The 115343-nt window shown below is 73.1% G+C and carries 77 protein-coding genes and 1 pseudogene (1 of these 78 running past the window's edge); 46 read left to right on the top strand and 32 right to left on the bottom strand.

Translation table 11 applies throughout. The features are described 5' to 3' along the window. Positions 1–431: 431 nt before the first annotated feature. Complete coding sequence (locus CRV15_RS26515) at positions 432–1769, top strand: DUF2252 domain-containing protein (protein ID WP_009995277.1); 1338 nt, start codon at positions 432–434, stop codon at positions 1767–1769. A gap of 91 nt (positions 1770–1860) precedes the next feature. Then, positions 1861–2778, top strand: coding sequence for a hypothetical protein (locus CRV15_RS26510; RefSeq protein ID WP_230864087.1), 918 nt, complete (start codon positions 1861–1863; stop codon positions 2776–2778). Here CRV15_RS26510 and CRV15_RS26505 read toward each other — a convergent pair. Next, entirely contained in the window at positions 2737–3333 is a 597-nt protein-coding gene (locus CRV15_RS26505; RefSeq protein WP_003957667.1) for a DUF4240 domain-containing protein, read from the bottom strand. The genes CRV15_RS26510 and CRV15_RS26505 overlap by 42 nt on opposite strands. 514 nt (positions 3334–3847) lie before the next feature. Between CRV15_RS26505 and CRV15_RS26500 the strand changes: the two genes are divergently transcribed. Beyond that, the gene (locus CRV15_RS26500; protein ID WP_003957666.1) at positions 3848–4924 is read left to right on the top strand and encodes a chitinase; all 1077 of its coding nucleotides are present in this window, start codon (positions 3848–3850) and stop codon (positions 4922–4924) included. Positions 4925–4980: 56 nt separating this feature from the next. On the opposite strand, the gene CRV15_RS26495 is transcribed toward CRV15_RS26500, so the two are convergent. After that, complete coding sequence (locus CRV15_RS26495; RefSeq protein ID WP_003957665.1) at positions 4981–6339, bottom strand: membrane protein; 1359 nt, start codon at positions 6337–6339, stop codon at positions 4981–4983. 336 nt (positions 6340–6675) lie between these two features. On the opposite strand from CRV15_RS26495, the gene CRV15_RS26485 reads away from it, so the two are divergent. The 14 genes from CRV15_RS26485 to hypE all read left to right on the top strand — a co-directional run bounded on the left by CRV15_RS26485 (position 6676) and on the right by hypE (position 20429). Further along, complete coding sequence (locus CRV15_RS26485) at positions 6676–7758, top strand: NADH-quinone oxidoreductase subunit B family protein (RefSeq protein ID WP_003957663.1); 1083 nt, start codon at positions 6676–6678, stop codon at positions 7756–7758. A gap of 117 nt (positions 7759–7875) precedes the next feature. Then, the gene (locus CRV15_RS26480) at positions 7876–9660 is read left to right on the top strand and encodes a nickel-dependent hydrogenase large subunit (protein WP_003957662.1); all 1785 of its coding nucleotides are present in this window, start codon (positions 7876–7878) and stop codon (positions 9658–9660) included. Beyond that, the gene (locus tag CRV15_RS26475; RefSeq protein WP_009995281.1) at positions 9657–10130 is read left to right on the top strand and encodes a hypothetical protein; all 474 of its coding nucleotides are present in this window, start codon (positions 9657–9659) and stop codon (positions 10128–10130) included. The genes CRV15_RS26480 and CRV15_RS26475 overlap by 4 nt, the downstream gene beginning before the upstream one ends. Continuing rightward, positions 10127–10954, top strand: coding sequence for a DUF5947 family protein (locus CRV15_RS26470; protein ID WP_009995284.1), 828 nt, complete (start codon positions 10127–10129; stop codon positions 10952–10954). Before CRV15_RS26475 ends, CRV15_RS26470 begins: the two co-directional genes overlap by 4 nt. A 13-nt stretch (positions 10955–10967) precedes the next feature. Next, the gene (locus CRV15_RS26465; protein ID WP_003957659.1) at positions 10968–11663 is read left to right on the top strand and encodes a DUF6084 family protein; all 696 of its coding nucleotides are present in this window, start codon (positions 10968–10970) and stop codon (positions 11661–11663) included. Beyond that, positions 11660–13099: a hypothetical protein gene (locus CRV15_RS26460; RefSeq protein ID WP_003959449.1), complete on the top strand. Its 1440-nt coding sequence runs from the start codon at positions 11660–11662 to the stop codon at positions 13097–13099. Before CRV15_RS26465 ends, CRV15_RS26460 begins: the two co-directional genes overlap by 4 nt. Before the next feature lie 11 nt (positions 13100–13110). Then, positions 13111–13692 (top strand): hydrogenase maturation protease, encoded by a 582-nt coding sequence (locus CRV15_RS26455; RefSeq protein WP_003957657.1) that lies wholly within the window; start codon positions 13111–13113, stop codon positions 13690–13692. Beyond that, positions 13686–13790: a DUF6893 family small protein gene (locus tag CRV15_RS37925; protein WP_003957656.1), complete on the top strand. Its 105-nt coding sequence runs from the start codon at positions 13686–13688 to the stop codon at positions 13788–13790. The genes CRV15_RS26455 and CRV15_RS37925 overlap by 7 nt, the downstream gene beginning before the upstream one ends. 222 nt (positions 13791–14012) lie before the next feature. Then, a complete protein-coding gene (locus tag CRV15_RS26450) occupies positions 14013–14390 on the top strand; it encodes a hydrogenase maturation nickel metallochaperone HypA/HybF (protein ID WP_044972308.1) in 378 nt (125 codons plus the stop codon). Positions 14391–14479: 89 nt separating this feature from the next. Next, positions 14480–15385: a hydrogenase nickel incorporation protein HypB gene (gene hypB / locus CRV15_RS26445; protein ID WP_003957654.1), complete on the top strand. Its 906-nt coding sequence runs from the start codon at positions 14480–14482 to the stop codon at positions 15383–15385. Further along, the gene (gene hypF / locus CRV15_RS26440) at positions 15382–17880 is read left to right on the top strand and encodes a carbamoyltransferase HypF (RefSeq protein WP_003959451.1); all 2499 of its coding nucleotides are present in this window, start codon (positions 15382–15384) and stop codon (positions 17878–17880) included. Before hypB ends, hypF begins: the two co-directional genes overlap by 4 nt. Continuing rightward, on the top strand, positions 17853–18176 hold the full coding sequence (locus CRV15_RS26435) for a HypC/HybG/HupF family hydrogenase formation chaperone (protein WP_003957651.1): 324 nt from the start codon (positions 17853–17855) through the stop codon (positions 18174–18176). The genes hypF and CRV15_RS26435 overlap by 28 nt, the downstream gene beginning before the upstream one ends. Next, positions 18173–19354, top strand: a complete 1182-nt coding sequence (gene hypD / locus CRV15_RS26430; RefSeq protein ID WP_003957650.1) for a hydrogenase formation protein HypD — start codon at positions 18173–18175, stop codon at positions 19352–19354. Before CRV15_RS26435 ends, hypD begins: the two co-directional genes overlap by 4 nt. Continuing rightward, entirely contained in the window at positions 19347–20429 is a 1083-nt protein-coding gene (hypE, locus tag CRV15_RS26425) for a hydrogenase expression/formation protein HypE (RefSeq protein ID WP_003959453.1), read from the top strand. The genes hypD and hypE overlap by 8 nt, the downstream gene beginning before the upstream one ends. A 10-nt stretch (positions 20430–20439) precedes the next feature. Here the strand turns inward: hypE and CRV15_RS26420 are convergent, their stop codons facing one another. Beyond that, positions 20440–25056: a DNA/RNA helicase domain-containing protein gene (locus tag CRV15_RS26420; RefSeq protein WP_003959454.1), complete on the bottom strand. Its 4617-nt coding sequence runs from the start codon at positions 25054–25056 to the stop codon at positions 20440–20442. A gap of 251 nt (positions 25057–25307) precedes the next feature. Here CRV15_RS26420 and CRV15_RS26415 point away from each other — a divergent pair, with 251 nt between their 5' ends. The 7 genes from CRV15_RS26415 to htpG all read left to right on the top strand — a co-directional run bounded on the left by CRV15_RS26415 (position 25308) and on the right by htpG (position 35974). Then, the gene (locus tag CRV15_RS26415) at positions 25308–26612 is read left to right on the top strand and encodes a toll/interleukin-1 receptor domain-containing protein (RefSeq protein ID WP_003959455.1); all 1305 of its coding nucleotides are present in this window, start codon (positions 25308–25310) and stop codon (positions 26610–26612) included. A 5-nt stretch (positions 26613–26617) separates the two neighbouring features. Next, on the top strand, positions 26618–27655 hold the full coding sequence (locus CRV15_RS26410; protein WP_003959456.1) for an AAA family ATPase: 1038 nt from the start codon (positions 26618–26620) through the stop codon (positions 27653–27655). Between the two features lie 3 nt (positions 27656–27658). Next, positions 27659–28672 (top strand): hypothetical protein, encoded by a 1014-nt coding sequence (locus CRV15_RS26405; RefSeq protein ID WP_009995289.1) that lies wholly within the window; start codon positions 27659–27661, stop codon positions 28670–28672. 1173 nt (positions 28673–29845) lie between these two features. After that, positions 29846–30703 (top strand): SDR family NAD(P)-dependent oxidoreductase, encoded by an 858-nt coding sequence (locus CRV15_RS26400; protein WP_003959458.1) that lies wholly within the window; start codon positions 29846–29848, stop codon positions 30701–30703. 209 nt (positions 30704–30912) lie between these two features. Next, positions 30913–32118, top strand: a complete 1206-nt coding sequence (locus tag CRV15_RS26395) for a hypothetical protein (protein ID WP_003959459.1) — start codon at positions 30913–30915, stop codon at positions 32116–32118. Positions 32119–32241: 123 nt separating this feature from the next. Continuing rightward, a complete protein-coding gene (locus CRV15_RS26390) occupies positions 32242–33852 on the top strand; it encodes an FAD-binding oxidoreductase (RefSeq protein WP_003959460.1) in 1611 nt (536 codons plus the stop codon). A 133-nt stretch (positions 33853–33985) separates the two neighbouring features. Next, positions 33986–35974 (top strand): molecular chaperone HtpG, encoded by a 1989-nt coding sequence (htpG, locus tag CRV15_RS26385; protein ID WP_003959461.1) that lies wholly within the window; start codon positions 33986–33988, stop codon positions 35972–35974. Positions 35975–36112: 138 nt separating this feature from the next. Here htpG and CRV15_RS26380 read toward each other — a convergent pair whose 3' ends face one another. Both CRV15_RS26380 and CRV15_RS26375 read right to left on the bottom strand, forming a co-directional pair. Beyond that, entirely contained in the window at positions 36113–39067 is a 2955-nt protein-coding gene (locus CRV15_RS26380) for a DUF6056 family protein (protein WP_044972310.1), read from the bottom strand. A 225-nt stretch (positions 39068–39292) separates the two neighbouring features. Continuing rightward, positions 39293–40894, bottom strand: coding sequence for a ricin-type beta-trefoil lectin domain protein (locus tag CRV15_RS26375; protein ID WP_003959464.1), 1602 nt, complete (start codon positions 40892–40894; stop codon positions 39293–39295). A gap of 220 nt (positions 40895–41114) precedes the next feature. Here CRV15_RS26375 and CRV15_RS26370 point away from each other — a divergent pair. After that, positions 41115–41503: pseudogene (locus tag CRV15_RS26370) on the top strand (DJ-1/PfpI family protein); the annotation flags it as partial. A gap of 107 nt (positions 41504–41610) precedes the next feature. Here CRV15_RS26370 and CRV15_RS26365 read toward each other — a convergent pair. Next, positions 41611–42984 (bottom strand): cytochrome P450, encoded by a 1374-nt coding sequence (locus tag CRV15_RS26365; protein WP_003959467.1) that lies wholly within the window; start codon positions 42982–42984, stop codon positions 41611–41613. Between the two features lie 377 nt (positions 42985–43361). Here CRV15_RS26365 and CRV15_RS26360 point away from each other — a divergent pair, with 377 nt between their 5' ends. Together CRV15_RS26360 and CRV15_RS26355 are read left to right on the top strand one after the other, a co-directional pair. Next, positions 43362–45374 carry a hypothetical protein gene (locus CRV15_RS26360; protein ID WP_003959468.1) on the top strand — a complete coding sequence of 671 codons (2013 nt, stop codon included), beginning with the start codon at positions 43362–43364 and terminating at the stop codon, positions 45372–45374. A gap of 312 nt (positions 45375–45686) precedes the next feature. Beyond that, positions 45687–47255, top strand: a complete 1569-nt coding sequence (locus tag CRV15_RS26355) for a hypothetical protein (RefSeq protein ID WP_003959469.1) — start codon at positions 45687–45689, stop codon at positions 47253–47255. Positions 47256–47336: 81 nt separating this feature from the next. Here the strand turns inward: CRV15_RS26355 and CRV15_RS26350 are convergent, their stop codons facing one another. Genes CRV15_RS26350 through CRV15_RS26340 form a run of 3 tightly spaced genes read right to left on the bottom strand, consistent with a single transcriptional unit; the run spans position 47337 to position 50259 of the window. Continuing rightward, entirely contained in the window at positions 47337–47873 is a 537-nt protein-coding gene (locus CRV15_RS26350) for a hypothetical protein (RefSeq protein WP_003959471.1), read from the bottom strand. Next, positions 47870–49573: an ATP-binding protein gene (locus CRV15_RS26345; protein WP_003959472.1), complete on the bottom strand. Its 1704-nt coding sequence runs from the start codon at positions 49571–49573 to the stop codon at positions 47870–47872. The genes CRV15_RS26350 and CRV15_RS26345 overlap by 4 nt, the downstream gene beginning before the upstream one ends. Then, positions 49570–50259, bottom strand: a complete 690-nt coding sequence (locus CRV15_RS26340) for a response regulator transcription factor (protein WP_003959473.1) — start codon at positions 50257–50259, stop codon at positions 49570–49572. The genes CRV15_RS26345 and CRV15_RS26340 overlap by 4 nt, the downstream gene beginning before the upstream one ends. Before the next feature lie 133 nt (positions 50260–50392). Here CRV15_RS26340 and CRV15_RS26335 point away from each other — a divergent pair, with 133 nt between their 5' ends. From CRV15_RS26335 to CRV15_RS26320, 4 genes are all read left to right on the top strand, one after another. Next, positions 50393–51061 (top strand): hypothetical protein, encoded by a 669-nt coding sequence (locus tag CRV15_RS26335; RefSeq protein ID WP_009995300.1) that lies wholly within the window; start codon positions 50393–50395, stop codon positions 51059–51061. Further along, positions 51062–52132 carry a peptidoglycan-binding protein gene (locus tag CRV15_RS26330; protein WP_009995301.1) on the top strand — a complete coding sequence of 357 codons (1071 nt, stop codon included), beginning with the start codon at positions 51062–51064 and terminating at the stop codon, positions 52130–52132. It abuts the gene before it with no gap. A gap of 254 nt (positions 52133–52386) precedes the next feature. After that, positions 52387–53061, top strand: coding sequence for an ABC transporter ATP-binding protein (locus CRV15_RS26325; RefSeq protein ID WP_230864204.1), 675 nt, complete (start codon positions 52387–52389; stop codon positions 53059–53061). Continuing rightward, positions 53058–54392 (top strand): ABC transporter permease, encoded by a 1335-nt coding sequence (locus CRV15_RS26320; RefSeq protein WP_003959477.1) that lies wholly within the window; start codon positions 53058–53060, stop codon positions 54390–54392. Before CRV15_RS26325 ends, CRV15_RS26320 begins: the two co-directional genes overlap by 4 nt. A gap of 34 nt (positions 54393–54426) precedes the next feature. Here CRV15_RS26320 and CRV15_RS26315 read toward each other — a convergent pair whose 3' ends face one another. Continuing rightward, the gene (locus CRV15_RS26315; protein WP_003959150.1) at positions 54427–55458 is read right to left on the bottom strand and encodes an Lrp/AsnC family transcriptional regulator; all 1032 of its coding nucleotides are present in this window, start codon (positions 55456–55458) and stop codon (positions 54427–54429) included. 115 nt (positions 55459–55573) lie between these two features. On the opposite strand from CRV15_RS26315, the gene CRV15_RS26310 reads away from it, so the two are divergent. After that, positions 55574–57127 carry an AbgT family transporter gene (locus tag CRV15_RS26310; RefSeq protein ID WP_003959478.1) on the top strand — a complete coding sequence of 518 codons (1554 nt, stop codon included), beginning with the start codon at positions 55574–55576 and terminating at the stop codon, positions 57125–57127. A 54-nt stretch (positions 57128–57181) separates the two neighbouring features. Beyond that, entirely contained in the window at positions 57182–58363 is a 1182-nt protein-coding gene (locus CRV15_RS26305; protein ID WP_003959479.1) for a M20 family metallopeptidase, read from the top strand. Between the two features lie 495 nt (positions 58364–58858). Here CRV15_RS26305 and CRV15_RS26300 read toward each other — a convergent pair whose 3' ends face one another. Continuing rightward, on the bottom strand, positions 58859–59881 hold the full coding sequence (locus CRV15_RS26300) for a methyltransferase (protein ID WP_003959480.1): 1023 nt from the start codon (positions 59879–59881) through the stop codon (positions 58859–58861). Between the two features lie 383 nt (positions 59882–60264). Here CRV15_RS26300 and CRV15_RS26295 point away from each other — a divergent pair, with 383 nt between their 5' ends. The 4 genes from CRV15_RS26295 to CRV15_RS26280 all read left to right on the top strand — a co-directional run bounded on the left by CRV15_RS26295 (position 60265) and on the right by CRV15_RS26280 (position 66913). Continuing rightward, positions 60265–60468 (top strand): cold-shock protein, encoded by a 204-nt coding sequence (locus CRV15_RS26295; protein ID WP_009995304.1) that lies wholly within the window; start codon positions 60265–60267, stop codon positions 60466–60468. 89 nt (positions 60469–60557) lie between these two features. Next, positions 60558–62282 carry a DEAD/DEAH box helicase gene (locus tag CRV15_RS26290; RefSeq protein ID WP_003959482.1) on the top strand — a complete coding sequence of 575 codons (1725 nt, stop codon included), beginning with the start codon at positions 60558–60560 and terminating at the stop codon, positions 62280–62282. A gap of 968 nt (positions 62283–63250) precedes the next feature. Next, positions 63251–65389 (top strand): ATP-binding protein, encoded by a 2139-nt coding sequence (locus CRV15_RS26285; RefSeq protein ID WP_230864088.1) that lies wholly within the window; start codon positions 63251–63253, stop codon positions 65387–65389. A 99-nt stretch (positions 65390–65488) separates the two neighbouring features. Further along, positions 65489–66913: an RICIN domain-containing protein gene (locus CRV15_RS26280; protein ID WP_003959484.1), complete on the top strand. Its 1425-nt coding sequence runs from the start codon at positions 65489–65491 to the stop codon at positions 66911–66913. Positions 66914–67009: 96 nt separating this feature from the next. On the opposite strand, the gene CRV15_RS26275 is transcribed toward CRV15_RS26280, so the two are convergent. From CRV15_RS26275 to eccD, 9 genes are all read right to left on the bottom strand, one after another. Next, on the bottom strand, positions 67010–73354 hold the full coding sequence (locus tag CRV15_RS26275; RefSeq protein ID WP_003958443.1) for a hypothetical protein: 6345 nt from the start codon (positions 73352–73354) through the stop codon (positions 67010–67012). 4 nt (positions 73355–73358) lie between these two features. Then, a complete protein-coding gene (locus tag CRV15_RS26270; protein WP_003958444.1) occupies positions 73359–73739 on the bottom strand; it encodes a hypothetical protein in 381 nt (126 codons plus the stop codon). Beyond that, on the bottom strand, positions 73736–74233 hold the full coding sequence (locus CRV15_RS26265; RefSeq protein WP_003958445.1) for a YbaB/EbfC family nucleoid-associated protein: 498 nt from the start codon (positions 74231–74233) through the stop codon (positions 73736–73738). The genes CRV15_RS26270 and CRV15_RS26265 overlap by 4 nt, the downstream gene beginning before the upstream one ends. Before the next feature lie 38 nt (positions 74234–74271). Further along, the gene (locus CRV15_RS36055; protein WP_003959485.1) at positions 74272–77502 is read right to left on the bottom strand and encodes an AAWKG family protein; all 3231 of its coding nucleotides are present in this window, start codon (positions 77500–77502) and stop codon (positions 74272–74274) included. Positions 77503–77580: 78 nt separating this feature from the next. After that, the gene (locus CRV15_RS26255) at positions 77581–78087 is read right to left on the bottom strand and encodes a type VII secretion system-associated protein (protein WP_003958447.1); all 507 of its coding nucleotides are present in this window, start codon (positions 78085–78087) and stop codon (positions 77581–77583) included. A gap of 63 nt (positions 78088–78150) precedes the next feature. Continuing rightward, complete coding sequence (locus CRV15_RS26250) at positions 78151–78471, bottom strand: WXG100 family type VII secretion target (RefSeq protein WP_003958448.1); 321 nt, start codon at positions 78469–78471, stop codon at positions 78151–78153. Positions 78472–78543: 72 nt separating this feature from the next. Further along, a complete protein-coding gene (locus CRV15_RS26245) occupies positions 78544–78885 on the bottom strand; it encodes a hypothetical protein (RefSeq protein ID WP_003958449.1) in 342 nt (113 codons plus the stop codon). A gap of 80 nt (positions 78886–78965) precedes the next feature. Continuing rightward, on the bottom strand, positions 78966–80453 hold the full coding sequence (gene eccB / locus CRV15_RS26240; protein ID WP_003958450.1) for a type VII secretion protein EccB: 1488 nt from the start codon (positions 80451–80453) through the stop codon (positions 78966–78968). Between the two features lie 168 nt (positions 80454–80621). Continuing rightward, positions 80622–82022, bottom strand: a complete 1401-nt coding sequence (eccD, locus tag CRV15_RS26235; RefSeq protein ID WP_003958451.1) for a type VII secretion integral membrane protein EccD — start codon at positions 82020–82022, stop codon at positions 80622–80624. A 390-nt stretch (positions 82023–82412) separates the two neighbouring features. Between eccD and eccCa the strand changes: the two genes are divergently transcribed. Then, positions 82413–86393 carry a type VII secretion protein EccCa gene (eccCa, locus tag CRV15_RS26230; RefSeq protein ID WP_009995307.1) on the top strand — a complete coding sequence of 1327 codons (3981 nt, stop codon included), beginning with the start codon at positions 82413–82415 and terminating at the stop codon, positions 86391–86393. A 539-nt stretch (positions 86394–86932) separates the two neighbouring features. Here the strand turns inward: eccCa and CRV15_RS26225 are convergent. After that, a complete protein-coding gene (locus CRV15_RS26225) occupies positions 86933–88087 on the bottom strand; it encodes a S8 family serine peptidase (protein ID WP_003959488.1) in 1155 nt (384 codons plus the stop codon). 101 nt (positions 88088–88188) lie between these two features. On the opposite strand from CRV15_RS26225, the gene CRV15_RS26220 reads away from it, so the two are divergent. From CRV15_RS26220 to CRV15_RS26200, 5 genes are all read left to right on the top strand, one after another. After that, positions 88189–91494 (top strand): right-handed parallel beta-helix repeat-containing protein, encoded by a 3306-nt coding sequence (locus tag CRV15_RS26220; protein ID WP_003959489.1) that lies wholly within the window; start codon positions 88189–88191, stop codon positions 91492–91494. A gap of 282 nt (positions 91495–91776) precedes the next feature. Beyond that, positions 91777–92730 (top strand): siderophore ABC transporter substrate-binding protein, encoded by a 954-nt coding sequence (locus CRV15_RS26215; RefSeq protein WP_230864090.1) that lies wholly within the window; start codon positions 91777–91779, stop codon positions 92728–92730. A 244-nt stretch (positions 92731–92974) separates the two neighbouring features. Then, complete coding sequence (locus CRV15_RS26210; RefSeq protein WP_003955296.1) at positions 92975–93937, top strand: iron chelate uptake ABC transporter family permease subunit; 963 nt, start codon at positions 92975–92977, stop codon at positions 93935–93937. Next, entirely contained in the window at positions 93930–94937 is a 1008-nt protein-coding gene (locus CRV15_RS26205) for an iron chelate uptake ABC transporter family permease subunit (RefSeq protein ID WP_003955297.1), read from the top strand. The genes CRV15_RS26210 and CRV15_RS26205 overlap by 8 nt, the downstream gene beginning before the upstream one ends. Continuing rightward, positions 94934–95692: an iron ABC transporter ATP-binding protein gene (locus CRV15_RS26200; RefSeq protein ID WP_003955298.1), complete on the top strand. Its 759-nt coding sequence runs from the start codon at positions 94934–94936 to the stop codon at positions 95690–95692. The genes CRV15_RS26205 and CRV15_RS26200 overlap by 4 nt, the downstream gene beginning before the upstream one ends. A 94-nt stretch (positions 95693–95786) precedes the next feature. Here CRV15_RS26200 and CRV15_RS26195 read toward each other — a convergent pair whose 3' ends face one another. The 8 genes from CRV15_RS26195 to CRV15_RS26160 form a co-directional block, all read right to left on the bottom strand. Then, on the bottom strand, positions 95787–96227 hold the full coding sequence (locus CRV15_RS26195; protein ID WP_003955299.1) for a peptidase inhibitor family I36 protein: 441 nt from the start codon (positions 96225–96227) through the stop codon (positions 95787–95789). A 141-nt stretch (positions 96228–96368) separates the two neighbouring features. Beyond that, positions 96369–98018: an ATP-binding cassette domain-containing protein gene (locus tag CRV15_RS26190; RefSeq protein WP_003959491.1), complete on the bottom strand. Its 1650-nt coding sequence runs from the start codon at positions 98016–98018 to the stop codon at positions 96369–96371. Beyond that, positions 98015–99628, bottom strand: a complete 1614-nt coding sequence (locus CRV15_RS26185) for an ATP-binding cassette domain-containing protein (protein ID WP_003955301.1) — start codon at positions 99626–99628, stop codon at positions 98015–98017. The genes CRV15_RS26190 and CRV15_RS26185 overlap by 4 nt, the downstream gene beginning before the upstream one ends. Next, the gene (locus CRV15_RS26180) at positions 99625–100473 is read right to left on the bottom strand and encodes an ABC transporter ATP-binding protein (RefSeq protein WP_003955302.1); all 849 of its coding nucleotides are present in this window, start codon (positions 100471–100473) and stop codon (positions 99625–99627) included. The genes CRV15_RS26185 and CRV15_RS26180 overlap by 4 nt, the downstream gene beginning before the upstream one ends. Continuing rightward, a complete protein-coding gene (locus CRV15_RS26175; RefSeq protein ID WP_003959492.1) occupies positions 100470–101552 on the bottom strand; it encodes a FecCD family ABC transporter permease in 1083 nt (360 codons plus the stop codon). The genes CRV15_RS26180 and CRV15_RS26175 overlap by 4 nt, the downstream gene beginning before the upstream one ends. Then, complete coding sequence (locus CRV15_RS26170; RefSeq protein ID WP_003955304.1) at positions 101549–102601, bottom strand: FecCD family ABC transporter permease; 1053 nt, start codon at positions 102599–102601, stop codon at positions 101549–101551. The genes CRV15_RS26175 and CRV15_RS26170 overlap by 4 nt, the downstream gene beginning before the upstream one ends. A gap of 66 nt (positions 102602–102667) precedes the next feature. Next, complete coding sequence (locus tag CRV15_RS26165) at positions 102668–103738, bottom strand: ABC transporter substrate-binding protein (RefSeq protein WP_003959493.1); 1071 nt, start codon at positions 103736–103738, stop codon at positions 102668–102670. Positions 103739–103906: 168 nt separating this feature from the next. Then, on the bottom strand, positions 103907–104749 hold the full coding sequence (locus CRV15_RS26160) for a siderophore-interacting protein (protein ID WP_003959494.1): 843 nt from the start codon (positions 104747–104749) through the stop codon (positions 103907–103909). Between the two features lie 282 nt (positions 104750–105031). Between CRV15_RS26160 and CRV15_RS26155 the strand changes: the two genes are divergently transcribed. From CRV15_RS26155 to CRV15_RS26145, 3 genes are all read left to right on the top strand, one after another. Next, complete coding sequence (locus CRV15_RS26155) at positions 105032–106540, top strand: helix-turn-helix transcriptional regulator (RefSeq protein ID WP_003955307.1); 1509 nt, start codon at positions 105032–105034, stop codon at positions 106538–106540. Further along, positions 106504–107184 (top strand): transposase, encoded by a 681-nt coding sequence (locus CRV15_RS37920; RefSeq protein ID WP_368860953.1) that lies wholly within the window; start codon positions 106504–106506, stop codon positions 107182–107184. The genes CRV15_RS26155 and CRV15_RS37920 overlap by 37 nt, the downstream gene beginning before the upstream one ends. A 333-nt stretch (positions 107185–107517) precedes the next feature. After that, the gene (locus CRV15_RS26145) at positions 107518–108711 is read left to right on the top strand and encodes a toll/interleukin-1 receptor domain-containing protein (RefSeq protein ID WP_009995315.1); all 1194 of its coding nucleotides are present in this window, start codon (positions 107518–107520) and stop codon (positions 108709–108711) included. A 54-nt stretch (positions 108712–108765) separates the two neighbouring features. On the opposite strand, the gene CRV15_RS26140 is transcribed toward CRV15_RS26145, so the two are convergent. The 3 genes in view from CRV15_RS26140 to CRV15_RS26130 are tightly spaced (each overlapping or abutting the next) and all read right to left on the bottom strand, a layout consistent with a single transcriptional unit that may run on beyond the window. Then, positions 108766–111276 (bottom strand): RNaseH domain-containing protein, encoded by a 2511-nt coding sequence (locus CRV15_RS26140; protein WP_003955311.1) that lies wholly within the window; start codon positions 111274–111276, stop codon positions 108766–108768. Continuing rightward, complete coding sequence (locus CRV15_RS26135) at positions 111270–114533, bottom strand: hypothetical protein (protein ID WP_231406003.1); 3264 nt, start codon at positions 114531–114533, stop codon at positions 111270–111272. Before CRV15_RS26135 ends, CRV15_RS26140 begins: the two co-directional genes overlap by 7 nt. Continuing rightward, on the bottom strand, positions 114530–115343 hold the 3' portion of the coding sequence (locus CRV15_RS26130) for a pPIWI_RE_Y domain-containing protein (protein WP_003959498.1). The gene runs 359 nt beyond the window's last position; the window shows 814 of its 1173 coding nt (coding positions 360–1173); its start codon lies off the right edge, out of view; the stop codon is at positions 114530–114532. The genes CRV15_RS26135 and CRV15_RS26130 overlap by 4 nt, the downstream gene beginning before the upstream one ends.

Below are 115343 nucleotides of genomic sequence, written 5' to 3'. Positions count from 1 at the left end.
AGAGACAGGCGCGCGCTCCCCGCTTTCAGCAGCCACGCGCCGACACCGCCCGCGCGGCGGCCGAGGCTGCGGCCGAGGGGCCCGCTCCCCGCTCCCGGCAGCCACGCGCCCCCACGGCCCGCTCGCCCGGGGAACCGTCCCGGGCCGAGGTGATCGTCCACGCGGGGACAGGGCGCGGGGCCATCGTCCAGCCCGGGAGAGGGGCCGAGGCACACCCCTCGGGCCCACTCGTCACGGGGCGGAGGCGCAGCCCTTGGGCCCGCTCGTGCGCGAGGCGCGGGTGGGCCCCGGGTTCGGCGCGCCGTGGGCCGGGGTGGGGTGCCCGTGGGCGGTGTCGGGATTGCGTGGTGCGGGCGGGCGGAGTTTCACTGGAGCACACAAGCCCCCTCTCCCCCGCCGGACGCGGCGGGGGACGGCCCCGGGAGGTCTCCATGGCGACACCGGGCGAACGCGCGAGCCGGGGGAAGGACCGGCGCAAGGCCGTCCCCCGGTCGTCCCTCGGCGCCTGGATTCCGCACGCCGACCGGCCCGACCCGCTGCGGATGCTCAGCGAGCAGGAAGCGGACCGGGTGCAGGAGCTGCTGCCCGTGCGCCACGGCCGGATGGCGGCCTCGCCCTTCGCCTTTCTGCGCGGCGCGGCGGCCGTCATGGCGGCCGATCTCGCCGCCCGCCCGCGCACCGGGCTGACCGTCCAGCTCTGCGGCGACGCCCACCCGTTGAACTTCGGCATGTACGCCTCCCCCGAGCGCGCCCTCCTCTTCGACCTCAACGACTTCGACGAGACCCTGCCCGGCCCCTTCGAGTGGGATGTGGAACGGCTCGCCGCCGGAGCCGCCGTCGCCGCCCTGGAGCACGGCCACAGCGCCACGGCCGCCCGGCGGGCCGCCGTCACCGCCGCCCAGGAGTACCGGCGGACCATGCGGACCCTGGCCCTCGCCGGTGAACTGGCCGTCTGGTACGCCCGGATCGACACCGCCGAGCTGCTGCCGCTGATCCGGCCCGGGAACCGCCCGATGGCGGAGGCCCAGTTCGCCAGGGCCCGGCGCCGCACCAGCCTCCAGGCCCTGGGGAAACTCACCGAGGTGGTCGACGGGAAGCGCCGGTTCCGCCCTGAGCCGCCGCTGATCTCACCGGTCGACGCGCTGGACCGGAGCACCGTCCGCGCGATCTTCGGCGAGTACCGCGCGAGCCTCCCCGAGGACCGCCGGATGCTGCTGGACGCCTTCCGGGTGGTGGACGTCGCCGCCAAGGTGGTGGGCGTCGGCAGTGTGGGGACCCGCTGCTTCGTCGCCCTGCTGACCGGCCGGGACGCCGACGATCCGCTCTTCCTCCAGGTCAAGGAGGCCGGTCCGGCGGTGCTCGAACGGTGGCTGCCGCCGAGCGCCCATGGACACCACGGGCACCGCGTCGTCGCGGGGCAGCGGCTGCTCCAGTCCGCCAGTGACATCTTCCTCGGCTGGGTCACCGGGCCGACCGGCCGCCACTTCTACTGGCGTCAGCTCCGGGACATGAAGGGCTCGGTCGATCTCGCCGGGATGTCCGCGGAGACGACGGCCCGCTACGCCGGGCTGTGCGGCACCGCGCTCGCCCAGGCGCACGCGCGCACGGGCGACCGGATCGCCATCGCCGCGTATCTCGGCGGCGGGGACGTCTTCGACCGTGCCATCGGCGAGTTCGCCGTGCGGTACGCGGACCAGAACGCCCGGGACCACACGGCCCTGGTCTCCGCCATCGCCTCCGGGGACCTGGCGGCGACCTCCGGTGTCTGAGCCGCCGCGGCCCCCCGGCCCGGCGCCCGGCGCGCCGGACGGACCACGGCCGCCGCGGGACGTCCCACCCGAACGCCCCCTGCTGCGGGCCGTGCTCGCCGACCCCCACCATCTGCCGGAGCACCTGGCCTGGTTCGCCCTGCGGCACATGGGCCCGGCCGCCGACCACGCCCTGGTCCGGCTGCGGGAGCGCCACCCCGACGCGGACACCGCCCGGCTGCGGGCCCTGGTGGCCGCGCACGGCAGACGCAGCACCGTCGCCGAGGGCTCCCTCGTCGGCGGCCCCTTCCTGCTGCTGGTGCCGCTCGCCTTCTGCGCGGCGCTGCTCAACCAGGCCCGTACCGTCCTGGAGCTGGCCGGGCTCGACGGCCGCGACCCCACGTCCCCCGAGCGCGCCGCCGAACTGCTGGTCCTCATGGGCGTGTACGAGGACACGGCACGGGCCCGGACGGCGCTCGCGACCATCGCGGACACAGCACCCGTTCCCCGGCGGGCACTGCTGCGGCCCCGGCCGCTGTGGGACGTGACCCTGCGCATGGCCCGGCTGCTCGGGCTGCTCACCCCGCCGGGGCAGGCGGAGGGAGGCCGGTCCCGGCGGCGGCTCGTCCTCCAGTCCGTCCGCTGGGCCGTCACCGGCGCGGTCTTCGCCCTGAGTCTGGTCGCCCCGCTGGTGCTGCTGCCCTATATGGCGGTGTCGTACCACCGCGCCACCGAACGGCTCACCGACCGCGCGGCGCTGTTCTACTTCAGCGAACCCCCCTCGGCGCGCGGCTCCCGGGTCCCGGGGCTGTCCGCCGCGGTGCTGCGGGCCGTGCTCTCCCTGCTGCTCCCCGCCGGTCTCGTCGTCCTCGTCCTGCTGCTGGGGCTGCGCCTCTGGGACTCCCCCTGGCCGGCGGCCGTCGTGGCCCTCTTCGGAGCGTCCGTCGCCGTGGGGGCCTTCTGGCACCTTCTCCGTCGGCTGCGCCGCTCACGGCCGGTCCTCCCCGTCGGCGATGAGGACGGTGAGTGAGGGCAGTCTGCGGCGCATCTCGCGCTCGTCCCCAAAGTCGAACGCCTCCCCCATGGTGTCCTCCTCCGGCTCGTCGGCGTCATAGCCTTCGGCGACCATGGCGTCCCAGGCTTCGGGGTCGCCGAGGGCGCGGGGATACGCCTTCGCCGCCGCGTAGTTGACCCTCTCGTCGAACAGGTTCTCCAGATGTCCCGGGTCGCCGTCGAGGGCGAGCGGGTGGCGGGCGAGGCTGTCGGGGGAGGCGAGGACCCGCTCGTACCACTCGCGCCCCTGGGATATCACCCCGGCGCGGAAGTCCATGAAGGAGTCGTCGGAGCAGCCGCCGCCTATGAGGAAGGCCGCCGCCCAGACATCCCAGCGGTAGAGCCGTTCATGGACATCGGTAAAGGTCCGCTCATAGGCGAGGATCGTCTGCGGTGGACAGTCGGCGAGAATGTCCGTGAGGGCCTGGGCGAACGGCCGCTCCTCCGTGGCACGCTCCCGGGCGGCATCGATGAGCTGCCAGAAGTCGTCGAGGGGCAGCGTCTCGTGCGCTGCCGCGATGTCCATGGTCATGACGTCACTGTGACAGACGCCACCGACAGGCGGTCCCCCCTGTGGACAAACTTCGCTCCATCGTGTCCGCCAGGCGCACGCGGGGCGCGCGTACAGGGCGACAACAGCGCGCGCCGACACAGGGGGCGCAAAGATCGGAGGTCCACACCCGCCGGACACCGGCGACAAGCCCTTGTCGAGCCGTCCGCCCCGACAGCCGTTCCGTACCCGCCCATTGACGGTTGGTCTGGACCAACTTACGGTGAGCCGACGCCCGCGTACGTCTCCAGGCCCCCCACGTCCAGGAGGTGAGCGTGTCCCCCCACCCTGCCCTCCCCCGTTCCGCCGCCCGAGGACCACAACCGCCGCCGTAGCGCGCGCGGTCCCGGCGCTCGGCGCCCTGGCACATCCCGTCCCGGTCCCCCTGGTCGTGACCGCGTATCAGCGGTACCGCCCCGGGCCGACCCGGGCCGCGCAGCACGCGCACCATCAACCGCACGTACCGGAAACGCACGGCACGAAGGGAGCACACCGCATGATCCACCGGACCTTGCGTCTGCTGGGCGCGGGGCTCGCGCTGGCCTTCCTGGCCCAGTTGCCCGCCACCGCCGCCGCCGCACCCGCGTCCCCCGTCCCGCCCCGCGCCGACCGCGCCGAGACCTGCGCGGTCAAGTCGAAGCCCGCCGGGAAGGTGCTCCAGGGCTACTGGGAGAACTGGGACGGCGCGGCCAACGGCGTCCACCCCCCGCTCGGCTGGATACCGATCACCGACCCCCGTATCCGCGCCCACGGCTACAACGTGCTCAACGCCGCCTTCCCGGTCATCCGCTCCGACGGCACCGTGCTGTGGGAGAACGGTATGGACACCACGGTGAAGGTGCCGACGCCCGCCGAGATGTGCCAGGCCAAGGCGGACGGCCAGACCATCCTGATGTCGATCGGCGGCGCCGCGGCCGGGATCGACCTCAGCTCGCGCGCCGTGGCCGACCGCTTCATCGCGACCATCGTCCCGATCCTCAAACGGTTCAACTTCGACGGCATCGACATCGACATCGAGACCGGGCTGGTCGGCACCGGGAACATCAACCAGCTCTCGGCGTCCCAGGCCAATCTGATCCACATCATCGACGGGGTGCTCGCCCAGATGCCCCCGAACTTCGGCCTGACCATGGCGCCCGAGACCGCCTATGTCACCGGTGGCAGCGTCGTGTACGGCTCCATCTGGGGCTCGTATCTGCCCATCATCAAGAAGTACGCCGACAACGGCCGGCTGTGGTGGCTGAACATGCAGTACTACAACGGCAGCATGTACGGCTGTTCCGGCGACTCCTACGCGGCCGGGACGGTCGCCGGTTTCCGGGCGCAGACCGACTGTCTGAACCGGGGGCTGGTGATCCAGGGCACCACCATCCGGGTCCCCTACGACAAGCAGGCCCCCGGCCTGCCGGCGCAGCCGGGCGCGGGCGGCGGCCATATGGCTCCGGGCCTGGTGACCCAGGCGTGGAACGGCTACGGCAACGCCCTCAAGGGGCTGATGACCTGGTCGCTGAATTGGGACGGCTCACGGAACTGGACCTTCGGCGACAACGTCCGGGCGCTCCAGGGCCGCTGACCGCCACCGTCCGCGGGGGCGCGGCCGTCGTCCGGCGCGCCCCCGTGGACGGGGCTTCAGATCGCGTACCGCCAGACCGTGAGCATATGGGCCCCGTACCAGCTCCCGAAGAGCGTGGCGGCGGCCAGCACGGCGACGGCGGTACGGGTGCGGGCGCGGGCCAGGGCCAGGGCGGGGGGCACCAGGAAGACGAGCGCGGGAACGATCAGCCGCAGCTTGGAGTGGTAGTAGTTGCTCTGTCCTAGGGTCAGGACGACGACGGTGGTGCCGTAGACCAGCAGCGGGGGCCAGACCCCGCGCCGCCAGGCGACGGCGGTGGCGCAGACGGCGGCGAGGAGCAGGAGCGCCGTGCTGAGCGCGACCCATCCGTCCGCGGCCCGGAAGGTGTCGAGGAGGAAGCGGAGGAAGGCGGCGCCGCTGTCCCAGTGGGTGCCCCAGCCCGCCTCCTGGATGACGAACCAGCCGTTGAGCTGCCCCACGCGGTTGCCCACCCACAGCAGATACGCGGGGGTTCCGGAGCAGCCGACGACGACGGCGGTGACGGGCCGCCAGTCGAGGCGGCCGGTGCGCCGGATCTCCAGCACCACGGCGGCGATCAGGGCGAGGGCGACGGCTCCGGCGGCGGGGCGGGTGAGCCCGGCGAGCAGGGTCAGCACCCCGGCGGTGAGCCAGGCCCCGCGGTGGGCGGCGAGCAGGGTGGCGGTGGCCAGCGCGAGGAACAGGGCCTCGCTGTAGCCCATGAGGAAGGTCAGGGCCATGGGCTGGGCGCCCGCCAGCAGCACACTGCCGATGACGGCGACCCGTTCCCCGTACAGGCGGGTGAGCAGCGCGTACGTGGCGAAGAGCGCGGCGAGCAGCGCGAGGTGGGAGAGGGCGATGGCGGCGGTGCCCGCGTCGGTGCCGGTGCTCCGGTGGAGCAGCCGGACGAGCTGCGGGTAGAGCGGGAAGAAGGCCAGGTTGTTGCCGGTGAGGCTGCCCTCCGGGGTGTAGGAGAGGCCCCGGGGGTAGCCGTCGGTGGCTATGGAGAGGTAGAGCAGCGCGTCCCAGGCCAGCAGCCGGTCCTTGAGCCGGGGGCCGCCGGGCGGGTTCAGCAGGGCGAGGATCAGCAGATGGACGGCGGTGCTCACGGCGTGGACGCCGACGACGGTCCACACCGTGCGGGCGAGGCGGGCGGGCCCGGGCGGCGCGGCCGTGTCCCGCCCGCCGCGGGCACCCCGGGCACCCCTGTCGCGCCCCGGGGGCGCGGTCGCCGGGGTCCCGTGCCGCCCTGCCGCCCCCGGGGCCGTCCCGCACGCCCGGGCGGTCCTGGCCGCCGCCGCGGTCGCACCGCGGCGGCGGGAGATCTCCCCGAGACGGCGGGGCAGGGGGACCGCGACCGTGGGCGGCAGGTCCTCGCGGTGTGTCTGGTGTGCCATCGGCTCCTCGCTGAATCGCTTCTCCTGGCCTTACGCCCGGCGGCGGGTCCCCGGTTGACCGCTGAGAGATGGATCACATCGCGGGGGCGGACCGCCGGGAGCGCGGCGGTGGGAGCCGGGGGCGGGCCGCCCTGAGCGCGAGGGCGGGAGCCGGGGACGGGCCGAGGGCGGGAGCCGGGAACGAGTCGCCCGGACAGCCCCGCCGGAGTGCGGCTTTCCGAGCGACCCCAACGGCGCTCCCCAACCCGACATATGCCTGAATAAGGTGTTATGACCGTTGTGCAAGCGCCTTTCCTCTGACGCATCCCTGGCATCCCTGAATCGGGGAGACACCTCATGAGCGACACCGGCACGACCACAGCGAAGGCGGAGGGCCCGCACGGGGCCGCCGACAGCGATGTGGTGCACATTCTCTGGATCAACGCGGGTCTGAGCTGCGACGGCGACTCCGTCGCCCTGACGGCCGCCATGCAGCCCAGCATCGAGGAGATCGTCACCGGCGCGCTGCCGGGGCTGCCCAAGGTGGCGGTGCACTGGCCGCTGATCGACTTCGAGTGCGGGCCCGTCCAGGGCGCCGACACGTTCATCGAGTGGTTCTTCAAGGGCGAGCGCGGTGAGCTGGACCCCTTCGTCCTCGTCGTCGAGGGCTCGATCCCCAATGAGCAGATCAAGCAGGAGGGCTACTGGTGCGGCTTCGGCGACGACCCCCGCACCGGCCAGCCCATCACCACCAGTGAGTGGCTGGACCGGCTCGCCCCCCAGGCCACCGCGATCGTCGCGATCGGCACCTGCGCCACCTACGGCGGCATCCACGCCATGGCGGGCAATCCGACCGGGGCCATGGGGGTCCCCGACTATCTCGGCTGGGACTGGACCTCGAAGGCGGGGCTGCCGATCGTCTGCGTCCCCGGCTGCCCCATCCAGCCCGACAACCTCGCCGAGACCCTGACCTATCTGCTGTACCAGCTCGCCGGTTCCGCGCCGATGATCCCGCTGGACGACAAGCTCCGCCCGGCCTGGCTGTTCGGCGCCACCGTGCACGAGGGCTGCGACCGGGGCGGCTACTACGAGCAGGGGCAGTTCGCCACCGAGTACGGCACCCCCGAGTGTCTGGTGCGGCTCGGCTGCTGGGGCCCCGTGGTCAAGTGCAATGTCACCAAGCGCGGCTGGCTGGGCGGGGTGGGCGGCTGCCCCAATGTGGGCGGCATCTGCATCGCGTGCACGATGCCCGGCTTCCCCGACAAGTTCATGCCGTTCATGGACCCGCCCCCCGGGTCGCTCGTCTCCAGCGACGCCAGCTCCGCCTATGGCTCCGTGATCCGCCGACTGCGGTCGATCACGCTGCGGACCGTCGACAAGGAACCCAAGTGGCGCCACCCGGGCGACCGGCTCACCACCGGCTACCGCACGCCCTGGTGACCCCGCGGCCCGCCGCCGCCCCCCGCGCCGCCCCGGCCGCACCGCGCGCCCCCGCAGGTCCGCGGCCCGCGCCTCCCGCCGCCTCCACCCCGTACGCAGAAGGGCACGACACACACCATGGCACCGACGACGAAGGCGGCCGGAGACGGCAGCGGCCTGATGGAGATGTCCTGGGACCCGATCACCCGGATCGTGGGCAGCCTGGGCATCCACACCAAAATCGACTTCAAGGCGAAACGGGTCGCCGAGTGCTACAGCACCTCGTCCGTCTTCCGCGGCTACAGCGTCTTCATGCGTGGCAAGGACCCCCGGGACGCCCACTTCATCACCAGCCGGATCTGCGGCATCTGCGGCGACAACCACGCCACCTGCTCGGTGTACGCGCAGAACATGGCGTACGGGGTGAAGCCTCCGCACCTCGGTGAGTGGATCATCAACCTCGGCGAGGCGGCCGAGTACATGTTCGACCACAACATCTTCCAGGAGAACCTGGTCGGGGTCGACTACTGCGAGAAGATGGTCAAGGAGACCAACCCCGGGGTGCTGGAGCAGGCCGAGCGGACCGAGGCCCCGCACGCGGGCGACCACGGCTATCGCACGATCGCCGACATCATGCGGGCGCTCAACCCCATCGAGGGCGAGTTCTACCGGGAAGCGCTCCAGGTCAGCCGGTACACACGGGAGATGTTCTGTCTCATGGAGGGCCGGCATGTCCACCCCTCCACCCTCTACCCCGGGGGCGTCGGCACCGTCGCGACCGTACAGCTGTTCACCGACTATCTCACCCGGCTGATGCGGTACGTGGAGTTCATGAAGAAAGTCGTGCCGCTCCACGACGACCTGTTCGACTTCTTCTACGAGGCGCTGCCCGGGTACGAGGAGGTCGGCCGCCGCCGGGTGCTGCTGGGGTGCTGGGGCAGCCTCAACGACCCGGACCACTGCGACTTCACCTACCGCAGGATGACGGACTGGGGCCGGAAGATGTTCGTCACCCCCGGTGTGGTGGTCGACGGCAAGCTGGTCACCAACGACCTCACCGAGATCAACCTCGGTATCCGCATCCTGCTCGGCAGCTCGTACTACGAGGACTGGGAGGGCCGGGACCTCTTCGTCGCCCGCGACCCGCTGGGCAACCCGGTCGACCCCCGGCACCCGTGGAACCAGCACACCATCCCCGCCCCGCAGAAGCGCGACTTCGACGACAAGTACAGCTGGGTGATGTCCCCGCGCTGGTTCGACGGAAAGGACCACCTCGCCCTGGACACCGGCGGCGGGCCCATCGCCCGGCTCTGGTCCACGGCGCTCTCCGGTCTCGTCGACATCGGCTACATCAAGGCCACCGGACACAGTGTGCGGATCAATCTGCCCCGTTCGATGACCAAGCCCGAGGCCACCTTCGAGTGGAAGATCCCGGCCTGGAGCAACGCCATCGAACGCAACCGGGCCCGCACCTACTTCCAGGCGTACGCCGCCGCCGCGGCCCTGCACTTCACCGAGAAGGCGCTGGAGGAGGTGCGGGCGGGCCGCCACAAGACCTGGGAGCGGTTCGAGGTGCCGGACGAGTCCATCGGCTGCGGCTTCACCGAGGCCGTGCGCGGTGTCCTCTCCCACCACATGGTGATCCGCGACGGGAAGATCGCGAACTACCACCCCTATCCCCCGACGCCCTGGAACGCCAGCGTCCGTGACAGCTACGGCACCCCGGGGCCGTACGAGGACGCCGTGCAGAACACCCCGATCTTCGAGGAGAACCCGCCGGAGAACTTCAAGGGCATCGACATCATGCGGGCCGTCCGCAGCTTCGACCCCTGTCTGCCCTGCGGCGTCCACATGTACGTCGGCGGGGGCCGCACCCTCCAGCGGATGCACGTGCCCACCGGGCTGAGCGGGCTCGGCGGATGACGGCGGAGGAGACCGGCGCACGGGTGCAGCGCGCCCTGGACCGGCTGACGGACGACACCGCGCGCGAGGCGGGCGAGGAACTGGTGCGCGCGCTGCTCGCACTGCACGGCGACGGACTGGACCGGCTGGTACGGGCGCTGCCGCAGGGGGCGCTCGGCCGGGCGCTGGACGACCCGGCGGTGGCGGGGCTGCTGACGCTGCACGACCTCCACCCGGAGCCCGTCGGCACCCGGATCGGACGGGCGCTCGACGCGACGGGGGCGGGCCGGGTGGAGCGCACCGGCTTCGACCCGGCGACCGGCACCCTCACCCTGCGGCGCGAGGGCCGGGGCTGCGGCGCCCGCCCCGAGGACGTCGAGAACGCCCTCGCCTGCCACGCCCCGGAAGTGACCGCGGTGGTGTGGGAGCGGGAGGAGTCCGAGCGGCCCCTGCTCCAGATCGGCAGCCGCCCCCCGGCGGAGGCCCGGTGACCGGCGGCCCCGGCACGAGCGGCCCGGCGGGGGTGCCCGACCCCGCCGACCCGCCCGAGCCGCCCGGCATGCCCACCGACCCCGCTGTGCCCGCTGTGCCCGCCGGGTCATGGCCGGACCGGGAGGTGCGGCCCCTCACCCGCCCCGGGACGACCCTGCTGCGCGGGCTGCGCCGGACCCCGGCCGTCCGCCCCGAACGGTGCGGACTCTGCTCCCAGCGGGTGGACGACGGCCACCGCCACCTCGCGGACACCGCCGCCCGGGCGCTCGTCTGCGTCTGTATCGCCTGCGCCCTGCTGTTCGAACGCCCCGACGGGCAGCGGGAAGGACAGCGAGAAGGACAGCCGGAGCGACAGGAGCAGGGGCGGGCCCCGGCACAGGGCCGCTACCTCCCCCTCCCGGACCGCTGTCTCACCGACCCCGGCCATGAGCCCGACGAGGCCGCGTGGACCGCCCTGCGCATCCCCGTCAGCACCGCGTTCGTCCTGGACAACACGGCCCTGGGGCGGCGCATCCTGTGCTATCCGAGCCCGGCGGGAGCCACCGAGGCCGAACGGGACGAGGACGCCTGGCGGGCGGCGTTCGGGAACAGCCGGCTCGCCGCCGTGCTGCGCCCCGACGTCGAGGCCCTGCTGCTGCGCCGGACCGGCGACCGGATCCGCTGTCTGCTCGTACCGGTCGACGTCTGCTACGAGCTGGTCGGCCGGATGCGGCTGCGCTGGCGCGGCTTCGACGGCGGCGCCGAGGCCAACGCCGACCTGGACGCCTTCTTCGCCGACCTGGCGGAGCGCGCCGAGCCGCTGCCGAAGGAGACCGTGGCATGAGGGAGGCCGTGGCATGAAGGAGCTGGGCTTTCGCTGTACGGACGTACGTGCCGACCGGTACGCCGCCGGACCGACCCTGGCGTTCCGGCTGCGGATCACCGCTCCCGCGGGCACCCGGGTGCACGCGCTCGCGCTCCGCTGCCAGCTCCGTATCGAGCCCGCGCGGCGCGGCTACGACGAGGCGGAGGGCGGGCGGCTGACCGGGCTGTTCGGGGAGCGCTCCCGCTGGGGCGGCACCCTGAACCCCATCCAGTTCGCCGAAGTGCCCCTGATGGTGCCCGGGTTCACCGGGGAGACCGAGGTCGAGCTGCCGGTGCCCTGCACCTATGACCTCGACATCGCCGCCACGCGCTACTTCCGGGCGCTGGAGAGCGGGGAGGCGCCGCTGCTGATGCTGTTCTCGGGGACGGTGTTCAGCGGGCCCGCCGGTTTCCATGTGACGCCGGTGCCCTGGGATCTGGAGGCACCCGTGCGGCTGCCGGTGAAGGTGTGGCGGGAGATGATGGAGCAGCACTTTCCCGGCTGCGGCTGGCTGCGGCTCCCCTCCGACACGATGGACGAGCTGCTGGCGTTCCGCACCCGCCGGGCGCTGCCCTCCTGGGAGGCGACGGTACGGGAACTCATCGAGGCGGCGGAGTCCGGCACGGTCCGTGCGAGCGGTGACCCCGGTGGGATCGACGGGGCGGCGGCGGGCGGGGAGGCCCGGTGAGCGCGGCGCGTCCCGCCGGGCCCGTGGGCGGTGTCACCGGCTGTGTCTTCCCGCCCGCCACGGAGGCGCGGCTCGCCCCGGCCCGGCGGATCGCGGACGCGGTGCTGTTCGAGGGCTATGTCCTCTACCCCTATCGGGCGTCCGCCGCCAAGAACCGGCTGCGCTGGCAGTTCGGCGTCCTGGTGCCGCCCGGGTACGGGCGCGACAGCGGCGAGCACTCCCACCAGCGCACCGAGTGTCTGCTCGAACCCCGGGGCCCCGGCGGGCACCTCGCCGTGGAGCTGCGTTTTCTGCGGGCCCGCCGCAGAACGGTGCAGCGGGCGGCCGCGCCCGGCCCCGACGCGTACCTCACCGTTCCCGAACTGGAGCTGTCCGACCGGGTCCTCACCCCCTGGGACGAGGGCGTGCCGGAGTCGGTACGGCTGCTGCTGCCGCTGGAGCGGCTGACCCGGCCGGAGGGGGTCGAGCACCCGTTCCTGCTGCCCGCCCGCCGGGAGACGGAACCCGTCACGGAGAAAGGCGCGCCCGTGGGGCGGCTGCGGTACGCCACCGAGGAGGTCAGCGGCGTGCTGCGGCTGCGCGCGCGGGAGCTGCCCGGCCCGTACGGGGCCCTGCGGCTCACCGCCGTCGTGGCGAACACCGGCGGCTGGACGGCCCCGCCCGCGGGCGCCGACCGGGCCGACGCCCTGCCGCACTCGCTGCTCTCGGCGCATCTGCTGCTCGCCCTCGACCGGGGCCGCTTCCTCTCCGCCACCGACCCGCCGCGGTGGGCGGCGCCCGCGGTGGCCGAGTGCGCCGGTGAGCACACCTGGCCGGTGCTGGCCGACCCCGAGGGCGGCGACGACGTCCTGCTGTCCTCGCCGATCATTCTGGAGGACCATCCGCGGATCGCCCCCGAGAGCCCGGCCGCCCTCTACGACGCCACCGAGATCGACGAGATCCTGGCGCTGCGCACGGCCTGTCTGACCGACCGGGAGATGCGGGAGGCCCGGGGCACCGACGCACGGGCGGGCGCGGTGGTGGACTTCGCGGCGTCGCTGCCGCCGGAGGTGCTGGAGCGGCTGCACGGGGCGGTGCGCTCGCTGCGGGAGGTCTCCCCCGTGCCCGGCGCGGCGGACGCGTCCGGGGAGCAGCCGTGGTGGGACCCCGGGGCCGACCGCGGCGTGGACCCCGCCCGGGACACGGTGGCGGTCGGGGGCGTCGCGGTGGGCGCGGGCAGCCGGGTGCTACTGCGGCCCGGTCGGCGCCGCACCGACGCGCAGGACCTGTTCCTGGACGGCCGCACGGCCCTCGTCGAGGCGGTGCTGCACGATGTCGACGGCTCGGTCCATCTGGCCGTCACCGTCGAGGACGACCCGGGCGCCGACCTCTGGCGGGCGCAGGGGCGGTTCCGCTACTTCCAGCCCGACGAGGTCACTCCCCTGGAGGCGTCGTGACGGACCGCCGGATGGAACGCCGGGTGCTGGTCGCGGGCGTGGGCAATGTCTTCCTCGGGGACGACGGCTTCGGGGTCGAGGTCGTGCGCGCGCTCGGGGCGCACCCGGTCCCCGCCGGGGTCGACGTGGTCGACGTCGGGGTGCGCGGGGTGCATCTGGCGTACCAACTGCTCGACGGTTACCGCACGCTGGTGCTCGTCGACGCCGTCAGCCGGGGCGAGCCGCCGGGGACGCTCCAGTTGATCGAGGTGTTCGAGGCCGGCAGCGGCCCCGTCGAGCCCTCGGCCGTGCCCGCGCTGGACGGCCATCGGATGGGCCCGGACGCGGTGCTGGCCCTGCTCGCGACCTTGAGCGCGGGCACCGGCGGCACCCCGCCGGACCGGGTGCTCGTCGTGGGCTGCGAACCGGGGTCGACGGCGGAGGGGATGGGGCTGAGCGCCCCCGTCGGGGCGGCGGTCGGCGAGGCCGTACGGATGGTGCTGCGGGTGCTCGACGAGGAGACACGGACGACGGCGGGAACGGGGTCGGCGGCGGAGGCGGCGGGGGATTCGAGGTCCGGGACATCTGGGAAAGCGGAGGCATCGTCATGCTGAAAGCAGTGGTGGGTACGGCCCTGGCGGGCGCGATCGGACTGGTGCTGTGGCGCACCATGCCCGACATCAGGCGCTATCTGGAGATCTCCCGGATGTGACCCTCCCGGGGCGGCGCTGCGCCCGGCGCTGCTGCAATGGGGTCGCCGCCGTCCGGTCGGCGGCGTGGCTCCCGGTTCCGGCCGCCCCGGCCCCGTGGAATGGACCCGCTGACGGCGGCCACCGGGCCGTGCGGCAGCGACCAGGACCGGACCGGGTGGACCGGCCGGGTGGACCGTGCGCGGCCGGCGGCCGTGGCCCCGGCCTTGGAACGAGGCGCGCCGATGCATGAGATGTCGATCGCCGCGGCCGTCGTCGAGCAGGTGGCGGACGCGGCCGTGCGGCACGGCGCGACGGCGGTGGCGACGGTGCGCCTCGAGGTCGGCGAGCTGGCCGGAGTGGTGCCGGAGGCGCTGGCGTTCTGCTTCGCCCTGGCCTGCGCGGGGACGGTCCTGGAGGGGGCCGCCCTGGAGACCCTGGGCGTGGCGGCGCTGGCCCGGTGCGGCCCGTGCGCGGTCGAGTGGCGTCCGGGGATGCCGCCCGATCTGCTCTGCCCGCGCTGCGGGGGCCCGGATGCCGTGCTGCTGACCGGGCGGGAGCTGCGCGTCCGCGAGGTCGAGTGGGCCGGAACGGTCCCGTCGGCCCCCGCCCCACCCTCCTGAGCCGGGCGCGGACGGGGCCGTTCCGGCCCGGTGCGGCGGTGTCCCGGGGACAGACCAGAGACCGATCTTCAGAAGGGGCCACAGGTTCCATGTGCCGTTCGTCCGACCTCCGGCAGGCGGTCCTGGCCCGCAACGACGACAGCGCGGCGCTGCTGCGCTCCGAGCTGGCCGCGCGGGGCACGGTGGCCGTCAACCTCCTCTCCAGTCCGGGCAGCGGGAAGACCGCCCTCCTGGAGGGGGAGCTGGCGGCGGCCAGGGAGCGCGGTGTCCCGGTCGCCGCGCTCACCGCCGACCTGGCCACCGAGAACGACGCCCGGAGGCTCGCGCGGACGGGCGTACCGGTGCAGCAGATCCTCACCGGGGGGCTGTGCCACCTGGAGGCCGTGATGCTGCGCGGCTATCTGGCGGGCTGGCTGCCTCCCGGCACCCGGGTGCTGTTCCTGGAGAACGTGGGCAATCTGGTCTGCCCGGCCGTCTACGACCTGGGCGAGTCGCTGCGGGTGACGCTGGCGTCGGTGACGGAGGGCGAGGACAAGCCGCTCAAGTACCCCACCGCCTTCGGTCTCGCGCAGGTGGTGCTCGTCACCAAGACGGACCTGGCGGCGGCGGTCGGTTTCGACGAGGAGGCGTTCCTGGAGAACGTCGCCCGCGTCAACCCCGGGGTCGAGGTCGTGTTCACCTCGGCGCGCGACGGCCGGGGCACCGGGGCCCTGCTGGAGCGGGCGCTCGCGGTGCAGGAGGGCGCCGTGCCGCACCGGCCGGTGCTGGCCCGCACCCCGGAGCCCGCACCCGCGCCCGTGCCCGTTTCCGCGGTGGGGCGGGTCCCCACCGTCCATGAGCACGCCCACGCCCACACGCACGACCACCCGGCGCACGGACACGACCACGCCCACACCCACGACCACACGCCGCACGACCACGACCACCGGCACGACCACGGGTCCGCCGCCGGTGCCCCGCATCCGCACGGCGCCCCGGTGGTGGACCCGCTGTGACCGGCCGCCCGGTGGACTCCGCCGTTCCGCTGCGGCGGCGGGTCGCCGTCCAGGGCCTGGTCCAGGGGGTGGGCTTCCGGCCCTTCGTCTTCGCGCTCGCCACCGGACTGGGACTCTCCGGCCATGTCACGAACACCGGGGACGGGGTGCTCGCGGAGGTCGAGGGGCCACCGGACGCCGTCGACGCCTTCTGCCGCCGGATCGTGTCCGACGCGCCCCCGCTGGCCGATGTGGCCGCCGTGCGGCAGGAGGAGATCCGGGCCACCGGGGCGCGCGGATTCGCGATCGCCCCCTCGTCCCGCGCGGGAACCGGACGGGGAACGGACCGGGGAACGGACCGGGGCGGCGGCCGGGACCCGGACGGGGCCGGGGGCCGGGGCGCGGGCCGGACCCTGATCCCGCCGGACACCGCGACCTGCGCCGCGTGCCTCGCCGAGCTGCGGAACCCGGCCGACCGGCGCTTCCGCCACCCCTTCATCACCTGTACCGACTGCGGGCCGCGCTTCACCATCGTCACCGCGCTCCCCTACGACCGGGCCCATACGACCATGGCCGGGTTCCCGATGTGCCGCGCCTGCGCCCGCGAGTACGCCGACCCCGCCGACCGGCGCTTCCACGCCCAGCCGGTCTCCTGCCACGACTGCGGCCCCCGGCTCACGCTCATCGCCCCGGGCGCGCCCCGGCGCACCGGGGACACCGCGCTCGTCGAGGCACGGCGGCTGCTCGCCGCCGGGGCCGTCCTCGCCGTGAAGGGCGTCGGCGGCTACCACCTGGCCTGCGACGCCGCGAACGCGGGGACGGTCGCCCTGCTGCGGCGGCGCAAGAACCGGGGCGACAAGCCGTTCGCGCTGATGGTCCGCGCGCCCGAGGACATCGCGCCCCTGGTCCGCCTCGGACCCGAGGAACGCGCGCTGCTCACCGGTCCCGCCCGGCCCATCGTGCTGCTGCGCCGCCGCCCGGAGCCGCCCGGCGGCGGCCCGGCGGCGGCCGACCTGGTGGCACCCCGCGCGCCCGATCTGGGCGTGATGCTGCCGTACACCCCGTTGCACCATCTGCTGCTGGGCCTCGACGGCGACCCGGAAGGACCCCGGGTGCTCGTGATGACCAGTGGGAACCTCGCCGGTGAGCCCATCGTCACGGAGGACGCCGAAGCGCTGGAACGGCTCGCCCCGCTCGTCGACGCCTGGCTGGCGCACGACCGGCCGATCCGGGTGCCGTGCGACGACTCGGTGGTCCGCGTGGTGGACGGGGTGCCGCTGCCGCTGCGGCGCTCCCGGGGCTTCGTGCCCGCGCCGGTGCGGCTGCCGCTGCCGGTGCCCCCGCTGCTCGCGGCGGGCGGCGATCTGAAGAACGTGTTCGCGCTGGCGCAGGACCGCTGGGCCTGGCTGTCGGGGCACATCGGCGACATGGACGACCTGGCGACGCTCCGGGCGTTCGACCGCGCCGTGGCCCATCTGAAGGCCGTGACCGGGGTGGAACGGGCGGCCCCCGTGGCCGACCGCCACCCCGGCTACCGTTCCGCGCGCCGGGTGCGGCGACTGGCGGCGGGCCGCGCCGTCACCGGTGTCCAGCACCACCACGCCCATGTCGCGGCGGCGATGGCGGAACACGGTCTGGACGGGACCCGGCCGGTGATCGGCGTCGCCTTCGACGGCACCGGCCACGGCGGGGACGGCACCGTCTGGGGCGGCGAGGTGCTGATCGCCGACTACCGCGGCTTCCGCCGCTTCGCCCATCTGGAGCCGGTGCCGCTGCCGGGCGGGGACGCGGCGGTGGTCCGCCCGTACCGCATGGCCCTGTCCCATCTGCGTGCCGCCGGGATCGCCTGGACCGGCGACCTCGCCTGTGTGCGGACCTGTCCGGAGGACGAACTCCGGGTCCTCGAACGGCAGTTGGAGACCGGGCTCAACTGTGTGGCCACCTCCAGCATGGGCCGGCTCTTCGACGCGGTCTCCTCGCTGGCCGGGGTCTGCCACCGGGCCGGGTACGAGGCCCAGGCGGCGATCGAACTGGAGGCGGCGGCGTACGCGTACGGTCCGCCCGACCCCCCGGCCCCAGGCTCCGGCTCCGGCCCGGACTCCGGTCACGGCCCCGGCTGTCGCTTCGCGCTGACGGAGCGGGACGACGGCCGCTGGACCGCCACGCCCGCCCCCGTCCTCGCGGCCGTGGTCGACGACCTGCGCTCCGGCGCGCCCGCCGGGCTGGTGGCGGCCCGTTTCCACGCCGGGGTCACCGACGCGGTGCGGCGGCTGTGCGGACTCGCCCGGGACCGGCACGGCCTGGACACGGTGGCGCTGACCGGCGGCGTCTTCGGCAACGCGCTGCTGCTGTCGTCCTGCACGCGGGCGCTCGCGGCGGACGGCTTCACCGTACTGCGGCACCGGCGGGTGCCGCCCAACGACGGAGGGCTGGCCCTCGGCCAGCTCATGGTGGCCGCACGGGCCACGACGGGAGAGGAGGCGGACCCATGTGCCTGGCGGTGCCCGGCAGAGTGATGGAGATCGAGGAACGGGACGGCACCCGGATGGCCGTCGTGGACTTCGGCGGCGTGGTCAAGGACGTGTGCCTGGAGTATCTGCCCGATCTGGCGGTGGGCGAGTACGCCATCGTCCACGTCGGCTTCGCCCTCCAGCGCCTCGACGAGGAGTCCGCCCTGCGGACGCTGGAGCTCTTCGCCGAACTGGGGCTTCTCCAGGAGGAGTTCGGCGACCCCTGGGAGGCGGCGGCGCCCCCCGGCGAGTCCCCTGAGCGCGCGCGGGAGCAGGAACAGGACCGGGAGGCGGCGCGGTGAGATATGTGACGGAGTTCCAGGACCCGGAACTGGCCCGGGGCCTGGTGGAGGACATCAGGGCCGCGGTCACCCGCCCCTGGGCGCTGATGGAGGTGTGCGGCGGGCAAACCCACACCATCATCCGCCATGGCATCGACCAACTGCTGCCGGAGGGCGTGGAGCTGATCCACGGCCCGGGGTGCCCGGTGTGCGTCACCCCGCTCGAAGTGATCGACAAGGCGCTGGCGATCGCCTCCCGGCCCGGAGTGATCTTCTGTTCCTTCGGGGACATGCTCCGGGTGCCCGGCACCGACCGCGATCTGTTCCGGGTGCGCGGCGAGGGCGGGGACGTCCGGGTGGTGTACTCGCCGCTGGACGCGCTGCGGATCGCCCGTGACCACCCGGACCGCGAGGTGGTGTTCTTCGGCATCGGTTTCGAGACCACCGCCCCGCCCAACGCGATGGCCGTGCATCAGGCCCGCCGTCAGGGCGTCCGCAACTTCAGCACGCTGATCTCGCACGTCCGGGTGCCTCCCGCCATCGAGGCGATCATGACGTCCCCGGACTGCCGGGTGCAGGGCTTCCTCGCCGCCGGGCATGTGTGCAGTGTGATGGGCACCGGGGAGTACCCGGAACTGGCCGAGAAACATAGGGTGCCGATCGTGGTCACCGGCTTCGAGCCCCTGGACATCCTGGAGGGCGTCCGCCGCACGGTGCGGCAGCTCGAACGGGGCGAGCACACCGTGGACAACGCCTATCCGCGCGCCGTGCCGCCCGGGGGGAACCCGGCGGCCCGCGCGATGCTGGAGGACGTCTTCGAGGTCACCGACCGCGCCTGGCGCGGCATCGGAGTGATCCCGCGCAGCGGCTGGCGGCTCTCGCCCCGCTACCGCGACCAGGACGCGGAGCACCGTTTCGACGTCACGGGGATCGACACCCGGGAACCCGCCGAGTGCCGCAGCGGCGAAGTGCTTCAGGGGCTGCTGAAGCCGAACGAGTGCGGCGCGTTCGGCACCGTGTGCACCCCCCGGACGCCGCTCGGGGCCACCATGGTCTCCAGCGAGGGGGCGTGCGCCGCGTACTACCTCTACCGGCGGCTGGGTGCCCCCGCGCCCGGTGCGCCCGCGCCGGCACCCGTACCCTCCGCCGTGCCGTCGTCCGCCGTCCCGACTCCTGTGGAGGCGAACCCCGTTGGCTGACACCGTCCTCCCCCAGGCAGGCCCGGTGGACCCGAGCGGCTGGACGTGTCCGCTGCCGCTGCGGGACCACCCCCGGGTGGTGATGGGCCACGGCGGCGGCGGGGCGCTCTCCGCCGAACTCGTCGAGAACGTCTTCCTGCCCGCCTTCGGCGACGGGCCCGTCCTCGCCGCCCTCGGCGACTCGGCGGTGCTCGACCCCGGCGGGGCCAGGATCGCCTTCTCCACGGACTCGTTCGTGGTCCGGCCCCTCTTCTTCCCCGGCGGCAGCATCGGCGACCTGGCCGTCAACGGCACCGTCAACGATCTGGCGATGAGCGGGGCGCGGGCCGCGTGGCTGTCCTGTGCCGCGATCCTGGAGGAGGGCGTGGAGACCGCCCTCGTCGCCCGGGTCGCCGAGGCCATGGGCACGGCGGCCCGCCGGGCGGGCGTCCAGGTGGTGACCGGCGACACCAAGGTGGTGGAGGCGGGCCACGGCGACGGCGTCTACCTCAACACCGCCGGGATCGGACTGATCCCGCCCGGCGTCGACATCCGGCCGCAGCGTGCCAGGCCCGGCGACACGGTGCTCGTCAGCGGGGAGATCGGGCTGCACGGGGTGGCGATCATGAGTGTGCGGGAGGGGCTGGAGTTCGGCGTCGAGATCGAGAGCGACTGCGCCGCGCTCGGCACGCTGGTGGACGCGATGCTGGCCGTCACCCCCGACCTCCATGTCCTGCGCGACCCCACCCGGGGCGGCCTCGCCGCGTCCCTCCACGAGATCGCCTCGGCGGCGGGCGTCGGCGTCACCCTCCAGGAGTCCGCCGTCCCGGTCCCGCCCCCCGTCGCCAACGCCTGCGCGGTGCTCGGCCTCGACCCCTTCTACGTCGCCAACGAGGGCAAACTCGTTGCGTTCGTCCCCCGCGAGCACACCGACGCGGTCCTCGCCGCGATGCGCGCGCATCCGCTGGGCGCGGCGGCGGCGGTCATCGGCGAGTGCGTCGCGGACCATCCGGGGATGGTGGTGGCGCGGACCGCGTTCGGGGGGACCCGGGTGGTGGACCTGCCGATCGGGGAGCAACTGCCGCGCATCTGCTGAACGGGGCGGCTCAGACCCGGGGGATCAGCTCCGCCAGGCGGGCCCGGGTCTCCTCGTCGGTGGAGTGGAGCACGGTGCCGTGCAGACCACGGGTGAGGAGGGTGCGGTAGAGGCGGACGACACAGCGGGCGGCCTCCTCGGGCGGCAGGGAGCGCATCCGGGGGTCGTGGGAGGCGTCGAGGTCGGTGACCCACCGCCCCTCCCGCCATACCAGATCGGGTCCCATGAGCACACCGCACCAGTCGAACGCGCAGCCGCGCACGTCCTGGACCCGTTCGACCCGTTCGAGCGGGTGCGCGGCCGAGGGGTCGGAGTCGATCAGCCGGTGCCCCCAGGGGCGCGCCCAGTCGCCGATCCGGACCTCGGACTCCGGCGCGTACCAGGGCCAGGCCGAACCCGCCGTGAGCCGCGCGGTGCCTCCCTCGGCGGTCCGGGCCCGCACCGCCTCCTCCAGCCGGCGCGGACTCTCCGCCAGCAGCAGCGCGGGGGTGCTGTCGCTCGGGTACCGGCCGACCGGCTCCGCGCGCAGCCCGAGCAGCCGGGACACCCACTGCGCATGGCCCCACCCGGCGCCCGCGCCGAAGGCGTCGAGATCGATCTCGCGGACGGTGCGGCCCTGGTCGGTGGCGGCGGAGGCGATCGAGACGAAGGAGCCGACCTCGCCGGGATGGCCCGTGTCCTCCTCGTCCAGCAGGAAGACCGGCACCCGGGCGGCCCTGATCATCCGGTCGACCTGGCCCCGGCGCAGCCGCTGGTCGAAGCGGCTGACGGGCCGGGGCGCGAACGGCCCCCGCAGACACTGGGCCTCGTCGTACAGCAGGAAGCCCGTGCCGTCGGCTTCGCCTCCGAAGCCCGCGCGCTCGGCGGGGTGTTTGCGCACCCCGTCGAGGAGTCCCACCGAGGAGAGCAGATGCTCCAGCGCGGGCGAGCCGTTGGTGTAGTACACCTCCTCGCTCCTGCGGCGCAGCTCCCGCAGGAGGGCGAGTCCGACGGCGCTCCTGCCGCTGCCCGGCCCCCCGGTCACGATGATCACCTCCTGGGGGTGCGCCTCCCGGGCCCGCTCCACCCGCCGCAGGACCGCCCCGTACCCCTCCTCCTGGTCCGGCCGGAGCACGAACTGCGCCGGGTCCTCGGGGACCGTGTCGCTGTCCAGCAGGGCGTCGACCGCCGGTGCGCCGGGGAGCGGGGCGAAGCGCTCCCGCAGGAGTTCCAGCGCCCGGTCCCGGCTGACGTCGGGGAAGAGCCTGCCGGACCCGGTCGCGGCGCGCTCGGCAGGGTCGGTGCGGTACCAGTGGACGAATCCGTCGATCAGCTCGGGGCTGTCGCGCAGCAGGGCGAGCCGCCGGGTGAGGTGGTCGACGGAGCGGCGCACCCGGGCGGTGGCGTCCCGCTCCATCCGCCGGTCGACCTCCCCGTGGCGCCATCGCCTCAGTTCCACCACCGCGTACGAGGGCTCGCGCCCGCCGGGGCGCATCCCCGCGATGACCGCGTCCACCCGGGTGCCGGTGTCCGGGAGCCGGAACTGCCGCAGCACCTGCACCTCCGGCAGCCCGGCGTCGCCGAGCAGTTCCAGCAGGGCCCGCAGTTCCTCCACCGCCCGGCGGGGCACCCCGGGCTGTGTGCCCGGGTCCAGCAGGACGAGCAGTTCCGCGACGGTCCCCCGCTCCGGGAGCGGGGCGGGGCGGGTCGGCGCCCGTTCGGGCACCAGCTCGTACACCGCGCCCGTCGGCGTCCGCAGGCGCACCGGGCCGGGGCCGGTACCGATCTCGACGGTGTGTTCCCCGTCACGCTCCACCAGGACGGTCCGCGCGGGGCCGCCGCCGGGGGACAGGATCTCGATCACCCGGGGGTCGGTGTCCGGGACGAGGATCGCGGCGCCGCCCGTGGCCGCCGGGGCTCCCAGCCGCAGCCGGGGACCGCTCAGGCTGACCGGCAGGGCGACGTGCGGGACGGCCTCGGCGAGGACGGCGACATGGCCGGGGGTCAGCCCGCCGGGCGGCTCGGGTACGGGGGGGCCGTGGTCGGGTGCCCGGTGGGCGGCGAGATTGGCGAGCTGCCAGGCCGTCACGGTGCTCCTGACGGCTTCGGGCAGCCGGGGCCAGGCTCCGGCGAGCCAGTCGGCGAGGCCGTCGCGGCCCTCGGTGAGGAGGGCGCGGAGGGCGGGCTCCAGGGCCCTCTCCAGGGTCTTCTGACGCCCGGAGCGGACCGAGACGTCGATCCAGGTGACCCGCTCCTCCAGCCGCAGCGCGGGCGGGAGCGCGCTGTGCACCTCGGCGACGAGCGCGCCCAGCGAGCGCAGCGGGTCGTCCGGGGGGCTCCGGTGGAGCCGGTCGGCCAGTTCCGCGCGGAGGGCGGGCAGCAGGTCGGGGCGGAGCGCGATGGCGGCCCGGGTCCGGGTCGCGGTCCAGGGGCCGAACCAGAGGTCGGACTCGTCGCCCACGTCCAGCCAGGGGAAGAGGCGGACGCGGACGGCGCGGATCAGCTCGGGTTCGACACGGGTGGCCACGCTGAGGGCCATGGCCAGCTCATGGGCTCCCCGGGTGGGTCCGGACGGGCGGACGGGCGCCCGCGCGGGCGGGGGAGGTGCCGCCGGTGGCCGGGCAACGGTGGGCGGGGTGTCCGGCTCCGCGCGGGACGCCGCCGGGGCGGGGGCGGACCGCGGTTCGCCGGCGGTCCCCTCCGTCGGCTCCCCGGCCGGGAGGGGCGGCCGGTCGTGCCCCGGCCCGTCGATCAGAAAGCTGATGTCCCCGTTCTCCTGCCCCTCGGTCAGCAGGCTGACCACCGGGTAGAGGTCGGCCGAGCCGACCTGCCGCACCAGGAGTTCCCGGTCGTTCCAGCGCGCGATCCGCCGGGCGAGGAGGAAGTCCCGGAAGACGGGGTGGGTGAAGGCGACCGTGTCCGCGGGGCCGGTGCTCAGGACGCCCGTGCGGTCGACCAGATGGGCGAGCAGCCGCCGGGGGTCCCCGAACGGCTCCCGCCCGTGCGGCGGGTCCTGCCCGCCCGGTGCGCCGTGCTCGTCGTGCTCCGTGAAGAGCCGCAGCACGGTACGGGTGGGGAGTTCCGGGCTGCCTTCGAGGACGGTCGCGCGGGCGACGCTCTGGGCCGCCTCGTAGCAGAGGTCCCGGCCGGGGGGCGCGCCGCCGGGGGGCCGCACCCCGCGGCGTCCGTCCCGGCCGCCGAAGAGCATGGGCAGGACACCGCTGAGGCAGTCGTGTTCGGTGAGGAGGCCGTGTTCGGCCGTCAGGGCGCAGAGCGCGGCGCAGATCAGGGGGTTGGTCGCCGCGTCGGCGAGACCGGGCCGGGAGCGGAGGAGTCCGTTCAGCGCGGCGCCGGGCCCGGCACCGCTGTCGGCACCCGTCCCGGACCCGCCGCCGTCCTCCCGGGCTCCGCCGCCGTCGCCCCTGTCGTCGGCGCACCAGCGCCGGACGAGTTCGCTCACCCCGTCGGGGGTGAGCGGGAGCAGGGTCGCCTCGGTGAAGCCGTGGCGGGCGAGCCAGCCGTCGCGTACCGCGCGGGGCCGGGTCAGGACCACGCAGCGGGTGCCGGGGTAGACGGCGAGGAGTTCGGCGAGGCGCCGCCCGACGGCGGCGCGGACGGCGGTGTGGACCTCGTCGAGCCCGTCGACGACGACCAGGCCCCGCCCCTCGGCGAGCACCCGGTCGATCCATCCGTCGTGCAGCCGCTCCAGCGGCAGGCCGGGGGCGGTGGCGAGGAACTCCTCGACGGTCTCCGGCATCGCCTCCTGCGCGCCGAGCAGCCGCAGCGGGACGAGGAACGGAATCCGGCCGGTGTCCCGGTCGGCCGCCGCACGGGCCGCGAGCCAGTGGGCCAGCACCGTCTTCCCCGCGCCGGGTCCGCCCCGCAGCAGCAGCCGCGGATGCCGCTCCGGCAGCCGGTGCGCGGGCCGGGGCGGCCCTCCGTCGCCGGTCACGGCGGCCAGCGGGACATGGACGTGTTCCAGCCATCGGGTCGCCGCGCCCGGGGAGACGTCCGCCAGGCCGAGGACGGAGACGGTCCGGTACCGCTCGCCCAGCGCACCGAGGTGGCCCAGCTCGAACTCCTGGTCGGCGTCGGCCAGTCGGACACTCTCGGCGAGGAGCCGTTCGTCGGAGCGTCCGATCAGCTCGGCGTGGGCGCGCGCCTGCCGCCGTGCCTCGCGCGCCACCAGGGGCGACCGCCGGGCGAGCCGGTCCACGACATGGACGCAGACCGCCGTCAGGAGCGCTTCCCAGACCCGCATGCCCTTGGCCGAGAGCGCGGCCCGCCCGGCCCCGCCGGTACGGCTCAGCCGCCCCATCAGGGACTGGTGCCCCTCCCGCACCACCTGGAGATCGCTCAGCCCCAGCGTCCGCAGCGCCCGTACCGACTGGTCGAGCGCGTCCGCGATGGTCTGGCGCTCCTCCGCCGTGAACCGTCTGCCGCGTCCGTGCGAGGAGTGCCGGAACAGCTCCGAGATCAGGGCGTGCGCCGCGCCCCGGCCGATCGGGCGCCCGCCCTCGGCGAAGGCGAGAACGCGTTCCAGCGGCTCGGGGCCGTCCGGCTCCGGGGCCGCGGGCAGGAAGAGCCGTGCCACCAGCGGCCCGACCGCCGGTGACGGCAGCCCCACCGTGGTCCACGCGGGCTCCATCTCCCCCTGCTTCCCTGCTCGTTCGTGCGTTCCGGCCGCCCCGACAGCTCAATGGTAGGGGCCGAACTCCCGGAAACTCTGCCGAACCCCGCGCGCGTCCGCCAGAATCGCGGTGTGGACACGTACGGGGGGAAGCACCGATACGGTCGGCACACCGGCACCACGCCACCCGGTCCCGGGCGACGGCCCGTCCCCCGTCCGCCGGCGGCGCCCGCGCCGGAGGCCCGGCGCGGTGGGGGCCGGGCGGCGCGGTGACCCAGGTATTCATCAGTCACAGCGCGAAACGGGACCCGCTCACCCTGGAGGTGCTCCAGCGGGTCGCCTCCGGCCTCACCTCGAAGAACTTCGAGGTACGGGTGGACATGGAGGCGCTCCGCCCGGGGGTCGACTGGTGCGCGACGCTCTACCAGTGGCTCGCGGAGTGCGACGCGGCGGTCGTCCTCTTCAACGAGGCGGCCCTGGAATCCTTCTGGGTCCGGCGCGAGGTCAACATCCTGTTGTGGCGGCGGGCCCTCAACCCGCGCTTCCGGGTGATCCCCGTACTGGTCGGGAAGATGTCCTCGGGGCGGCTCAAGGACGCCGGGTTCTCGGACGTCCTGCCGGTGGAGTTCGCGCGGGAACCCTGGGAGGAGAACGGCGGGGAGGGCGGGGAAGGCGCCGCCCGGCGGGGGTACGCGGAGCGGCTGGCCGCGTCCGTGCTCGGGCGCTTCCCCGAGCAGCCGGGACCGGCCGCCGACGGCGACCCCATGCGCGTCTGGGTCGCCCGGCTGGCGGAGCAGCTCCGGCAGACGGGGAACGACCGTCCGCTGCTGGCGGTGGCCCGTTCCCTCGGCATCGAGGAGGCGGAGCTGGCCGATGTCCGCGCGGACTCCGGGGCCTGCCTGCTCCTCGCCCACCGGCTGCTGGGGACGGTGGAGGGCGCGGCGCTGAAGAGCGCGCTGATGGAGCTGGCCCCGTACCTCAGCAGTGATCAGCTCCACCGGCTGGTCGCGCAGTTGCTGCCCGTCTGGGTGAACGGGGAGTCCGCGCGGCACATACTCCCGCCGCCCGGCTGCGGGCGGAGCCGGGCGGTCGTCCTCAACGCCCGTCAGCACAGCACGGCGGGTCACTATGTGGACCGGGCGATGTGTCTGCAACTGGACCGGTACCACCTCGCCGCCGCCGGGGGGCTCCCGCTCGGCGAGGACGCGGCCGGGGAGCTGGTCGAGGAGTGCGTCGACGCCGTCCGCGCGCTGCTCCACTACCCTCCGGGGGTGCCGCCCGAACGGTTCCGGCCCCGGGAGAACGTCCTGCACTGTCTGAGCGTCGACGTCTCGGCGCTCCGGCCCGCCGTGGTGGCCGAGGCCGTGGGAGAGGTCCGCCGCCGCTTCCCCTGGCTGGTGCTCATCCTGCTCACGGGCGGGACGGTGCCGGACGACCGTACGCTGCGCGACTGGCGGCTGGACGACCTGGTCATGGTGGCGCCCCAGCTCACCGAGGACGAAGAGATCCTCGGCTACCAACTCGCCGAGGACCTGCGCGAACTGCCCAGGCGGCTGAACGGCTCATGGAGGTAAACCGAATGGACGCACCGGCCGCCGTCGACCGGTCCCCGGAACCGGGCGGGCCCCGGGACCCGGACCGGCACACCGGCACCCCTACCGGCACCGGCACGGACGGGGGGTTGCCGGGGCCGCTCCACTCCCCCGACTCCCGGGACGGGCAGGTCTACATCATGCCGCCCGATGTGGCGCTGGCCGTCGAGGTGGCCCTGGCGACCGGCCGTCCGCTGCTGCTGCGCGGCGAACCCGGCTCGGGGAAGTCCTCGCTGGCCGCCTATGTGGCCCGCGAGCGGGGCTGGCGCTACTACGAACACGTGGTCACCTCCCGTTCCCAGGCGGACGATCTGCTGTGGACGTACGACCACGTCCGCAGGTTGAGCGACGCCCAGGTCCGGGCGGCGGGCACCGAACTGGACGATCAGCGCTATGTCACCCCGGGGCCGCTCTGGTGGGCCTTCGACCCCCGGTCCGCGCGCGGCGGCGGCGGGGGGCGCCCGGAGCGCCCCGACGCCTGGGCGGAGATCAACGCGGAGCGGACCGGTCCGCACTCGGTGGTCCTCGTGGACGAGATCGACAAGGCCGACCCCGATCTGCCCAACAGCCTGCTGGTCCCGCTGGGCTCGCACCGGTTCACGGTCGCCGAGACCGGGGAGACCGTCCGCAAGCAGGAGACCGCGGGGGACGCGGAGCCGCTGCGGCATCTGGTGATCATCACCACCAACGAGGAGCGGGAGCTGCCGCAGGCGTTCCTGCGCCGCTGTGTGATCGCGTCGCTGCCGGAGCCGGACGCCGGACGGCTGGTGGAGATCGCGGAGGCGCACTTCCGCAGCGACTACGGGGAGTTCTCCGCCGCCGACGAGGAGCTGGCGCGGGAGCTGGCCGCCGAGATCGAACGGGCGCGCGAGGAGGCGCGGGCGCAGGCCATCCGGCCGCCGAGCACCGCCGAGTTCCTGGACGCCCTGCGGGCCTGCCGCTCGCTGGGGATCGACGTCGCGGACGGCCGCTGGCCGCTGCTGAAGAGTCTGACGCTGCTCAAGCCGCAGCAGCCGGGGGGCTGACGGATGGCCGGCGACATCTGGCTCGGGGATCTGGCGACGGCCCTCGCGCTCGCCGCTCCCGGCGACCGGGAGCGGCGGCGGACGATCGCCGCGCTGCTCGGTTTCGCCCCCCGGGGCGGCGGGGCCTCCCGGGAACCGGGGCCGGACGCCGCCCCGGCGGGCCTGTCACCTGCGCGCGAGGAGGAGACGGTGGCGGTGCGGGAGGCACCGGCCGCCCCCGCCCCGGCCGATCCGGCGGCGGACGCCGCCGGGGGGCCCGGCGCGGCCGGTGCCGCGGGCCCGGCCGCCCCGGTGGCGGCGGCGCGGCTGCTGACGCCCGTGGCCGTGGAGCCGTTGCCCGTACGGGAGTGGCGGGCGGCGGCGCTGCCCGTCGCGGGGCCGGTGCGCCGGGGCACCCCGCCGCCGTACGAGCCGCTGCTGGCCCGCCGGTCGTCGGCGGCGATGGTGCAGACGGCGGTGGCCCGGGTGGTGGACGACGGCGAGCCGGACATCCCCCGGATCGTGCGGCGGCTGGCCCGGGGGCACGCCCTGGCCCGGCTTCCGCTGCGGCCCGTGGCCACGCTCCGGTTCGGGGCGCAGATCCTGGTGGACCTGGGGGTGGGCATGGAGCCCTTCGCCCGGGACCAGGGGGAGCTGGTGGCGCAGATCCGGGCCGTCGTGGGCCGGGAGCACACCCGGGCGCGGTACTTCGAGGACTCGCCGCTGCGGGGGGTGGGCGAGGAGGGCCGCTGGTCCTGGGGGCCGTACACCCCGCCGACGCGGGGCACGCGGGTGCTGGTCCTGAGCGATCTGGGGACCGGCGGCCCGGTGGCGCATCCGCGCCGGAGCGGGCGGGAGGAGTGGGCGGAGCTGACCCGGCGGCTGGGGCGCGCGGGGTGCCGGGTGACGGCCTTCGTGCCCTGTCCGCCGCACCGGCTGCCCGCGTGGGCGGCTGAGCTGATGGACATCGTCCCCTGGGACCGCCACACCACCGTCGGCCAGGTCACCCGGCGACTGCGGACCCCCGACCGGTACTGAGCCCACCGGCCCGGCCGCGTCCACCGGGGACGGCCGGAGAACACCACCCACCCGAAACCCCGGCCCCACGACCCACGTGCAGAGCGACATCCCCCGCACCGGCCACCCGCCCGGACGGCTGACCCGACGGACACCCTCCCCCGGCACCACCAGGTCACCCGACGACCGCGCACCCCCGACCGGTACTGAGCCCACCGCACCCACCGGCCGACCCCGTCCGCCCGGGACGGCCGGGGAGCGCCGTACCCCCGGCCCCGGCCTCACGACCCGCAGTACAGAGCCACGCCCCCCGCACCGGCCACCCGCATGGACGGGTGACCCGACGGACACCCTCCCCCTGGCACCACCGGGTCACCCGACGACCGCGCACCCCCGGCCGGTGCTGAGCCCACCGCACCCACCGGACCCACCGGCCGACCCCGTCCGCCCGGGACGGCCGCGGAGCACCGCACCCCCGGCCCCGGCCTCACGACCCGCAGTACAGAGCCACGCCCCCCGCACCGGCCACCCACATGGACGGCTGACCCGACGGACACCCTCCCCCTGGCACCACCAGGTCACCCGACGACTGCGGACCCACCGCCCGGCCCCATCCGCCCGGGAGCCCCGGTGTCGCGGCGCGGGGTACGCACGGACGCACAGCGGAGGAGAGAGTTCCCGTTGCGGGTACCGCCCGCACCGCGCCGGGGGTACCACCGGTGGCGCCAGACACAAGGGAACGACATCGCGAACGCGGACAGGACGGTGACGACACGGCCCGGGGCCACCGGGGCCGCGGGGATCACCGGGCCCGTAGCCCGCAGGAGACCGCAGGGGACCGCAGGAGCCGCACCCCGCAGGCGCGGGCGACGGCGCGTCAAGGCAGCGCCAGGGCCGCGTCAGGGCGGCATCAGGGAAGCGCGGCGACGCTGGCGCGGGCGTGCCGGACGGGGTCGGATGGTGATGTGAACAGCGCGTGGCTCCTTCTCGACCGGCCGCCTCATCAGGCGTCGCCCGTTCGTGTGCCCCGCTGCCTCCCGGAGCCCGCTGCCGGACGCTGACGAGCGTCCGCAGCCCCAGGGGCGCCGTGACCGCTCGCCGGTCCGGCGCCCCGCTCCGTTCCCGTCGCCCACCGCGACACCCTCTCCCCCTCACCCGTGCGACGTCCGCACGGGCCGACACCTTGGAACCCCGATGCCCGTATCGCCCCTTTCCGCCGCAGACTCCGCCGTGGGCCCCACCGCGGGCCCCGCCGCCGCGCGTTCCCGTACCGTGCTGGTCACCGGAGCCACCTCCGGTATCGGTCACGAGACCGCGCGACTGCTCGCCGAGGGCGGCTCCACCGTGCTGCTGCACGGGCGCACCGCCGAGGAGGCGCGGGCGGCGGCCGACCGGCTGATCGCCACTGCCGGGGTGCCCGAGAACCGGCTGCGGGTCTTCCACGCCGACTTCACCCGTCTCGACGAGGTCGCCGAGATGGCGCGCGCCGTGACCGCGAGCCACCCCCGTCTCGATGTGCTCGTCAACAACGCCGCCGTCGCCGCGCCCGAGCGCCACACGGTCACCGGCGACGGCAATGAACTGACCTTCCAGGTCAACTTTCTGGCGCACTATCTCCTCACCTGCCTCCTCGAACAGGCGCTGACCTCCGACCCGGGCGGCCGGGTGGTGCATGTGTCGTCCTCGCTGCACCGCACCGGCTCCATCCAGTGGAGCGACCCGCAGCGGGCCCGCCGCTACTCCCGGCTGGCGGCGTACGCCCAGTCCCAGCTCGCGCTGACGATCTTCGCCGCCGACCCCCGGGTCACGGCGGTCTCGGTGCACCCGGGGATCTGCGCGACCGGGCTGCTGCCGCTCTACGCCCACCGGGGCGCCACCGCGGCGGAGGGCGCCCGGCATGTCGTACGGCTGTGCGACCCGGCGGTCGAGATCGTCAACGGCGCCTACTACGACCGCGACCGGCGGATGGACCCGGCCCCCGGCGCCACCGACGAACGCACCGTGAAGCGGCTCAGCCGACTCGCGGACACGGTGGTCGGCCACACCGCCTAAAGCGCGGCCCCCTTCGGGGGGCGTCCCGCCGCCGGGCTCCTCCCTCTTTCTCCACTGGGTACTTTCCGTTCGCACACGCACGAGACGCGCCACGTTCACATTCCGCTGGTCTCCCGTGCACTCACGCCGGGCATCACTCTCAGGCCCGGACATCTCCGGCGGGGCGGGCCGGATGCCTCAAACCCAGGAACAGGACGGCGGAGGAGCCCATGCGAAGGAACGTCACAGCCCTGTTGACCTCGCTCGTCGCCACGGCGGCGGTACTGGCCGGGGCGCAGGGCGCCCGAGCCGCCGCCCCGGAACGCGCTCCGGAACGCGCGCCCCAGCCGACGGGCGGTGCGGCGGTACAGGGCAAGCACCGGCCCACCGCTCCCCCGGCCATAGACGGCGGGGCATGGGAATCCGGCCATCTCCAGGGCACGGCCCTCGACCTCCGCAAGGGGTTCATGTACTTCTCGTTCACCAATCTGCTGGTGAAGACCGATCTGCGCGGCACCCCCGTCGGCTCCGTCACCGGCTTCACCGGCCACCTCGGCGACATGGACTTCAACAGATCCGACGGCCGGGTCTACGCCTCGCTGGAGTACAAGGCGGCGCAGGCGTTCTATGTCGCGATCTTCGACGCGGACCGCATCACCCGGATGAACATGGACGCCGAGACCACCGGTGTGGTCTCCACGGTCCATCTCAAGGAGGTCGTCGAGGACTACACCGCCGACATGAACGGGGACGGCGTCTTCGACGGCAACACGGGGAACACCCCCGACCACCGCTACGGGTGCAGCGGCATCGACGGTATCGCCTTCGGTCCCGCCTTCGGCCGTCCGGGCCGGGAGCGGCTGACCGTCGCGTACGGGGTGTACTCGAACACCACCCGGGCCGACAACGACCATCAGGTGCTGCTCCAGTACGACGTGCGGCGCTGGCGCAAGTACGAGCGTCCGCTCACCGAGGCCGACCCGCACACCAGCGGCCCGTCGGTGCCCGACGGCAAGTTCTTCGTGTACACCGGGAACACCACCTACGGGGTGCAGAACCTGGAGTACGACGACGAGAGCGGCGACTGGCTGATGGCCGTCTACAAGGGGAAGAAGAAGACCTTCCCGAACTACTCGCTGTTCGTCGTGGACGGCTCCGAGCGCCCGTACTGGGGCCAGGTGCGCGGACAGGCGAAGCCCGAGTACGGGAAGCTGCTCACCCTGCTTCCGCAGGGGCTGCACCACGTGCCGTCGGGGGTGTACGGCTTCGAGTCGGCCGGTCAGTACGGTCTGATCGCGCTGGACGACGGGCGTTTCTATCTCGCCGAGGCGGGCCGGGTGGAGTCGGGCGGGATCGTCCGGCAGACCGGCCGCGTGGTGCTGCACACCTGGACGGGGCTGGCCCCCAACCCGTTCGCGCCGCTGCCGTCGCGCTGACCGGGTGCCCCGGTCCGCCGCCCGGTCCTGCCCCGCCGGTGCCGCGTCCCCCTGCGGTCTTCCCTCCGCGCGCCGCGCTTCGTACTGTCCCCCTTCTACCACCAGCGGCGGAGGGAACGGGACATGGGCGGGGAGCGCGGCAGACGGCGGGTGCTGGGGGCGGCGGCGTTCGCGGGGGCGGGGCTGGTCCTGCCGCCGGGCGCGGCACGGGCGGCGGACCCGGCCGGGACCGGGGGCCCGGCGCCCGAGGCGCCCCGGGTGCTGCCGGACGACCCGCGCTACGGCCATCTGGTGAGCCGGGGCGCGAACCGCTTCCGGGGCACCCCCGACGAGGTCCGGCCGGTGGAGTCCACGGCACAGGTGGTGCGCTGTGTCCAGGAGGCCGTCCGCCGGGGGCGGAGGATCGCCGTCCGCAGCGGCGGCCACTGCTTCGAGGACTTCGTGGACCATCCGCGGGTGCGGACGCTCATCGACATGTCCCGGATGCGGGCGGTGGGGTACGACCCGGCGCTCCACGCCTTCGCGGTGGAGCCCGGGGCCACCCTGGAGGAGGTCTACCGGCTGCTCCACCTCGGCTGGGGGGTGACGGTTCCCGGCGGCTACTGCCCGGACGTGGGCATCGGCGGCCATGTCTCCGGCGGCGGCTACGGCCCCCTGTGCCGGCTGTACGGGCTGGTGTCGGACCATCTGTACGCGGTGGAGACCGTGGTGGTGGACCGCGCGGGCCGGGCGCGGAGCGTGCTCGCGACCCGGGAGCCGGGCGACCCCCGCCGGGAGCTGTGGTGGGCGCACACCGGCGGCGGTGGCGGCACCTTCGGGGTGGCTACCCGGTACTGGTTCCGCTCGCCGGGGACCTCCCGCGCCACCCCGCCGGAGCGGCTGCTGCCGGTCCCTCCGGCGACCGTGCTGACCTTCCGCGCCGAGTGGGACCCTCGGGAGCTGGACCGGGACGCCTTCGTCCGGCTGGCCGACAACCACGGCCGGTGGGCGGAGCGCAACAGCGCCCCCGGGTCGCCCGCCGCCGCGCTCTACGCGGAGTTCTCGCTCAACCGGACCACCGGCGGGGGCGGTCCGTTCCTCTTCGGGCAGGTCACGGCGGACGGCCCGGAGGCCGAGCGGGTGCTGCGGGAGCATCTGGACGCGCTCGCCGAGGGGACGGCCCGCCCCGCGTCGGTCACCTCCCGGCGGCTGCCGTGGCTGACGGCGACCCTGCGGGGCTCGGGCGAGAACGCGGTGGGCGACTGGCGGCTGAAGGTCAAGTCCGGCTATCTGCGGAGCCGGTTCACCGGCCGTCAGCTCGCCGCCGTCCACCACCATCTCACCCGCACGGACACGGACGCCTACGGCAGCCTCACCCTCAACACCTACGGCGGGCAGGTCAACGCCGTCGCCCCGGACGCGACCGCGAGCGCCCAGCGGGACTCGGTACTCAAACTGGTCTATCTGGCCGGATGGCACACCCCGGCTCAGGACGCCGCCCACCTCGACTGGATACGGGCGTTCTACCGGGACGTGTACGCGGACACCGGCGGGGTCCCGGCACCCGGCGGCAACAGCGACGGGGCCTTCGTCAACTACCCCGACACCGATCTCGCGGACCTCTCCCTGAACACCTCAGGTGTCGACTGGCAGACGCTCTACCACGGGGTGAACGCGCCCCGGCTGCGCCGGGTGAAGGCCCGCTGGGACCCGCTCGGCGTCTTCCGGCACCCGCTCTCCGTACCGGCGGAATGACGCCGGGTCACCGCGCGGAAGCCGCCGGACGCCACCGGAAAGATCCGGGACGGGATTTTGGATGGCAATCCTCTGATCTACAGTGCCCAGGTCAGCATCCGCACTCCGGTGATCTGAGAAGGAACCAGGGACCATGTCGACTGAGACGTTCGAGTTTCAGGTGGAAGCGCGCCAGCTTCTCCAGTTGATGATCCACTCGATCTACTCGAACAAGGATGTGTTCCTGCGGGAACTCGTCTCCAACGCCTCCGACGCGCTCGACAAGCTGCGGCTGGACGCACTCCGCGACGACGCGCCCGGCGCGGACGTCTCCGATCTGCACATCGGGATCGAGCCCGACCGGGAGGCCCGTACGCTCACCGTGCGGGACAACGGGATCGGTATGTCGCACGAAGAGGTGGTGCGGCTCATCGGGACGATCGCGAACTCGGGTACGGCGGCCTTTCTGCGGGAGCTGAAGGAGGCCGAGGACAGCACGGCGGCCGAGGGGCTGATCGGCCAGTTCGGCGTCGGTTTCTACGCCAGTTTCATGGTGGCCGACGAGGTCACCCTGGTGACCCGGCGCGCCGGTGAGGAGCACGGCACCCGCTGGTCCTCGACCGGTGAGGGCACGTACACGATCGAGACCGTCGACGACGCCCCGCAGGGCACGGCCGTCACCCTCCGGCTCAAGCCGGAGGACGCCGAGGACCGGCTGTACGACTACACCTCCCCGTGGAAGATCAGGGAGATCGTCAAGCGCTACTCGGACTTCATCACCTGGCCCATCCGGATGATTCCCGAGGCGGGCGCCGCGGACGGCACCGACAGCACGGACGGCACGGACGGCGCCGAGGCGGCGGAGGGCACCGGGGCGGCCCCCGAGCCCGAGGTGCTGAACTCGATGAAGGCGCTGTGGGCCCGTCCGCGCAGCGAGGTCGGCGACGACGAGTACCACGAGCTGTACAAGCACATCAGCCATGACTGGAACGACCCGCTGGAGACGATCCGGCTCCAGGCGGAGGGCACCTTCGAGTACCAGGCGCTGCTCTTCATCCCCGCGCAGGCGCCCCGCGACCTCTTCCTCCAGGGCTACAAGCGCGGTGTCCAGCTCTATGTGAAGCGCGTCTTCATCATGGACGACTGCGAAGCGCTCATGCCGCCGTATCTGCGCTTCGTCAAGGGTGTCGTGGACGCGCAGGACCTGTCGCTGAACGTCTCGCGCGAGATCCTCCAGCAGGACCGGCAGATCCAGCTCATGCACCGCAGACTGGCGAAGAAGGTGCTGTCGACGGTCAAGGAGATGATGACCGGCGCGCCCGAGCGGTACGCCACGTTCTGGACGGAGTTCGGGCGGGTCGTCAAGGAGGGGCTGCTGAGCGACTTCGAGAACCGGGACGCGATCCTCGGGATCTGCTCGTTCGCCACCACGCGGGACGCGGAGCAGCCGACCACGCTGGCGCAGTACGCGGAGCGGATGCAGGACGGCCAGGAGCACATCTACTACCTCACCGGGGAGTCCCGGCAGGCCGTCGAGAACTCGCCGCACATGGAGGCGTTCCGGGCCAAGGGGATCGAGGTGCTGCTGCTGACCGACCCCGTGGACGAGGTGTGGGTGGACACGGTGCCCGAGTTCCAGGGCAAGCAGCTCCGGTCCGTGGCCAAGGGCGATGTCGACCTCGGCACCGAGGACGAGAAGAAGGAGTCCGGCGCGGAGCGGGAGCGGCAGCGGGAGGAGTACGCGGCGCTGCTGGAGTGGATGTCCCAGCACCTCGGTGAGCAGGTCAAGGAGGTGCGGCTGTCCTCGCGGCTGACCGTCTCGCCCGCCTGTGTCGTCTCGGACGCGGGCGATGTGACCCCGGCGCTCCAGAACATGTACCGCGCCATGGGGCAGCCGGTGCCCGAGGTCAAGCGGATTCTGGAGCTGAACCCGGACCATCCGCTGGTGGGCGGGATGCGGCGGGCGCACGCCGACGGGGCCGGGGGGACGGACGGTACCGAGGTTGCCGCCGCCGCGGAGACCACGCTCGGGGAGAACGCCGAACTGCTCTACGAGATGGCGCTGCTGGCGGAGGGCGGGGAGCTGAGCGACCCGTCGCGCTTCGTCCGGCTGGTGGCCGACCGGGTGCAGCGGACCCTCTGACCCCGGGCGGCGGGCCGGGGCCGTGCGGGGCTGTCCCGGACGGCCTTCCCGGGGCCGCCCCGACCCTGACCGGAGCCGGGACGTCCGCCGCGACAGCGGTACGTCCCGGCTCCGGCCGTCCCCGCCCCCGCGCGCGGGTCAGGGGAGGCGGGTGGCGTGGGTGACCCGGTCGACGCGGTAGTACTCGGCGACGCAACCGGCGGGCCAGGAGCCGTGTTTGCCGAAGGGCTCCCCCATTCCGCCGACCGAGGTGGGGGTGTAGGGCAGCTCCCGGGCGCCCGACGCCGCCTGCGCCCGCATCCAGCGGTCCTGGCGGTCCCACTGGCCGGCCCTGACCCGCATGGCGTCGCCCAGGGGGGCGAGGGAGAGCGCGAGCGCCGCGCAGACCGTGACCCAGACCGCCGCCGCCGCGATCACCGCCGCTCCGGCCCCGCCCGCCGGACGGAGCGCGCCCGCCGGGACCGCTCTGCGGCCGTACCGTCCCGCGGTCCTCCCGAGGAGCGCTCCGGCCGCGACCAGCAGGACGACGTAGAGCAGCAGGAAGTCGTTCCAGGCCCGGGTGACGACCACGATCCCGGTGCCGAAGACGGAGTGGGCGGCGACCGTGCACAGATAGCCCGCGACCAGGAAGACCAGCGCCCCGGAGCCCACCAGCAGGGCCGTGTGACGGCGCGGGAGGGGACGGCTGCCGGGCGGGGTGCGCACCAGCAGGCCCGCCAGGGCCCCGACGGCGACGGCCCCCAGGTACTGCCAGGTCGTCAGCAGGGTGCCCAGGATCTCCAGGAAGGCGCCCAGCGACTCCCCGAGCACCTCGGGCGCGATGACGGTCATGCCCTCGGCGTCGTACCGCTCACGGCGGTTGCGTGAGCCCGGCGAGGTGAGCAGGACGAGGATGCCGGTGCCCGTTCCCGCGATGCCCGCCAGGCACCAGGCCCGCGCGTAGGCGCGCCGCCGTCCGGTGAGCAGCCGGCGGCCGAGCAGCGCGGCGGCGGCGAGGACGACGAGGGCGACGACGGACGACTCCTCCGAGAGGGTTCCGAGGGCGGCCCCGGCGAGGAACACGGCGACGAGGGCGACGATCCGCCCGCCGCGCGACCGGGCCCGCAGCAGCGGGACGAGGGCCGCGCAGGAGAGGACGGGGGCCAGGGTGTGCGACACGGAGGAGGCGGGCCAGTAGAACGTCTTGTACGTGTTGGGGGACGCGAGGAGGAAGAGCGCGGCGACGGTCGCCGCCAGCAGCAGGGGCATCCCGCGCGGCACGGTCAGCCCCCAGTCGCGGGCCGGGACCGAGGCGGTGACGGCCCACAGGACGGCCAGCACGAGGGCGCCGCTGACGAGGGCGTACCCCTGGTGTCCGGCGAGGTCGAACTTCGCGTAGGCGCCGGTCAGCACGGCGTTGACGATCCGTCCGTTGTCCTGGAGGTAGAACTTGGCGACCAGCCCGCCGACGCCCTCCTCGCGGACGAGGGGCAGAAAGCACCAGTCGTCGGCGCCGGGGCGGACCCAGCGGCCGAGCCACATCGCGGCGGCGAGCAGCCCGAGGGGCGGGAGGGCGAGGAGGGCCGCCGGGGAGATCCGCCGCCGTGGGGGGCCGCCCGGGGCCGCGGGCCCGGCCGGGCCGGAGTCACCGGTGGTGTCCGTGGTGGCGGTGGGTTCCGGCGGCTCCGTGGCGGCGGGCGGGCGGCGCCCCGCGGTGATCGCCCAGCGGGCCAGCAGAAAGGACAGGGGCGTGGCCAGCACCCCGGCGAGGAGGGCGGCGGCGTTCTCGTCCATGCCGAACCGGCCGACGGCGAGCAGCAGCAGACAGCCCGCGGCCACCAGACCGGCCAGGCTGGAGATCGGATAGCGCATGAAGGCGTGCCAGGTGGGCTTCGTCCGGCAGGTGACGTAGGAGTTGAGGAGGAAGGAGCCGACGACGCTGACCGTGTAGCCCAGTACATGGGCGACCGGATAGGGCGTCCAGCGGTTCAGTGTGACGTAGACCGCGAAGTAGACGGCGGTGTTGACGCATCCGACGAGGACGAAGGAGAGGAACTGCCGGGCGGTGCCGCCGGGTCCGGCGCCCTCGTCCGCCGGGCGGGACGCCGCACGCGCGCCCGCCGGGACGGCGGCGGGCAACGGGCCGTGCTGCGGGAGCGGCACCGGCCGCCGGGACTCGTCCGTCTCCTGAATCAGATAGTGCGGGCGGCGTTTTGACTCGTGATAAATGCGTCCCACATATTCGCCGATGACTCCGAGGGTGATGAGCTGAATTCCGCCGAGCGCCACAATGGCGGTCAGCAGGGTGGCGAAACCGGGGACGGTCGCCCCGTTCAGAAGGACCCGCAGGGCGGTCCACAGGGCATAGGCGAGCGCGGCGAACAGAATACCGAGACCGATATGGATGGCCAGCCGCAGCGGACGGCTGTTGAAGGAGAGCACGCCGTCGATTCCCTCGTTGACGGCGCGTCTGCCCAGGGGCGGGCGCGGGTCCGCCGCGTCCGTGCTGCCGCCCGGAGCGGCTTCGCGGTAGGTGAGGCCGGCGGTCGCGAAGCCGATCCAGGAGAAGATCCCCCGGGAGAAGCGATTGCTCTCCGGCAGCGCGAGGACCCCGTCCACGGCCCGCCGGGACAGCAGCCGGACATCGCCCGCGCCGTCCCCGACGTCGACGTCCATGCAGTGGCGTACCAGCCGGTCACCGGCGTCGCGGAGGGCGGAGCGCAGCGGTCCGTGCGTGGTGCGGTCCCGTTCGGCCACGACCTGGTCGTAGCCCTCGCTGTGCAGGGCGAGCATCCGGGGGACGAGTTCGGGCGGGTGCCGGACCCCGCTGTCCATGAGGATGACCGTCTGTCCCCGGGCCATGCGCAGTCCGGCGAGGAGCGCGGCCTCCCGGCCGAAGGGGCGGCTGAAGACGGTGTAGCGGACCCGGGGGTCGGCGCGGGCGAGCGCGCCCAGCAGTTCCCGGGTGCGGTCGGCGCTGCCGTCGTCGACATAGCAGATCTCAAAAGTCCGCCGGGTCGATTCCAGCGCGGTCAGCAGCGCGGCATAACGGGATTCGATCACCTCGGAGTCATGACGGCAGGGCACGACGACAGAGAGCTGCACGGCGGTCATCTCCGTCACCCTAGGTCGTCCGCCGGTCTCCCTTTCCCGGGGACAGGCGTATGCCGTCCATCTCCGGAACGGCTTCACTCCTCTGGCGGAGAAATCCCGGCGCCCCGGGACACAGACAGGGGGCGCCCCGAGACACAGGGAGGGAGCGCCCCGGGGAACAGCGGGAGAAGGGGGAGAGCGACGGGAATGCGGCGGCTTGCCGGGGGGATTCGGCGGGCCGGGCGGTCAGCCGCCCCAGCGCCAGTACAGTTCGGGCCGTGGCGGGCCGCCGCAGTCGGCGAGGGTCAGCCCGGGGTCCTGCCGGTCCCGGTCCGCCCAGTGGGCGGGGAACTGCCGGTCGTCCTGGTACAGGCAGCGGTTCCCGGCGCCCGCGATGCGCCAGGCCGTGCGTTTCCAGGTGGTGTCGGGCCAGGGTTCACGGGTCCAGCGCTGCTCGGCGCGGCCGGTGGCGCACGGTTCGAGTCCGGCGGACGGGCCGAGGGCGGTCAGACACCGGGACCGGTCGGCGCGCGGGCGGATCGTGCCGTCGCCCCCGATGTCCCAGCGCTGGGCCGGGGAGCCGGCGCAGCGCCGGAGGCGGACGGGGCCCGCCGCCGGGGGTGTGCCGCCCGGGTCCAGACAGCGCGCCGGGTCGCGTCCGGCGGCGTGGGTGGTGCGGCCGATGTCCCCCAGCAGCTCCCCCGGCCGGGGAGCGCGGTGGACCACCTCGTACTGCCGGTGGACCCACAGGCTCCAGTCCTTGCGCAGCGTGCCCCGGTAGGGGGCCACACTGGCGCAGGTGCCATTGGCGTGGCAGGTGCGGTTGGCGAGGTACCAGCGCGCCACCTCGTCCTTCTCGGCCACCTGGCCGGGGGTGAGGTTCGGGGCGAGCGGGGACATGGTGTAGCCGAGGTAGGCGGTCACGGGGATGCCGAGCGCGTATCCCACCCTGCGGACATAGCGGGCCCCGGTGCCGTGGTCGGCGTGGTCGACCCCGCCGCCGAGTCCGAAGGCGAAGGAGGCGTTGTCGTGGTCGAGGGTGAGGATGCGGTCCGCGCGGGCCAGCCGGGCGAGGTCCGAGACCGTGTCGAGCAGGCGCTGTTCGGTGTAGCGCGCTCCGCCCTGGAACGCCTCGATCTCCCGGGTCTCCCCGGTGAGGAGTCTGCGCATGCTGTTCGGCTGCTGCCCCTCGGGCAGACCGTCGTGGAGGTCGAGGAAGGTGAGCCGGACGTCGGTGTTCCGGGCCTGGTCGGCGAGCCGGTACGAGCGGACCGTGACGCCGCCCGCCGGGACGTCGTCGCGGTCCCAGCGGTTGGCGGCCTCCGCCATCTCGGCGTAGGCGGCGCGGACCCCGTACTGTCTGCGGTCGACGTACTCCCGGGCCGCCGTCGGGTCCTTCTTGCCGCCGTCGCCCGCGGTCAGGAAGACGGTGTCGACGGGGCAGCCCGCCCGGATGGTGTCGCGGATCCGGGGGTTGAGGAAGAAGAGGTCGTCGTCGGGGTGGGCCACGGCGACCAGGGTGCGGTGGCAGCCCGGTGACTCCCGGGCCGCCGGGGTCCCGGAGCGGGGCGGCGCGGACAGGGTCCCGGGGGCGTGCCCCGGGCCGGGCGCGGGCGCGCAGCCGACGACGGCCGCGAGGGCGGCGGACACGGCGAGGGCCGCGGTGACGAGCGTCGATGCCCGGGGACGGGAGGGGGCGGAGGTGCCACCCTCGCGGCGGCCGGGGCCGCACCGGCCCGTGCGGCCCGTGCCATCGTCGGTGTCCGCGACACCGGTGCGACGGGCGGCACCCGTGTCACCGGCGGCATCGGCTGCGGCTGAACGGACGAGAGGCCGGTTCCGGCCCATGCGGACCTCCTTCCACCCACCCCGGTCCGATGATCATCGGACCGGGGTGGCCGGTTCAACCGACGCGCCGTGGCGGAGTGGGTGGAACCGGGCGTCAGCCCACCGGGGCGGCGGCGCGGGGCGCGCCGTCCCGTCCCACTGCCGCTCCGTGCGCCGCGGCAGCCCGGGGAGCGCGGTACGGCCGGTGCGCCACAGCAGGGTCGCGGCGGGCGGGTGTCCGTTGCGGCTGTGCGGCGTCCGCGAGGAGGAGGCGGGACAGCACTCGGCACCAGGGCCGGGTTCGCGCTGCGGACCCCCTACGGGCTGGACGACCTGGCCGGAGCCGACACCGTCGTCGTCCCCTCCGTTCCCGACCCCTGTGCGGAGGAGGGTCGTCCGCTCCCCTCGGGGCTGATCACGGCCCTGCGCCGGGCCCATGACGAGAGGGCCCGCGTGGTCTCCCTCTGCACGGGCGCCGTCGCGCTCGCCGAGGCCGGGCTGCTGGACGGGCGGCGGGCCGCGGCCCACCGGACGCACACCGCCCGGCTCTCCGGGCGCTACCCCCGGGTGCGGGTCGACGGCCCGGTGCTCTACGTGGACGTCCTGACGAGCGCTGGGCTGACCGCCGGGCGACTACCGGCGGGCCTTCCCCCGGGCGCTGCCGACACCGTACGGAGCGCTCGACGCGGACCCCGCCGCGGCCGGCGGCGGCGCCGTCGCCCGCCTCGCGGGCCGGGTCACCGGACCGCCGCCGGGGAGGGGCGCAGCGTCACGGGCAGGCCGTCCCGGGGGACGGGCAGGGTGCTCATGTCGAGCCGCCAGGTGTAGCCCTCGGGGACCGACCAGGCGTGCGTGCGCAGCATCTGGTGCATGACCGCTTTTATCTGGAGGTTCGCGAAGTGCATCCCGATGCACTTGTGGACGCCGCCGCCGAAGGGGAACCAGGAGTAGGGGTGGGTGATTTCGGTCCGGCGCGCGACCGCGAAGCGTTCCGGGTCGAACCGCTCCGGGTCGGGCCAGTGCTCGGGCAGCCGGTGGTTGGAGAAGGCGGTGACCCCGACGAAGGTGCCGGCGGGGATGTGGTGGCCGAGGACTTCGGTGTCGCGGACGGCGATCCTCGGGAGCAGCGGGACGGGCGGGCACAGCCGCAGCGACTCCCGCAGGACGAGGTCGAGTTCGGTCAGCGCGTCCAGGGCGGCGCTGTCGACGGGGCCGTCACCGAGGGCCAGGGACCGGTCCCGGCACCGTTCCTGCCACTCGGGGTGGCGGGCCAGATAATAGGCCATGGTGGTCAGGGCGATGGTGGAGGTGTCGTGCGCGGCCATCAGCACGAAGATCATGTGGTTGACGACATCGGTGTCGCTGAAGCGTTCGCCGTCCTCGGAACGGGCCCCGCAGAGCACCGCGAAGAGGTCGTCGCCTCCCCTGTCCCGTTTGGCCGGGATATGACCGGTGAGGAAGTCGACGAGATAGCGGCGGGCCTTCAGGCCCCGGCTCCAGCGCAGACCGGGCACCGGGAAGCGGACGAGGGCGAGTCCGGCGCGGACGGCGTCCTCGAAGGCCCGCTCGACGCGGTGGCTTCCGGCGCGGTCGAGGTCGAGCGCGAGGAAGACGTCGAGGGCCATGTCGAGGGTGAGCCGCCGGAACAGCGGGAGCAGGGTGCGCCGCCCCGGCCGCCAGGCGTCGATGCCCCGGCGCGCGCTCTGGTCGATGTACTCCAGATAGCCCGCGAGCCTCTCCCGGGTGAACGCCTGCTGCATGATGCGGCGGTGCCTGAGGTGTTCGTCGGAGTCCAGCAGCATGATCCCGCGTTCGAAGAACGGGCCGATGAAGTAGTCCCAGGCGGGCCCGGAGGCGAACGCCTTCTCCCGGTTGCCGAGGACCACTTGGGCCGCTTCCGGGCCCTGGACGGAGACGATCGGGCGGCCGAGGAAGTTCCCCCAGGAGACGGGGCCGTACTGGTCATAGCGGCGGCGGAAGTGACGAATCGGGTTCCACATCGTGTGGAGCGCGTACCCGATGTAGGGCAGACCGGGGTCCCCCATGACGGGGGCGAGAGCGCTGCCGGACGGGGCGGGGGCGAGGGACGACGATGCGGTGCGACGAGCCATGGCGGGGGTTCCTTCGGTCGGCTTCCGGTCACGGCGGCGGGCGGGTGGCTGCGGTGTTCCACGGGCGGGCGGCGAAGGGGCGAAGTCGTCACATGACAGATGTCCGACGGTACGCCGGAATCGAGTCGTCCGGTGGTCTCGCACCCGATATGACCGTGCCGGGACGGGGGGAAACCGGGGCGGCGCCCGGACCTGGCGGAAACCGTGCGGTCGGCGCCGGGCCGGGTCCGGTACCGGGTGACGCGTGGCGTGGCCGGATGATGTGTGCGGCGCCGGACGACGCGGCGGGCGGCCGGATGACGCCGCCGCCGCGGCCCGGATGTCCGAGGGCCGGGCCCCCTCCCGGACGGATTTCAACCTGGCCGATAATTGCGGGTGTGAGTGAGCTTCCTCTCCCCCTTCCACCCGAACACATACCCGCCGGGGCCGTCGCGTGGCGGTCCGCCGACGCCCGGAGATGGTCGGCCGCCGTGCCGGGGCGGTGGGCCCATCCGCTGTTCGCCACGCTCGTGCTGGCGGCCGGAGTGGCCTGGGCGATCGTCTGGGAGCCGGTCCCGGCGTGCACGGCGGCGCAGCCGTGCGGCGCCGACTGGCTGTTCCCCCTCCACTTCGGTCTGCTGCTGCTCTGCGCGTACTGGGTCTGGCGGCAGCCCCGGTACGCGCTCCTCTCGATCGCCGTCCTCGCGGCCATCAGCGTGTTCCGGCTGCTGGACGCGGGGACACCGGCGAGCGGAACGGGCGAGTCCGGCTTTCTGGCCGCCGCCGGTCTCGTCGCCGTCACGCTGGTGCACCGGCTGAGCGCCACACGCGGACAGCGGGCGCTCGCGGAGGAGGCCGCGGGGCCCGCGCGGCATCCGCTGCCCGAGTCGGCGGGCCGCTTCGCCCGTGGCCGGATGTCATCGGTCATCGGTGTACTGCTGCTCTCCGTCACGGGGTTCGCGCTCTGGCAGGCGTTCGACGTCATCGGCGCCTATGAGGAACGAGCGGATCGCGCCACCCGGATGACGGCCCGGGTCCTCACGGTCGAGGTGCGGGACGAGGATCTGTCGTCGATGGTCGTCGAACCGACCGGGACGGCGGGGACGGTCGAGACGGGGGAGCCCGCCGGGGACCGGCGGTACACACTGGAGACAGCCTTCCCCGAGGACTACCCCGTGGGCTCCGACGTGGAGATCGTCGTCGACGGCGACTGGGTCCGGCTCGTGTCCGAGCCGTACGACATCTTCGGATGGGAGACCCTGCTGCTGGGGAGCGGGGTGCTGGGCCTGGCCTTCCTCGTCAACGGGCTGACCGGGCGCCGCCGTTCCCGCGCGCTGGACAGCGGACGGGTACCGGTCCTGAGAGTCCTGCTGCGGGAGGGCCACGAGGACGGGCGCACCTGGGTGTACGCGGCCGACGACACGGTGGCCGAGACCCCGCTGCTCACCTTCCACTCGCTGTACGCGACGGACGACGACGACACCGACGATACCGCCGAGGACGAGGACGGCCGGGACGGTGCCGAGACCGGGACCGAGGGGGACGACGAGGACGAGGAGGCCGCGGCGGAGCAGTGGCGGCGGGAGAAGGAGGAGCTGAAGGCGGTGCTGAAGGGCGGGGGTTCGGTGCCTCCGCTGCGCGAGGGGCTGCTGTACGGCCCGCTGTACACGGGGGCCGAGGTCGTCTTCCTCGCCCCCGTGGCGGAGCGGGGTTCCGGCAGCGGGGCCGACGCCGAGCCCGAGGTGGAGGTCGAGCGGAGTGTCACCCCCGTACGGGCCGTGGGGCAGGAGCTGTCCGGCCTGTTCGGCTCCCGGGGCGGGGCGGGCCGCGGCGACCGTCCGCCCCGCCCCGCGGACGCGATCGCGGCGGAGATGCTGCCGTCGGCCGCACCGTTGACCTGGTCCGCCGACGGCGGATCGCGCGCCGTGGGCCTCTTCCTGCTGCTGGTGCAGGGCGGCGGCACCTGGGCCGTGCTCGACGACGGCCCGTCCTGGCAGTGGCTGCTGGCGGTGATCGTCGTCCCCGTGCTGGTGAACGCGGTCGCGACGGCGCTGAACTGGCGGCTGACCGCCGACCGGGACGGCATCTGGGTCGCCGGTCCCTGGCGGGTACGGCACATCCCCTGGGACTCCGTCATCGCTGTCCGGCACCGCCCCGACACCATCGAGATCGAGGTGTCCGGCAACGGCGCCGACGGCGATCTGTCCCCCGTCGGCGCCCACTGGTTCCAGACCAGGCTGGGCAGGACCTCGGCGGCGCTGAAGGCCGCCGAGGCGCTGCGGGCCCTTCTGCACCACCCCGAGCTGCGCCCCGAGCAGAAGGCGGGCGCCGCCGAACAGGGGGCGCCCCTGGGCCCGGTGATCGTCGTCGCGGCGGCGGTCTGGGCGGCGGTGGTCCTGCTGCTGCTCTGATCCGGCGGCCCGACCGCCACCGGCTCCGGCCCGACGGCCACCGGCTCCAGGGGCGGCGTCCCGTCCGTCACCGCCCCGGGGCACCTCGCCCGTCACCGCCCGGGCTGACGTCTCGTCCGTCACCACCCCGGGGCCGCGCCCCGTCCCCCGTCGCCGCTCGGGGGCGACGGCCGCCCACCGGCTCAGCCGCCCGCCCGCTCCCGCGTACCGGGGGCGGGCGGGCGCCCCCGCGGGCGCCCCGGATCGCACGCACAGCTCCGGGAAGTGACCCGGCTCACAGGAACCACGCGCTCCGGCGGAGCAGTACCCGGTATGAACCCTTCCTCTCCGTCCCGCCGCGGCGCCCTCGGCGCCCTGGCCCTCACGGTCGCCCTGACCGGCGGAACCCTGCCCGCCACGGGCCCGGCCTTCGCCGCGGAACCGGCGACGTACGCCCTCACGATCCAGCACATCGGCCGGTCGGGGGCCCCGACCGGCGACTACGAGACCATGGTCAGGGGCATCTCCGGGCCGGGCGCCGCGGAGTCCGTCACGCCCCACGACCCCACCGGAACGGTCACCGTACGACTGCCCCGGGGCCGGTATCTGCTGGAGTCCACGCTCACCACCGGCGCATCGGGCGCGCCCGTGGACTGGGTCGTCCAGCCCCGGCTGGACCTGGACGGCGACACCACCGTCACCGTCGACGCGCGGACCACCGCCCCCGTCGACGTCCGGCCGCCCGACCCCGCCGCCGCGTTCTACGTCGGCTCGCTGCACCTCGCGGTCACGCACGGCGGTGCCACCGAGTCCACCAATGTCTCCGTCACGAATCCGGAGCTGCGCGTCGCGCATCTGGGTCCCGACGCCGAGCCCGGTTCGGTGCGGCAGTGGTACGACAGCTACTGGCCGACCCCCGACGGCGCCTACGCGCTCGGGTACCACTTCGCGGACCGGAGCCGTGCCCTGGACGGGCTCACCCGGCACCCCGCACGTGAGGATCTGGCCACGCTGAAGGTCCGGGGCGCCGCCCTGGCCGACAGCACGGGCGCGCTCGTCGGCCTGCACCCGAGCCCCGGACCGGCCATCGGCTACGGCAACCGGCTCAGGACGCCCGGCACCGGCACCTATCTCGTGACACCGGAGCGCGGCACCTGGGGCCTGAGCTACGACGCCCGTGACGCCGCCGGGACGACCGTCGCGGACTACTCGGTCGAGGGCTTCTCCCTGCGGGCCGGTCAGACGCGGACCCTCACCTTCGACAACGGGGTCTTCGGCCCGGATCTCACCGGCCGGGCGGGCGCGGTGCGCGACGGGAACCGTATCGCCGTCGACGTGCCGCTGCTCACCGACGGGGACGGGCATCTGCCGTGGTCCTCGTCGAACGCGGTGCCCACGACCACGCTGTACCGCGACGGCGTGCCGGTGGCACCCGGGCCGGGCACGCCGAACGGCCCGCGGACGACCGCGTTCACCGTGCCGCCGGGGCGCGCCGACTACCGGCTCACCAGCACGGTGCGACGGCCCGGGGCACCCGGGCTGCGGCCCGGGGTGACCGCGGAGTGGACGTTCTCGTCGGACACGACGGGCGGTCCGGAGCCGCTGCCGCTCGGCGCGGTGCGCTTCTCCCCCGCGCTGAGCCTGCTCGGCACCGCGAAGGCGTACGCCCCGCTGCGGGTCCCGGTCTCCGTGACGGGTGCCGCGCAGGGGCGGGTCCGCTCGCTGGCGGTCTCGTACTCGGTGGACGGCGGGGCCTCCTGGAAGCGGCTCCCCGTCGAGGGCGGCGCGGTGACGGTGCCCAATCCGCGCGCGGGCACCCGGGTCGCGCTGCGGGCCGAGCTGACCGACACCGCGGGCAACACGCTGACCCAGACCGCGATCGACGCCTACCGCACCCAGTGATCTCCCGCTGAGCCCGCGGGTGGCGCCGCCCGGACCGGCAGGACCGGGCGGCGCCACCCCGTTCAGCGGGGGCCGGGTCCCTCAGCCCAGGAAGTCGGAGCAGACGTAGGACCCCTCCCGGCCACCCATCGACCACACCTCGACGCGAATGTCGTCGGTCCGTTTTGTCCCCGTGCCGTCGGCGACGACCTGCCCCCGCGCGACGCTGCACACGAGCTGCCCCATCAGATTGCGGTCGTCCACCGACGACATGAACAGGTCCGCGTGCGGGATCTGCACGGTGACCCTGCCCTTGCCGGCCGCTCCGCGAAAACCGCCTATCTCCACCAGGGTGGTGAGCCCGGCCTCGCGCTCCGCCTCCGACGGGCCGCCCAGGAGCAGCTTGATGATGGTGTCGGGGTTGCCCAGCTTCCACGGCTCTTCGCCGGACGGGCGCGACACCGCCTCCAGACGTCCCGCCGAGGAGACGAAGTAGAGCCGCATCCCGGTTGTCAGCCCGCCGGGGGCCGCGCCGCCGTCGAGGACGCCGGTGGGGTGCACCCCGACCCCGCAGCCGGTGAGCAGGACGGCCGCCGAGACGGTCAGCGCGGCGCGGATCGCTCCGGTCGCGGCCCTCATCGGTCCTCCTCCTCTCCGGCGGGCCGCAGCGGCAGCCTCAGGGTGAACACGGCGCCGCCGCCGGGCCGGTCGGCGGCGTCGACGGTGCCGCCGTGCAGTCGGGCGTTCTCCAGCGCGATGGCGGTGCCGAGGCCGCTGCCCTGCCCGGCGTCCCCGGAGCGGGTGCGCGCGGTGTCGGCCTTGTAGAAGCGGTCGAAGACATGGGCGAGCACCTCGGGCGGCAGCCCGGGGCCCCGGTCGGCGACCTCGACGGTCACCGTGCCGCCCGCCGGGTCGGCGGCGAGGGTGAGGGTCACGGGCGCCGCGCCGTGCCGCAGCGCGTTGCCGACGAGGTTGGCGACGATCACGTCCACGCGCCGCCGGTCGACGCGGGCCCGGATGCCGTCGGGCAGCTCGGCCGTGACCCGGCCGGTCCAGCCGCGCAGGGCCAGGGTGGCGCGGACGGCCTCCGCGAGGTCGGTGTCGGCCGTGTGCAGCCGGGCCGCTCCCGAGTCGAAGCGCGACATCTCCATGAGGTCGTCCACGAGCCGGGAGAGCCGGGAGATCTCCTGGCTGACCGTGCGGGCGGCGTGCGCGGTGTCCGGGGGCAGCGCCGCCGCGTCCTCGTCGAGGACGGTGGCGACCATCGTCATCGCCGCGAGCGGGGTGCGCAGCTCGTGCGAGACATCGGCGACGAAGCGTTTCGCCCGGGCGTCCTGCTCGCGCAGCTCGGCCACGGAGGTCTCCAGGGCCTCGGCGGTCTCGTTGAAGTCCCGGGCCAGGTCGGCGAGTTCGTCGCGTCCGCGCACCCGGGCACGGGAGCCGAGGTCGCCCGCGGCGTGGCGGCGGGTGGCCCGGCCCAGCTCGCGCACCGGGCGCAGAACCGTTCCGGCGGCGAGGAGCGCGAGGACGGCGGCGAGCGCCGCCACCGGGACGAGGCCGTCGCGCACCGCCTCGACCACGCCGGACGTGGCCTCCAGTTCGGCCCGCAGCGAGGTGACGGCGAAGACGTCGAGACCGGAGGGCGTCCCCGACTCGAAGGCGACGGGTGTGCCCACGGCGAGGTAGGGGGTGCCCTGCCGGTCGACCCGCTGGAAGCTCATACGGTTGCGGTCGCGGACCGCCGCGCGCAGGGCGGGGGTGATCCACGTACGGTCGGCGGACGCGTCGGACGTGGCCGTGAGGGTGCGGTACTGGACGAGCACGACGGTGTCGCTGCCGAGCCCGTCGGCGATGCCGGTGGCGAGGCGGGTGAGGGAGACCTCGTCGGCGGGGATGTCGAAGTCGGCCGCCTCCTGCTCGATCCGGTTCCTGACCTCGGTGCGCACCGCGTCCTGTTTGCGGTCCAGGACGGCGTTGCGCGACTCGCGGTAGGCGAGCGCCGTCGCGGTGGCCCCGCTGACGGCGGCGACCAGGACGAAGGCGAGGACGAGCCGGGTGCGCAGCCCGCCGAGCCGCCACAGGGCGCGCGAAGGGCGGGACCTGTTCGCGGCGGGGACCGGCTCGCGCGTACCGGTCCGGGGCCCGTCGGCGTCCGGGCGGGGGCCGCCCCCCGCGCGGCGCGGCTCGTCCCCGGCGGCCCGGGGCCCGTCCGCGTCCGGAATCGGGATCGGCCCGTGCGCACCGGCCCGGGGACCGGGGCCGGTGGGCGGGTCCGGGCGGGGCCCGGTGGGCGTGTCCCCGCCGGGGCGGCGCGTCCGGCGGGCGCGGAACACGTTCACAGCGGTCCGAAGCGGTAGCCGAAACCGCGCACCGTCTGAATCCAGCGCGGCTGCGCGGGCCGGTCCTCGACCTTGGCGCGGAGTCGGCCGACGGCCGCGTCCACCAACCGTGAGTCCCCGAGGAAGTCGTGTTCCCACACGGACTGGAGCAGTTGCTCCCGGCTGAAGACCCGGCCCGGGGAGGCCGAGAGCTCCAGCAGCAGCCGCAGCTCGGTGGGGGGCAGGGCGACGGCGGCGCCGTGTTTGGTGACGGTGAGGCCCGCCCGGTCGATGACCAGTCCCGCGTGGTTCTCGCCCCGGGCCGACCGCACCGGCTCGGCCCGCCGCAGCGCCGCGCGGATGCGGGCCTCCAGGACCGGCGCGGTCACCGGTTTGACCACGTAGTCGTCGGCGCCCGCCCCCAGTCCGTACACGATGTCGTCGTCGTCGCCGCGCGCGGTGAGCATGATCACCGGCACGGTGGAGCCGGTGGCGCGCAGCCTGCGGCAGACCTCGAAGCCGTCGATGCCGGGGAGCATGAGATCGAGCACGGCCAGTTCGACGGCCGTGCCCGCCGGTCCGGCCAGCAGGGCGAGGGCCTCCTCACCGGTGGCGGCCGTGTCGACGCCGTAGCCGTGCCTGCGCAGGACCAGCTCCATGCCGTCGCGCACGGACACGTCATCCTCGATCAGCAGTACCTGGGGCATGGGGCCGATTATGCGCGACGGTTTCCCTGCTCAGGCCGGGGAGGAGGGGAAGCGGGCCGCGCTCGCGCACATTGTTACGCGTTCATCATGCGGCGATGGGCCGTCCACCATGTGCGGGGCCGACGGTGGTCGCATGAAGATCCCCACCGTGCACCGCACCGCGCGGCTCCGGCCCGCCGCCGCCGTGGTCGTCCTCGTTCCCCTGCTCGCCCTGTCGGCCGCGTGCGGCCGTGCGGACGGCGCTCGCGAGGACGGGAGCGGCGCGATCGCGTCCGTGCCGGACGAACCGGCCGCGCAGCGCCCGTCCGGTACCCAGGACCGCGCGGGTGACGGCGGGGACAAGGGGTCCACCACCGCGGGCAAGAGCGCCTATTACGACGCGCAGCTGGAGTACGTCCGCTGCATGCGGACCAAGGCGGGGGTGAAGGACTTCCCCGATCCCCGGCTGAGCGGCTATCTGGACTGGTCGAAGATCAACGAGATCAGGGACCCGAACGGCGACGGCTCGGACACGAAGGGCGGCCGGAACGGTGTCTGCGCCGAGAAGATGCTGGCGGCGGACGAGCTGAGCCCCCCGCGCGACAAACAGAAGGACTACGAGTCGATGCTCGCGCACGCGACGTGCATGCGCGACAACGGCGTTTCCGCGTTCGCCAACCCCACCCTGTCCGGTGGCGGGGTCATGCCCGGCGGCGAGCCCGACCCCATGAATCCGAGGATCGACGAGCGGACACCCTCGTATCAGCGGGCCCGCACGGCGTGCGAGAGCAAGCTGCTCGAAGGTCTGGACGGGATGCAGTAGATGAGGCGTCGTACGGGATACGCCGTCGGCGCCGCCGCCGTCACCGCCGCCGCGCTGGGCGCGGGCGCCCTGGTGCACGGCGGTGGCGGGGCCGACGCAGGGAGCGGCCGGGCCGAGCGGCGGCCACCCGCCACCACCACGATCACCCGGGCCGACCTCGTCGTCTCCGAGACGGTCGACGGACGGATCGACTTCGCCCGGCACCGCGCGGTGAAACCGGCGGTCGCGGGCACGGTGACGGTCGCGGCGCGGGAGGGCGCCACCGTCACCCGCGGTCGGGCCCTCTACGAACTGGACGACAAGCCGGTCACGCTGCTGTATGGGCCGGTGCCCTCGTTCCGGGAGATGAAGCCGGGCGACCGGGGCAGCGACGTCCTGCAACTGGAGCGCAATCTCGTCGCGCTCGGGTACGGCGGCGGGCTGTACGTCGACCCGCGCTACGACAGGGCGACCGAGGCGGCCGTCAAACGGTGGCAGAAGTCCCTCAACCGGGTGGTGACGGGCCGGGTCGGTGAGGGGCATGTGGTCTTCCAGCCCGAGGAGGTCACCGTCGTCCGCGCGGACGCCGCCCTCGCCGACCGGGTCGGACCGGACGGGGCCGTCCTCACCGTCGCCTCGACCCGGCCGGTGGTCCGCGCGGAACTGGACCAGAGCGATGTGTCGCTCGCCGCACCGGGCACGCGCACCGAGGTGACGCTGCCCAGCGGGACGACCGCGAAGGGCCGGGTCACCGGGACGGTGCGGCCGGAGAACGGGGAGGACGCCGCGGCGTCGAACAGCATCACGGTCGAGATCGGCCTGGACGGCGGCGCGGCGGTGGTGTCCGGCGAGGACACGAGGGCCACGGTGACCGTGAAGTTCGTCAGCAGGAGCCGTGAGGACGTGCTCACCGTCCCGGTGGAGGCGGTCGTCGCGCTGCGCGGCGCGGACGGCGGCTACGGACTGGAGGTCGTCCAGGGCGGCGCCTCCCGGATGGTGCGGGTGGAGACGGGGCTGACGGCCGACGGACGGATCGAGGTCAGCGGTGCGCGGATCAGGGAGGGGCTGACGGTGGGGGTGGCAACGGAATGACACTCTCCGCCCCTTCCTCCGGCGCCGGAGCGGACGCGTCCGCCGCCGCCGGGGATGCCACCCTCAGGGGTGCCGCCCTCAGGGGTGCCTCCGCCGAGGATGCAGCCCTCAGGGATGCCCTGCTCGGGGGTGCCTCCGCCGAGGGTGTCGGCACCGGAGGTGCCGCCGCCGTGTCCACGGCCGTCGGTACGGCCTCCGGAGCCTTCGCGTCCGCCGCCGGAACCACCCCTCTCGCCCCGGTCCCCGTCGTCGAACTGCGGGACGTCGTCAAGTCGTACCCCGGCGGGGTACGGGCCCTGCGCGGGGTGGACCTCACCGTCGACAGCGGCGAACTCCTCGCGATCGTCGGCCCGTCGGGCTCCGGCAAGTCGACGATGCTCCATGTCGTGGGCACGCTCGACGCCCCCACGGCGGGCACGGTCCGTGTGGCCGGACACGACGTGGGCCGGCTCTCGGACGCCCAGCTGTCCGCGCTGCGGGCCCGCCACATCGGCTTTGTGTTCCAGCACTTCCATCTGGCGGCGGGCCGTGACGCCGTCGACAACGTCGCGGACGGACTGCTGTACGCGGGTGTCCCCCGCCGGGAGCGCCGGGAGCGGGCCCGGGCCGCCCTGGAGCGCGTCCGGCTCGGCCACCGTCTCGGCCACCGGCCCGCCGAGCTGTCCGGCGGCGAGAAACAGCGCGTCGCCATCGCCCGCGCGCTGGTCGGCGCGCCCGATCTGCTGCTCGCCGACGAGCCGACGGGCGCGCTGGACAGCGCGTCCGGCGCGGTGGTGATGGAGCTGCTGCACGAGCTGAACGCGGCGGGCACCACGATCTGTGTGATCACCCATGACGACGGGATCGCCCGGTCGCTGCCGCGCCGGGTCCGGTTCCGGGACGGCACGATCGTCTCCGACTCCGGTGCGCGGGAGGTGGGTCCACGATGAGCGCCCCGCGACGGGGACGGCGGCGCGGGCCCTCCGGGGCTCCGTCGCCATCACCGGCATCGGCACCGGCGGCAACCGCGCCGCCGTCATCACCGGCACCGGCACCGGCTTCGCCGTCCCGGCACGGTTCACGCGGGGCGGCGCGGCGGCTCGGCCCCGCGCGGCTGTCGGTCCGCGATGTCCTCGGCCTCGGCGCGGTCGGGCTGCGGGCCCGCCGCGCCCGGGTCGCCCTGTCCGCGCTCGGCATCGCGATCGGGATCGCCACGATGGTGGCCGTGGTGGGACTCTCCGAGTCCAGCAGGTCGGATCTGATGGCCCGGCTCGACCGCCTCGGCACCAATCTGCTCACCGTGGAGGGGGCCGACGACGCGGCAGGCGCCCCGGCGAAGCTGCCCCGGGCGGCGGTGGCCATGGTCGAGCGCGTCGGCCCCGTCCAGCACGCCACCGCGACCGGGGAGGTCCAGGCCAGAATCCGCCGCAGCGACGTGGTGCCCGAGGAGCGCGCGGCGGGGGTCACCGCCCAGGCGGCCCGCACCGATCTGCTGACGGCCCTGAACGCCCGGGTGGCGAAGGGGGTCTGGCTCGACGCGGCGGGCGAGCGCCTGCCGGTCACCGTCCTCGGCCCGGTCGCCGCCCAGCGCCTGGGGATCACCGGACCGGGCCAGAAGATCATGATGAACGACACCCATGTCGTCGTGGTCGGCATCCTCGCACCCGTGGAGCTGGTTCCCACCCTGGACCGGGTGGCGCTGGTCGGCTTCCCCACCGCCGAGCGGTACTTCGGCTTCGACGGACATCCGACGACGGTCTTCGAGCGCTCCCCGGACGCGACGGTCGAGGACGTACGCGCCGTGCTGGCCCGTACCGTCAGCCCCGGAGCGCCGGGCTCGGTGAAGGTCTCGCGCCCCTCGGACGCGCTGGCGGCGAAGGCGGCGACCGACCGGGGCCTGACGGCCCTGATGCTCGGACTGGGCGCGGTGGCGCTCCTGGTCGGCGGGGTCGGCGTGGCCAACACCATGGTCGTCTCGGTGCTGGAGCGGCGCCAGGAGATCGGTCTCCGCCGTGCGCTCGGCGCCACCAGGGGCGCGGTACGGCTCCAGTTCCTCACCGAGTCGCTGCTGCTGTCCGCCCTCGGCGGCGCGGCCGGTGCCCTCCTCGGCACGGCGGCCACGTTCGGCTTCGCCCGGGTGCAGGGCTGGACCCCCGTGGTCCCCCCGTGGTCGGTGGCCGCCGGGTTCGCGGCGACGCTGCTCATCGGGGTCCTGGCAGGGCTCTACCCGGCGGTGCGGGCGGCGCGGCTGCACCCCACGGTCGCCCTGAACACCTCCTGAGCGGGCTGCGCCGGCCGGCTGCTCCGACGCCGGGCTACAGCAGCGCCGGCGCGTGGAACGCGCCGAGGCCGGAGGCCAGATCGCGGTCCAGCCAGTAGCGGCGCGGTTCGACGAGCATCACGTCGACGCCGACGGCGAGGACACCGGGGATTCCGGCGAGTTCGTCGTCGACGAAGAGCGCGAGGGCGGAGCGGTCGGTGACCAGGCCGGTGGCGAGGACGGACAGATCGCTGGCGACGTGGGCGACGAGCCGGGTCTGGGGGAGCCGGTCGATACGGCGCATGACCTCGGGGGTCTCCCCCGGGGCCACCCGCAGCCGGAGCATGAAGGGGGTCTGGAAGCCGAGCCACTCGGACACGATCTCCAGCCGGGGCCTGACCCACCCCTCGTCGAGCACCCTGCGGACAACCCGGTGCGCGGTGGACGTGGCCAGTCCGGCCGTCCGGGCGATGCGCGCCGCGGACGCGCGGCCGTCCTGGATCAGCTCGGCGACGACGGAGCGCTCGGCCTCGCTGAGGGGTTTGGCGGGGGGTGTCGCCGTCGCGGTCGCCGTGGACCCGGGCCGGGCGCCGCCGAGCCGGAGCAGGTCGTCGCGTTCGGCGTCGGTGAGGAACTGCGGGTCCCAGCTGATGCCCCGGCGCAGCGTGCTGAGGGCGGGCAGGGCGTTGACCCGGCGGACGCCCGGGACGGAGAACATCCGGTCGACGGCCCGGCTGGTGGCGGCCTCGGAGGGGGCGTGGACAACGGCGTAGAGGGGGTAGTCGCCGGAGATCTGCGCCAGCAGGCTGAGGTGAGGCAGGTCCCGGAGCCGCTGGAGGACGGCGAGCGGGCTCTCGCCGGTGATGTCCAGGAGGACATGGACCGGCATCGCCGCGGAGTGCATGCCCCAGTCCGCCTGCCCGATCACCCGGACCATCCGGGCCTCGCGCAGCCGGTCGTAACGGCGCTTGAGCGTGCTGGCGTCGGCGGCCAGGATTCCGCCGATGTCGTCCCAGGTGCCCCGGGGTGCCAGGTGCAGCGCGCCGATGAGGCGCCGGTCGAGCTCGTCGAGGAGAGGGCGGGTCATGGTGCCCTACCTTAGACCGCTGATTAATCCCACTGTTATCTACCAAGTCTAGAGAATCTCCCACTCAGGTGCCATTGTTCGCAGGAACATCCTCCCCTTGCACAAAGAGGTACCGATGAGCGTCACCTCCGCCCCCACTCCGCCCGCCGAGCCGCAGTCGAGAGCCCTGCGCACCGCGTTCCGGGGCTTCGCGGCGATCGAGAAGGTCGGCAACAAGCTCCCCCACCCGTTCTGGCTGTTCTGGATTCTGGCGGGGGTCGTCGCCGTCCTCAGCGCCGTGCTGGCGTGGGCCGGTGTGAGCGCCGAGCACCCCGGCACCCACAAGACGATCACGGTGGAGAGCCTGCTCAGCAAGGACGGCCTGACCATGGCCGTCGAGGGCGCCGTCGACAACTTCGCGGCCTTCCCGCCGCTGGCCACCATCCTCACCGTGATGTTCGGCATCGTCGTCGCCGAGAAGAGCGGACTGTTCTCCGCGCTGCTGCGCCGCATGGTCGCGCGGGTGCCGGGCAAGTACCTCACCTTCGCCCTGTCGATGACGGCCATGGTCAGCCATGTGGCGGGCGACGCGGCCTACTTCACCCTCATCCCGATCGGCGCGCTGATCTTCCGCGCGGCGGGCCGCAGCCCGGTGCTCGGCTGCATCGTCGCCTATGTCTCGATCTCCGCCGGTTACAACGCCTCGCCGTCGCTCACCACCACCGATGTCCTGCTGTCGTCCATCACCACCGCCGCCGCGCACACCATCGACGCCGAGTACGTCGTCACCCCCGTGTCCAACTACTTCTTCGGGGTCGGATCGTCGGTCCTGGTGGCTCTGGTGATCACCCTCGTCGTCGACAAGGTCCTGGTCCGCCGTGCGGACCTGGAGCCCGACGAGCCGATCAGCGCGCCGGACGCGGCGGAGCGGGAGGCCATCGAGGTCACCGAGGAGCAGAGCCGCGCGCTGCGCGTGACCGGGCTGTGCGCCCTCGGCTTCGTCGGATTCCTGGTGGCGGCCATGGTCCCCGCGTCCTCCCCGCTGCGGGGCGAGGGCGGCGGCATCGTCAACTCCCCCCTGATCGGCGGGATGGCGCTCGTCCTGGGGCTGTTCTTCGCCGTGCTCGGCACCGTCTACGGGCGGGTCTCCGGCACCTTCTCCGCTCCCCGCGACATCATCGACGCGATGGTCGACGGCACCCGGTCGATGGCGCCGATCCTCGTCCTGTTCTTCGCGATCTCCCAGTTCCTCGCCTACTTCAAATGGACGAACATCGGCGACATCCTCGCCGTGAAGGGCGCCGAGACACTGCGCGCCCTGGACATGGAGGGGTGGACCGTGCTGGTCGGCATCGCGGTGCTGATCACGTTCATGAATCTCGTCATCACCAGCGGATCGGCGCTGTGGGCGCTGGCCGCGCCGGTGCTCGTGCCCATGCTGATGCTCATCGGCATCGAGCCCGAGACCACCCAGGCCGTCTACCGTGTCGCCGACTCCGTCACCAACTGTGTCACGCCGATGAGTCCGTACTTCGTGATGGCCCTGGGCTTCATCCAGCAGTACCGCAAGTCCGCCGGGATCGGCACCCTCGCCTCGTTCACGATCCCGATCGCCGCCGTGGTGTGGGTCGCCTGGATGGCGTTCTTCGTGGTCTGGTACCTGCTCGGCATCCCCTTCGGCATCAACTGACCCTTCCGTACCCGTACCCGTACCCGTCCCTGCCCCCGTACGAGAAAGCAGATCATGACCGCATCGCCCGCAGCCGCACTCACCGCCCGCGCCCACGAGGTGTCACCGGAGACCGTGGCCGACATCCTGCGCCTGGTCGACCACGAGACCAGCAGCTACGACCTGCCCCGGCTCGCGGCGGGGCTGGACTTCCTGCGCGAGCTGACCGTCCACCGGCTCGGCCGGCCGGACCACGAGCGGCGCCACCCCGGCGGTGCGTGCGGTGACACCCTCGTCCTCACCTACACCGGCACCGGGCCCGGACATATCGGGCTCATCGGCCACTACGACACCGTCTGGCCGACGGGAACCCTCGCCGGATGGGAGCAGCCGGGGACGTCCGACGACGGCCGGGAGCGGATCAGCGGGCCGGGGGTCTTCGATATGAAGGCCGGTCTGGCCCAGGGCATCTGGGCGCTGCGGCTGGCCCGGGAGAGCGGCGGGCCCGTGCCGACGGTGACCTTCCTCTTCAACGGTGACGAGGAGATCGGCTCCCTGTCCTCACGGCCGGTGATCGAGGAGGTCGCGCGGGGCGTCGACGCCACGCTGGTGCTGGAGCCGTCCGCGCGGGGTGCGGTCAAGACCGCCCGCAAGGGCTCGGGCATCTTCCAGGTCACAGCCATCGGCGTCGAGGCGCACGCGGGGCTCGCGCCGCAGGACGGGGCGAGCGCGATCACCGCGCTGTCCGAGTTCGTGCTCGCCGCCGCGGCCGTCGCCGCCCCCGACCGGGGCACCACGGTCAACACCGGGCTCGTCAGGGGCGGATCGGCCACCAACGTCGTCGCGGGGCGGGCCACCGCCAGTATCGACATCCGCATCAGCGACATGGCCGAACAGGCCCGGGTGGACGAGGAGATGGACGCGATCAGGGTCAGCGACCCGCGTGTCCGCATCGAGATCGAGCACGCCTGGAACCGCCCGCCGATGACCCTCGGCACCGCCTCGGCCGGACTGCTCGACCTCGTCCGCGAGGTCGCCCGCGAGCAGGGCCGCGGCCATCTGCCGGACGCCGCCGTCGGCGGCGCCAGCGACGCCAACTTCGTCGCCGCCCTCGGTCTGCCCGTCCTGTGCGGCATGGGCGCGGTCGGCGACGGCGCCCACGCCCAGGGCGAGTTCGTCTATCCGGACACCGTGGCCGCGCAGACCGCCCTGGTCGCGGGGGTGCTGGGACGGCTGGCGGGGCCGCTGCGCGGCTGAGCGGTGCGGGACATATCGCGGTCGGGGCCGCCCGGAGCCTCCGGGCGGCCCGAGCCCGGCGGGGGCTTTCCCCGAGAGGCGGGACCAGGCCGGTAGACGGACTCGGGGCCATTGCCGGCCAGGAGGCGAGTGGGCATCGCCGGGCCGGTGATCCGGAGCCTCGGCGCGGCCGACGAGACGCCACCGTTCGAAGACGGCAAGGGCAGGCCGGATCCGCTGCGGACGTCCGGCGGCCTACGGGTCGGCCGTCTTCGAACCCGGTTGGCGCCGGTCGGAGCATGTAAGGCCGCCGCCGGAGAACCTACGGGGGCTTCCCCGGGCACACGGTGAGCGGCCGGATGAAGATCGTCACGGCGGACGGAGAGGGCGTCGAGGGCGGACCGGGCGGCCAGGGGGAGATCTCGCCCGGGCACGACGCCTGAGTGATGGGGGGACGAACCCTGTGCGGTGGCCGACCGGACGGGTACGGCGACCGCGCCGGGCCCGCGTGAGGGGTCAGGGCTTGCGGGCGACCAGGACTCCGTTGGCGCCCGGGCCTTCGAAGGGGGTGACACCCTCGGGTTCGAGGCCGGCCGCGCGCAGCCAGGTGGAGTACTCGGCGGCGGTGTAGTTCCTGCCCCATGCCTCCACCAGCATGTTCAGACTCATCAGCGCCGCGGGGGGCGGTCCCGTCCTGTCGTCGGCGACGAAGGACTCGCAGATCAGCAGCAGCCCGCCCGGCGGGAGCGCCTCTGCGCAGGCGGCGAGGATGCGCCGGGCGTCGTGCTCATCCCAGTCGTGCAGGATGTTCGCCAGCAGTACGGCGTCGTGCCCCGTCGGCAGCGGGTCGGCGAAGAAGTCCCCCGCCGCGAAGGAGATACGGTCCGCCAGCCCGGCCGCGGCGACCCGCGGGCGGGTCAGATCGCAGACGAAGCCCAGATCGAAGACGGTCGCCCGCAGCTTTGGCCAGCGGCGGCACAGTTCGATGTCGAACCCGGCGCCCCCGCCCCCGACGTCGAGCAGACGGCCGACAGCGCCGAAGTCGAGGGTGTCGGCGAGCAGCCGGCCGGTGTAGGCGGACAAGGAGTGCATGCCCTCCCAGAAGTGCTCGGTCACCACCGGGTCGTCCGGCGAGAACAGCGACTCCTGGCGCTCGGGGTCCCAGGAGGCGGGATGGTTGCCGCGCAGGGAGTCCGCCAGCCGTGTGTAGGCGGAGTACACATGGCGGTCCACGAGGGTGATCCAGCCACCGAAGTAGTACGGCGCCCCCTTGACCAGGAACTCCTCGGACATGGCGGTGTTCCGGTAGGCTCCGTCGGCGTCCAGTCGCAGCAGGCCCAGCGATGTGCACGCGGTGAGCAGCAGCTCGGCCGGGCGCGGCTGGAGGCCGTGGCGCTCCGCGAGAGCCGCGGCTGTCGTCGAGCGCCCCCCGGCCAGCTCGGTGAACAGCTCCAGCTCGGTCGCCAGGGCCAGGGCCTTGAAGGCGGGGATCCCCAAGGTGAGTTCCATCAGCGGCAACGGGGTGACCTGCTCGTCCATGACGTGCCTCCGATCGTGGCGGGGAGTCCGCTGAACAGGGTGACGCTGCCGGAACCGAGCGGCCTCCTGAATCATTCAGCACGTGCGCCCCACGAGAAAGCGCATGCCCCGCCATGGCGGGGCATGGAGGGGGCGCACAGGAGCACCGCCCGAAGCGACCGGCCCCACCGGTGGGACACGGCCCCGGTGACCCCGGTGGCGCGGCAGGCGGGAGGTCGCGCCCCACCGCCGCGGAGGCGACCTCAGGGTGTGCTAAAATATCAATGTTGCAGTTGTGGTACCCATGAACCTATGTGCGCCTGACGGAAATGTTTTCCCCTCAGGCGCATTATTTGTTTCCGGCATCTCCGGATGGGGCCTCTGCTCTACAGAAGGAGAATGTCATGGCACAGGGCACCGTGAAGTGGTTCAACTCTGAAAAGGGTTTCGGCTTCATCGAGCAGGACGGCGGCGGCCCCGACGTCTTCGCCCACTACTCGAACATCGCGACGCAGGGCTTCCGTGAGCTCCGTGAGGGCCAGCGGGTGAGCTTCGACGTCACGCAGGGCCAGAAGGGCCCGCAGGCGGAGAACATCGTCCCCGCCTGATCGCCGGACGCTTGTCGACCACACCGGGGTCCGCACCATTACGGTGCGGACCCCGGTGTGCGCTGTTTCCAGGAAGGCAAACACACCGCATGTCCCGCAGGCCCCAGAAAACGTCCCGACGCGCCTCGTCAACGCGGCCGACCGCGTCACCGCCCAAGGAATTCCGGCTGCCGGAAAACACGACACCCGCGCTTCCCGCCGTCGCGGACTTCGCCGACCTGGACATGCCCACGGGACTGCTGGCGACCCTCACCTCACAGGGCGTGACCACCCCGTTCCCCATCCAGGCCGCCACCCTGCCCAACGCGCTGGCCGGGCGTGACGTGCTCGGACGCGGACGGACCGGTTCCGGCAAGACCCTCGCGTTCGGGCTGGCGGTCCTCGCCCGGACGGCCGGGCTCCGCGCCGAGTCCCGGGCGCCTCTCGCCCTTGTCCTGGTGCCGACGCGTGAACTCGCGCAGCAGGTGACGGACGCGATGGCCCCGTACGCGACGGCCGTGAACCTCCGGCTGGCCACCGCCGTCGGCGGTCTGTCGATCACCAAGCAGGCCGGTGCGCTGCGCCGCGGCACCGAGGTCCTCGTGGCGACCCCCGGTCGCCTCAACGACCTCGTGGACCGCGGGGACTGCGTGCTCGACCAGGTGCGGATCACCGTGCTGGACGAGGCCGACCAGATGACCGACATGGGCTTCCTCCCGCAGATCACCAAGGTGATCCAGCAGGTGCGGCCGGACGGACAGCGGCTGCTCTTCTCGGCCACCCTGGACCACAACATCGACCGTCTGGTACAGCGCTTCCTGACCGATCCCGTGGTGCACTCCGTGGACCCGTCGGCGGGAGCGGTGTCCACGATGGAACACCATGTGCTCCACATCCTGGACGAGACGGACAAGAAGGCGGTCACGGTGCGCATCGCCGCGCGGGACGGCCGGGTCATCCTCTTCCTCGACACCAAGCGGTCCGCCGACCGGCTGGCCAAGCGGCTCCTCGCGTCGGGCGTCCGCGCGGCGGCACTCCACGGCGGCCGTACCCAGCCGCAGCGGAACCGGACCCTGGAGCAGTTCAAGAACGGCCAGGTCACCGCGTTGGTGGCGACGAACGTCGCGGCGCGCGGCATACATGTCGACGATCTCGACCTGGTCGTGAACGTCGACCCGCCGAGCGACCACAAGGACTACCTCCACCGGGGCGGGCGCACCGCCCGGGCCGGCGGCTCCGGCAGTGTGGTCACGCTGGTCCTGCCCGAACAGAAGCGTGAGGTCACCCGGCTCATGTCGGACGCGGGCATCCGCCCCCGGACGGCGCGGGTCACCTCCAGCGACCCGGAGCTGTCCACCATCACCGGCGCCCGTGAGCCGTCCGGCGTGGCCGTCACCATCGAGGTGCCGCAGCCCACCGCGCCGAAGGCGGACCGTCCGGAACGGAAGGCCGGGTCCGGGTCCGGCAGGCGCTCCGGCCGCAGGCGCCGCGGCGCCGAGGGCACCGGAGCCCCGGGCGGGACCGCCGCGACCGGGACGGCGGGCCGGTCCGCGGACCGCCGCGGCCAGGCCGGGGTGTCGGGCGACGCCTCCGGTTCCGGCGGGCGCGGGTCCGCCCGGACCGCGAAGCCCCGCGGAACCGCCGGGAGCACCGCTGGCGGGACCGCTCGCGAATCCGGCCGCCGGGGCGCGCAGGGCTCCGCGACCGGCGCCCCGTCCGGCGATTCCGGTCGTCGGCGCGGTGGCCGCCGTACCGGCACCGGCCGTCCCGCCACCGGTGGCGGGGCTTCCCGTTCCGGGTCGCGCGGCGGCGGCACCCCGCCCCGGACCGCCTGACACACCGGACCCGGACCCCGGACCCCGGACCCCGGGCGGAAGCCCGTCCGGGCCGGCGGCCCCGGGTCCGGCCCCGGCGGCCGTCCTCGAAGAGGCGCGGAGGAACAGGGTCCGGACGAACGCCCATGCCCGGCCGTGGCGCACGCGGCGACACGGCCGGACGGGCCTGTCCGCCCGGCCGCCGACCCGTCCGGGCACGGGCCGGACCCCTTCACCGATGGTGGACATCCCCGCGGAGCGCCGGCGTCCGCCACCGTCGTGGTGCGGCCCCGGCGCCCCGGGCGGGCAGGCCGGCGGACCGTCCGGTCAGCACGGAACCGCCCTCCCACCAGCGGATACGCCGTCTCTTGCGGCGCCCCTCCCGGCCCATGGCCGCCATGGTCAGAGCGGCTCGGTGAGGTGCGCCGTTCCGCGCCCCCCGCCCGGCGGGACCCACGGTCCGGTCCATGACGATCCGGCCACCGGACGGAGACAGCAGCGGGGGAGAACGTCCGTCGTTCCCGGTCCGGCCGCCGGACGGAGCCCGCCCCCGACCCCGACCGTGCACGGCGGCGATCGGCACCCCGTGACATGTCACCCCACCGGGCACGGCCGCCCACCCCCGTTCACCCCCGACACACGCGTCCCCCGCGAGCGACGACCCCGGCGCGGTGACGGCGGTCCGGCGCGAAAGCGCCGAGGGCGCGCCCCGGTCGGCACAGCGGCGAGAAACGGCGCGCGGGCCTCGTGTCACAGTTCTGTACCCATCGGTAGCCGGTACGGGCCGGAACGGAAGCGCCACTCGCCGATACGGGCACGGCGGGCGGATGTGATGACCGTTCGGACATCGCCGGGACACGCGTGTCACGGGACGGTCCCAACCGCGCCGCGCCATGCCTTTCTTGATCCGGGCGCCGGTGCGCGGATGCCGTACGCTGCCGGAGCGAGACGGACAGTGACGGGAGTCCCCTACCGCGTAACTCCCGTGTGTGCGGCGCGTCTTGCCCTGGACGGCGCAGCAGGAGGTGGTCCGGATTTCCATGGGCACCGTGGACACCCAGGACAGCTCGCTCATGTGGTTCAGCCTCCTCGGCCCCGTCGAAGTGTCGCGCGGTGCCACCACGCTCGACCTGGGGCCCCGGCAGCGACGGGTGCTGCTGACCCGGCTGTTGATCCAGGACGGCCGGCCGGTCTCGCTCGGCGAGATCTGCCGCGACCTGTGGGAGAGCGACCAGCCGACGGCCGCCGCGTCATCGGTGCGCGCCCATGTCAGCCGTCTCCGTTCGGCACTCGACCCGGGCCGTCAGGGCCGCTCGGCCGTGCTGGTCAGCAGCCGGGCCGGGTACGCCCTGCACGTCCCCCGGGAGGCACGGGACACCGCCGTCTTCGAGGAGTCCGTGGTCGCGGCCCGCGCCGCGCTGCACGAGGGACGTCTGGACCGGGCTCGGCGGCGGATCGACCGGGCCCTCGGACTGTGGCGGGGCCCGGCCCTCGGGGAGGCCGCGGACCACGCCTTCGCCCTGCGGGAGAAGACACGGCTGAACGCCGCCCTCCAGGACGCCCGGGAACTCCAGGTCACCATCCTCATCAAACAGGCCGACACGGACCGGGCGGTGCCCGTCGCCACCCGGCTCACCGTCGACGCCCCGCTGCGCGAGACGTCCTGGGCGCTGCTGATGCGCGCGCTGTACGCGGCCGGACGGCCGGTGGAGTCGCTGCGCCAGTACGAGCGGTTCCGCTCCATGCTCGCGCGCGAACTGGGCCTGGACCCCAGCCCGGGGCTGCGGGACCTGCACACCGCCGTCCTGCGGCACGACACCGGGATCCTGGGTCCCGTGCTCGGCGCGCCGGGCCCGCACCGGCTGGCCACCGCCGCCGCGTCACCGCAGGCGTCCGCCGAACTCCCCCTGGTGGGACGGGCCGAGGAGACCGCGCAGCTCGACGGGGTGCTCCGGACGGTCGCCGCGGGCGGCTCCCAGTGGGCGGTGGTCCTTGGTGAGGCGGGCTCCGGCAAGACCCGGCTGCTGACCGAACTGGCGGCGCGGGCGGCCGACTCCGGGCTGTCCGTGGTCCGCGTACCCGGCGGCCGTCCGGGCTCCGCAGGCCACGGCGCGGTGCCGTCGTGCCCGGTGGTCCGGCTGCTGGACGCGCTGAGGGGACGGGAGTCCGGGGGAAACGGCCGCCCCGGCGCACCAGCAGCGGCGTACGACGCCCGAGCGGCCCCGGACCCGGACCCGGTGGAAGCGCTCGCCCGTGAACTGGGCCGGGCACCCGTGCTGTGTCTCCTGGACGACCTGGACGGGGTCGCCCCGGAGGGCTGCGCACGGCTGCAACGGCTCGCCGGGCTGCTGCGGGACACCCCGGCGGCCCTGGTGTGCGCGCTGCGCGACAGCGGGGCACCGCAGGTCAGCGGGTTGCTCGCCGATCTCGCCCGGCGCGGCACCATCTGGCTGCACCTGGAGCCGCTGGCCGCCGACGACGTGGCCGGGCTGCTCACGGCACGCGGGGAGGACCCCGCCGAGGCCGAGGCCCTGCACCGGCGCGCGGCGGGCAATCCGTTCGTGCTCGCGGAGTTGCTGAGGCTGGCGCCGGGCCGGCGCACCGGGCCCGGTGCCCGCGTGCCGACGGCGGTGGGCACCATCGTCCACGACCGGCTGGCCGGGCTGCCGCCGGAGGCCCGTTCCGTCCTCACCCATACCGCCGTCGACGGCGGGCGGCTGGACCTCGGGCTGCTCGCCGGGGTCCCGGGGATGGTTCCCGAGCGGCTGCCCGCGCTGGTCGACGACGCCGTCACCGCCGGACTGCTGGTCTGGCACCCGGACCGCGGCGATCCGCTCGCCGGGCACTACCGGCTCCCGGAACTGGTGCACGAGGTGGTGCTCGGCACCCTCACACCCTCCGGGCGGCAGCTTCTGCACGCCGCGCTGGCCCGCGCGTTGAACGGCCGCGACGGCGCCGACCGGGCCCGGCTCGCCGGGCATCTGCGGGCGGCGGGGCCGCTGGCGCCGGTACCGGTGCCCGTGCCGATGCCGGTGCAGTCGACCGTCCCGGCCGCGACCGCACCGGACTCCGTGCCCGCACCGACCGGCCCTCCGCAGCCGCGGGACACGGACCGGAACGAGCACTGACCGAACGACCAGCACGGAACCCGAGCACGGATCCGATCCCTCAGATCCCCGTACCCGTATCGCCCGGGGGCAGCGCCTCCGGGACCAGAGGAGACGTACATGTCCGACCAGCACAAGGCATCGGGCGAGCCCTCCGCCCGGCAGGCCGGATCTGCTGCCGCGCCCGGGACCGAGACCGTCACCGCCGGTCCCGTGGGCGGTACCGGCTCGGCCCCGGGCACGGGCGGGCAGGTCCCGGCGGCCGGGGCCGGGGAAACGGCCGGGGCCGCCGGGACCACCCGGAGTCCGGCGTCCCGGGACACCGGGTCCGGTGCCGTCGGGGGCGCCGGGGCGCAGAGCGGGAGCGCCGGGGCGTCCGAGGCCGAGGACGCCGGAACGGGAAGCGCGGAGGCGGGTGACGCGGCGACCGCGGACGCGCAAGCCGCGGATGCGAAGCCCGGTGACACCCGGGCCGAGGGCACGAGGTCCGACGGTGTGAACGGCGCCGCTGGAAAGGCCGACGGAGTGCGGGCGGCGGGTGGCGCGCGGGCGTGGAAGGGCCGCCGGGGTATCGCCGCGGCTGCCGGGCCCGGCGGCGACGGGGCCGCACCCGACGACGACGCGCCGGGCCGCCCCGGCAAACCGGTACTGGCCGGTGCCGCCATGGTGGGCGCCATCCTGGTGGCTATCCCGCTGCTGGTCATGGCGGTCGGCAGGGACGAGGAGAAGAAGGCCGTCAGCACCGGGGCAGCCGAGAACATCCTGCGGGACGAGGACGACCCCGCGGGCGCCTTCGTCGCCGAGGCGGCGCCCTCGGCCTCCTCCTCACGGGCCAGGGCGACGAAGGAAGCGGAGGCCGCGGAGGAGAGGGCCCGGTCGCAGCGGACGGAGCAGGCCGCGCCGAAGCCGCAGGCGGACCCGGGGAAGACGGGCTCAGGGAAGACGGACCCGGGCACGGCGGCAGCTGAGCCCCGGGACGACAAGCCGACCGCGGCCCGGCCCCGCACCGGGGCCGACCCGCAGAAGAAGCGCGCGGGGCGGCGGGTGGCACAGTCCGCGCCGGTGCGCACCCCGCCGCTCACCCGGGTGCTGATCAAGAACAACACCAACGGCACCTGCGTGGACATCCCCGGCTACTCCAGCGGCCGGCCGGACACCGAGGTCCACCACTTCACCTGCAACAACACCAGCGGCGACAACCAGCTCTGGAATGTGGAGAAGCGCTACAACAGCGCCGGGCCCGGCGGGGCGCCGCTGTACCAGATCCGCAACGTCATGGACAGCATGTGCCTGGACCTGCCCGGCAACCACGGCGTCGGCGAGGCGACCATGGTCACGGAGTACCCCTGCAACGGCACCACCGGGGACAACCAGCTCTGGTGGCTCGACAAGCAGGCGGACGGGAAGTACTGGATTCGCAACTTCGCCAGCAACAACCAGTGCCTGGACTCCTACAGCAACAGCGAGACGGAGCGTCAGCTCCTCATCTGGCCCTGCGCGCCGGAGAGCCAGAACAACCACGAGTGGATCTTCACCCGCTCCTGAGCGGCGGGCCCGGTGCCCGGCGGGCCCTGGGACGACGGTGTGTGCCGCCGGGTCCGGGGCCCGCGACCCGGTCAGCGGGGGCCGGCGCCCCGGCGGTCACTCCCCCCCGGCACCGGGGTCGAGCGTCAGCCGGGACATCTCGTCCGGCAGATCGATGTCGTGATCGTCGAGCACATCCTCGGCCTCCTCCACCGCGAGGGTCGCCCGCCGCGCCCGCTCCAGGGCCTGCTGGTACAGCACCGACTCCGTGGAGCCGCTCGCCCGCGAGGAGCCGCCGACGGGCGGCCGTTCCAGACGGCCCAGCGCGGCGAGCGCCGAGGTCAGCTCGGAGCAGGCTTCGTAGTAGCGGTCCAGCGCCGTGACTCCGAGGGGCACCGGGTCGTACTCCCCGGACGGGACGGCGGGCCGGGATGGTCCGGCGCCGGTGTCGCTCATGTCGCGGGCCTTGCCGGTGTCCCTCCGCTTGCCCGTGTCCCTCCCCTTGCCGGTGTCCTTCCCCTTGCCGGCGTCTCTCCGCTTCTCCGTTTCCTTCCCCTTGCCCGTGTCCCTCCGCTTGCCGGTTTCCCGCTGCTTGCCGGTGTCCTTCCGCTTGCCGGTGCCCCGGCGGCCCGGGCCGCCGTCCTCGGTGCCACCGCCCTGGTCGGCGGAGGCCAACCGCACCTCCCAGCCGGGCTGCTCGCCGTGGGGGTTCCAGGTGACCTCCAGGGGGAGCTGGGAGCCGCGCCCCCTGTCGGGCCTCACCTCATGGGTCACCCCGTCGGTGGCAGTCACCCGGATACTCCTGTCCAGGGCGGTGGCGTAGGAGCCGAGCAGCAGCAGCACCCCGGGGCCTATCCCGAACGTCACCGGCGACTCGGCGGTCCGCAACCCCGAGAGCGTCTGCCCCGGGGGGTGAATCCTGCCGTAGGCCAGCCGGAGGAAGAAGTCGTCGACCGTCATCCCCGCGGCGTGCATCAGGTCGATACGCCCCTGGAGATGCCTCAGCTCGGTGGCCGCCCTGCGCGGGGCCCTGCTGCCCTGGCCGGGGTCGAGCGACCGGACGAGGTCGTTCATCATCCGGGTCGAGGCATCCACCCCGTTGACCGGCGGCAGCGCGTTGTCGAGTGCCGCGAAGAAGGAGCCCGGGGAGCGGTCCAGCGACTCCCGCGCCAGATGCTCATGGCTCAGGTACCGCAGATTCCACAGGAAGCAGGTGGTGTCGACGCTGAGCACGATCTGGTGCGAGAGCAGCCGTCTCACCGAGGGGTCGACCCCGGCGAAGAGGGACGAGCCCGCCCCGCCGACCCGCGCGGACACCGCCATGCCCACCGGGTTGGCGGCGGTGCCCAGCCGGGGATCGAGCCCGGCGGAGAGATCCGTACCCGTCCGTGCCGACGCCGGGTCCCCCGGGCCGTGGTGGACCGGCCGGAAGGGGTCCGTGTGGCCGAAGCCCGCGCCGGAGGGGTCCGGACGGGCGACGACCCACTCGTCGCGGTAGTCGGCCCACCTCAGCCCCTCCCTCGGATCCTGGTCGTTGTCCATGGACTCGTCACGGCGGAAGATCCGGCTCATCGCCTGTTTCAGATAGAAGTGGGCCTGGGGCAGCCTTCCGCCCGCCCACAGGCCCTTGAACAGCCGTGAGACATCGGTGGGAACGGCGGCGCCCTGGAAGTCGGTGTGGAAGGCGGCCCCGCGCTCGGGCAGGACACCGTTCGCGGCGTCGATCCGGCGCAGGGTGATCCGCGCCTCGTACCCCTCGCTGAGGCGCCACAGGCCCTGCCGCAGCTCCAGGACCTCCGCAGGGGTGAGGGCGTCCGGCCCGCCGGGGAGGCTGTCCGCCAGGGTGTCGAGCAGCCGCGGCAGGTTGACGGTGTCCATCCCCGCGAGCAGGGGGTCGCCGTCGCGGATCGCGGTGGCGAGCCCCCGCAGCACGTCGACGGTCCGAGGAGCCACCCCGCCGGGGCGGACGAACAGGTCGTCGGCCCCCCGCAGCAGCCCCGGTATCCGGTCCCCGCCGACCCCGGCGATGCTCCCGATCGGCAGCCTCCGGTCCAGTTCCCAGGCGTTGAGGAGGTTCAGCCGCTCACCGAGGACCTGGAACTCGGCCGCGTTGTCGCCGAAACGCACGGCCTCCAGCCCGTCGGTGTTCAGCATCGTCGCCGCCGCGTCGACGAAGAAGTTGGGCTCGGGCGCGTACGGGGCCTGCGGATGCATACGGGCCATCCGGTCACGGAACCGCATGTCGTACTGGATCATCTGATCGAGCCGGTTCAGCTCGCTCGGCGGCACATCGCCCTTGGAATCCTTGAGCCCGGCCGTCTCCAGGCGGTCGTTGGTGTCCTTCACCAACTTCCCGGCCGCCTCGGGCACCGTCAGATCGGGCGTCCGGTAGCCGCCCGCCATCGACAGCGGCCGGATCGGCGGGAGGCCGTCCCCGGGCATCAGGGACTCCTCGAAGTGGCGGAAGACGTGGTCACCGCCGGGCACGATGCGCGGGTTGGCGTCGAAGTCCATGATCGAGATGTACGGATGCGTTCCGCCGTCCATCATCGCGCGGGACAGATGGACGGTCACGGGGCTGGTGAGGGTGGCGTTCCGGGCGGTTCCATAGGCGAACCCGGTCGCACGGGACGGGACGAGGGTGGCGACCAGCGCCAGCGGATGCGGGAAGGACACGCCGCCGAGGGCGCCCTGCATCGCCTGCCCGATCTCCGCCAGCTCACGCCGGGAGCCGTTGACGCCGATGACGACGGCGACCCGGCCGTCGAAACCGTCCAGCCCGCCGGTGACGGAGTCCAGGAAGCCCTGGAGCCCGTCCTGCAACTCCCCGTAGTTCACGATCGTGTTGACGACATAGGAGATCGGGCGGGAGTCGTCCACGCTCTCCCGGACCCAGGTCAGATAGCCGGACGCGGTGAACGGGCCGACCCCGCCCCCGGGAACGGCCTGGAAGGCGTCGTTGACCATGGCGAACAGGGGCGCCCCGGTGGCACCCGCCGGGGTCCACGGATGGGCTCCGCCGATGTCGCCGGACTCCGAGGAGCTGGAGGAGAAGGACTCGTCCGTGTCCATCGCGTCGTCGGCCGGGTGACCGGGTCCGGTGGTGGACCGCGACGCCCCCGGGCCGACGGGTGCGCCGGGCTGGTAGCGGGGTTCGCGGGCGCCGCCGAGGAGCCCGCCGCCCCGTTCGGTCCAGATCCGGCCGGTGACGGTACGGATCTCCTGACGGGTCGCCACCGGGTCGATGCCCAGGGCCCGGAGGTCGGCGAAGGTCCGGTCCGCCTCGGCCCGGGCGGTCAGCAGACTCTCCAGGGACTGCCGATAGGCCCGCGTGGGGCCGGTGGACGCCCCGGTGCCGGGAGCCGGGGTGACCAGGTCCATCTGCTCCTCGGCCTTGGCCAGCTCGGTGAGGGAACGCTCGTACGCGACCCAGGCGTCGAGCCGTTCGGCGGCCCGGACACCGGTGGCGTCACCGATCACGATCCGGTGCGTGGCCTCGCTGCGCTGGTCGATGAGGAACGCGGCGGCCCGCCCGCCCCAGGGGCTGCCGGACGGGGCGTCCGGACCCTTCCCCTTCTCCTCCACCACCGACGACGGCGGCGGCGACAGCACATCGAGGACCTGCTGAGAAACCGGGACCCACCCCTCCGGCAGGCCCCGCGCCCCGTCCACCACCTCGTCCACGGCCTCCGGGAGGTCGACGGCGCGCCCCTTCCCCTTGTCGGGCGCGGACGGCGACAGCGGATCGGGAGCACCGTCCGGAACAGACGTACGGCCCCCGGGTGCGCGGGCCTCAGGCACCGCCGGGGCGGTGACGGGCGGAGTCAGACCGTCCGATGAGGCCGTCTCCTCCTGTTCGAACGGCCCGGACCGCCCGGACCGCTCGGACGGCTCCGACCGCTCGGACCGCTCTGACGGCTCGGAGACGGAGACGGTCGAACGCGGCCGAATCGGCCCGAGATCGGGGCCGCCGGACTCCAGGGGCGGTCGGACCATGGGGGGCACGGTGTCCGCCGTGGTCACTGTGGGGATGGTGGGGATGGTGGGGTCGTCGGTGACGGACTCGGCGGTCCGCAGCGCCTCCGCCGTGACCAGCGGGCCGGTGCCCGGGTCGGCGGTGGGGGTGAGCCCCGCGTGGCGCAGCAGTTGACGCAGGACGGTGACGGCGTTGTCGGCGCGGCGCCGCTCGCGCTCAGCGGGGGTGAGCCCGGGGTCGTCCCCGTACAGCCGGATGTGGAGCTGGTCGGAGGCGGTCGGGTGGTCCGTCGGGTCCGTCGCGGAGATCTCGACCGCCTCGGCGGCGTTCGGGTCGATCAGTACGGAGAGGTCGACATGGAGCTGGTCACTGGAGCGCGGCAGCGACAGACCATGGTTGACCTCGGTGTCCAGCAGGACGCGCACCCGCTCCCGGAGGTCGTCCAGGTCGACCCCGTCGAGACCGGGCCCCGGGCGGATCGGGATGTCCAGGGTGAGGGAGCGCACCCAGCGGCCGTCGTCGGCCCGGACGCGCCGTACCTCGGTGTCGACGGTGGTGGGCTCGCCGCTCCGGGCCGGGGCGGTGGTGCCGTCGTGCCCCGGCGCCCCCGGGATCTCGGCGCGCACGGTGGTGACGGGTGCTGTCTCCTGGCGGGGCCGCCACTGTTCGGGCCGGACCGGGTCGGCGACCGGTGCGGGAGGGGGCAGGGGCGCGGTGGCCGGTGGGGTGACGCCGGTGCCGTCGGCTTCCGGGGTCTCCTCCGGGGTGCCCTCCGGCATCCGGTGCCCGTCGGGGCCGGTGCGCCGGGTGGTGTCCGGTGTCTCCCCCGTCGTCGAACGGTCGGGGGTGGCCGTGGGGGTGGTGGTGCCGGTGGGGCGCCCTTCGGGGCGGTGCTCCGGGTCCGTCCCCGGGTCGGGCGCGTCGGTGAACTCCACGCCGTCCGGGAGCGGCGTCCGCGACTCCAGGACGTCCGGGCGTCCACTGCCGGTGCCGGTGGGCGGGAGGGCGGACGGGGTGGTGCGCTCGGCCCCGGGGGTGGTCAGCGGGTCCGTGACGGGCAGCGGGCCGGTGACGGTCAGCGGGTTCGGTACGGGGGCGGAGGTGGACAGCGGCGGCGGGACCGGGGTGCCGGACAGGGGCGGGTTCAGGTTCAGCGGGTTGGTGACCACCGCCGGCGAGCCGACCGGCGTGGTGCGGATGCCGTCGGCTCCGACCAGGGTGTACGGGGAGTTGCCGCCCGGCAGGGGGCTGTCCGTCCGGAACGGGTCGAGCCCGCCGGTCAGCGGCTCGGACGTGACGGTGTTCAGCGGCGGCGGTGTGCTGGAGACGAGCGGCGGGACGACCACCGGCGGCACCGGGGTGCGCACCGGCACGGGCGGCGGCAGAGCGCGGTCGGTGGTGGTCCTCGACCCGGGACCGTCGGACGACGTGAGGGTCGTGGTGTCCGGCAGGGGCGTTGGGGGCTGTTCGGCAGTGCCGCCGCCGAGGAGGGTGTCCGGGCCCGGCGGCGGGTTGTAGGTGCTGAACACGTTGCGGCCGTCGAAGAACTTGAGGTTGAGGCTCTTCGCGAGGTGGTCCAGGGAGCCGCTGAGGATCATCTCGGTGACGGCGCTGATGCTGCCGCCCGCCATCGACATGACGTCGAACTTCCAGCGGTTGTCGAAGAGTCCGTTGACAAGGAACTCGGCGAACCCCTCGCTGGGGCCCTCGCCGGCCGCGTTGCGGAAGACGTCTCCTCCGAAGGTGACCCACTTGTTGTCGCCGTAGTTGCGGAACATGTTCTTGAAGATGTTGCCGAGGCCCTTGGAGATGAAGGAGCCGAGGAATCCGGCGATGGCGCCCACCACGAAGGACTTGAGGATGTCCCTGCCGTCGATGCCGTCCGGGCGGCGCTTGCCGTCGTTGAGGGTGAGCATCGCCAGCCGTACGGCCAGGGTGGTCAGCGCCTCCTGCACGGCCTCGCTCAGCGCGGGCAGCAGATGGGCCTGGTTGAGCAGGCGCTGCATGATGGTGAGGACCGTCACCGTGGTGCGCGCCTTGGCCAGGGCGGTCTCGGTGAACGACAGACCGCCGGTGAAGACCGAGAGCGCCGCGATGATCGCCAGTTCGGCCAGGAGGATCAGGGCCTCGGCGATGATCTCGTACTTCGACTCCATGATCTTCTGGGACTGCTTGACCCGGTTGTCGGAGACCTGGGTGATCTGCCCCGCCAGATCACCGAGCAGATCCCCGCCGCCGCCCGCGCCGGTGAGGGGGGCCAGCGCCTCCTTGAAGCTGGCCGCGACCTGTGGAGGCAGCGCACCGTCGACCTGGTTGAGCAGGTTGGCGATGTTGCCGCGCATGTCGATGACCTGTCCCGCCGCATCGTCGTACGGCAGGGAGTTGGAGAACGCCATGTCGGAGGAGGCCTGCAAGGGGAGTTCACCGAGCAGGACGAAGAGGATGTACCGGGCCTCCTCGGGGAACTCGATGCTGTCGGGGATCAACGGATCAGTGCTTTCCGCCGCCTGTGCCGCCGCCCTCGCCCACCGAGTCGATCCGGCCCTTCAGCAGATTGATGTCGTCGAGGTTCTGGGACTGGGTGGCCGAGACCTTCCGCAGCGCCGCGAAGTGGCCTTCGATGGAGGCGCCGAAGCCGTCGGCGACCAGGTTGAGGCCGCTCTGGACATATCCCCGCTCACGGTGTGCCTGCGGTCCCATCTCCTTGGCGTAGTCGTCGTCCACGCCGTACCACATCGAGGTTGGCGCCACGAGCGCCGCGAAGTTGTCCGCGACATGCCTGAGCTGCTTGCACAGCGTGTGGGCGTCGGTGATGAACGCCGAGAGCCGGGCGGGGTCAGCCTCAAAACTCGGCCCGTGTCCACTGCTCATCGCTGTCCCCTCGTCCGGTGCTCGGGACGGGCGGCGGGCAGGTGCTCCTCGCCGTCCTCGTCGGTGATCTCGTCGCGCAGCCAGTCGCTCGCCCCGCCCCGTCCCTCGCCCCGCTCCACGGTCTCCAGCAACGGGCCGAAGACATCGCCCCAGTCCACCCCGGAGCCCTCGATGTGCGGCCGGTCGCCGACCGTCTCGGAGAGCGGCTGGAAGGTGTGCAGCACCGTACGGGCCATCTCCGCCTGCCCCCGCCGCGCCGACTCCAGCACCGCCGCCGCGAGCTGCGAGGCGCCCATGGTGCGGTACTTGCCGTCGAGGAAGCGCACATCGGCGAGCCGGCCCCGGGCGTCGACGGTGACCTCCACACTCCGGTCCCGGGACCGTACGGTGACGCTGGAGTCGCGCAGCCGCCGCTCGGCGTCGGCGACGGCCCGCCGGGTCTCTTCCAGTCGGGCCACCGCCTTGGCCAGCCGCTCCTGGATCGGTTCGCTCATCTCTGCCGTCCCCTGGTGATCTCTGGTGTTTCCGGTGCTCAGCGGCCGATGACAGCGGGGGCGCCGCCCTCGTCCGTGCCCCACACGTCCTCGTCCTCCTCCATCCAGGAGGAGCGGTCGCGGTCGGCGCTCTCGGTCTGCCGGTCCCCGGCGCCCCCCATCGGCGGCATGAACGGCATGCCGCCGGAGGACGTGGCCAGCGAGCCGCCGCGCTGGGTCATCACGACATCCTCCTGGCCCCGGCCGCCCGGGGAACGGCGAGTGACGGGCTGACCGTCGTCCATCGCGCCACGCATGCGTTCGCCCTCCGCGCCACCGGCGCCCGCGCCGCTCATCCGGCCCATGGGGAGCATCGGCATCCCTCCGGCGCCGTTGCCCGTGCCCATGCCGTAGTCGGCGCCGCCCCCGCGCCGGTCGAGGATCTGGTCGTACAGCTCTTCCTCATAGCCGGGCCCCGCGTGGTCGGGCGCGTACACGGAGCCGCCGCCGGACCCGTTCGCGCCCCCGGGCGTCCCGCCGCCGACCCCGGTGGGGACGGTCTCGCCCGGGTCGACGGGAGTGGTGATCCTGGTGCCGTCGGGCAGGTTGTTGGTGAGCGTGGACCGATCCGGGTCGAGGACGCTGCGGGAGCCGTCGGGCAGGGAGGTGGTGAGACGGCCGTCCTCGCCGAGCCGGGTGACGCTGCCGTCGGGGTTGGTGATCGACTCACCCGGACGCAGAGTGCCGGTGACGGTGGAGCCGTCGGGCCGGGTGGTCACGACCTCGCCGCCGGGCAGATCGAAGGTGCGGGACGACCCGTCCGGGTAGTCCATGGTGACCGAGCCGTCCGGATTGAGCGTGGTGGTACCGGAGTCGCCCCCCGGAAGCCGCGGACCATCGGTTCCCCGGGAGCCCGAGCCGGAGTCCATGCCGAGTTCCCGCATCTGCCGCTCGGCCCGCTTCTCGGCCTCCGCCTGCTTGCGCTCCTGCTCCGCCTGCTGCTGCTCCCGCCGCGCCTCGGCCTCCGCCTGGCGCTGGTCGGCCTCCGCCTGGAGGCGGTCCTGGCGGGCCTCCTGCTCGGCCTGGAGCCGCTCCTGCCGGGCCTCCTGCTCGGCCTGCTTCTCCTCCTGCTTGCGCTCGGCCTCGGCCTGCTTGGCCTCGTACTCGGCCTCGGTCCGGATGCGCTTCTGCTCGGCCTCTTTCTCCTTCTGCTCCTGCTTGGCCTCCTGCTCGGCCTGTTTCTCGTCCCGCTCGCGCTCGGCCTCGGCCTGCTTGGCCTCGGCCTCCTTCTCCTTCTCCGCCTGCTTGCGCTCCTGCTCGGCTTCCTTCTCCTCCTGCTTGCGCTCCGCCTCCGCCTGCTTGGCATCGGCCTCGCGCTCCTTCTCCCCCTGCTTGGCCTCCTGCTCGGCCTGCTTGCGCTCCTGCTCCCTGCGCTGCCGCTCCTGATCGATGCGGGCCTGGTTCATCAGCAGCGTCTGCCGCTCCTCGGCCTCGCGTTCCTTCTGTTCCTGCTTGGCTTCCTGCTCGGCCTGCTTGCGCTCGGCCTCCGCCTGGAGGCGGTCCTGTTTGGCCTCCTGCTCGGCCTGGAGCCGCTCCTGCCGGGCCTCCTGCTCGGCCTGCTTCTCCTCCTGCTTGCGCTCGGCCTCGGCCTGTTTGGTTCCAGCCTCGCGCTCCTTCTCATCCCGCTTACGCTCCGCCTCGGCCTGCTTCTCCTCCTGCTTGCGCTCCGCCTCCGCCTGCTTGGCTTCAGCCTCGCGCTCCTTCTCATCCCGCTTGCGCTCGGCCTCGGCCTGTTTGGCCTCGGCCTCCTTCTCCTTCTGCTCCTGCTTGCGTTCCGCCTCGGCCTGCTTGGCATCGGCCTCGGCCTGCCTGCGCCGGGCTTCCGCCTCGGCTTCTTCCTGCTTGCGCCGGAATTCCTCTTCCAGCGCCTTGACCTTGTTGTCGTTTTCGATCTTCGCCTTGTTCGCGTCGTCCTTCGCTTTGTTCGCGTCGTCCCGCGCCTTGTCGGCTATGTCCTTGGCGAGCTGGTTGTCCAGGTTGACCGAGACGGTGTCGATCTTCTTGGGGAACCGCTGGTCCATGAAGGCGTTCTCGACGGCCATGAGGGCCTTCTTGCCTGCGGGGGAGAGGATTTCCTGTACTTTCTGCTGCCAGCGGCCGATGGCCTCCTCGCCGATCTTCTTCCAGGTGTCCTTCTCCTCCAGCTTCCCGTAGCTGACGGCACCGGAGAAGCGCTCGAACTTGACCTCATGGCTACCGCTGACCACATCACCCATGACGATGGGCTCCCAGCGGACCTTGGTGAGGTTGTACTTCCAGACGTCCTTGGTGACCTCCTTGAGCACCTCGATGAGCCAGACCAGCGGATTGCCGTGGTCGTCGCGCCAGTCATCCCTCCAGGTCCGGAAGAGACCATCGGCGGCCGTCCGGACATCGGCGCGGAAGCGCCGCAGGTCGTTGCCGTAGACGGAGCGGACGTTCCCCTCGACGGGGAACTGCTCGCTGTAGGACCTGTAGATCCGCGCCAGGCCGTGGATGAGGTCCTTGAAGACCCCGGCGGCCTGCCCCTTCCAGACGGCCTCCTGCTTGCCGAGGTCGAACTCCCAGTCCTTCAGCTCCTGGGAGCGCCTCGCGAAGAACTGCGCCACCCGGTCGAACGCCTGGGCGTTGTACTCGAAGGATTCCAGGTCGACCGCGTTCGCGTCGTCCACCTTGAGGTCGTTCCAGGCGAAGAACTGGGTGCTCCCGGAGGTGACGAGCCGCTCCAGGGCCAGGCCGCCGCCGTAGCTGTACTGGGCCAGCGCCTGATTGGACCAGACCACGTCCTTGCTCTGCCCCTCGAAGTCCTTGCCGAGGCCGCTCTTGAACTCCGAGCCGAGCGCCACGCCGTGGGCGGGCTGAAGTACCTTGTCTCCGCTGCTCGTGGTGCCGAGAAGAGTGATGCGGGCCCTCTTCATCCTGACCGTGGTGCCCGGCGGCGCCCCCGCGATCGCCCCGTCCAGACCCGAGTAGAACGGGATGACGAAGTCGGTTTCCTCAATACGCCAGCCGGAGTTCTTCTCCAGCCAGCTCAGATCGTCCACCGCGTCGACCACCGCGTCGGACGGCTCACCGTTGTGATCGGAGATCTCCACCCGCATCAGCGGGATCTTGTCATTGCCCAGCAAATTGTTGAACAGAAGCTTGCGCTCGGGCATGACGAAACCCGTCAGCACCTTCACGGCTCTGTGCCAGTCGTCTGCGTCCGAGTTGGCGGGGTGTACGGAGGAAACGGATCCAGTTTCGGCCACGAGGGGACTCTCCGGGCATCGGGTCGGGACAGCGTGAACGGGTGGGACCGCGGGGACCGGCTTCGGTGCCGACGGCGGTCAGTCCTTCTTGCCGCCCCCGCCGCCCTGACCGCCGGCCAGACGCTCGTTCACGTCCTCGAACATGTCCAGGAAATCCTGGCCGCTGATGCCGACCAGATTGCCCGACTGGGTGTCGAACAGTTCGTCGATACTGCTCTGGAGGTTGTCGACAAGGTCCTTGAAGAGCTTGGACTGCTCGTCGTAGATTCCGGTGAGCTGCTCCGCGGATGTGCGGATGGCCCCGTTGAGATTCACCCCGTGCTCGTGCAGGTGACCGCTCTTGACCATATGTCCGAGCATCAGGGGGAACTCGCCGTTGAAACGGTCCTGGTCGCTTCTGCTGCCGGTGTCGTACCCCTTGCGCCTGATGAGCTTGCCCATGGAGGGACCGAACACCGCGTCGTCCTCGGCGATGGCGCGTACGTCCCTCTGGAACAGCTCCACACGGTCGCGCAGGAAGGCCTGGAGGCCCGCCTTGTCCATGCTGAGCCTGCCGGTCTTCTCGTTCGGGTCCTTCGCCGTCATGGCACATCTCCTGCGGGTCGGGGCGGTGCGCGGTGGACCGCCCGGCGGCGGCCCCCGGACGGTTCAGCGGCCGATCTTCACCGAGTCCCACATCTGCGTCAGGGACTGCTCGCTGTACTGGTAGTTCTCCGAGACGCTGGTCAGCAGCATGGAGTGCTTGGTGAGCAGCTCCTCCATGGCCTGGACCGCGTTGTTCCAGACCTGCTGCTTCTGGGTGTACACGTCCTTGTCGTCACCGATCCAGGAGTTCCTCAGCTCGTTCAGCTCCGCGTCCAGGTTGGTGAGGATGCTGTCGATCGCCTTGGTCTGGCTGATCATGTCGTCGGCGGCGTTGCTCATGTGGGAGTAGTCGACGTAGATGTAGCCGTCGGAGAAGTCGGTCATGTCCTGTCCTCGTCTCGTGGGTGGCGGGGCGGCGAACGGCGGTGGCGCGGTCGCGGGGTGCGCGGGCCGGGGTCAGCCGCGCAGCGCGTCGAAGACGGCGTCGGACTGGGCGTACTCCCGGTTGATCGAGTCGACGGCGGCGCCCTGCTGCTTGCCGTGCTCGGAGAGGGTCTGATTGAGCGTCTCGATCATGTCCTGGACATTGACGAGGATGACGTCGGCCTTCTCCTCCCAGGCGGTGACGAGGTCCATGAACGCCTTGCCGTCGCTGCCCTTGTAGTGGGACATGAGGTTGTTCTTGGTGTTCTCCACGTCCTGGCGGCACTTGGTGATGCCGGAGAAGGCCATCTCCAGCGCCTGGACACCGTTCCGGGTGGCGGACTCCTCAGACTGCTGCATTCCGTTGATGGCCATGCCTGACCCTCTCCATCGTTCGGTCCGGGGCTGCCGATGCTAGGGAGCCCGCGTTGCAGCCCGGCCTTGCTTTCTTGTCGTCACCTTGTTTTCCCGTTGTCGCCGGAGGTCCGCCAGGCGCACCGCGGGGCGGTGACCGAGGCCCGGCCCGCCCTGGCGGCCTCGGGGTGCAGGTCGGGTCCGGAGGGCAGCATGGCCAGCATCAGCGCGGGCATCTCGCCGGGGGTGACGCCCTGGTACCCGAGGGCCCGCACGGCCGCCGCACCGGCCAGGCGGTACTTCACCCCGGTCTCGGTGACCAGGTAGAGCGTGCCGCCGAGTTCGCCTCCGCCCGCGCCCACCAGCCGTACCAGAAAGCCGCGTCCCGGCGGCACGGCGACCCGGTCGACGGGCAGACAGGCGGGTGCCGCGACGCCGGACGCGTGCTGGGCGAGCGGGCCGAGGGCCGCGGTGGGGGCCAGGGCGACGCCGAACCGGGTGCCCCGGCCGTCGGGGGTGACCCGTGCGCACGGGGTGCGGTCGCGGGGGACAGCCACCGCCTTCGGCGGGGTCTCCGGTGTCCGGCCGGGCCGGGCACCCCGCCCGGCGGAGGGCGCCAGACGGCCCTGGAGGGCGTCGGAGGTCAGCACGGCGGGGGTGGGCGTGGCGCCGCCGTACGCCGTGGCGCGGGTGCGCGGATCGGCCAGCAGCAGGGCGAGTTCGGTGGCGGTGAGGGGGGCGAGGCCGTCGGGGCGCAGCACGTAGTGACGCTCGTCGGCGCCCGGTACGGCCAGGGTGAAGAGCTGTCCGACCCGGGTGGGACGGCCGCCCAGCTCCGGTCCGGCGCTCCCGGCGCGCTCGACGGCGGGGGCCACGAGGTCGGGTCCGGCGGGCAGGGCGTTGAGGAAGGCAGCGGAGACCGGTACGGGCCGTACGGAGGCGTAGCCCAGGGCCTCACCGGCGGCGGATTCGCGGTCGATCCGCAGACGGCTGCCCTGCCAGATCAGATAGTCGCTGCCGTCGGGTCCGGCGGCCAGCAGCCCCTGGTCGCGGCCCAGGCGGTCGCCCCCGCCGTCCAGGCCGACGGCGAGCGTGGTCACCGTCGCGGTGCCGCCGGAGCCCGGGGTCTCGGTGACGCACACCTGCCAGGGGGCCTGGGAGAGGTCTTTCGGGGCGGGCAGTTCGTCGGGGGCGCCCTCGATGCCGACGGGGGTGCCGCGCGGGGTGCCCTTGAGCGAGGAGGTGCTGACGGTGGTGGTGGCGAGCCCGGCACCGCCGAGCAGCTTGGCGGAGGTGTAGTTGCGCACCGGGCGCAGGCGGCCGTCCAGGTAGAGGTAGCGGGCGCCGGTGTCCTTGTCGACGACGAGGTCGCCGGAGGTCTGCCAGGAGGTCTGTCTGCCGGGGCTGACCAGTCCGACGACGAAGGCGCCGACCGCCACCAGGATCGCGACGATGATGCCGATGGCGATGCCCCGGTTGGTGCGGCCCTGGGGGCTCTCCGGGGCGTCCGGGTCGGAGCGGAGCATGCTGGAGGTGAGGCGGCCCATCAGGAACATATGGGCCTGGACCTGGTCACGCTTGTTCTGCATGAGGGCTGTTCGGTCCTTCGGTTCGGCGGTCCGTCGGTCGGCGGAGGTCGGCCGGGGCCGACCGGGCGTTCACAGGCGGGGGCACGGAGCACAGGCAGGGGCGCGGGGCGCGGCGGTCAGCCGTCGGCGGCCGGTCCGCGCCTCGGCGGCCGTTCCCCGGCCGTGGCCTCAGCTGTTCATGGTCCGCAGCCAGCCGTAGACGCCGAGCACCCACAGGGCCAGCGGGAGCAGGCTGATGGCCATGGCGGACTGGAGGATCTCGGCGGCCCGGCCCCAGTACGGCACGAGCCGCCTGCCGGGGACGGTCCACGAGGCGATGGCGAGGGCGGCGGCGACCGCGGCGAGCCCGGCGACCAGCAGCAGCCGCTGGGTCGGCGCGGCGTCCGCGGCCGTCGCGTGGATCAGCAGCGCCCCGCCCCAGACTCCGGCCGTGACCAGCGAGAGCCGCTGGAGGATGTTGCCGAGGGCACGGCTGTGCAGGAACAGCAGCAGCGACAGGGCGAGGGCCATGGTCACGGTCGGCGGGGTGAGCCGGTGCGCCAGGCCGTACAGGCAGACCGCGCAGACGGCGGCGGTGGCGGCGTACAGGCCGGTCATCCAGCCGTCGGCGACCACGGTACGGGCGGCCACCGAGGACGGGGAGTGCGGCTCGATGCCCTCCTGGAGCTGTTCGGCGTTGGACGGCAGCGGCGGCATCCGCAGCCCGGAGAGCCGGAACGACATCGACGGCACGAACGCCCCGAACACCACGGCGGCCAGGGCGATCAGTCCGGACGTCTGGCCGGGTCCGAGGTCCCTGGTCATCATCAGGGCCCCGGCGAGCACCCCGGCGGTGGCCACCACCACCAGGGCCAGGAAGAGCGCGGCGAACGCGGCGACGGCGGCGACGGCGAGCATCGCGCCACCGGCCGCCGCGGCCGCCGCCGCCAGCACCCGGGCCCCCAGCACCTCCCACCGGTCCGGCCCGCCGAGGCTCCCGCCGGGCAGCAGCCAGCCGGCCAGCGCGAAGTACGGGACGGCGGCGAGGCCGAGGGCGGCGCCCGCCTCCGCGTCGCCGACCGCGCGGCTGGCGGACCCCGCGCCGCCCAGGAGGAGCAGCCCGGTGGCCGCGGCGGCCAGGGCGCGCAGCCCGGTGGCGGGGCCGGGCCAGGCCAGGACGGCGAGCCCGGCGGCCAGGGTGAGCACCACCAGGCTCAGCAGAACCCGGCGGGAGGCCGGGGCGCTCCAGGCGAACGGCTGGGTCTCCATGGTCTGGGCGACGCCTTCGACCAGGTCGTCCAGGACGACCTCGGGCAGGGCGTCGGTGTGCGGGCGCAGATGGAGGGTCTCGCCGTCGAGCACCCCGAGCGACTCCAGGCTGGCGCTCCCGTCGAACGGGGGGTCGCCGAGCCGCTGGAGTACCCAGCCGCCGTGCTCCAGGCCCTGTTCCGCCAGGTCGTCACCGGCGTACCGGACCAGCGTCGGCAGCAGATCGGCGACCGGGACGTCGGGGGGAACCGCGAGATCGATGGACTTGGCCGGAGCGCGTACGGTGACACGGCACAGTGCGGACGTGGTGCTGTCGGTCATGAGGAGAACTCACGCTTCGTCGGAAGACCCCGCCGGGTCTCCGGCGGGTCGGTCGATCGTGGGACGTGCGCGGGGTCGGACCGCACACCGCTCCAGGAGAATCACGCCGGTTCCTCTTCTCGTGTACGTCCGTCACCGGGGAACCGTGAGAGGGATCGTAGACTGCCCTCGTCCGCCGGGTCCCACCCCCTGGGGTCGGCCGCGGCGGTGCGCACGGCTTCGCGACGACCGGCCCAACTCGCCCTCTCTGCAAGCTTTTCCGCTGTCCCAGTGCTTCACTGTCCCGCCGTTCGTCTGTTCGCCGCTTCACCGCTCCGTCCCGGACGGCGTCACTCCCGCCCGGAAGCCATGCCCGTGCCGTCCCCGCGGCGCCCGGAAGGAGAGCGCTCGTTGAGTACCGTCCTTTTCCGCCGGCCCGCCCGCAGACGCGGACCCGACATGCCGGAAGGGGAGTTGCGCCTCCAGGAGCCGCCCGGGCTGCCGGAGGTCACCCCGGACAGCTCGGCGGTGTGGAACTACCTCCCGATGGCGCTGATGTCGGTGTCCATGGTGCTGATGTACATGCGTCCGGGCGGGTCCCGCAGCGGGGTGTTCATCTATCTGGCGCTGGTGGTGATGGTGATCTCCGCCGCCGCGATGGTCCTGGGCCAGTACGTACGCCGCAGCAGTGAGCGCAAACAGCAGTTGAACGGTGAACGGCGGGACTACCTGCGGTATCTGCGCCAGGTGCGGCGCAAGGTGCGCAAAGCGGTCGCGGAGCAGCAGCGGGCGCTGGCCTGGCGGCACCCGGCGCCGGACACGCTGTGGTCGCTGGTGGGCACGAGCCGCCTGTGGGAACGGCGCCCCGGCGACGAGGACTTCGGCGAGGCGCGGGTGGCGGTCGGCGAACAGAAACTGAGCCTGCGGCTCGCACCGCTCTCCACCAAACCCGTGGAGGACCTGGAGCCCTTGAGCGCCCACGCGCTGCGCAGCTTCACCCGCGCCTACTCCACGGTGCCGGGCCAGCCGATCGCGGTGTATCTGCGGACCTGGGCCCGGGTGCTGTTCCGGGGCGACCGGGAGCGCGCCCGCGCGCTGGCGCGCGCGATGGTGGCACAGCTCGCCGTGGCGCACTCCCCGCAGGACCTGTGGATCGCGGTGTGCGCGGCCGACGAGCGGCGCGCGGAGTGGGACTGGGCGAAGTGGCTGCCGCACAATCTGCACGGGGCCGACTCGGACGGCGCGGGCCCGGTGCGCATGGTGGTCTCCTCGGTGGACGAGCTGGACGAGCTGCTCGGCCCGGAGTTCGGCGAGCGGCATCCGTTTGAACCGCACGCGGAGGCCGGCCGGGAGGAGCCGTATGTGGTGATCGTGCTCGACGGGGTGACGGTCCCGGGCGGGCACCGGGCCGACGGGCCGGGTTTCCGCAACGCGGTCCTGCTCGACCTGGACGGCGCGCTGACCTGGCGGCCGGGCCGGGCGACGCTCCGCCTCGACCTCGACGAGGAGGAGACACTGCGTCTGGTGCGCACGGACCGGGAGCGCAAGGAGCAACTGGTGGTGCTGGGGCGGCCGGACGCGATGAGTGTGGCGAGTGCGGCCTCGTTCGCGAAGCGGCTGGCACCGTTCCGGATGGGGGTGGGCCGGGAGACGAGCGAGCCGATGGCCGCCGACACGGAGCTGACCACCCTGCTGGGCATCGCCGATCTGCACCGCCATGAACCGGCGTCGCTGTGGGGGCGGCCCGCCCGCTCCGAGCGGCTGCGGGTGCCGATCGCGGTGGGCCCCGGCGGGACGCCGGTGGAGCTGGACATCAAGGAGTCGGCGCAGGGCGGCACCGGGCCGCACGGGATGCTCATCGGCGCCACCGGCTCGGGCAAGAGCGAGCTGCTGCGCACCCTGGTGCTGGCGCTGGCGCTGACGAACTCCTCCGAGACGCTGAACTTTGTCCTCGTCGACTTCAAGGGCGGCGCGACCTTCCTCGGTCTGGACGAACTCCCGCACACCTCCGCGGTGATCACCAATCTGGCGGACGAGGTGGAGCTGGTCGCCCGGATGCAGGACGCGCTCCACGGCGAGCTGATCCGCCGCCAGGAGCTGCTGCGGGCCGCGGGCAACCACACCTCGGCGCTGGAGTACGAGAAGGCGCGGGCGGACGGGGCGCCGCTGGCCCCGCTGCCCAGCCTGTTCGTGGTGGTCGACGAGTTCAGCGAGCTGCTGGCGGCGCACCGTGAGTTCATGGAGCTGTTCGTGATGATCGGACGGCTCGGGCGCAGCCTCGGGGTGCATCTGCTGCTCGCCTCGCAGCGGCTGGACGAGGGCCGGATGCACCAGTTGGAGTCGCATCTGTCGTACCGGATCGGTCTGCGGACGTTCTCCGCGATGGAGAGCCGCGGTGTCCTGGGGGTCCCGGACGCCTATGAGCTGCCGCCGACGCCGGGCAGCGGTTTCATCAAGTCGGGTGTCGAGGCGCTGACGCGGTTCCGTGCCGCGTATGTGTCCGGGCCCTACCGGCGGCGCAGCGGCACGGCGCACCAGGCGCGGGTGGCGAGCCAGGTGGTGCCGTGGACCTCGGGGTGGGTGGTGCCCCGGCAGCTCCCCGACCCGCCGCCCGGGGAGGCCGCGGCCGAGCAGCCAGCGGACGAGGGGCAGTCGCTGCTGGCGGTGGCCGTGGAGCGGATGCGGGACGCCGGGCCGCCCGCCCACCAGGTGTGGCTGCCGCCGCTGGGCGAGCCGTCCACCCTGGACGGACTGCTGGGCCCGCTGACCCCGCACCCGGAGTACGGGCTGACCGCCCTGTCGCTGCGCGGGCGGCTCAGCGCGCCGGTGGGCATCGTGGACCGGCCGTTCGAACAGCGCCGTGACCCGCTGATCGTGGATCTGTCGGCCGCCGGGGGCCATCTGGGCATCGCGGGCGGCCCCCAGAGCGGCAAGTCGACGCTGCTGCGCACCCTGATCGGCGCCCTGGCCCTCACCCACACGCCGCGCGAGGCGCAGTTCTACTGCCTGGACTTCGGCGGCGGCACCCTGGCCGGGCTGGCCGGGCTGCCGCATGTCGGCGGGGTCGCCGCGCGGATGGACAAGGAACGGGTGGGCCGGGTGATCGCCGAGGTCACGGCGGTGCTGGCGCACCGTGAGCGGTTCTTCCTGGACCAGGGCATCGACTCGATGGCCTCCTACCGGCGCCGCCGGGCGGCCGGGGAGTTCCCCGAGGAGGCGCACGGTGATGTGTTCCTGGCGGTCGACGGCTGGTCCACGGTCCGGCAGGACTACGACGGATACCTCAGCACCTTCAACGCACTGGCCGCGCGGGGCCTGAACTACGGCGTCCATCTGCTGATCACCACCTCCCGCTGGGTGGAGCTGACCGCGGCGGTGCGCGACCAGACCGGGACCCGGCTGGAGCTGCGGATGGGCGATCCGATGGACTCGACGATCGATGTCCGCAAGGCGGCCTCGGTGCCACGGGTCCCGGGCCGGGGCCTGACCCGCGACTCCAAGCTGCACTATCTGGCGGCGCTGCCCCGGGTGGACGGCCGCACCGGCTCGGGGGACCTCTCCGAGGGCGTGGCCGACCTGGTGGCCCGGGTGGACGAGCACTGGTCGGGCCCGCCCGCGCCGCCGGTGCGGACGCTGCCCACGCTGCTGCCCGCCGCCGAACTGCCTCCCGTCGCCGCGGACGGTGACGGGCTGCGGATTCCGCTGGGCGTCGAGGAGGAGACCATGGGCACGCTGTGGCACGACTTCTCGGCGACCCCGCATCTGATCGTCGTCGGCGACGCCGAGAGCGGCAAGACCAATCTGCTGCGGCTGGCCGCGAAAGCGATCATCGAGCGCCATACCCCCGCCGAGGCGCGGATCATGGTGGTCGACTACCGGCGTGAGCTGGTGGAGGCCGTGCCGGACGCCTACCGCCTCGGGCACGCGGTGTCGCTGGACGCCCTCAAGGAGCTGGTGGACGGCGCGGCGCGGGCGGTGCGGACCCGGGTGCCGGGCGCGGACATCGCGCCCGCCCGGATGCGGCTGTGCGACTGGTGGACCGGGCCGCGGCTCTTCGTCCTGGTCGACGACTACGACATGGTCGGGGGCGGCGGACCGCTGAACCAGCCGTTCGGCGCGCTGATGGACCATCTGGCGCTGGGTTACGAGGTGGGCATGCACCTGGTGGTGGCCCGTTCGGCGGCGGGCGCGGGGCGCGGTCTGAACGATCCGCTGCTGCGCCGGATGCTGGAGGTCAACACCCCCGGCATCCTGCTGTCCTGCCCGCCGACGGAGGGCTATGTGTTCGGCAACCTCAAGGGCCGCAATCTGATCCCCGGCCGGGGGACGCGGATCACGCGCCGCAAGAACGTCGACATCCAGACGGCACTGGTCGAGCAGGGGTCCCCGTGACACCTCCCGTCCCTCGTGCCACTCCGCTGCCGGAACGGTCCCCGAAGAGGGCTGTTCCGGCAGGTGAACGGGGCGTTCCGCCGGTACGGCGCTCCGGGGACCGGGACCGGCACGGCGCGACGGGCCGGGGCGTCGCCAGCACCACGTTCCGCTTCCGTCCCGGCCACGGCGGCTGTGCCCCGACGGCCTGCCGGAAGCCGGGCGGGCTCGCGGCGCGGGGCACCCGCCCGGTACCCGCCCCCGCCACGGCATGCCTGTCGGGCGGCCCGGACCCTGCTGTCCGGATCGGGCCGGACCGGGGAGCGGGGTCCGGCGGCCGGTGTCTCCCGCGCGTGGAGGAGGACCGCGCGGCGAGGAAGGCGGCCCCGGCGACGGGGCCCTTCCACCGGGCGTCCCCGCCCGGGCCGCCCGGCACGGCACGGGCGCACTCCCATCCGGGCCGCCGGGCCCGGCACGGGAGTACTCCCCCCTGTCCCGCCGGGCCCCGGGCGGGTACCTCGTCGACGGACACGGCCCCGGCCGGGGCCGGACGGCGGGCCCTAGCCCGCCGGGCGCCAGCCGCGTGCCTTGCCCCGGGGGACGACGACCATCGCGGTGCCCACCAGCAGCACCAGCGCCAGGGCGCCGCCGCCGATCAGCAGGGCGCGGCCGCGGGGTTCGCCGGAGGCGGAGGGCACGACCACCGCGGGCTCGGGGCTCTTCTCGGCCGGTGCCGGTCCGTCCGCGAGCAGCGCGGTCAGTCCGGCGTAGATGTCGAGCCGGGGCGTGTGGTCGGGGTACGCGGCCTCGGTCAGACGGCGTGCGGTCGCGGCGGCGTCCAGGTCCGGGCGGTAGGCGCGCAGCAGCGCGGCGGCCCCGGCGACGTGCGCGGCGGCCAGCGAGGCTCCCGAGCCGATGAAGTGGCCCGAGCCGCGCGCGCCGATGCCGACCACGGCGCCGCCGGGGGCGGACAGATCGGGAGCGAGCGCGGCGGGGGCGTTCTTGGACCGGCCGCCGTCGGGCCCGTGGTCGACGACCGACAGCACCTGGGGCAGCCGGGCCGGCCAGTAGGGGCGGGTCCGGGTGTCGGGCCTGCCGCCGGCGCCCCTGGGGGCGACGTCCGGCACGGCGGGCGCCACGACGAGGACGTCCTTCTCGGCCGCGTGCGCCACCGCGGCGGTGAGTTCCGTGCTGCCGGAGCCGAGTACCTGGCCGACGTAGACGACCTCGGCGCCCCCGTCCACGGCGGTGCGGATGCCGCCCGCGACCAGCCCGGCGTCCGGGACGCCCCGGGAGTCGGTGCCGGTCACGGCGAGAATCCGGGCCGCGGGGGCGACGCCGGTGACGGTGCCTTGCCCGGTGGGCGCGGCGGCGATCAGCCCGGCGGCGAAGCTGCCGTGCCCCACACAGTCCGTACCGGCCCCGCCGACCGCGGTGACCCGCCCGGCCAGCGCGGGCGCCCCGGCTCCGACCCCGGTGTCCACGACGGCCACCGTGACACCGGCGCCCCGGGTGAGCTGCCAGGAACGGGAGAGCTGGAGCGCCCGATGGGTCCAGGGGCTCAGCGGCGCGGTCCTGGCCGACGCGGTCGCACAGGCGTCCTCGGCGGCCATCCGCAGCCGCAGCGGGGGCAGGCTCACCGGCTCGCCGCCGTCGGCCCGGGCGGGCGGGGCCAGCACCAGGGCGGGTACCGCGGCGACCGCCGCGAGAGTCATGGCACGACGGCAACGGTCATACGGCATGGGGCACATGCTAGGGGACGTGCGGACGGGACCGGACGGTTCCCGGGCCCGCGCGGCACACAGGAGGGGCAGGCGTGTCACGGCAAGTACTGACGGTGGGTCAGGGAGAGACGGACGGGTTCCGGACCCTGGGGGAGGCGCTGGCGGTGGCCCGGACGGGCGCGGTCGTCCGGGTCGGGCCGGGCCGGTACGCGGAGAATCTCACCGTGCGCACCCGGGTCACGATCGTGGGCGAGGGCGATCCGGGGTCGGTGGAGATCTGCCCGCGCCGCGGCACGGCGGTGACGCTGGTCGCGGACGCGGTGCTCCTCACCGATCTGGTGCTGCGGGGCGGCAGTGAGGACGTCGCGGTGGTGGACGCGCCGCGCGGCCAGATCGCGCTGGACCGCTGCACCGTGGTCGGCTCGGGCTGGACGGCCCTGCTCGCCCGGCAGACCGGGTCGCTGGCGATGCGCGGCTGCCGGATCACCAACCGGGAGGGCGCCGGGATCGTGGACACCTCGACGACCCCGAGCGTCATCGAGGACTGTGTGCTGGAGAACCTCGGCTCCTCGGCCGTCGTCCTCAGTGAGCAGGCCCGTTCCACGGTGCGCGACTGCCGGGTCCGCGACGCCCGCGGCAACGGCGTGCTGGCCAACGGCGAGGCGCAGGGCACCGTCGAGTCCTGCGACATCAGCGGCACCGGCAAACCGGCCCTGGCGCTGGAGGGCAGCAGCACCACCCGGGTGCTGCGCACCACCGTCCGGGACAGCGCCGTCGGCATCCATCTCACCAGCGCCGCCCGCCCGGTCCTGGAGGACGTCACGGTGTCCGGCACCTCGGGTCCGGGCATCGCCCTGTCGGCGGGCGCCGACCCGCTGCTGCGGCGGTGCGCCACCACCCGTACCAAGGGGCAGGGCCTGCTGGTCACCGATCGGTCCCGGGGCACCTTCGAGGACTGCGCGTTCGACACGGCGGCCGGGGCGGCGATCCGGGTCACGGACGCCAGCTCGCCGGCGTTCCTGCGGACGGCCGTGCGGGACTGCGCCGACCCGGAGGCGGCGGTGCAGCTCACCGAGGACTCCACCGCCGAGTTCGACCGGCTGGAGGTGGTCACGCCGCAGGGCAGCGGCGTCTCCGTGCGCGCCCGGGCCAAGCCGCTGCTGCGCCGGGTGCTGGTCACCGGGGCGGGGCGGCACGGCGTGGAGGTGGGCGAGGACGGCCGCGGGCGGCTGGAGTTCTGTGTCGTGGAGCGGGCCGGGCAGGCCGGGGTGCGCGTCGCCGACGGGGCGCAGGTCCAGTTCGACGACTGCGCGCTGCGCGACTGCGGGGACGCCGCCGTCTCCGTGGGCCGGGAGGGCCTGGCCACGGTCCGCGACACCGAGGTGGAGGGCTGTGCCTCCTCCGGGGTGCTGGTGGAGGACGGCGGCGAGGCCGCGCTGACCCGGGTGCGGATCTCGGGGGCCGGTGCGCACGGCGTGCTGCTGGCCGCGGGCGCCCGTGCGGAGCTGCGGTCCTGCGAGATGTCCGGCAGTGTCGGCGACGGCGTCCGGGTGGACACGGCGGAGCCGGTGACGGTCCACGGCTGCACGGTCCGCGACAACCGGGGCGCCGGTCTGACCCGGACCCGGGCCGGGGACCGGCTCGACGTGCTGGAGCTGACCAGCGCGGACAACGGGGCCCCGGACGCCTGGGGCGTGGACGCGGCGACCGCCGGGAGCCCCGGCGCGCCGGGCCGGGCGGACGGCGGCCCGAAGGGCCCGCTGGCGGCGCTGGAGGCGCTGATCGGCCTGGAGAACGTCAAGCACCAGGTGCGCACGCTGGTCAACCTCAACCAACTGGCGCAGCGCCGCAAGCGGTTGGGCATGCCGGTGCCGTCGATGAGCCGCCATCTGGTCTTCGCGGGCCCGCCCGGTACCGGCAAGACCACCGTGGCGCGGCTCTACGGCTCGATCCTGGCGGAGCTGGGTGTGCTGCCGCAGGGCCATCTGGTGGAGGTCTCCCGCGCCGACCTGGTGGCGCAGGTGATCGGCGGTACGGCGATCAAGACCACGGAGGCGTTCAGGACGGCGATCGGCGGTGTCCTCTTCATCGACGAGGCGTACACCCTCACCTCGGGCGGCTCCTCGAACGACTTCGGCAGGGAGGCGGTCGACACCCTGCTGAAGCTGATGGAGGACCACCGGGACGAGGTCGCGGTCATCGCCGCGGGCTACTCGTCCGAGATGGACGGCTTCCTGTCCTCCAACCCGGGCCTGGCCTCCCGTTTCACCCGCACCATCGAGTTCGGCAACTACTCGGTCGACGAGCTGGTGACGATCACCGAGAGCATGTGCGGCTCCCATCAGTACGAGCTGGGCCCCGGCACCTCCCAGGTGCTCGCCGCGCACTACGAGGCCATGGACCGCGGCGCCTCCTTCGGCAACGGCCGGGCCGCGCGCGGGGTGTTCCAGGAGATGGTCGACCGCCAGGCGTCCCGGCTGGCCACGATGGACGAACCGGCCGAACGGGATCTGACGCTGCTGCTGCCGGAGGATGTCGGCGAGTCCGCTGCGGCCCCGGGGACGGCGGCGGAGGACCGGGACTCGATGCTGGCGGAGCTGGACGGGATGGTGGGGCTGCGCGCCGTGAAACGCGAGGTCACCGATCTGGTGAGTCTGCTCACCACCGCGAGGCGGCGCGAGGCGGCGGGTCTGCCGGTGCCCCGTATCAGCCGGCATCTGGTGTTCTCCGGCTCCCCCGGCACCGGCAAGACCACGGTGGCCCGGCTCTACGCCCGTCTGCTGGCCTCGCTGGGCGTCCTGTCCCGCGGCCAACTGGTGGAGGTGGCCCGCGCGGACCTGGTCGGCCGGTATGTCGGCCATACCGCGCAGCTCACCAAGGAGGTGTTCCAGAGCGCGTTGGGCGGTGTCCTCTTCATCGACGAGGCGTACACCCTCACACCCGAGGGGGCGGGCTCCGACTTCGGCAGGGAAGCGGTGGACACCCTGCTGAAGCTGATGGAGGACCACCGGGACGAGGTGGTGGTGATCGTCGCGGGCTATACCGGGGAGATGCGCGGCTTCCTGTCCTCCAACCCGGGTCTGGCCTCCCGCTTCTCCCGTTTCGTGGAGTTCGAGGACTACTCCACCGACGAGCTGCTCACCATCCTGGACCGGCAGGCCGAGGAGAGTGGCTACACCTGCGCCGCCCCCACCCTGGAGGCGCTGCGCGCCCTGGTCGACGCGGCCCCGCGCGGCCGGACGTTCGGCAACGCCCGGCTGGCCCGCCGGCTTCTGGAGACGATGGTCACCCAGCAGGCCCGCCGTCTCAGCGCCGTCCCCCGGCCCACCGTGGACGATCTGCGCACCCTGCTGCCGGAGGACCTGCCGGCGGCGGGGCCGGGCGGCCCGGTGGGCTGACTCCGCGCCGGTGCGGGGCCGGCCGGGGAGGGCCGCTCCGGGACCGGATCGCGCCACCCGACCCGGCCGAATGCCCCCTACCGGCCCCGGAGGTGGCCGGACACCGTAACCCATCATGTCCCTTCACTCCCCACCGGGGTGGATATGAGGCAGACCGGAGCTTAGGTTAGGCTCACTTAAGTCATGAGCTCACCGCAGTTCCGCCGCCATGCGGTGTCGGCTGCCTGTCGGCCCTAGGAGTCATCAGCCGTGCGTTCCGCCCGTTTCCGCAAGATCTCTGTCGTGACCGGTACGGTCCTCTCCGCGAGCCTGGTGCTCAGCGCCTGTGGCACGTCCGACGAAGGCTCGGACTCCGCCACCAGCGAGGGCGAGGTCACCGTCACGACGGCCAAGGGCGAACTCTCCGTGCCCCGGAAGCCCTCGCGGGTCGCCGCGCTCGACAACACCTCGTTCCTGACGCTCAAGGCGTTCGGCGTCAAGCCCGTCGCGGTGCCGAAGCAGCTCCTGCCGAAGGAGGGCTTCGACGACTGGAAGAACGACGCGTCCATCAAGGACGTGGGCACCCACCGCGAGCCCAAGTTCGAGGCGCTCAACGCCGCCGAGCCGAACCTGATCGTCGGCGGCTACCGGTTCGCCGACCACCACGACAAGCTCTCCAAGATCGCCAAGACGGTCGACATCGCCCCGGCCGACGAGGCCGAGGGCGGCTATGTCCAGTCGCTGAAGACGCAGACCGAGTCACTCGGAAAGATCTTCGGCCAGGAGACGAAGGCCAAGGAGATCGTCGCCGCGCTCGACCGGGCCGAGAAGTCGGCCGCGGGCGCCACCAAGGGCGAGAGCGTCTTCCTCGCGGTCGCCAGCGCCGGCAAGGTCGACAACGGCGCCAGCCGCATCGGGCGCCTCGCCGAGCCGCTGAACCTGAAGAACGTGCTCAGCGCCGAGGGCGAGGAGAGCACCTCCGTCCACGACAACTCGGGGCTCGCCCCGGAGACGATCGCCAAGCTGAACCCCGACTGGGTGATCATGCTGGACCGGGACGCGGCCGTGGGCGCCGAGACCGGCGAGGCCATCGCCGCGAAGACGGTCGTGGACGGCATGGAGGCATGGGAGAAGACCACGTTCCGCAAGCAGGACCAGGTCATCTATCTGGCGAGCGACTTCTATCTGACCGAGGGCATCCAGGCGTACACCGACGCGTTCAACCAGGTCGCCACCGCGTTCACCAAGGCCGGCTGACCCTTCGCGCCGAAGGCCGTCCGACATCACCGCGATCGGCCGACGCCACCGCGGTCCGGTACCGCCACCGCGATCGGGTGCCGCCCGTCCCCCACCGGGCGGCACCCGGCCGTACGGGCCCGTGTGCCCCGGCCGCCGCGCCCGCCCGGCGGCCCCCGGCCTCCGTGCCCACCGCATCCGTCCCGGCCGTCGCACCTGCCCCGGCCGCCACCCGGCCCCTCCCCCAGCCCGCTCCGGAAGCCCCATGCGCCGACTCCCCCTCCCGCTGGCCACGCTCGGTGTGCTGGCCCTGGTCACCGCCTCGCTCTTCGTCGGCGGCTATGACATCGACCCGCACGCGCTGCTCACCGACCCCGAGGCCCGGCGGATGTTCCTCATCTCCCGGGTGCCGCGCACCCTCGCGCTGATCCTCGCCGCGGCCGCGATGGCCGTCTCCGGCGTGATCATGCAGATGCTCGTACAGAACCGGTTCGTCGAGCCGACCACCACGGGCACCAGTGAATGGGCGGCGCTCGGCGTCCTGCTGCTGACCCTCCTCGTCCCGGCCGCGTCCCCGATGGTGAAAATGGGCGCCGCCAGTGCCTTCGCCTTCGCGGGCGCGCTCGTCTTCCTGTTCGTCCTCGGGCGGATCGCCCTCACCTCGCAGGTGATCGTGCCGATCGTGGGGATCATGCTGGGCGCCCTGATCAGCTCGGTCACGCTGTACATCGCCTCGTCCACGAATCTGCTCCAGATGCTGGCCACCTGGCGCTCGGGCGGGTTCAGCTCGGTGGTGCGCGGCAGCTATGAGCCGCTGTGGGTGGTGGGTGTCATCGTCGTCGGCCTGTACGCCGCGGCCGACCGCTTCACCATCGCCGGACTCGGCCGGTCCACCGCCACCAGCCTGGGGCTGCCCTACCGCCGGGTCATGTTCATCGGCCTGAGCATGGTCGCCCTGGCCACCGGCGTGACCACCGTCGTCGTCGGCTTCATCCCCTTCCTCGGGCTGATCGTGCCGAACCTGGTCTCGATGGCACGCGGCGACAACGTCCGGAGCAATCTGCCGTGGGTGGTGCTCAGCAGTGTGGCCCTGATGATCGCCTGCGATCTCGTCGGGCGGCTCGTCGTCCGTCCGATGGAGATCCCGGCGACCGTGGTGCTCGGCGCCGTCGGCGCGGTCGTGTTCGTCGTGATGATCCTGCGTCAGCGAGGGAAGGCCCATGTCTGAGATCCCTGTGCAGACGCCCGCCCCGGCGAAGGCCCCCGTCCGCCGGGCGCTTCCCGCCGCCGCGCGGCTCACCGCCGCCACCGTGCTCGCCGCCGTCTGCGCGGCCTGCTTTCTCTTCCTCTTCGTCGAAGGCTCCTTCGCGTTCGCCTTCGAACGCCGTCTGAGCATGTTCGGGACGATGCTGATCGTCGCGTTCGCCCAGGCGGTGGGGACGGTGGTGTTCCAGACCATCACCCACAACCGCATCCTCACCCCGTCGATCATGGGGTTCGACTCCGTCTACATCCTGATGCAGACCCTGCTGGTGTCCGTGTTCGGCGGCAGTGTGCTCGTCGCGACGGACGGGATGCCGAAGCTGGTCACCCAGACCCTGCTGATGGTCGGCTTCACGATGCTGCTGTTCGGCTGGCTGTTCTCCGGGCGCGGCGGCAGTCTGCATGTGCTGCTCCTCGTCGGGGTGGTGCTGGGCCTCGCCTTCCGCAGCCTGTCCGACTTCCTTCAGCGGCTGCTCTCCCCCGCCGAGTACGACGTGCTGTCGACCCGGCTGTACGGGCGGCTCAGCAGCGCCGAGGCGGAGTATCTGCCGCTGGCCGGCGCCGTCTGCCTGATCACCGGCGCCATCGTCTGGCAGCGCCGCCACCGGCTCGACGCCCTTCTCCTCGGCCGGGACACCGCCACCAATCTGGGCATCTCCTACCGGCGCGAGCTGTCCCTGCTGCTGCTGCTGTTGATCTCCCTGCTGATCGCCATGTCGACCGCCCTCGCGGGCCCCATGACCTTCTTCGGCTTCGTCACCGCGCTGCTCGCCCACCAGCTGGCGGGCACCCACCGGCACGCCGTCGTCCTCCCGCTGGCCTTCCTCATCGGACTGATCACCCTGGTCGGCGGCCAGTTCGTGATGGAGCACGTCTTCTACGCCTCCGGCATGCTCACCGTCGTCATCGAATTCGTCGGCGGAACGGTCTTCCTCGTCCATCTGCTCCGGAAGGGCACCCTGTGATCGAGTTCACCGACATCCGCAAGGCGTACGGCGACGACGTCGTGCTCGGCCCGGTCTCCGGACGCATCCCGGCGGGCGGCGTCACCTCGCTCGTCGGCCCCAACGGCGCGGGCAAGTCCACCCTGCTGACCATCATCGGCCGCCTCGCCGAGCCCACCTCGGGCACCGTGACCGTCGACGGCCTCGACGTCCACCGGGCCCCGTCCCGGGATGTCGCCCGGACGCTGTCCATCCTCCGTCAGGAGAACCACTTCACCGCCCGGGTGACCGTACGCGAACTGGTCTCCTTCGGCCGGTTCCCGCACTGCCGGGGGCGGCTGACCCAGCGGGACATCGCCCATGTCGACGACGCCCTGGACTTCCTCCACCTCGGCGACCTCCAGCACCGCTATCTCGACCAGCTCTCCGGCGGCCAGCGCCAGCGCGCCTATGTCGCGATGGTCCTCGCCCAGGACACCCGCTACGTCCTGCTGGACGAGCCCCTCAACAACCTCGACATGAAGCACTCCGTCCGGATGATGTCGCAGCTCCGCCGTGCCGCCGACGAACTCGGCAAGACCGTCGTCCTGATCGTCCACGACATCAACTTCGCCGCCACCTACTCCGACCGGATCATCGCCCTCCGCGACGGCCGTGTCGCCGCCTCCGACACGGTCGACGCGATGATGCGCGCCGAGGTCCTCAGCGAGGTGTTCGACACCCCGGTCCAGGTCCACGAGGTCGACGGACGGCGGACGGCGGTCTACTACCGCTGAGCCCGGGGGCCGAGGCCGGATCCGCACCGGTCCGCACCGGTCCGCCCACCGGTCCGCACCGGTCCTCCTGCGGGCGGGGGCTTCCGACGGCGGCCTAGCAGATGGGCCACTCCGACAGCCGGAACGAGGAGATCTGGTCGTTGAGTGCGGTGGGCACTCCGGCCGAGATACCGCTGGGCGGAATGGAGTTCATCAGACAGCCGCCCTGGTAGTTGGCGTCGCGGTAGATCGTCACATAGTAGTTCGTGCGGTTGCGGTAGGACGTGGCCTTGTCGTTCATCGCGGCGCCGACATAGGCCATGCTCTGCTCCGACGCCAGCATGTGGCCGTCGAAGTTGTGGTGCTCCCAGAGGCAGAACCGAAGCGGCAGACAGTTGTTCGGGTCCCCGGCTGCGGCCTGGGGCGCGGTGGCGAATCCGGCCGCCAGGGCACCGGTGAGCGCGGTCGCGAGGGCCGCGAGCCGGAGCCCGACCCCGCTCCGCCGCGTCCCGCGTACCTCATGTGTCTCACGCGCCTTGGACAACTCGTACGGCATCGGTGCCCATGCCTCTCGTCGGTCGTGCGCGAACAACGGAGCGGTGCGGTGGACATCGTAGGTGCCGCAGGGACGGCCAAGGCCCCCCTCCGGCAGGTCTCCCGGGGTTGGCGGAAAGGGATCGACGCCGGGGCCGGTGCGTCACGCCGTGGGCGGGGAGGCGTTCCCCCGGAGGGTGATGACCACCGTGGCGTCCCAGTCGGCGGTGTCCCGGTGGGTGACCGCGATGACCGTTCCGGGCCGTTGCCGCAGCGCCCTCAGGATGTGTCGTTCCGTTGTCGCGTCCAGCGCCGCCGTCGCTTCGTCGAGGACGAGGACGGGCGCGTTCTTCAGCAGGGCGCGCGCCAGGGCGACGCGTTGGCGTTCCCCGCCGGAGAGTGCGTTCCCCTGGTGTCCGACCTGCTGATGGATGCCGTGCGGGGACCGGGTGACGACGGTGTCCAGGTGCGCCGTTCGGCAGACTTCGAGGACTTCGTCGTCGGTGGCGGCGGGGTTGCCGAGCCGGATGTTCCCGGCGAGGGTGCCGTCGAAGACGATCGGGTCCTGAGGGACGTAGGCGAAGTGCGCGGCGAGATCCTCGTACCGCAGGTCCGTCAGGGCGGCCCCGCCCAGGGTCACCCGCCCCTGCTCGGGGTCGTCGAAGCGCATGAGCAGATTGAGCAGGGTGCTTTTGCCGCTTCCCGTCGGGCCGGTGATGAGCACCCGTGACCCTTCGGGGACGAGGGCGGAGACATCGCGGAGCACGGGCGGGTGCGCGATGCCCGCGAGTTCCAGTCCGTAACCCTTCCCCGGGGCGCTCCGCGGGGGCTCCGGCAGAGCGGGCGCGGTGGCGACGGTGCGGTACTGCCGGACCGTGGTGCGCAGGTCGTTCACGGTCAGGCCCGCGAGAGCGAGGGCGTCCAGCGGTGCCGCGGCCCGTCCGGTCAGGACGACGAGGGCGAGCGCCGCCGCGGGGTCGTCGGTCCCCGTGGCCGCGAGGAGCACGACGACCCCGGCGAGCGGCAGGGCGGCGGCGAGGCCGGAGACGAGGGTGGCCGGTGCGGAGGCGTTATTGGTACGGGCGAACGCGGCTTCCTGCGCCTGCCAGGTGGCCATGAGGCGGGCGACGGCCCGCTCGGGGCCCGCGGCCGTCCGGAGCAGTTCGAGGTGATCGACGAATTCCAGCGCCGCCGCGGCGGCGGCCTGTTCGGCGTCGCCCCGGTCGGCGTCCGCGCGGGCCAGGGCCCGTTGCGCGAGGCTCTGTGCGACGAAGGCGACGGCCAGGAGCGCGCCCACGAACAGCATCGCGGACGGTCCGCCGACGATCCCGACGCCCGCGAGCAGCAGCAGGGGGATCAGCGGCGGGAGGATGAACGTCTGAAGCTGATGGGCGGGCACGCTCATCAGCGTCGGGATGGCGCGTCCGGCGACGGTTCTGACCAGTGCGCGGTTGGTCTCGGTGAACCAGGAGAGCCTGGCGCGCGCGAACGTGGTGCCGAGCGTGTCGTAGAGGTCGCCCGCGAGCCGGGCGCCGGTGAGGTAACCGGCGCGTGAGACGAGCACGGTCGTCGCGACGGCCGCTCCCGCCGCGCCGAGCACCGGTCCGGGCGGCTGTCCGTCCGCGATCGCCCAGGTGAGCGTCGTGTACGCGGCGGCTTCGGCGACGGCGACGAGTGCCCAGCCGAAGGCGATCCGGGTCAGTCGCCGCCGGGCCGCGCCGGGAAGCGTCCGCGCCGCGCCCGGAAGCAGGCGGGACACGGCGGGAAGCAGGCGCGCCGCAGTGGTGGGCGTCCGGGACGCGGGTGTGGTCATCGGCTGCCTCCGGCCGTCGTGAGGTGTGTCCCGGTGAGCGTGAGCTGTTCGTCCGCGGTCGCGGCGAGCCGGAGGTCGTGCGTGACGACGATCAGCGTCTTCCCCGCGTCGGCGAGGAGACGCAGCTCCGCCATGACCCGGTCGGCTGTCCGCGCGTCGAGTGCGCTGGTGGGTTCGTCGAGGAGGATCACGGGCGCGTCGGTGAGGAAGGCCCGCGCCAGGGCGACGCGCTGTCTCTCGCCGCCGGAGAGGTCCGCCGTCCCCGTCCCGGGCGGAATACGGAGCTGGGCCCGCCGGAGCCCCTCGGCGAGGTCCCCGTCGTCCGCGTCCGGGGCGGAGAGGCGCAGGGTGTCGCGGACCGTCCCGGGCAGGAGGTCGCCGCCTTGCGGGAGGAGGAGGACCGGTCCCGATGCCTGGCACGGGGTGGCGGCGGGCGGGAGGACGACGTTCCCCGCCATGGCGGATTCCAGTCCGGCGATGACCCGGAGAAGTGTCGTCTTGCCGCTTCCGCTGGGTCCGGTGACGGCGGTGATCGCCGACGGCGTGAACGTGTGCGTCACCTCGTGGACGAGGACGCGCCCGGCGTTCTTGACCGTGAGGCGGACCAGGGCCGTTCCCGTGGCGCCCGCCCCGTCACCGGCCCGGCGCGCAAAGGGCGTGACGGCGGGCTCCCGGAACACCTCGGCGATACGGCCCGCGGCGGCGCGGCCCGCCCGGACGTGGTCGAGCCCATGGCCGAGGCGCAGCGCCGGGGTGACGGTGGCCAGGCCGAACAGCAGCATCACGGCGAGGGTCCCGGGTTCCCGCCCATGGCCGGCGGCGTAGGCGATCGCATAGGTCGCGGCCGCTTGGAGCAGGGCTCCCGCGACGGCGGCGAGGGTCGCGACCCGTCCCACCCAGCGGACCGTCCCGGTGGTGAAGCGCCGGGTCGCCGCCGCGTAGGCGGCCGCCGCGCCGCCCTGGGCCCCGTACACACGGCAGATCCGCGCTCCGCGGGCGTGGTCGTCGACGGCGGCGGCGATGTCGCTCATCACCCGGGCGCTCTCGGCTCCGTGGCGTGCCGAGGTCCGGGGGACGACGAGGAGGTGGTAGCAGGCGGCGAGCAGCCCCGGGACCAGGGCGAGCAGCGCGGCGGGGCCCGCGACGGCGAGCAGGACGGCCGTGCTCGCCAGGGGGACGACCGCGAGCGTCGCGGTCTCGGCGGGCAGATGGGCGACGGTGTGGTGCAGTGCGGCGATGTCGTCGGAGACCAGGCGGCGCAGCGCGTCACCGCCGCGTGCGGCCAGGGCGCTCGCCGGCATGCGGACCAGGTGTTCCGCGATGTCGCGGCGGAGTCGTTCCGCGAACCGCGCCTCGCCCCGGTGGGCGGTCCATGAGGACAGGGCCGACAGCAGAGCGCCGGTGAGCCACGCGGTACAGGCCCACACCGCGTGCGCGGGCGCCGGGTCGGTGAGGAGCCGTACCGTGAACCAGAGCGCGCCGAGGCGGCAGAGCCCGCAGGCGGCGGCGGTGAGCGAGGCGAGGGCGAGCGCCGGGAGGCCGGGGAGCAGCGCACGGATGAGGGGTGAGGGTCCGGCCGGACGCGGCGGGGGCTCGTGTTCAGACGTCATCGGCGGCCTCCCGGCGGGTCGTGCGGTCGCGTCCGACCGGAACGACCTGGGGGGGTACCGGCGACAGGGTCGGCGGCGACGAGGCACCGCAGCTCGAAGACGTCCTCGACCCGTTCCGCGGTGACGACGTCGGACGGCGGGCCCTCGGCCACGACGGCGCCGTCCTTCATCACGATCATGTGGGTCGCGTACCGCGCGGCCTGGTTGAGGTCGTGGAGCACCGCGACGAGGGTTCGCCCGGCCAGGTGCAGATCGGTGAAGAGTTCGAGCAGTTCGATCTGGTGGGTCAGGTCGAGGAAGGTCGTCGGCTCGTCGAGGAGGAGGATGTCCGTCTGCTGGGCGAGTGCCATCGCCACCCACACGCGCTGGCGCTGTCCGCCGGAGAGTTCGTCGACCGGGCGCGCGGACAGGTCCTCGACGCCGGTCGCGGCCATCGCTTCCGCGACGTGCCGCTGGTCGGCGTCGGTCCATTGGCGGACGAGGGTCTGATACGGGTAGCGGCCGCGGGCGACGAGGTCGGCGACGCGGATGCCGTCGGGGGCGAGCGAGGACTGCGGGAGGAGTCCGAGTCTGCGGGCGACGTCCTTGGCCTTGCGGGTGTGGATGTCCTGGCCGTCGAGGACGATCCGTCCGGCCGCGGGCCGCAGGAGTCTGGAGAGTCCGCGCAGCAGCGTGGACTTCCCGCACGCGTTCGGGCCGACGACGACCGTGAACGAGCCGTCCGGGATCGCCACGGAGAGCCGTGCGGTGACGGGGCGGTCGTCGTATCCGATGGTCACGTTCTCGGCGCGGAGCCGGGAAGGGCCCGATGGGCTCATGGGTGCTTCGGTGTTGTGGGATTTCATATGCTTCGCCTTGTTTCGCGGATCAGTAGCTGGATCAGGTAGAGCCCGCCGACGCAGACGGTGATCAGACCGACGGGCACCGGCCGGTACGCCTGCGCGACCGCCAGCGAGGCCGTATGGGCGAGGGAGACGAGGGCGGCGCCCAGGAACGCGGCGGAGGCGACCGTCACCCCCGGGGTGCGGGTCAGTCGGCGGGCGAGCTGCGGCGCGGCGAGTGCGACGAACGCGATCGGTCCGGCCGCCGCGGTCACCAGCGCGGTCGCGGCGACCCCCACGATCAGGAGCACCGGTCGGGCGCGGGCGGTGTCGACCCCCTGGGCGGTGGCCGCGTCGTCACCCAGCTCCAGTTGGCGTAGCGCAGGGGCGAGGACGCTGACGCATGCGAGGACGAGCGCCCCGCCGATCAGGGAGGGGACGAGGGCGTCCCATCCCACCCGGTTCAGCGAGCCCGCCGCCCAGAAGCCGACGCTCATGGCGTCGTCGATGTCGGCCCGGGTGATGAGGTAGGAGGTGATCGACTGGAGCATGGCCGAGACGGCGATACCGACGACGATCAGCCGGAACCCGTGCGCACCCCGACGGGAGGAGGAGAGCAGTTGGACCACGCCCGCGGTGAGCAGACCTCCGGCGATCGCCGCCGTGGCCACCGACCCGTGGTGGTGGGAGCCGATGAGCACCGTCGTGAGGACGACGCCCGTGTAGGCCCCGGCGTCGAAGCCGATCACATCCGGTGATCCGAGGGGATTGCGGGTGAGGGACTGGAAGATCGCCCCGCCGATCCCCAGCAGCGCGCCGAACAGGATCGCGCCGATCGCCATCGGCAGCCGCCATTCGGCCACGATCAGCCGGTGGAAGTCGTCGCCCTGCCCGGCGAGCGCCCGCACGACCTGGAGGGGGGTGAGCGGATAGTCGCCGAAGCCGAGGGAGAGCACCGCGGCGCCGAGGGCGACCGCCGTGAGGGCCAGGGCGACGGCGAGGCTTCGCAGGCTGACGCGTGCCGCGAAGAGGCCGCCGACGCGGAGGCGGGCCTGCCGGTGGCCGAAGTCGATCGGTTCGGGGCGGGAGGTGGAGCGGTTCACAGTCCGGCCGCCTTTCCACGACGGACGAGGGCGATGAGCACGGGGGCGCCGATCAGGGCTGTCAGCACTCCTGCCTCGATCTCTCCGGGGCGGGCGACGAGCCGCCCGATCACATCGGCGGTGAGGACGACGGCAGGCGAGGCCAGGACGGTGCAGGCGATGATCCACCGCTGGTCGGGTCCGGTGAACCAGCGCACGATGTGCGGGACCATCAGCCCGATGAACGCGATTCCTCCGGTGAGGGCCGTGGCCCCGCCCGCGAGCAGGGTGACCGCGGCGATCCCGGCGACGCGGGTGCGGACGACGCTCACACCCAGCGACGCCGCCTGATCGTCGCCCAGGGCGACGGCGTTCAGGGCTCCGCCCAGGCAGAGGGCGATCGCCAGCCCGACGGCGAGGAACGGCAGCACGGAGAGCGCGTCGGGAATCGAGGCGCGGGCGAGCGAACCGAGGCCCCAGTTCTTGAAGGCCCGGAAGGTCTCCTCGTCCATGAGCATGATGAACGTCGAGAACGCCGTGAGGACCGCGGCCAGGGCCACACCGGCGAGCAGGAGTGCGACGGGGGAGGCGGCACCGCGTCCGAGGGAGCCGATCGTGTGGACGGCCGCCGTGGCGACGATCGCGCCGAGGAAGGCGAACCACACATATCCGGTGATGCCCGTCACCCCGAACAGGCCCACACCGATCGTGACCGCGAACCCCGCTCCCGCGTTCACGCCCAGGATTCCCGGGTCGGCGAGCGGGTTGCGGGTGATCGCCTGGATCAGCGCTCCCGCGACTCCGAAGGCGACGCCCGAGACGACGCCGACGACGGTGCGGGGCACCCGCAGGGTCCAGACGATCGACGCCGCCTCGGACCCGTCGGGCTGGAACACGTTCCGCCACACGTCCCGGAGCGGGAGGGGATTGGCGCCCAGGCTCACGCTCAGCGCCAGCACACAGAGGAGGACGAGCACCAGCGCCACCAGCCCCGACAGCCGTCGGGCGGGCGGGAGTCGTTCCGTGCGTCTCTTCTCCGGCGGGCCGGATCGCGCCGCGTCCCTGGTCATGGTTCTCCTCGGTCGGACAGGTGCGGGGGCGCGGCGACGCTCACGCCCCGCCCGCGCGGGGGTTGATCAGAGGGCGTCGGCGATGAGCGGGACGAGATGCTCGGCCGCCCAGGTGTTCCCGATCGGCCCGCCGCTGCTGATCGCCCACAGCAGGTCCCCGCCGTCGTCGGTCTTCGGCGGGAGCTGGACGAAGTTCCCCGAGGACACGGCGCCGAGGTTCCGGAAGAGTCCGCGACCGGTCAGCTCCCGCATCTCCCTGTCGTGCGCCGCCGCGCTCTGCCCGAGCAGCAGCACATCGGCGTCGATCTTCGACAGCAGTTCGTCGCTCACCGTGGCCTCCCGGGCGAACTCCCGTGCTCCCGGGTTCCTGGCGAAGCCCAGCTCGCCCAGGAACGCCTCCGGCGCGGAGCCGGGCCGGGACAGGTACTGGAGCCCGTTGGCGGCGCCGTAGTTGATCGCCCAGGTCGCCGTGAGCCCTGCGAACTCCGGGTGCTGCTCGCGTATCCGCGCGAAACGCTTCTCGTGTTCGTCGACGACGCGCCGCGCGGCATCGGCCAGATCGAGCACCTCTCCGAGCACACGGACCGAGTCCTGCCAGGGGATGAGCAGTTGCGACGCGGTGTCCGGGCTGGTCACGACCGGGGCGATGGCCGCCAGCCGGTCGTAGTGGTCGGCGAGCCTCACCCCGCCGAGGCCGTCCGTCCATCCGACGGCGACGATGAGGTCCGGGTCGCTCGCGGCGACCGCTTCCACCGGGACCTTCTCGCCCATCGCGAACGCGTAGGTCGCGATGGAGCCGGCACCGTGCTCGCGGAGGTATCCGCCCTCCCCGACGAAGCTGGAGCTGAGGACAGGCGTCACACCGAGCGAGAGAAGCAGTTCCGTGTCGATCGCGTTCGGTACGACCGCCGCGATCCGTTCGGGCCGCTTCTTCAGCACGGTCTCGCCGAAGGGAGATGCCAAGGTCAGCGGGTAGGAGGTGCGGCCTTCGGCGGCGGGCAGCCGACTCGATGTGTCACCGGCCGGCGCCTTCCGGGGCGATGTCGACGTGGTGGACGAGCATCCGGTCAGGGCGAGGGCGGCGGCCAGCGCCGCGCCGGTCAGGGCGGTGACGCCGTTGCGTCGGGTGATGTTCATGGGGGCCGTTCCTGTGTTTCTCGGGGCGGGGCGGGGCGAGGCGCGTGGACAGGGTGGGGCGGCCCGGCCACCGGCGGGGGTGCGGGGCTGACGGGACCGGGCGCAGGGGGTGGTGGGACCGGGCGGCGGGGCAGCGGGCCGGGCGGATCGTTTCCGCTGTGGCGGGCGTCAGGGCCGTTGGACGCGGGGACCGTTCGCGGCCTCGCGTTTCCAGTAGCCGGTGAAATCGATCGCGGACACGGCCATACGGCGATCGCCGACGAGATGCCTGCGGATCGTTCGGACCTCCGACCGCTCACCGGCCAGCCAGGCGAACCACGCGCCGTCCGCCCAGGCCATCGCGCGGACGGCCGCCGACAGCGCACCGGGGCGCGACGGAGCGGACACGTCCCGTGGGAGCCAGGTGATGTCGACCCCCGCGGGACCGCGCAGTCGCTGGATGTGCGTCACGTGCTCGACGTCGATGAACACCCGCCCGCGGGCGCCGCCGGGCAGCTCCTCCAGCAGACGCGCGATCGCGGGGACCGCCGTGTCGTCGCCCGCGATCAGCAGCCGATCGGCGCCCACGGGGATCGGCCCCCGCGTCTTCCCGGGACCGGCGATGTGCATCCGGTCTCCCGGCTCCACCGTCCGGGCCCAGTTCGACGCGACCCCGTCCCCGTGGAGCACGATCTCGACATCCAGCTCCTGTCCGCGCGGGTCATGGCGGCGCACCGTATAGGCGCGGGCGATCGGGCGGCGCCCTTCCGCGAAGGTCACCCGTCCGTCCTCGACGAGGGGCAGGACGGGCTCGCTCTCCCCCGGGTACGGGAACAGCAGCCGGATGTCGTCGTCGAAGCCCGGCGATCCGAACGCGGGCCATCGCGTCCCGTCCACGGCGGTGAACGCCCCCAGTCGGTCACCGGTCAGGGTCACCCGCCGCATTCCCGCCGTGATGTCGACGATCCGGGCGACGGCCAGTTCCCGCAGGGCCACAGGGATCAGGGTCAGCGGGCGCGCGGGAACGGACACGGGGAAACTCCTCGGAAGAACGGGACAGGGCCGGGGAATCAGGGCGTCAGATCGCCACAGGGGCCACTTATGTAAGGCTAACCTTGCTTTTTGGTCGGTAGTTATCCTGAGGCGCAGGTTTCATGGACTGATGACTAACGGCTGACGGCTGACGGCTGACGGCTGACGAACCTTGGACGACATGTGGCCGCACACCAGCGACTCCCGGCCGCGCCGCGCCCGGAGATCCCCGCCGCCCGGGCGGTCTCACCGGGAAACGCCCGCGAGCCCGCCCTGCTCTGGATGCGCACAGGAACGGCCCGCGTACGGACGGCGTCGGAACAACATCGCCTCACCGCGGGCCAGGGCCTCTGGGTGCCCGCCGGTCTCCCCTACGAGATCGATGTCGAGGCGGGTTCCGTCGCGGTTCCGATCTTCCCGGCCGCGCGCTCGCGCCCGACCGCGATCGACCGCCCTCTGCGCGTCGACTTCCCGGACAGCTGGTCCGACTGGCTCATCCATCAGTTCGCCCGCAGCCTCGGCCATCTCCGCGGCGCCGCGGACGACAGCGGCCTGCTCGACCTCGTCGCCGACGCGCGCCCCGCGGACCCGGCGGACGGCCACCGCGGCCCGCTGCCCACCCCGCCGCTGCCCGTGTCGCCCGAGGCCCTCACCGTCGCACGGACACTGCTCCAGAATCCGAGCCACAGCGCGGGAGTCGATGAGCTGGCGCGGTCCGTCAGCGTCGGCGTCCGCACCTTCCAGCAGCAGTTCCTCAGGGAGACCGGGCTCCCCTTCACCCGGTGGCGCACGGCCGCCCGGGTCGCCGCCGCGGCGAGCTACCTCGGTCTCGGGCACGACATCGGCTGGACCGGCCGACAGGTCGGGTTCGCCACGCCCGCGGGATTCACCAAGGCGTTCCGCGCGTACACCGGAGTCACCCCCAGCACGTACAAGGAGCAGCGTCGCGACGGACCGACCGGCACCAGGCCGCGCCCGAGCCCTCTCGAAGCACAGCTCGACGCCCGCGCGCACAGCGGAGCGGACGGCTGGGCGAGCGGGGGGCCGCCGCCGATACCGGCGTCGCGGACCTGGAACCGGATCAACGATTTCCATGTGCTCGTCTGGGCCTGCCGCGGGACCGCGCAGCTCGTCGTCGGCGGACGGAGGCGCCGGCTGCGGCAGGGCGATGTCGCCTGGCTGCCGGCGGGAGTGCGCAACAGCGTGACGCTCCCGCGCGGCGCGCTCCTGCTCCCGCTCGGCTCCCGTCCGGGCCCTTCGGCGACCCTGCCGGGGGAGGTCCTCGTCCAGAGCTTCCCGCCGCAGGCCGAGGACGGCCTCCTGCACACGGCCGTCGCGAACTACAGCTTCGTCCGCCCCGAGGGACACGACCCCAACGGCATCACCCGGCGCTTCCTCGAACTCTCCTCCGCTGCGGCTCTCCCCACGGCCGCCGACGGACCGTCCGCCTCCGCCGTCAGCCGGATCATCGAGGAACTCCGCCGCGCACCCGCGAGCCCGCGCACCCTGGTCCAGTGGGCCACCGCACTCGCGGTGGACGCCCGCGCCCTCGGCCACGACTTCCTCGACGCCACCGGTCAGACCTACCCCCAGTGGCGGGCCCAGCTCCGCATGACCCTGGCCCGGCAGTACCTCGAAGAAGGCATGACCGTCACACGCGCCGCCCGCACCCTCGGCTACGCGGACGCCTCCGCCCTCAGCCGTGTCTTCACCCGTGCCCACGGGATGCCACCGAGCGCGTACCGGCGAAACGGCTGGCAGCACACCGGCGAAGAACTCATCCTCCGTTAGCCGACGAAGCCGGGCACGGTAGGACTTCCGCTCCACCGCGCCACGGCGGCAGCTCATCGGCCGAGGAAGCTCAGCCGTACCTGTCGCTCGACACACGAGGCCAGTGTCTGGGACCGGCTGCACCAGGTACTTCTCACCGAGCTGCACCATGCTCGGAAACTGGGCTGGTCCCGGGCAGTGATCGACGGCTCGCACCGCCAGGCCCGTCGGGGCGGCCCAAAACCGGGCCGGGCACGGTCGACCGTGCCCGGCCCGGCTCGAAGCACCACGTCATCACCGACGTCGGCGGCACGCCGCTCGCCATCACCCTGACCGGGGGCAACCGCCACGACATCACCCATTTGCTGCCCCTGCTCGACGCAACCCCTGCATCCGCGGCAGGACCGGCCGACCACGTCACCGGCCCCGGCAGTTGTTCGCCGACTGCTCTGGAAGCACGGCATCAAACCGGTCATCGCCCGCAGGGGAAGTACCTCACGGATCCGGCTGGGTACTCTCCTATGGGTCGTCGAACGCACAAACACCTGATCCACGGCCTCCGACGCCTGCGCATCCGCTGGGACATCCGCGACGACCTTCACGAAGCCTTCCTGAAAGCCCCCTGCTGCGTGATCACCTACAGACGAACTCAAGCATTGGATTAGGCCCCCATAGGGGACAGTGCTGCTCTCGGTCGACGTGGGATGGGCACAGCATTGGGTACAGCACTGCTGGACTCGATCGCGACGGCATACTCGACATCGGCAGAACAGGCCCCGCCACCACAGTTCATGGCCGGGCGGCGTCGCCGTGGATGGGTGAGGCATACCGGTGAGCAGGAGCGGTGGTGGTCGTGACGCTGCCCCACTGAGGGCAGCTCAAATGTCACCCGCCGACCGAAAACCTGACAGAAGCCGGACAGTAAGGAAAAAACCTGTTGGGACGTTTCAGGCTGCGTCTACCGTGACCTCACCCCATCAGCGACTCGGAAGGTGCACGTGAGCTCGGAGAATACGGTCACCGTCGGCCTTACCCTCATCGACGAGGGCAGCCGCCAGATCGACACCGCCCCAGACGGCATCCGGATCGGGGCCGTGTCCCTCGGGATGTGGCAGGAGGATGCCGTCAGCACCCCGGCGGATATGCGCGACGACTGGGACACCTATCTGATCAGGATCAACTACGAACTGGAGCTGATGCCGGGGCTTCCCCCGCTGACCTGGTTCGAGATCGGGGTGGACTTCGCTTCCGACGCACCTGATCCGGCGTTCGTCGTCGACGCCCTACCTCACGCGGCACCATCACCGCAGCCACGGATGTCGTACACGCTCAACCGCTACTTGGCCTTGGTCCCGACGGACTTCGCCTCCTCGGCCGTCGCCCATCTTCCCAGCACGACGGACGTCATCAACGTCTTCGGTATCGGCCGCGGTACCATCCGGTGGCAGCACAGTTCTTCCTCGGGCGGAGTCCCGGAGGGTGCGCGCTCCGCCTGGGCCGTGCTGGCGGTGCCGAAGGGCCGCATGAAGCAGCGGGTCGACTTCTCCGTACGCTATGCCGTCCATTCGGACAAGGCCATGGACTACCGGCCGACCCAGCAGCCGGTCTCCTTCACCCTGACCCTCTCCGCACCCCCGCAGAGCCGCGACGAAGCCGAGCTGCCGACTCCGAACGAATCCGCCGAGAGGCCACCGGCCAGCCCCCCGTACGTGTTCATCTCCTACGCTCACGACGACGCGAGGCGCAAGGAGAACGCCCTGCGTTTCGGTGAACTGCTGCGCCAGTGCGGCATCGACGCACACATGGACCAATGGGACTGTGACGAGCGGGGGGATTGGAGTCTCTGGGCGATCCGGCACATTCTCGCAGCCGACTTCACCATCGTTCTCGCGTCACCCATGTGCAAGGCCGTGGGCAACGGGAACGTGGACCACCGGACCCACCGGGGCCTGCAGTCGGAGCTGGGCCAACTACGGGAACTCCTGCATACCGACGGCGAGACATGGGTGCCGAAGATCCTGCCGGTCGTCCTTCCCGGTGAACGGGTGGAAGATCTTCCTCTCTTCCTCCGGCCCTACACGATGGACCACTATCGCGTCGACGAGTTCGCTTGTGAGGAGATCGAGGACCTCCTGAGTGTGCTGACGCGACGGCCCCGGCGTACCCGGCCACCTCTCGGACCGGGGACGTGAGAACTTCCAGACTGCCGGACACCGTCGAGTCCTGGACCGGGCGACGAGGGCCGATCAGACCTCGTCGCCCTCGTCCTCCGTGGAAGCGCGGTACTCGGGGTGGTCCTCGTCGATGACCGTGGCCAGGTGCAGCGGTCCGGGCAGTGTCGTCCGGTCGTCCCAGGAGACGGATTGGTCACAGAGCCTCGCGGTGAGCGCGGCCAGTGACTCCGGCGACCACGTTCCGCTGCGGACGACGAGGATCTCGCGGGCTGTGTAGGCATGCCAGGGCACACGCAACTCCGACCTCAGTTCCGTTGGCAGTGTCCACCGCGTGTAGCGGGCACCCCGGTCACCGCCCTTGGACTTGATCGTCACCGATCTCCCCGCTAGCAGCCAGGAGTTCACCCCACTTTCCGCCAAACGGTAAACCTTGCGATCGGGGGCGGCGGGCTGGAGTGGGTCCTTCGGCATGTTGGCCTTCTCCCGGCGCGTGACCGGTCTGCCGATCTCCTTGATATCGGTGCTCAAACGGACCACGGCCACGTCCGCGCCCCGCTCGTGCAGTCCGTCTCCCGGCAACGGTCCCAAACCCAGCTTGCTGTCCTGCAACCCAGGCCACACCGTCCTGGTTGAGCGGGTGTCGGCGAAGATCACCACGGGGATGTCGACGTGGGTCACGGTGCACAGGGCCCGGAGCCTGTCCTCGACCTCCTCGCGTGTGCGTTCTGCCTTCTCCTGGGAACGGCCGAGACGGGTCGTGCCGATGGGTCCGGCATAGAAGTCTGCGGTGCCCTCGGCGGCGCGGACCCATGCCCGACGGCGGTCGCTGTACACGAGGGCCCGCCACGGCTCCAGGGCGTCCGGGTCCACATACATGGCCACCATGATCAGAACGAGTGGCGAGCTACTCTCTCCGGTCTGCTGACGCCGCATGTGGATGCCGACGAGAAGGGCTCTGCGGTCGAGCCGGTTGGGCAGCCGCTCCCCAGTCAGTGCGGTCAGCAGCCGATCGTCCAGCACGCCCGAGGACCGGAGCAGATCGCGCAGGGCCGCGCGGGCGGCATGCTTCTTTGTCTCGGCGCTGCGGTGGCTTGCTTCGTCGGGCAGTTCCAGCGGATCGGTGGCGAGGAACTGGGTGGGTATACCCAGGTGTCCCAGCAGCCGTCGCAGATGTGGCTTGGCATCGAGTGCGGGCCGCTCGGCGGCGGGATGATACTCAGTTTCCAGCCAGGCGGCGACCAGGTGCCCGGGTCCACTGGACAGGCGCAGGGAATCCAGAAGGGCCGCACGGTTCGCCGTCTCGTGAGCGAGTAGATCTGGGCAGTGCCGGGCGAGGATGTCGAGCCGGTCGTTGATCGCCACCGGGGTGGATGAGTCCGGGTCCGGCGACACTGGACGACCTGCCAGTTCCCCGAGTTCGTCGAGCATGCGCTGTCTGGCCTCAGGCGTGCTGTAGACGCAGACCAGCGTCACTCTTTCGTAGCCGGTGGACCCCACTCCGGCGGCCGGTGGGCCGCCTACCGGATAGCGCTTCACCGGGTTGAGCAGCTTGATGCGTCTGTCTGTCTCGTAGGTCAGCGGCACGAGCCCCGGCAGCATACGCACGATGTGCTCGTGCAACCGGAGCATGAACCTCGGGCCCGGCCCGCTACCGAGGGCGTGGAAGCGGCTGCCTGCCATGTGGGGCCGGATCAGATCGGGCACATCCGGGAGTGTGTCGGGAATGCTCAGCGGCAAGAGCTGGCAGGCTTCAAGGATTTTCACGATGGCCGGGTTGAGGTCACTGCGCCACCGCTCTGTCTGCTTATCCAGACTGCGCAGCAGCGGGAGCCGAAGAACCGTCTTACCGGCGTCACCCCGATCGATCCAGACATGCTTGGCCCAGTGCCCCTGGGGGGAGACCCGGGACAGATGGGCGTCAAAGCACACCACCGCGTCATCCACGCCCGCACGTGTGATCAGCCGGGCGCTCACCCTGGCCATGCTGAACGCCGAGCCGCTTCGGTTGACGATCAGATCGCGCCGGTCCCACGCCAGCAGGGACCCGTCCGTGTCCATCCTCAGGGCCAGAGGCGAACGGCGCCCGTCCACCCGGAGGGGTTCGCCGGCCAACTGCCGCGTAATCTGCCAGGCCGCTGTGCGGAAGACCCAGTTCGGGGCGGTCGGGACCATTCCCGGCCGGAACGTCATGAACTCGGCGAACGAACGCTCGATGTCCGGCTCTGGCAAAAAGTCGGCCAGTTCCGCAGTGCCCTCTCCCTTCCGGATATGACGTTCCCACGCACGTACCGCCACCCTCAGTCGGTAGTCGAGGGCGTTGTCCGTGGTCAAAAGCAGCATCCGGCTACCGGTTGCACGTTCGCCGTCGTCGAGATCTTCTTCGCCGAAGAGGCGTACGGGCTGTCCCGTGGCAGTGACAAGCCCGGTGGACAGGGCCGAGTACGGCTGGCGTGAACGTCGTCCCGTCCGGGGCAGGTCGCCCCACACCGCGGCGAACTCCTTGGTCAAAGGGTACGCGGTCACGGTGCCGAGCAGGTCCGCCAGGTTTTCTCTGGGAATGCGATAGGCAAGGGTAATCAGCACGAGGAGGCTCCGGAGCTCTGTTCTTCGGCGTAGGTGAGAAACGCTTCCAGCGTCGTTCCGTAGTACGCACGCATGTCGTTGAGAACGCCGTCCCTGCGCCACTTCTCCCGAAGCTGGAGGATCAACGTGGCGAAATCGGTTCCGCCATGTCCGTCGTGGAAGGCTCCGTCCACCAGATGGAGGACGGCGGGGGTGCCGCCTCGGCGCGCACGGCCGATGAGCTGGACCGCTCCATTGATGATCTCGGCGACCACCCCCAGTTTGACCTCGTCCGGCTGTGCCTGGAAATAGGGGGGCCTGCGGACAATCTCGTCCAGATAGGTGCCGGCAGTTCTCCTGCGTTCGGCGAGTAGGGCCAACGGATCACTGGACGGGCCGCTGTGCTCAGCCAACGCCTTGGCCTGGATGTGTGCCAGCAGTTCGGGAGGCTCGTCGATCAGCGGGATGGGCCGGACGATGAGCCATACGGAGCCCAGGGCGGACCGGTCGTCCCTACCGATGATGTTCACTCCACGCTGCACTCGGCCCAGCGGGGCGATGAGGATGTCCGCACCTTCCAGCTGCGGGAAAGTCTCCAGTCGGTCGGCGGGCAGTTCCCGCCAGCGTCCATTGCCCATACCCATGAAGGCACCGGGTTCATCCTCAGAGGGGCGGACCGCCAGACAGATCCGTGACGCGTCAACACCTGCCGAGAACAGCCCTTCGGCAACCTGACGGGCCGCCAGATATGACGTGGTGGCGAGCAGGACACGTGCCCGGTCCCGGTCTTCGGCTCGCAACCGTTCCAGTTCCGCGCGGAGGTATGTACCCCAGAGCGATCCGGCGATGGTGGTGATCGCTTCATCTCGCGCACTGCCCTCCAGGCCGGAAATCCGACGCGGTCTGATCTCCTCGTCCAGGATCGGGGCAGGAAGAATGCGCACCATGCCGGGGGTGTCGTCGGCGACCCACCAGTTGGGCCTAGTATGCACATGGTGATGCGGGGCGCCGGGGAAGTACGAGGTGGCGGAGAGGCCCAGGACGATCCTGCGGACCCCGGAGTGGGCGAGGGCTGTCGTGTCACCGAGCCCGACGACGTAGGAGTGCGGGTCGCCACCGAACGCCGTAGTCATCAGCTGCGCGGGGTCGGCCCCTGTGTCGTCGAAGTACTCAGTGAAGGCGAAAACGAGCCTGCCAAGCGGTCCGGTCGGGGTCAGCTGCCAGCGGTTGTAGCTCCCGAGGGCTTCAGCGATCTCCTGGGCAGACTCCACTCCCACATCGACGAGCTGCGCGTTGTTGGCCATGAGGCTGTGCAGGGAGATTCGGATGCGTTCAAGGATGGCCCGGCGGAGAATCCGGTTGACCGCCTGAGCACGGTCTCCCTCGGGCACCGCCGTGGTCAGGCGTTCGAGGGCCGCGCGGGCCGTCGCCACCGCAGGTCCTCCGGCACCGGGAGTGACCACGAGGGTGAGCTGCCGGCGGGCCTCGGCGAAACCCCTCGGCGCGTCGGGGGCAAGGTTGGGCGCATCGGGGAACAGGGAGCAGAAGACGTTCATCTGGTCAGCACTCACGTCGTCGGGTTCGACGCCGAACAGTCTTCCGGCAAGCCAGTTGTCCCACCGTCTGGGCACCATCCAGAAGCGGCCGGGGCCGCGTGGGCGGCGGCGTGCGGGACGGCCGGTGGCTCCGAGCCGCGCATAGGTCAGATGACTGACGTAGATCTCCGACAGATAGCGCAGATTGACGAAGGCGTCCCGCACACTCGCGTCGGTCTCTTCGCGGAGCCGCCCGAACGCCTCGCCGAAGTCCCGGTCGAAGTTCCGCAGCGGTGTGTTCGTCCGCCCTGCCTGGTCCAGTACGAGTCCCCGCGCCGCCCGGTCGATGGCGAACTGCTGGAAGAGGTCGACCTCGTCGATGACGACGATCTGGCAGCGGCGCAGCACCAGTTCCTCGACGGTGAGCCGATCACTCTCGCCGTGTCCGTCGTTCACCGGTGTCTGAACTCGGCCGAGCAACAGATTGGCATGCGTGGTGACGACGATGTCCGCCGTGCACGCCTCCCGAGCCTGTCGAGCACGGTCACAGGTCTTCCGCCAGGGACAGGCGACCTTTCTGTCCCTGCCGCGTGGACGCGGACTGCGCAGCTTGGCACACGGTTCGCGGCCCGGCTGCCAGTTGTCGGTGCCACCACTCGCTTCGGCCACTGCGGCGAGTGCGCAGCCGTACCCGAAGCGCCGCCAGATCCAGTCGGCGTCGGGACCTTGCGCCGAGGCTCGGGCGGACGAGGCCTCCGCCACCTTGATCAGCGCGCGCGGGGACATGAGCGGGATCACGCTCTTATCCATGTCTTCATCCAGCAGACGCAGCGCGCGCTCCACTGCGTAGGCAGCCTTGACGACATCCGCGTTGGTAGGCAGTACGAAGGCCACGACGATGCCTTGGGTCACGGCCCAGCAGGCGAAGGTCTCGACGAGGACCACCGATTTTCCGAAACCTGTGTAGGCGAGAAGCTGGTTGAGGGTACCGGCAGTGAGCCGTAGCCCGGTCACGGATGTTCCCTCCCGTGACCGGATCTGCTCGGCGAACTGGTCCACCGCCTTCTGCCGGAAGGTGATGCCGCCGGTGCCGTCCAGGCCGTGGTCGATCCGCGCGGCGATGTCCCGCAGCTCGGAGAAGGGCGCCCAACAGTCGAGCAGGGCGGGGGCGTCCATGAGGGTCGGTGCCGAGACAGTCCGGGCCACATGGTGCGGTCGGATCTCGTAGCGGAAGTCAACGTACTTCTGGCTGCTGCCGTCGAGTCCCGGGATCATCGTGGTGGTGGTATGCGGCCCTGCCTCTGCCGAGGGGAGGCTGCGCTGGCGCCCGGCGTAGAGCACATCGAGGTCGCGCAGGAAGCCGTCGACGAACGCGGGCAGAGGCATCCCGGGCTCTACCAGGAGCCTGCTGTTGCCGTCTCCCGTGTAGTCGTCGGCTGCTCGGCAGCCGGGGATCTCCCCACCTGCCAGCAGGCGGTCCAGGACTCTGCCCGCCGCCTCGGCGTTAGCCAGTTGGTTCGGGCGGCGGCGGAGCAGTTTCGTGAACCGCCTCGCGTCGGCGGCGGACAGAGCAGACCAGCCGGACCAGTCCGCGATGTGGCCGTCGAGGACGAACAGGGCGTCGGCGCGTGTGGTCGTACGTGTGTGGCCCGTACCGACATCGACGGGAAAGAAGCTCGCGGCCAGTCCAATCGCAGCCCCCATCAGCTTCGGGAAGGATCGTGTCCCAGGCGCATCGCTCACGCTGTCCGGCCTTTCCTCAGTGCTCGCCGGACCTCGGCACGGAAGCGTGTCTCCGTCGTGACAGCGAGGAAGGGCAAGGCCGCCCTGACAGCGTCCCACTGGTGCTCATGGGTCTGCGGCAGCAGGACACGTGCCTGCGGCGGCTTCGTACGGAGGTCGGCGATCAACCGGTGCACGGAGCGGTACTCCTTCACGTCGATCCGGAACTCGTGCGGGCCCGCCGAAACATGCAGGTCGTAACTGTCGAGTTCGGGCCACATACGGACCTGAGCCCCCTGTTTCTCCAACGCGCGGCTCAGTCTCAACTCGCTGGCTCCGGGAACCACGACGAACCGCCATACGCCCGCGTCCAGACAGACAGCGTCGTTCACCGGCCGGGCCTCGGGCCTGGCCACCCGTGGTCCCTCGTCGAGGGCGATCAGGCCGGGACGGGAGCGGTGCGCCCTGCCCGGGACGATCCGGAAGACAGACGCGTGCGGACGATAGCGGCAGCGCACGGTCGCGCCCGTAACCTCCATGGGCCAGGCGCAGACCGGACACGGCCACCACCATGCCGTGTCGGGGCCCGCGTGGTATCGCCGCTCAGCGGGGATCTCGGTGTATCCCCGGGACACCACGCGGGCCCCGGTCGTGCTGACGAGTTCGGCGAGTTCCTCGCGGCTTCCGGCCGGGTGGTCGATCAGGAACTTCCTGGACACGACGTAATCCCCCTGGCTCCGCGTCTCAATCAGTGAGGCGAAGGCCTGATGACGGATATGGTCTGCGTTCATGCGTGTCCAGGTCGGGAGCCAAACCTCCGCTTCGAAGGTA

Origin of the sequence: Streptomyces clavuligerus (assembly GCF_005519465.1) — a bacterium.
GTDB classification, from domain to species: domain Bacteria; phylum Actinomycetota; class Actinomycetes; order Streptomycetales; family Streptomycetaceae; genus Streptomyces; species Streptomyces clavuligerus.
This window is presented reverse-complemented; position numbering and strand designations above follow the sequence as displayed.

Coding starts and splice junctions, on each gene's coding strand:
- CRV15_RS26435 (WP_003957651.1), top strand. CDS start 17,853: ATGTGCCTGGCGGTGCCCGGCAGAGTGATGGAGATCGAGGAACGGGAC.
- CRV15_RS26390 (WP_003959460.1), top strand. CDS start 32,242: ATGGGCGGGGAGCGCGGCAGACGGCGGGTGCTGGGGGCGGCGGCGTTC.
- CRV15_RS26295 (WP_009995304.1), top strand. CDS start 60,265: ATGGCACAGGGCACCGTGAAGTGGTTCAACTCTGAAAAGGGTTTCGGC.
- CRV15_RS26165 (WP_003959493.1), bottom strand. CDS start 103,738: ATGAACATCACCCGACGCAACGGCGTCACCGCCCTGACCGGCGCGGCG.
- hypB (WP_003957654.1), top strand. CDS start 14,480: ATGTGCCGTTCGTCCGACCTCCGGCAGGCGGTCCTGGCCCGCAACGAC.
- CRV15_RS26310 (WP_003959478.1), top strand. CDS start 55,574: ATGAGCGTCACCTCCGCCCCCACTCCGCCCGCCGAGCCGCAGTCGAGA.
- CRV15_RS26350 (WP_003959471.1), bottom strand. CDS start 47,873: ATGAGGGCCGCGACCGGAGCGATCCGCGCCGCGCTGACCGTCTCGGCG.
- CRV15_RS26465 (WP_003957659.1), top strand. CDS start 10,968: ATGAAGGAGCTGGGCTTTCGCTGTACGGACGTACGTGCCGACCGGTAC.
- CRV15_RS26315 (WP_003959150.1), bottom strand. CDS start 55,458: ATGACCCGCCCTCTCCTCGACGAGCTCGACCGGCGCCTCATCGGCGCG.
- CRV15_RS26340 (WP_003959473.1), bottom strand. CDS start 50,259: ATGCCCCAGGTACTGCTGATCGAGGATGACGTGTCCGTGCGCGACGGC.
- CRV15_RS26320 (WP_003959477.1), top strand. CDS start 53,058: ATGAGCGCCCCGCGACGGGGACGGCGGCGCGGGCCCTCCGGGGCTCCG.
- CRV15_RS26300 (WP_003959480.1), bottom strand. CDS start 59,881: ATGGACGAGCAGGTCACCCCGTTGCCGCTGATGGAACTCACCTTGGGG.
- CRV15_RS26495 (WP_003957665.1), bottom strand. CDS start 6,339: ATGGCACACCAGACACACCGCGAGGACCTGCCGCCCACGGTCGCGGTC.
- CRV15_RS26330 (WP_009995301.1), top strand. CDS start 51,062: ATGAGGCGTCGTACGGGATACGCCGTCGGCGCCGCCGCCGTCACCGCC.
- CRV15_RS26355 (WP_003959469.1), top strand. CDS start 45,687: ATGAACCCTTCCTCTCCGTCCCGCCGCGGCGCCCTCGGCGCCCTGGCC.
- CRV15_RS26420 (WP_003959454.1), bottom strand. CDS start 25,056: ATGGAGCCCGCGTGGACCACGGTGGGGCTGCCGTCACCGGCGGTCGGG.
- CRV15_RS26380 (WP_044972310.1), bottom strand. CDS start 39,067: ATGACCGCCGTGCAGCTCTCTGTCGTCGTGCCCTGCCGTCATGACTCC.
- CRV15_RS26205 (WP_003955297.1), top strand. CDS start 93,930: ATGTCTGAGATCCCTGTGCAGACGCCCGCCCCGGCGAAGGCCCCCGTC.
- CRV15_RS26500 (WP_003957666.1), top strand. CDS start 3,848: ATGATCCACCGGACCTTGCGTCTGCTGGGCGCGGGGCTCGCGCTGGCC.
- eccB (WP_003958450.1), bottom strand. CDS start 80,453: ATGCAGAACAAGCGTGACCAGGTCCAGGCCCATATGTTCCTGATGGGC.
- CRV15_RS26395 (WP_003959459.1), top strand. CDS start 30,913: ATGCGAAGGAACGTCACAGCCCTGTTGACCTCGCTCGTCGCCACGGCG.
- CRV15_RS26515 (WP_009995277.1), top strand. CDS start 432: ATGGCGACACCGGGCGAACGCGCGAGCCGGGGGAAGGACCGGCGCAAG.
- CRV15_RS26190 (WP_003959491.1), bottom strand. CDS start 98,018: ATGACCACACCCGCGTCCCGGACGCCCACCACTGCGGCGCGCCTGCTT.
- CRV15_RS26450 (WP_044972308.1), top strand. CDS start 14,013: ATGCATGAGATGTCGATCGCCGCGGCCGTCGTCGAGCAGGTGGCGGAC.
- CRV15_RS26270 (WP_003958444.1), bottom strand. CDS start 73,739: ATGAGCAGTGGACACGGGCCGAGTTTTGAGGCTGACCCCGCCCGGCTC.
- CRV15_RS26265 (WP_003958445.1), bottom strand. CDS start 74,233: ATGAGCGAACCGATCCAGGAGCGGCTGGCCAAGGCGGTGGCCCGACTG.
- CRV15_RS26280 (WP_003959484.1), top strand. CDS start 65,489: ATGTCCGACCAGCACAAGGCATCGGGCGAGCCCTCCGCCCGGCAGGCC.
- CRV15_RS26475 (WP_009995281.1), top strand. CDS start 9,657: ATGACGGCGGAGGAGACCGGCGCACGGGTGCAGCGCGCCCTGGACCGG.
- CRV15_RS26185 (WP_003955301.1), bottom strand. CDS start 99,628: ATGACGTCTGAACACGAGCCCCCGCCGCGTCCGGCCGGACCCTCACCC.
- CRV15_RS26455 (WP_003957657.1), top strand. CDS start 13,111: ATGGAACGCCGGGTGCTGGTCGCGGGCGTGGGCAATGTCTTCCTCGGG.
- CRV15_RS26480 (WP_003957662.1), top strand. CDS start 7,876: ATGGCACCGACGACGAAGGCGGCCGGAGACGGCAGCGGCCTGATGGAG.
- CRV15_RS26195 (WP_003955299.1), bottom strand. CDS start 96,227: ATGCCGTACGAGTTGTCCAAGGCGCGTGAGACACATGAGGTACGCGGG.
- CRV15_RS26170 (WP_003955304.1), bottom strand. CDS start 102,601: ATGACCAGGGACGCGGCGCGATCCGGCCCGCCGGAGAAGAGACGCACG.
- CRV15_RS26245 (WP_003958449.1), bottom strand. CDS start 78,885: ATGGCCATCAACGGAATGCAGCAGTCTGAGGAGTCCGCCACCCGGAAC.
- CRV15_RS26375 (WP_003959464.1), bottom strand. CDS start 40,894: ATGGGCCGGAACCGGCCTCTCGTCCGTTCAGCCGCAGCCGATGCCGCC.
- htpG (WP_003959461.1), top strand. CDS start 33,986: ATGTCGACTGAGACGTTCGAGTTTCAGGTGGAAGCGCGCCAGCTTCTC.
- CRV15_RS26180 (WP_003955302.1), bottom strand. CDS start 100,473: ATGAAATCCCACAACACCGAAGCACCCATGAGCCCATCGGGCCCTTCC.
- CRV15_RS26250 (WP_003958448.1), bottom strand. CDS start 78,471: ATGACCGACTTCTCCGACGGCTACATCTACGTCGACTACTCCCACATG.
- CRV15_RS26255 (WP_003958447.1), bottom strand. CDS start 78,087: ATGACGGCGAAGGACCCGAACGAGAAGACCGGCAGGCTCAGCATGGAC.
- CRV15_RS26505 (WP_003957667.1), bottom strand. CDS start 3,333: ATGACCATGGACATCGCGGCAGCGCACGAGACGCTGCCCCTCGACGAC.
- CRV15_RS26400 (WP_003959458.1), top strand. CDS start 29,846: ATGCCCGTATCGCCCCTTTCCGCCGCAGACTCCGCCGTGGGCCCCACC.
- CRV15_RS26335 (WP_009995300.1), top strand. CDS start 50,393: ATGAAGATCCCCACCGTGCACCGCACCGCGCGGCTCCGGCCCGCCGCC.
- CRV15_RS26405 (WP_009995289.1), top strand. CDS start 27,659: ATGGCCGGCGACATCTGGCTCGGGGATCTGGCGACGGCCCTCGCGCTC.
- CRV15_RS26290 (WP_003959482.1), top strand. CDS start 60,558: ATGTCCCGCAGGCCCCAGAAAACGTCCCGACGCGCCTCGTCAACGCGG.
- CRV15_RS26225 (WP_003959488.1), bottom strand. CDS start 88,087: ATGACTCTCGCGGCGGTCGCCGCGGTACCCGCCCTGGTGCTGGCCCCG.
- CRV15_RS26305 (WP_003959479.1), top strand. CDS start 57,182: ATGACCGCATCGCCCGCAGCCGCACTCACCGCCCGCGCCCACGAGGTG.
- CRV15_RS26210 (WP_003955296.1), top strand. CDS start 92,975: ATGCGCCGACTCCCCCTCCCGCTGGCCACGCTCGGTGTGCTGGCCCTG.
- CRV15_RS26410 (WP_003959456.1), top strand. CDS start 26,618: ATGGACGCACCGGCCGCCGTCGACCGGTCCCCGGAACCGGGCGGGCCC.
- CRV15_RS37925 (WP_003957656.1), top strand. CDS start 13,686: ATGCTGAAAGCAGTGGTGGGTACGGCCCTGGCGGGCGCGATCGGACTG.
- CRV15_RS26365 (WP_003959467.1), bottom strand. CDS start 42,984: ATGGCTCGTCGCACCGCATCGTCGTCCCTCGCCCCCGCCCCGTCCGGC.
- CRV15_RS26155 (WP_003955307.1), top strand. CDS start 105,032: ATGCGCACAGGAACGGCCCGCGTACGGACGGCGTCGGAACAACATCGC.
- CRV15_RS26485 (WP_003957663.1), top strand. CDS start 6,676: ATGAGCGACACCGGCACGACCACAGCGAAGGCGGAGGGCCCGCACGGG.
- eccD (WP_003958451.1), bottom strand. CDS start 82,022: ATGACCGACAGCACCACGTCCGCACTGTGCCGTGTCACCGTACGCGCT.